Below are 115343 nucleotides of genomic sequence, written 5' to 3' on the forward strand. Positions count from 1 at the left end.
TCTGGAGCGGCAGAAGAGTCTCGAACTCTCGACCTCAACCTTGGCAAGGTTGCGCTCTACCAACTGAGCTACTGCCGCGTGACAGACCGCCATTATAGGCAAAATTTCTTGTCTGTCAAATTAAATCCGAAATTGTTTATCGACTACGTTTCATTAGTTCGGGCCAGGCGCAGCGCATGTAGTACCCCATGGACCACAGGGTCAGCACTGCCGCCACGTAGATCAGCAAGGTTCCCAAACTCATGCTGTCGAAGCCAAAGAGTGGCGCCTGGAACAGCAACAGCGGAATCGCCGACATCTGGGCCGCCGTCTTGAGCTTGCCGACGAAGGCCACCGCAACGCTGCCGGCCGCGCCGACCTTGGCCATCCATTCGCGCAGCGCCGAGATGGTAATCTCCCGCCCGATGATGACCAGTGCGATCAGCGAATCGACGCGGCCAAGATGCACCAGCACGATCAGCGCCGCCGCCACCATCAGCTTGTCGGCCACCGGATCCAGGAAAGCGCCAAAGGCCGACGTCTGCCCCAGGCTGCGCGCCAGGTAGCCGTCGAACCAGTCGGTGACCGCCGCGGCGACGAAGGTCAGCGTGGCCACCAGGTTCTTGTCCTCCGGGGACATCACGTTTTCGGGAAGGTAATAGATGCCGACGAAAAACGGGATCAGGGCAATGCGTGCCCAGGTAAGCGAATTGGGAATATTGAAGAGCATGTCGGCGTTCACTGGCTATCGCAGCGAATTGTATATCTGTTCTGCCAAGTGCCGGTTGATACCCTCGACACGACAGAGGTCTTCCACCGTGGCATTGCGCACACCGTCCATGCCGCCGAAGGCGGCCAGCAGCTTGCGCCGCCGCGTCGGGCCGACGCCGGCGATGTCTTCGAGGCGCGAAGTGTTGCGCGTTTTGGCCCGCCGGGCGCGGTGGCCGGTGATCGCGAAGCGGTGGGCTTCGTCGCGGATTTCCTGGATCAGGTGCAGCGCCGGTGCATCGGGACGCAGGTGCACGGGTTCGCGACCGTCGGGGAAGACCAGCTCTTCGAGGCCCGGCTTGCGGCTTTCGCCCTTGGCGACGCCGAACATCGTGATGGCTTCCAGGCCGAGTTCAGCCAGCACTTCCCTGGCGACGCCCATCTGCCCCTTGCCGCCGTCGATGAGGATCAGGTCCGGCTGCACGCCCTCCCCGGCGGCCACCTTCTCGTAGCGCCGGGTCAGGGCTTGGCGCATCGCCGCATAGTCGTCGCCGGGGGTGATGCCGCTGATGTTGTAACGGCGGTATTCGGACTTCTTCATCGCCTTGCCGTCCCACACCACGCAGGAAGCCACCGTGGACTCGCCCATCGTGTGGGAGATGTCGAAGCACTCGATACGGTTCGGCGTGTCGGCCAGCCCCAGCGCATCGCGCAGGGCGTCGAGGCGTTGCTCGCCGCGGGCGGACTCCTGCTCCCGTGCCAGCAAGGCGAGGCCGGCGTTGTTCTCGGCCATGCCCATCCAGGCCCGCTCGTTCTCGTAGCGCGCCGCCATTACCGCGACCTTGCCCTCGACAACCTCTTCGAGAGCCTCCTTGACGGTGGCCGGCTCGAGATTGACGAGGATCTTTCCGGGCAACGGCTGATCCAGATAGTGCTGCTCGACGAAGGCCACCAATGCATCCAGCGGCGTACAGCCCTGGGCGTTGCTGGGGAACAGCGGCCGGTCGCCGAGGTGACGGCCACCGCGAATCATCGCCAGGTTGACGCATACCATGCCGCCCCGCTCCACCGCTGCCACCACATCCACGTCCTCGTCCTTGGCGCTCTCGACGAACTGCTTGTGCAGCACCGCCTGCAGGTTGCGGATCTGATCGCGGTACATCGCCGCCTTCTCGAAGGCCAGCGCATCGGAGGCTTCCAGCATGCGTTTCGACAGGTCGTCGATCACCTCGGTATGGCGGCCGTTGAGAAACAGGCTGGCCGTCTGCACGTCGGACGCGTAGGCCTCCTTATCGATGAGTCCGACGCAGGGCCCGGTGCAGCGCTGGATCTGGTGCAGCAGGCAGGGCCGCGAGCGGTTGCTGAAGGTGGAGTCCTCGCAGGTGCGCAGGCGGAAGATCTTCTGCATCAGGTGCAGGCTCTCGCGCACCGCCCAGCTGTTGGGAAAGGGCCCGAAGTAGCGCACGCCCTTGGCGAAGCCACCCCGGTGGTAATAGATCTGCGGGAAGTCGCCGCCGGACAGCGCGATGTAGGGATAGGACTTGTCGTCCCGGAACAGGATGTTGTACTTCGGCCCGAGGCTCTTGATGAGGTTGTTCTCGAGGATCAGCGCCTCGGCCTCAGAGCGGGTGGCGGTGGTGTCCACCCGCTGCACCTGGCTCACCATGATGGCAATGCGTGGGCTCAACTGGGTACGCTGGAAATAGGACGACACCCGCCGCTTGAGGTTCTTGGCCTTGCCGACGTAAAGCACCGCCTCGTCGACACCGATCATGCGATAGACCCCGGGCTCCTCGGTCAGGGTGCGCAGAAAAGCCTTGGCGTCGAAGCTCATCGCAAGGGTCCGGATCAGGCCAGCGCCAGGATGGCGTCGCGGGCGGCGCGGTAATCGGTCCAGTCGGCCAGCTCGGCCGGCGTCGCCGGGGCGCTGCCGGCCCGCGGACGCAGCGCGGCAATGCGCGCGGCGCTGTCGGCATCGACCACCGGGTGCCACGCGTCGAGCAGACGCACGGCCAGTTCGGGGCGGTTGCACACCAGGACCATGTCGCAGCCGGCGCCATGGGCGGCTTCGGCACGGGCCACGATGTCGCCGGCCACGCTGGCGCCCTCCATCGTCAGGTCGTCACTGAAGATCACGCCACCGAAGCCGACGCGCTTACGCAGCACGTCCTGCAGCCAGAAGGGCGAGAAGCCGGCCGGACGCGCATCGATGTTGCGGTAGATCACGTGGGCCGGCATCACACCGCCCAGCTCACCGGCCAGTTGCAGGAAAGGCTGCACGTCCTCGGCCCACACGGCATCGAAGCTGCGCTCGTCCACCGGGATCGCCACGTGGGAATCCGCCTCCACCGCACCATGCCCCGGAAAATGCTTGCCGACCGCCTTCATGCCCGCTGCGACCAGGCCGCCGACGACGGCACGGGCGAGCTCGGTGGCAACCTCCGGCTGGCGGTGGAAGGCGCGGTCGCCGATCACCGTGCTGACGCCGTAATCCAGATCGAGGACCGGCGCGTAGCTCAGGTCCACGTCATGGGCGCGCAGCTCGGCGGCCAGCACCAGGCCGGCTTGGCGGGCCGCAGCGCGAGCGGCTGCGGGGTCGCTATCCCACAGCTCACCGAAACGGCGCATCGCCGGCAGGCGCGTGAAGCCCTCACGGAAACGCTGCACGCGCCCGCCTTCGTGGTCCACCGAGATCACCAGGCCGGGGCGTACCGCGCGGATCGCCGCGGTCAGCGCCCGCAGCTGTTCCGGCTCGGCGTAATTGCGGGCGAACAGGATCACACCGCCGACCAGCGGGTGCTGCAGGATCTCCCGCTCCTCGGCGGTGACTTCGTGCCCGACCACGTCGAGCATGATCGGGCCGGGCTGGGCGTGGGATGGCTTCATGGTTTCTCGATGACAGCAAAGGCGACGACGTAATCGGTTTCGTCGGAAAGACTCAGATGGGCCACCAGCCCACGCTCGCGCAGGTAGTCCGCCAGTGCAGGGCTGTATTCGAACACCGGCTTGCCCAGCGCATCGTGGCCGACCCACAGCGCATGCAGCGTGGCCGGCGCGGCAACGCCAGTACCAAGGGCCTTGCCGAAGGCCTCCTTGGCGGCAAAGCGCTTAGCCAGCAGACGGGCCGGGGCTCGCGCCTGAGTGAAGACGTCCCGTTCCACTTCAGCCAGGATGCGCGCGGCAAAGCGCTCGCCGTGGCGCGACAGGGCCTCCTCCATTCGGGCGACCCGCACGATGTCGGTGCCGACGCCGTAGATCACGGCCGTACGCCGCGCTCCGCGGCTTCCCGCATCAGGCGTTTCATTTCGCGCACCGCCTCGCGCAGGCCGGTGAACACCGCGCGGCTGACGATGGAGTGGCCGATATGCAGTTCGCGGATGCCCTGCAGGCGGGCGATCGGCTGGATGTTGTAGTAGTTGAGGGCATGGCCGGCGTTGAAGCGCAGGCCGAGGCCACGGATCGCCTCCCCCGCCGCGGCGATCTTGGCGATCTCGGCCAGCACGGCCGGGCTTTCCGCGTCCCGGCCGGCGGCATGGAAGGCGTGGGCATAGGGCCCGGTGTGGATCTCGCAGACCCGCGCACCGATGCGTGCGGCGGCCTCCACCTGGGCCGGCTCCGCATCGATGAAGACACTGACGATGATGCCTTGGTCGGACAGGCGGGCGACCGCCTCCTTCAGGCGAGCCTCTTGAGACACGATGTCGAGGCCGCCTTCAGTCGTCACCTCATGGCGACCTTCCGGCACGAACATCGCCATTTCCGGCTTGATGTCGCAGGCGATGCCGACCATCTCGTCGGTCGCGGCCATCTCGAGATTGAGCTTGATCTGCGTAAGCTCGCGCAGCTTGCGCACGTCGGCGTCCTGGATGTGGCGGCGGTCTTCGCGCAGGTGCACGGTGATACCATCGGCGCCGCCCAGGTGGGCTTCGACGGCCGCCCAACAGGGGTCGGGCTCCCAGGTGCGGCGCGCCTGGCGCAGGGTGGCAACGTGGTCGATATTGACGCCGAGTTCGATCAAGACGGATCTCCGGGAAAGGCCAAAAGTTCGGTGAAGACGCGGCGGGACTGCAGCACCTGCCCGCCAAGGTAATACTGGATCAGGCGGCGCATCAGGGCCTTGCTCTGGGCGAGGGTCTCCGGATTGCGGAAATTGCCCTGCGTCATGTCGATGAGCGTGCGCCCGCTGACGGTCACGGCGTCGTCGGCGACTTCGTCACCCACCAGCACCACACCTCGTTCGATTATATAAGTGTAGAAAGCGCCGGGCCGAACCGGCGTCCCGTCCTGCTCCATGTCCAGGCTGAGGCCGTAGCCGAGCTCCTGCAGCAGGGCCAGCTCGAAGCGGCGCAGCACGACTTCCTGGGATTCGTTGGCAGCCAGCGCCCGCAGCGCCTCGCCGTAGGCCTTGTGGAGCACCGGGTGGGCGTCCTCCCGCGGCAGCAGGCGCATCAGCAGTTCGTTGGCGTAATAGGCGCACAGCAGAGCCTGGCCACCCAGCAAGGGCTGGCCGCCCTGCCATTCGGCGCGCACCAGGGTCTTCATCTCGCCACCGCCGCTCCAGTCGATCAGCAGCGGCTGAAAGGCCATCAGCACGCCGCGCAGCTGGGACATCGGCCGCCGCGCGCCCTTGGCAACGAGGCCGACGCGGCCGTAGTCGCGGCTGAACACCTCGACGATAAGGCTGGTCTCCCGGTAGGGATAGCTGTGCAGCACGAAACCCGGCTGCTGGTCGACGCGCGGCCTGGCGCTCACGGGGAAAGCAGCTTATTCGTAGCCGAGGCTCTTCAGAGCCCGTTCGTCGTCGGCCCAGCCGCTCTTCACCTTGACCCACACTTCCAGGAAGACCTTGGACTCGAAGAGCTTTTCCATCTCGACGCGGGCTTCGGTGGCGATACGCTTGAGGCGCTCGCCGCCCTTGCCGATCACCATCGCCTTGTGGGGCGCCTTGTCGACGATCACCGCCGCGTTAATGCGGCGCAGGCCGGGCTCGGCCTCGAACTTCTCGATCTCCACCGCGATGCCGTAGGGCAGCTCTTCGCCGAGCTGGCGGAACAGCTTCTCGCGCAGGAATTCGGCGGCCAGGAAACGCTCGCTGCGGTCGGTGATGTCGTCCGCGTCGAAGATCGGCTCGCCTTCCGGCAGATAGGGCGCCGCCGCCTTCAGCAGCTCGTCGGTATTGCGGCCCTTCTCGGCGCTGACCGGCACGATCTCGGCAAACGGATAGATAGCGCTCACCTTCTGCAGGAAAGGCAGCAGGCGCGTCTTGTCCTCCAGCATGTCCACCTTGTTGACGACCAGGATCACCTTGGCGCCTTCCGGCAGCAGTTTGACGACCTGCTCGTCCTCGGCACCGTAACGGCCGCTCTCGATGACGAACAGAACCAGGTCCACGTCGGACAGCACCTGGGTGACGGTGCGGTTCATGGCCCGGTTGAGGGCATTCTTGTGGCGGGTCTGAAAGCCCGGCGTATCGACGAAAATGAACTGCGACGCGCCCTCGGTCAGCACGCCGGTAACCCGGTGGCGGGTCGTCTGCGCCTTGCGCGAGACGATGCTGATCTTCTGGCCGATCAGGCGGTTGAGCAGCGTGGACTTGCCGACGTTGGGGCGTCCGACGATGGCCACGAAGCCGGTCCGGAAAGCGGACGCGGGGGGGGATTGAATATCGGTCATTGCTTGGGTAGGAGTTCCAGCGCCCGCTGGGCGGACTGCTGTTCGGCAGCGCGGCGACTTACGCCGATGCCGCGGGTCTTGAGGCCAAGGCCGGCGACTTCGCACTCGACCTCGAATTCCTGTTGATGGGCTTCGCCCCGGGTGTCGGCGAGGGAATAGCGTGGCAGCGGCATACGCTTGCCCTGCAACCACTCCTGCAGAGCGGTCTTCGGATCCTTCAACGCACGGGCCGGATCGAGGCTGGCGATCGACGCTTCGTAGAGACGGTCGATGACGGCCTTGGCCGTCTCGAAGCCCGCATCCAGGAAGACTGCCGCAAAAATGGCCTCGAGGGCATCGGCGAGGATGGACGGGCGACGATGGCCGCCGCTCTTCAACTCCCCTTCGCCAAGGTGCAGGTAGTCGCCGAGTTTCAGCCCATCGGCCAGGCGGTGCAGGGTTTCCTGGCGGACCAGGTTGGCACGCAGGCGCGACATGTCCCCTTCGCGCAGCTCGCTGAAGCGACCGAACAGGGCCACTGCGGTGACGCAGTTGAGGACGCTGTCGCCGAGAAACTCCAGCCGTTCGTTATGGGGCGAACCGAAGCTGCGGTGGGTGAGCGCCTGCTCCAGGAGCTCGATTCGGGAAAAACGATGGCCGATGGCCCGTTGCAATGCATCCAGCTTCATGACGGATTACTTACCGGCCGAGCTGACGGAAAAGTCGACAAGCAGGCTGACGTTGGAAACCAGCGGAACCTTGCGGGAGTATTCCACGGAGATCACGATGCGGCCGTTTTCCTTGGTGATGTCGAGATCGCTGGCGGTCACGCTGGTGATCTCATCGACGATGGCCCGCTTGGAGAAATCGCTGCGCAACTGGGAGACCGACGCGTTCATCGGATCGGCACTTGACGCCACCACCGAGATCGCGCGCTTGATGCCGAAGTACTCGGTCACCACCGGCACCATCTTGAAACCCACCAGCAAACAGGCGCCCAGCAGGGCGCCGACCAGAAGCACGCCGATCAGGCTGAGGCCCGACTGTCTCTTTCGCGTCATGATCAATGGAAACTACCGATGCGTTTGAGGTCGCTGAAATTGAACCAGATAAAGAAGGCCTTGCCGACGATGTTCTCTTCCGGCACGAAGCCCCACCCCCGGCTGTCGAAGCTGCCGTCCCGGTTGTCGCCCATCATGAAGTAATGACCGGCAGGTACGGTGCAGGACACGCCGCGGCTAGTATAGGTGCAGTTTTCGCGAAACGGGTACTGGGTGATCTGGGAGACGAAAGCCGGCGCCTCGTTCTCGACGATGATGTTGTGCTCCACCTCGCCGAGCTTCTCGGTGAAGCGCGGCGAGTAGAACAGGCGGTCGGCGTGCAGGTAGTCACCCGCAGACTGCTGCGGCATGGCCTTGCCGTTGATGGTCAGCTTCTTGTCGAAATACTCCACCTTGTCGCCCGGCAGACCGACGACCCGCTTGATGTAGTCCAGCGAAGGATCACCCGGGAAACGGAAGACCATCACGTCGCCGCGCCTGGGTTCATTGACGGCGATCACCTTCTTGTTGATGACCGGCAGGCGGATACCGTAGGTCCACTTGTTCACCAGGATGAAGTCGCCGACCAACAGGGTCGGGATCATCGAGCCCGACGGGATCTTGAACGGCTCGACGACGAAGGAGCGCAGGCAGAACACCACCAGGATGACCGGGAAGAAACTCGCCCCGTACTCCACCCACCAGGGCGACTTGGCCCCGACCGCCCGCCGCTTGCTGGCCACAAAGTGATCGAGCGCCCACAAAATGCCACTGAACACCAACAGAACAAACAGAATCAACGCGAAATTCACGCCTGCACTCCTGAGCCGACCGGTGGCCGGTTATTTACCTTCATCGACCCGCAGCACGGCCAGGAAGGCCTCCTGCGGAATTTCCACGTTGCCGACCTGCTTCATGCGCTTCTTGCCCTCCTTCTGCTTCTCGAGGAGCTTCTTCTTCCGCGTGATGTCGCCGCCGTAACACTTGGCCAGCACGTTCTTGCGCAGAGCCTTGATGGTTTCCCGGGCGACGATGTTGGAACCGATGGCCGCCTGGATGGCCACGTCGAACATCTGACGCGGGATCAGCTCACGCAGCTTGGCCACCAGTTCGCGGCCGCGATACTGGGAATTGGCGCGGTGCACGATGATCGACAGCGCATCGACCTTCTCGCTGGATACCAAGACGTCGAGCTTGACCAGATCGGCGGCGCGGTATTCCTTGAATTCGTAGTCGAGCGAGGCATAGCCGCGGGAAACGGACTTCAGCTTGTCGAAGAAGTCCATCACCACTTCGTTCATCGGCATGTCGTAGATCAGCTGCACTTGGCGGCCGTGATAGAGCATGTCCACCTGCGCGCCGCGCTTCTGGTTGCACAGCGTGATCACCGGCCCCACGTATTCCTGGGGCAGGAAGATGACCGCCTTGATGATCGGCTCGCGCACCTCATCGACCTTCGACAGGTCCGGCAAGCGCGACGGGTTGGAAATCTGCTCGACCGTACCATCCTTCATCAGCACCTCGTACACCACGGTCGGCGCCGTGGTGATGAGGTTCATGTCGAACTCGCGTTCCAGGCGTTCCTGGACGATCTCCATGTGGAGCAGGCCAAGGAAGCCGCAGCGGAAACCGAAGCCCAGTGCCTGGGAGACTTCCGGCTCGAACTGCAGGGAGGCATCGTTGAGACGCAGCTTTTCCAGCGACTCGCGCAGCTGGTCGTACTCGTTGGATTCGACCGGGTACAGGCCGGCGAACACCTGTGGCTTGATTTCCTTGAAGCCGGCCAGCGGCTCGGCAGCCTTGCGATTGGCCAACGTGATCGTATCGCCGACCTTGGCCGACTTGAGTTCCTTGATGCCGGCGATGATGAAGCCCACCTGGCCCGCGGACAGACTTTCCCGCGGCAGGGACTTGGGCGTGAATACACCGACCTGCTCGCAAAGGTGCTGGGCTCCGTTGGACATGAACAGGATCCTGTCCTTCGGACGGAGGGTCCCATCCACCACCCGCACCAGCATCACCACGCCCACGTAGTTGTCGAACCACGAGTCGATGATCAAGGCCTTCAGCGGTGCGTCGGGGTCGCCCTTCGGCGGCGGAATGCGGGCGATCACGGCCTCGAGGATGTCCTCGACGCCCATGCCGGTCTTGGCCGAGCAGGGGATCGCGTCGGTCGCATCGATGCCGATGACGTCCTCGATCTCCTGCTTGGCGCCGTCGGGGTTCGCCTGGGGCAAGTCCATCTTGTTGAGGACCGGCACCACCTCGACGCCCTGGTCGAGCGCCGTGTAGCAGTTGGCCACCGTCTGGGCCTCTACCCCCTGAGAAGCGTCCACCACCAGCAGGCCGCCCTCGCAGGCCGCCAGCGAGCGGGACACTTCGTAGGAGAAGTCCACGTGTCCCGGGGTATCGATGAGATTCAGGTTGTAGATCTGGCCATCGCGGGCACGGTAGCTGAGCGCCGCAGTCTGGGCCTTGATGGTGATGCCGCGCTCGCGCTCGATGTCCATCGAGTCGAGCACCTGGGCCTCCATCTCACGCGACGAAAGGCCGCCGCAAAGCTGGATGATCCGGTCCGCCAGGGTAGATTTACCGTGGTCGATGTGGGCGATGATCGAGAAATTTCTGATGTGTTGCATGTGGGCCATGAAAAAGGGTGCCGGTGGGCACCCTGAATAAATTTTGTTTGCCTGGCAAAGACTTGGATTCTAACCGATACGCTGAAAATGAGCACGGACCGCCGCTTCATCGAGGAAGTAATGACACAGCTCAATGTTTCCCGCCAGCACCACGGGCACCTTTTCGCTCCACAACGCTTCCAGTTCGGGAAAGGCATCCACGTCCACCACCTCGATGGCGAAGTCCAGTTCCTGCCGCAACGGAGCCAGCGCATCCACCAGATCGTGGCACAAATGGCACCACTCGCGACTCAAGACAGTCAGCTTGCGTTCAGCGCTCAATCGTTCTCACCGGCACAAAGGTCTGAAAATCGCCGCGCAGGACCAGCAGGGTCACGGTCTGCCCCGGTTCGAGGGTCGCGACGATCTTGTTGAAATGCTCCACCGAGCGGATGTCGGTACGCCCACCTTTCACCACCAGCGCCAGGATCGCGTCGCCGGACTGGATCTCGGAGGCGCGCGCCGATGCGCTGCGCAGCGCATCGACGATCACACCACCACTACCGAAGCGCGCATCCCTCTTCTGCTCGGCACTCGGCTCGACGACCAGAATGCCCAGCCTGTTCGGCGAGGCATCCGCCCGCGTGACCTTGGCAGCCACCTTGCGGGCCTTATCGTCGGGCAACTCGGCCACCACCACGGACAGATCACGGGTCGCGCCCTTGCGCCACACCTGCAGCGGAACCTTATTACCCGGCCGGGTACTGCCGACGGCCCGCGGCAGATCGCCCGACACACCGATCGTCCGGCTGTCGAAACGCAGGATGATGTCGCCCTGCTCGATACCGGCTTTCTCGGCAGGGCTACCCTTTTCCACGGAACTGACCAGCGCACCGACCGGTTTGCCGAGTCCGAAGCTGTCGGCCAGCTCGCGGGACACTTCTTGGATGACGACGCCGACGCGGCCGCGCTGCACGCGGCCATTGCTGCGCAACTGCCCCTGCACTTCCATCGCCACATCGATGGGGATGGCAAAGGACAAGCCCATGAAGCCACCGGTGCGGCTGTAGATCTGGGAATTCATCCCGACGACCTCGCCCTTCATATTGAACAGCGGCCCGCCCGAATTGCCTGGATTGATCGCCACGTCCGTCTGGATGAAGGGGACGAAGCTCTCCTGTGGCAAAGAGCGCCCCTTTGCGCTGACGATGCCGGCGGTGACCGAGTTCTCGAAGCCGAATGGCGCGCCAATGGCCACGACCCAGTCGCCGACCCGCAACTTGGCCGGATCACCGAGCGTCACTTTGGGCAGTCCGGTCGCCTCGATCTTAAGCAGCGCCACGTCGCTGCGCGGATCGGCCCCCATCAGGCGGGCCCGGAACTCGCGCTTGTCGGTGAGCTTGACGATGATTTCGTCGGCACCTTCAACGACGTGCGCATTGGTCAGCACATAGCCGTCCGCAGACACGATGAAACCCGAACCGAGGGAGCGATTGTCCGGTTCTATCCGCGGGGCCCCCGGATGACGGGGCACGAAACGCCGGAAGAAATCGAACATCGGGTCATCGTCATCGAAGCTCGGGACAGGCCCTTTCCCCTGGCGTACCGCCTGGGTAGTGCTGATGTTGACGACCGACATCCCCTGACGCTCGGCCAGCTCGGCAAAATCCGGCAGATCGCGGGACAACGCACTCCCCGGTAGCCCCCAGCAGAGCAGGCATCCTGCCACCAGCAAGGCACGGCAATACTGGACCACAGCCTTCATTGCCCGCACGCCCCAGCGCTTTCCGCGGCGCCTCGTTCCAGGCGCATGGGTAGATCCTGCTGCATGCCACGACTCCGCTTACGCCCCCAGATTCCTGCCACCAGGCCACCGCCCAGCGCACCCAAGGCGGCCAGCAGGTCGCCATTGCCCCCCGGCGCAGCGCCGGCGCCGAGAACAGCACCCGCAATGACACCCAGAACAGGCCAACCGTAAGCACACAGCGCCGCCTGCAGCGGCACGCGGTCATCGATGACGACGCCGACGGACTCACCAGGCCGCGCCTCGATATCGTTGATCACCCGCACGCTCCGGCTGGTCGGTGCGAAGGGACTCGCAAGATTGACACCCCCGCAACCGCCTGGCTCATTGCAGCGCCCACAGCCCTGAGCCACGGACACATCGACCCATGCATAGCCGGCATCCAGCCGCTGGACGACTCCATTCACCCGCATCAGCGCTTCCGCGTCTCCACGCCGTCGGCGATGCGCACCAGCGCCTGCTGCGGCACTTCGCCCAGCACGGTGATGAGGTGATCGGACACAGTACGGCGGAAGATATTGAATGCTCCTGACGAACTCATCCCGCTCTGCAGCGTATTCTTGGCAGGCATCGGCTCGATGAACACGGAAATCGCCGCAAGGCCATCCGAAAACACCACGTGATAAGCCTCGCCACGCTCCTTGCGTCCCTGGCGGACCACCGAGACGACCTGGCGGAAACCCGGAATGGAATTCTTGAACACCCAGCCGGTATCCTCGACCTTCACATCGCTGCCGCGCGCATTGACCACTTTCCAGTCGCTCGAACGCACGAAGCGGGGCTTGACCTTTTCCTTATCGAAGGGCGCACCGACATGCACCTCCGTGAAAGCGAACTGCTCGATACTCTCACCCTTCTCGCCGACCAGACGCGCCCGCAGCAGCAATCCGGACCCCACATCGGCCCAGAACTGATGGCCAAAACGCATATCATCCTTGGGCTCCAGGATGATCTGCTGGCTCTCCATGCCCACGATCCGGACCACCTCGCCCTTGCGAATGCGATAGTGTTCGGCCAGGGCACTTGGCGACTGGGGCAGACGCGCCGGGAAACTACGTCGTGCACTCGACTGATCCACGATCAACAGCTTTTGATCGGGCAGGAAACATTGCACCTCGTCGTTGTTGCGTACCACTTCACGCGGACTGCCGTCGAGCGCCTCGAGTCTTTCGTATTCGCCAGTGCCATCCACCAGATGGGCAATCCGCGATGTCTCGACGTTCTTGCCGCTCTGGTAAGTGAAGGTGCCGGTGTAGTTGAGCTTATGGGCCGCATTGGAGATCCGTGCGAGCCAGCTGAGCGGATCTGTCGGAACGTCCGCCAGAACCGAACCACTCCACGCCCCCAGCGCCACCAGGCAACAGAAAAGATGCTTCATCGCTGACCGGCCACCTGGGTATCCGAGACAGTACGCACATACAAGGCCACACCCGGCATCGCCGCCGACGGCGCCATGGCCTGATGGGCGAACAGATACTCACGCTCCGACGTCTCGCTGTTCGCGGCCAGTTTGGCCGGCGCCCGCGACGGGTCCAGCGTCACGGCAGCGACTGGTACCTTTTTGGTCTCAGCGACTCGCAGCACGTCCTGACCGGAACCATTGAGCGTCATCGCCACCCAGCCGACTGCGGCCACCCCCATCACCGATGCAGCGATCGGCATGAAATGGCGGATCCAGCTACCGCCCACATCACGCTTGGGTGGCGCCAACACGGTCGGCTCGTCATCCAGGCACAGCATCACGTTACGGGTGAAGTCCGACGACAGAACCTGCTCATCCCGCAGCAAATCCCCGATCAGGCAATAGTTCTCCCACTCCCGACGCAGTGCACCATCCCGTTTCAGGGAATCGAACATCCGCGCCGTCGCGTGCTCGTCGAGCGCGCCATCGAGCAGGGCAGAAACCTTTTCTTTCATCGTCTTACCACCTCTTGTTCGGAGCCGTATCGAGCAACGGCTTGAGCTTTTCAGAAATTGCTTCCCGTGCGCGGAAGATCCGCGAACGAACCGTGCCGATAGGGCACTCCATGATCGTGGCGATCTCCTCGTAACTCAGACCTTCAATTTCGCGCAGGACTATCGCCGTTCTCAACTCTTCGGGCAAAGCCTCCATGGCCACATTGACGGTATCGCCAATCTGCTTGGTCATCAGGAGGCGTTCTGGCGTATTGATGTCTCGAAGCTGGTCCCCCTCCTCGAAAGTCTCGGCTTCTTCGGAATCGAAATCGGTCGTAGTGGGCGCGCGCCGCCCCTGCGACACGAGGAAATTCTTGGCAGTGTTGATCCCGATACGGTAGAGCCATGTGTAAAAAGCACTATCCCCCCGAAACGACGGCAAGGCACGGTAAGCCTTGATGAACGTCTCCTGGGCGACATCCTCCACTTCGGCTGGATCTCGGATCAATCTCGACAACAGGCGGGCGAGCTTGCGCTGATACTTGGAAACAAGCAGCCCAAAGGCCTGCTTGTCGCCACGCTGCACACGCTCGACCAGCTGCTGGTCAATTTCGCGATCGCTCATGGTCGGGAAACAAATATCTTCATAGTCGTGACCCGAAGGGTCACCGGCCCGGAAGTATATCCCGAGAGCTACCAAAACCTGGCCAAAGTACCTCCTAGACTCCGCCGCGTCCGTATAGTTCAGTCGGCCGCAGGGTTGTTTTGCGACGAACTGCACGTGCTATAGTCGGCCCTTCGCAAAACAGCCCCCCGCGGCAATCCCCCCGAAGTGACCGCTTTTGACGTGCTCATCCTGGGCAGTGGCCTGGCCGGACAATCCCTGGCCCTGCGCCTGGCAGACAAACTCAAGATCGCCCTCGTTACCAAACGCTCCCTCGAAGACAGCGCCAGCGCCTGGGCCCAGGGCGGCATCGCGGCGGTCCTCGATCCCGCCGACGACACCGAAGCGCACGTATCCGACACCCACACTGCCGGCGCCGGCCTGTGCTCCGACTCAGCCACGCGCTTCGTCGTCGAGAACGGCCCCCGTGCAATCCACTGGCTGATCGAACACGGCGTCCCCTTCACCGCCGACCCCAGCACTTCAATCGGCTATCACCTGACCCGCGAAGGCGGCCACAGCCACCGGCGCATCATCCATGCCGCCGACGCGACCGGTGCCGCGGTGCAGGCTACCCTGACCGAACAGGTCCGCCGCCACCCGAACATCACGATCCTCGAACAGCACATCGCCATCGACCTAATCACCGGCAGCAAGGTCGGACGCACGGACGAAGGCTGCCTCGGCGCCTATGTGCTCGACATCGCCAACGATGAGATGCGCACCATTGCCGCCCGTCACACGGTGCTCGCCACCGGCGGTACCGGCAAGGTCTATCTGTACACGACCAACCCCGACACCGCCACCGGCGACGGCGTGGCGATGGCCTGGCGTGCCGGCTGCCGGGTCGCCAACATGGAATTCATCCAGTTCCATCCGACCTGCCTCTACCACCCGCAAGCCAAGTCCTTCCTGATCTCCGAAGCCGTGCGCGGCGAAGGCGGCGTGCTGCGCCGCCCGGACGGCAGCCGCTTCATGCAGGACCACGATCCGCGCCTGGAGCTCGCCCCGCGTGACGTCGTCGCACGGGCCATCGACTTCGAGATGAAGAAGCACGGCCTCGACTGCGTCTTCCTCGACATCAGCCACAAGCCGGCGGAATTCCTGCAGAACCATTTTCCGAACATTCTGGCCCGCTGCCTGGAACTGGGCATCGATATCACCCGCCAGCCGATCCCTGTCGTGCCGGCGGCGCATTACTCCTGCGGCGGCATCGTCACCGATCTGCACGCGCGTACCGATGTCAAGGGCCTCTACGCAATTGGCGAAAGCGCCTGTACGGGCCTGCATGGCGCCAACCGCCTGGCCAGCAACTCCCTGCTCGAATGCCTGGTCTTCAGTGAATCCGCCGCTGCCGACATTCTTGCCCATCCCCGCCCGCTGCCCGACAACCTGCCCCAATGGGACGAGAGCCGCGTGACGGACGCCGATGAAACGATCGTGATCTCCCACAACTGGGACGAGTTGCGCCGCTTCATGTGGGATTACGTGGGCATCGTGCGGACCAACAAGCGCCTCGAGCGCGCCCAGCACCGCATCCGCCTGCTGGCCCGGGAAATCGATGAGTACTACAGCAACTTCCGCGTCTCCAACGACCTGATCGAGCTGCGCAACCTGGTCGTCACCGCCGAGTTGATTGTGCGCAGCGCCCTCAAGCGCCAGGAAAGCCGTGGCCTGCATTTCAGCCGCGATTATCCGGAAACCCTGCCGAAGGCCCGCGACACCATCCTTCGTCCGCCACGCAAGCGAACCTTCGTGCGCCCGCCGCTGGACCATAGCTAAGGCCTGACCTGCGGACCCTCCAGACTCGTCCGGACCCGCAGGCGCAACCACACCTGCAGCACACTCCACTCATGGGGTGCGAGCTGGTCGCGCAGCAGCATCGACGCACTACTTTTCCGGCTGCCGTCGGCTCGCCAGATCAACCAGACAACCGGGTAAGTCACCACGCTTGCCGGCAACAGGTCCAGCCTGCACTCCGCCGGCCCGCCCGGATCGACGATCAACGCACCGTCTTCCAATAAGCCCAAACGGCATCTTGCCCCGTAACGGCCATGGCACCAGCAATGCCATCCCGTCCCGCCCAGGAGCACAAGCCCAGCCGCACTGGCGAGCCCCGCTCCAAATCCAGACAGGAACGAAAAAGCCGCCGCGAGATGCAGCGCCACAAGGAGCATGGCGAGCAGCCGCGACGGCCTGAATTCAATGACGCTCATGGACGCGCGGACCTCCGTGCGCCCATGGAGTCAAATCTTACGGAACACCAGGGTACCGTTGGTACCACCGAAGCCGAAGTTATTCTTCATGGCGATGTCGATCTTCATCGGACGGGCCACGTTCGCGCAGTAGTCCAGATCGCACTCCGGATCCTGCTCGAAGATATTGATCGTCGGCGGCGAGACCTGATGATAGACCGCCAGGGTCGTCAGCACGGACTCGAGACCACCGGCCCCGCCAAGCAGGTGACCGGTCATCGACTTGGTAGAATTCACCACCAGCCCCTTTGCGACATCGGCACCGAAAGCCAGCTTGATGGCCTCGGTTTCGTTCTTGTCGCCCAGCGGCGTGGAAGTACCGTGCGCGTTGAGGTACTGCACTTCATCCGGGTTCACACCGGCGTTCTTCAGCGCATTGACCATGCTGCGACGCGGACCGTCGGTATCCGGCGCAGTCATGTGGTAAGCATCGCCGCTCATGCCGAAACCGGCCAGCTCAGCGTAGATACGCGCACCACGCTTGACCGCGTGCTCGTACTCTTCGAGAACCAGCACACCGGCTCCCTCACCCAGCACGAAACCGTCACGATCCTTGTCCCACGGCCGGCTGGCCGTAGCGGGATCGTCGTTGCGGGTGGACAAGGCCTTGGCAGAAGCGAAGCCGCCCACCGCCAGCGGCGTCACAGTGGACTCGGCACCGCCGCACACCATGACGTCAGCGTCACCGTACTCAATCATCCGGGCACCGGTGCCGATCGCGTGCAGACCAGTGGTACAGGCCGTGACGACCGCGATATTCGGTCCCTTCAGACCAAACATGATCGACAGGTTGCCCGAGATCATGTTGATGATGGTGCCCGGGATGAAGAATGGGGAAATCTTGCGGGGACCGCCGGCGAGGAAATCGTTGTGCGTATCCTCGATCATCGGCAGACCGCCGATGCCCGAACCGATGTTGACACCGATCCGGTGGGCATTTTCCTCGGTCACCTCGATGCCCGAATCACGGAAAGCCTGGATGCCCGCGGCAAGGCCGTAGTGGATGAAACCATCCATACGACGCGCTTCCTTCGGCGAAAGATAGGCACCGATATCGAAACCCTTCACTTCGCCGGCAATTTTCGCCGAGAAGTTCGAGGTATCGAAACGGGTGATCTCACCGATACCGGAACGACCATTCAGGATGGCGTCCCAGGCTTCAGACACGGTATTGCCGACCGGCGAAATAACGCCAAGGCCGGTGACGACGACTCTGCGACGGGTCAAGGCAGGCTCCGGAAACTTACTTCTTCAGGTGGGCGGTGACGTAGTCGATCGCTTGCTGAACGCTGGTGATCTTCTCGGCTTCTTCGTCGGGGATCTCGCACTCGAACTCTTCTTCCAGAGCCATCACCAGCTCGACGGTGTCGAGGGAGTCGGCGCCCAGGTCGTCCACGAAGGACGATTCGTTCTTGATTTCGGATTCGTTGACACCGAGTTGTTCGGCAACGATTTTCTTGACGCGCTGTTCGATATTTTCCATGTGTTTACTCCTTCCCTGATTACGGGTGTGAATTCAAAAACCTTCGCATTCTACCAAAAACATGCCCCCCCGCCAGCGCGGCGAGGATCAGGCCATGTACATGCCGCCATTGACGTGCAGGGTTGCTCCCGTCACGTAGGAGGCCGCCGGCGAGGCCAGGAAGCCTACCACCGAAGCGATCTCCTCAGGCTTTCCGAGGCGGCCAAGGGCGATCTTGCCTTGCAGCGCTTCGCGCTGCGCCTCCGGCAATTCCTTGGTCATGTCGGTGTCGATGAAACCCGGCGCCACGCAGTTAACCGTGATGTTGCGGCTACCGAGCTCCTGCGCCAGTGCCCGGGTCATGCCCGCCACGCCTGCCTTGGCAGCAGCGTAGTTGGCCTGCCCGGGATTACCGGAGCTGCCGACCACTGAAGTGATGTTGATGATCCGACCTGTACGGGCCTTCATCATGCCGCGCATGACAAGCTTGGACATACGGAAGACGGCCTTCAGGTTGGTGTCGATCACCGCATCCCACTCGCCATCCTTCATGCGCATGGCAAGGTTGTCACGGGTGATGCCAGCGTTATTGACCAGCACCGCCACCGGACCGAAATCCTTCTCGATCAAGCCCAGGGCAAGCTCGCAAGCCTCGGCATTGGTCACGTCGAGCGCCAGACCACGACCGGCGATGCCAGCGGTCTCGAGACCGGCCTGAATATCCGCTGCGCCAGCCTCAGACGTCGCCGTTCCAACGACCGTAGCCCCCATGCGCCCGAGCTCTAGCGCAATGGCCCGTCCGATACCACGGGACGCACCGGTCACCAGCGCGACCTGCCCCTGCAAAACCTGCGTCATACCCCCCCCGTCGTCTTGAGAATTTCTTCCAGGCTGGCCGCATCGGCGATCGCGCCGCCCTGCAGGCTGCCTTCGATGCGCTTGGTCATCCCTGCCAGCACCTTGCCGGGGCCGCATTCGAACAGATGCGTCGAGCCGCGACGGGCGATCTCGCGAACCGTTTCGATCCAGCGCACCGGCGAATAGGCCTGACGCACCAGCGCATCCTTGATTCGCTCGGGCCGATCTTCGACAGCCACATCCACGTTGTTGAGAACCGGGATAGCAGGCGTCTTCAGCTCGATCTCCGCAAGACGCACGGAGAGACGCTCGGCGGCCGGCTTCATCAGCGCGCAATGGAAAGGCGCGCTGACCGGCAGCAACACCGCGCGCTTGGCACCGCGCGCCTTGGCAACGGTGATCGCACGCTCGACGGCAGCCTTGGAGCCGGCGATCACGATCTGGCCTGGAGAGTTCAGGTTTGCCGCTGACACAACATCGCCCTGAGCCGCTTCGGCACAGGCCTCAATGGCAGCATCCTCATCCAGGCCGAGCAGCGCGGCCATCGCACCTTCACCCTGCGGAACCGCTTCCTGCATGGCTTGGGCACGCAGGCGCACCAGCCTGACCGCCTCGGTCAGCTCAAGCGAACCGGCCGCCACCAGCGCCGAATATTCACCGAGGCTGTGACCGGCAACCAATGCCGGCACCACACCGCCACGGGCAATCCACTCACGATAGACGGCCACACCAGCGGTCAGCATCAGCGGCTGAGTATTGACGGTCTGCGCCAACACCTCGGCCGGACCTTCCAGCACCATCTGCCACAAATCCTCGCCGAGCGCATCGGACGCCTCGGTAAAAGCCTGGCGAATCACGGCCGACTCGCCGTAGGCGCCCATCATGCCCACGGATTGGGAGCCCTGCCCCGGAAACACAAACGCAAAATTCATGATCCCTACCCTGTATGGTGACTGGTTCTTGTTGCTTGTTCTTTAAAACTCGAGGAGCACCGCGCCCCACGTGAAGCCGCCACCCACGCCTTCGAGCAGGAGGCGCTGCCCGCGCTGGACACGTCCGTCACGGACCGCATGGTCCAGGGCCAGCGGAATGGAAGCTGCCGACGTATTACCATGCTGGGCCACGGTCGCAATGACCTTCTCCATTGGCACGCCGAGACGCCTGCCCGTCGCCTGCATGATGCGGATGTTGGCCTGATGAGGAATCAGCCAATCCACCGCATCGAGCGGCACGCCCGCCTGCGCGGTGACCTCGCGGGCCACTTCGCTCAGAACCCGGACCGCAAACTTGAAGACAGCCTGACCATCCATGCGCAGGAAAGGATCGCCTGTCACGCTGCCGCGATTGATCTGCCCGGGTACGCACAGGATGGGGTTGTGGCTGCCGTCAGCGTGCAGCGCCGTAGCCAGGATGCCGGGCTTGTCCGAGGCCTCCAGCACCACCGCACCGGCACCATCGCCAAACAGCACGCAGGTGCCGCGATCGTTCCAATCGAGAATACGCGAAAAGACCTCAGCCCCGACGACCAGCGCCCGCTTGTTGCTGCCCGAGCGGATGAACTTCTCCGCCGTAGCCAGCGCGTAGGCAAACCCCGTGCATACCGCCTGCAGGTCGAAAGCTGCACCGCCGTTGGTGATGCCGAGACGGGCCTGCAGCAGCGTGGCGGTACTCGGAAAAATGTAATCGGGCGTGGACGTCGCGACGATGATCAGATCGATGTCAGACGGCTGGCAACCCGCCGCTTCGATCGCGCGGACCGAAGCCTCGTAAGCCAGCTGGCTGGCCGTCACATCCGGCGCTGCCAAGTGGCGCGCACGAATGCCCGTCCGCTCGGCAATCCACTCATCCGACGTATCGATGCCACGGGCCACCAGATCGTCGTTGGTAACAGGCTCGCCGGGCAGGTAGCTCCCGGTGCCGGCCACTCGTGCATAAATCATGCAGCGGACCTTTCACGTTCCATTCGTTCGCTGATACGTTCGATGAGGCGATTGCGTGCCGCCTCGCCCGCCCGCCAGACAGCCTGCTCGAAAGCGAAGGCATCGGCCGAGCCGTGACTCTTCACCACCACGCCACGCAGCCCAAGCAAGGCCGCTCCGTTGTAGCGCCGTGGATCAAGCTTTCGCTTGAAGCCCTTCAGGGCCGACATGGCAAAAAGTGCCGCCAGTTTGGTCAGCCAGTTGCGGGAAAACTGCTCGCGCAGGAAGGTGGCCATCATCTGCGCCAGCCCTTCGGACGTCTTCAGCGCCACATTACCGACGAAGCCATCGCACACCACCACATCCACGGTGCCCTTGTAGATGTCGTTGCCTTCCACGTTGCCGTAGAAGTTGAGACCGCTTGCGCGCAACAACTCGGCAGCCTGCTTGACGACCTCGTTGCCCTTGATCTCTTCCTCGCCGATGTTCAGCAAACCTACGCTGGGACGCTCGTTGTGTTCGACGGCAGCCACCAGCATCGCGCCCATGATGCCGAACTGCAGCAGATGCTCAGGCGAGCAATCCACGTTAGCACCCAGATCGAGCACATGAGTCTGTCCGCGCAAGGTCGGCAAGGTACTGCAAATCGCAGGGCGATCGATACCGGGAAGGGTTTTCAGGACGAAGCGGGAAATCGCCATCAGCGCGCCGGTATTGCCGGCGGACACTGCCGCCTGAGCCTCCCCGTCCTTGACGAGGTTGACCGCGACGCGCATCGACGAATCCTTCTTGTTGCGCATGGCCAGCGCCGGCGACTCATCCATACCCACCACTTCGGTGGCGCGATGGATGCGCAGACGCTCTCCGAACTCGGCCAGGGCCGTTCCGAGGTGAGGCTCGATGGCCTCCGGACGCCCGACAAGGATGATCCGGGTGTCGCGATCTTCCCGCAGAAAATGCAGGGAAGCCGGCACGGTCACCGAGGGGCCGTGATCGCCCCCCATGCAGTCAATAGCCAGGGTGACAGTCATTCGGCGCAAACAGAGAGAAGCATGTGTGAAAACGGCGCGAGCGCCCTTAGGCGTCGCGCCGCTCGCGGACAGGGGAAATTACTCGCCCTTGGCCTTGGCAACCTTCTTGCCGCGATAGACGCCGGACGGCGACACGTGGTGGCGCAGATGCACTTCACCGGTGGTCGGCTCGACGGCCAGCGGGGGGGCAACCAGGAAATCGTGGGAACGATGCATACCGCGCTTGGACGGGGACTTTTTGTTCTGTTGAACAGCCATGAAACACTCCTTGAGGAATACTTAAACCTTGCCGCGCAACTGGCGCAGAACGGCGAAGGGCGAAATCTCTTCATTGCCTCCGGCTTTCACCGGCGGTTCGCAATTTTCGTGGCGCGGCACCAAGGGCAAGGCGAGGAGCACCTCGTCTTCCACCAAGGCCAGCAGATCGGTGTGGGGCTCCACCTCAAGGGCGTCCACCTCGTCGTTCTCCAGTTCATCCTCCGGCAATTCTTCACCGGCACGAAGCAGCAGGAGACGATTCCGCACACTGCAAGGCCACACCAAAGCCTCAAGACAGCGCTGACACTGCAACACCAGGTCACCCTGAACCTGCAGATCGACGTAGAGCTTGCCCTCGTCGTTACGCTCGCCCTGAAACTCGAACGTCACCGTGCCGACCGGCTCCAGCAGGGAATCGGTCAGACGACCGAGACTCTTAACCGGTACCGTGCCTTGCACGCTACGCCCATCTCTGGCCAGCGTCCGCAGGTCGATCACGAAGCTTTCTTGCGACATAAGCGCGGCATGATATTATTTTCGGCTCCCCGTGTCAAAACCCTGCTTGATTGCGCCAGCCCTATCCGCGGCAGGCCTTCCGCTACGATGAAACTCGTTCTCGCATCCACCTCGACCTACCGCCGCGAACTCCTCCAGCGCTTCGACCTGCCCTTCGAGGTTGCCCGCCCGGACATCGACGAAACGCCGCTCCCCGGCGAGGCGCCACAAGCCACCGCCGAACGGCTCGCGGTGGAAAAAGCTCGTGCAGTTGCCGCCCGATTTCCCGACGCACTGATCATCGGCAGCGACCAGGTGGCCTACATGGGTGAGGCCCTCTTCGGCAAACCCGGAACCGTGGAGCGGGCCGTTGCCCAGCTCAAGTCGATGAGCGGCCGCACGGTCATCTTCCACACTGCCCTCGCCCTGCTCAATACACGCAGCGGTCATGTGCAAGTGGAGGCCGTTCCGACCGAAGTCCGCTTCCGCAACCTGAGTGACGACGAGATCGTGCGTTACGTAAACAAGGAACGCCCCCTCGACTGCGCCGGCAGCGCAAAATCGGAAGGGCTCGGCATCGCGCTGCTGGATGCCCTCAGCGGCGACGACCCCAACGCCCTGATCGGCCTGCCGCTGATCGCGCTGGCCCGCATGCTGCGCAACGAAGGCATCGCCCTCCCCTGACCATGAGCAGCGGCACCCTCTACCTGATCCCGGTCAGCCTCGGCCCTGCATCCACCGGACTGACCACCCCGGCCGACGTCGCCACCCGCGCGCGCAGCCTGAGCTATTTCGTCGTCGAAAATGCCAAGACGGCCCGCGCGGAACTGAAGCGCTTCGAGCACCCGCAACCGCTGCGCGAACTCGACATCCGCGAACTGCCGGAAAAACCGTCCGCCTCCGACCTGGATGCACTGCTCGCCCCGCTGCTCGCCGGCAGCGATGCCGGCCTGATGTCCGAAGCCGGCTGCCCGGCCGTTGCCGATCCAGGCGCCCTGCTGGCCCGTCGCGCCCACGAACTGGGCATCCGCGTCGCACCGCTGGTCGGCCCGTCGTCCTTGCTGCTGGCGCTGATGGGCTCTGGACTCAACGGCCAGAGCTTCGCCTTCCACGGCTACCTGCCGGTGGACGAAGAGGCCCGCAACCGGCACATCCGCGAACTGGAAGCCGAATCGGCACGCTTTTCCCGCACCCAGCTGTTCATCGAGACCCCGTACCGCAACCAGCGGATGTTCGAAGCCCTGCGCAGCGTCTGCAAGGCCGACACACGCCTGTGCGTCGCCCGCGACCTGACGCTCGACAGCGAATGGATCCACACCCGCCCGGTCGCCGAATGGAAAAAAATCGCCGCACCGGAACTGGCGAAGCGGCCAACCGTCTTCCTGATCCTCGCCGCCTGACGGCGGTCAACGCACCGTCGTTTTTCCCAGCGTATTCATCAGGCTTTCGGCCATATCAGTGCCGAAGCGCTCCGCAAAACGTTCGGCCAGCCCGGGCTTCTGCGTGAAATCACGGACGTTTTCCGCCTTGATGACATCCCGCGCCACGGAGGCGACGGTGCCGAAGCCATCGGCCAGACCGAGCTGAACACTCTTCGCGCCGGTCCACATCAAGCCGGAGAACATGTCCGGCGTCTCCTGCAAGCGCGTACCCCGCCCCTTCCGCACCGCTGCGATGAACTGCCCGTGGATATCGCCCAGCATGGATTTCGCATGCTCGAGCTGCTTCGGATTCTGCGGCGAATACGGGTCGAGAAAGCCCTTGTTCTCTCCCGCCGTCAGCAGGCGACGCTCGACGCCCAGCTTGTCCATCAGCCCGGCAAAACCGAAACCGTCCATCAACACGCCGATCGACCCGACGATGCTCGCCTTGTCCACGAAGATCCGGTCCGCCGCCACCGCCACATAGTAGCCGCCCGATGCGCAGACATCCTCGACCACCGCATAGACCGGCACCTGCGGATGCAGCGCACGCAGCCGGCCGATCTCGTCATTGATGATGCCGGCCTGCACCGGACTCCCGCCGGGACTGTTGATGCGCAGCACGACGCCCTGGGTACCGCTGTCATCGAACGCCGATTGCAAGGCCGCCACGATCCGCTCGGCGCTAGCCTCACCCTTCGCAGCGATCACGCCATCGACGCTCACAAGCGCAGTGAAGCGCCCACCATCGAGCGGCTCAGCCGCGCCGAAATCGCCCAGGATCCACAGCGCGAGGCCCACGTAGAACACCGCCACCAGCTTGAAGAACACCCCCCAGCGGCGCCGCCGTTTCTGTTCCGCCACCCCCTCCAGCGCCAGCTTTTCCAACACCCGGCGCTCCCAATGCTCAGACCGATTCTCGTCCATCACTATTCGCCTGCAAGAAATACCATTCCGTCGCGCTCTTCGACGGACAGCGCCAACAAGCGCTTGCCCCGACACGGCCCAGCCACGCAGCGGCCGCTCTCCGGCTCATAGAGAGCACCGTGAGTCGCACAGACCAGGTAAAGACGGTCATCGTCGAAGAAACGCCCGGGCGTCCAGTCCAGCTCGATCGGCACATGGGCGCAGCGATTCAGGTAGGCATGCACCCGCCCACGAAAACGCACGACGAAGGCCGGCTCCTCACCCGTGACACGGGTGACGCTGAAGCGCACCCCGTCCTCGCCTTCCCGGACTGCGTCCGACGGACAGATCAGGCGTTGCGTTCCAGCCATTCCCGCAACTCCGCCGGCGAATGCACGCAGGCCAGCGGCGCCTCGGCCTGCAACTGCTCCACCGGGTGCGCCCCGAAACTCACCGCCAGCCCTGCCACCCCGGCATTCTTGGCCATCTGCAGATCGTGGGTGGTATCGCCGATCATCAGGCAGGACGCCTGCGCCACGCCCAACTCATCCATCAGCTCATCGAGCATCGCCGGATGCGGCTTGGAGAAGCACTCGTCGGCACAGCGGGTCGCATGGAAGTATTCGCCCAGCCCAGAAAACGACAGCGCCCGCTCCAACCCCTTGCGACTCTTGCCCGTAGCCACTGCCAGCAAGTGGCCGCGCTCACGCAATGCCGCGATCAGCTCGACCGTTCCGTCGAACAGTGTCAGCTGATGGTCGCCGGACAGGTAGTGATGGCGATAACGCTCGACCATCTGCGGATAGTCCGACTCCGCCAGCTCGGGCACGGCGTAATGCAGCGCATCGCTGAGACCGAGGCCGATCACGTGGCGAGCCCGGACATCCGACGGTACCGGCAAACCGAGATCGGCCGCCGAGGCCTGAATTGCGCGCACGATGGCCGCCGCCGAATCCATCAGCGTGCCATCCCAGTCGAAGACAATCAGTTCGAAACGCTTAGCCATATTCCTTCTCTTCCGTTTGCTCGACCTGCACCACATGGCGCTCCAGCTCTGGCGGCAGCGGCGCCTCCAGCTCGATCAGCTGGTCCGTCAGCGGGTGATGGAAGGCGAGCTTCGCCGCGTGCAGGAACATCCGCTTGAACCCCTGCTTTTCGAGTTGCTTGTTGAGCGAAAAATCCCCGTACTTGTCATCGCCGCACAAGGGAAAGCCCAAGTGGCTCAGATGCACGCGGATCTGGTGCGTGCGGCCGGTCTTCAGCTCGACCTCGACCAGACTGTAGCTCTGCCAGCGCTTCAGCAGCCTGACGATGCTGTGCGCCGGCTTGCCCTCGGAGTTCACGCTGACGCGGCGCTCGCCGCCTTCGGTCAGGTATTTGTGCAGGGCCAGCTTGACGTGCTGCATCGGATTCAGCCAGCGTCCGGCTACCAGAGTCAGATAGCGCTTGCGCACCTTGCCTTCGCGCATCATGTCGTGCAGCACGGTCAGCGCACTGCGCTTCTTGGCCACGATCAGCAGGCCCGAGGTTTCCCGGTCGAGGCGATGCACCAGCTCGAGGAACTTCGCCTCTGGCCGCTGGCGGCGCAGCTGCTCGATGACGCCGAAGCTGACGCCACTCCCCCCGTGCACGGCCAGACCGGCCGGCTTGTCGAGCACCAGCAAAGCCTCGTCCTCGAAGACGATGTCGAAGGGTTTGCCAAACGGCACGACCGGCTCCGCGGCCTTCTCCGCCAAGCGGATCGGCGGGATGCGCACCTCGTCGTCGAGCTGCAGGCGGTAGGTCTGATCCACCCGCCGGCTATTCACACGTACTTCCCCGCTGCGCAGGATGCGATAGACGTGACTCTTCGGCACGCCCTTGCAGACACGAACCAGGAAGTTGTCGATGCGCTGCCCTGCGCTGGCGTCATCCACGCGGACACGCATGACAGAGGGTGCTTTACTCAAGGCCATCTTTTTGAAATATACTGGCGAGCGGTTTTTCGGTTCTGATGCATCGCACTTGCCCAGGCGTGTTGTGAAAACTTCAACACCGGTCCGTGCCATGCCGGAGCGACTCGACACTGGTCATCCAGCGTCACACCCGCTCCCGAAACACCGCAGGAAGGTCCATCGCCAGACAAAAAGAGGGCGATGGTACTGTATTCGACAATAAACTTGTACTTATTGCGCGTTAGCGCACACGCAGTTTGACGGCCCTGAATTCAGGGACGGTGAAGTAGTCCTGGAGAGCAGGCCCGAGGTCGCAAAGGGAAATGCCGTCGTACCTGAGAGTACGGCACGGCACAGGAGTTGCGAGACCAGTCGTGCCCACAGGTCAATCACTGTCCCCAGCGGAAAATCGCGGTTCAGGGTGCATAGACGAACCCCGCCGCCCACATTAGTTTGATTCCCCTCGATGAAGGATAGTCGCGACAACGCCAAACTAAGTCACCGCAGTTAAGCGGTGGCGCGGTTCGTCCTGCCCGTGTGCTGCGCGGGAGAAGAAGACGAATGAAGCGCATGCTCTTCAATGCAACGCAGGCCGAGGAACTCCGCGTTGCCATTGTCGACGGTCAGAAACTGATCGATCTCGACATTGAATCGGCCGCCAAGGAACAACGCAAAAGCAATATCTACAAAGCCGTCATTACGCGCATCGAGCCCAGTCTCGAAGCCGCGTTTGTCGACTACGGCGCCGAGCGCCACGGCTTCCTGCCGTTCAAGGAAATCTCCCGCTCTTACTTCCAGCCTGGCGTCGAAGCCAGCCGTGCATCCATCAAGGAAGCGCTGAAGGAAGGCCAGGAACTGATCGTCCAGGTCGAGAAGGACGAGCGCGGCAACAAGGGGGCCGCCCTCACCACCTTCGTTTCGCTGGCAGGCCGCTATCTGGTGCTGATGCCCAACAACCCCCGGGGTGGTGGCGTGTCCCGCCGCGTCGAGGGCGACGAGCGTGCCGAACTGCGCGACGTCATGGACCAGCTCGAAGTTCCGGGCGGTATGAGCCTGATCGCCCGCACCGCCGCCATCGGCCGCAACGCCGAAGAGCTGCAGTGGGACTTGAACTACCTGCTGCAACTGTGGCGCGCCATCGACGGCGCCGCCGAGTCCCAGGCCGGCGCCTTCCTGATCTACCAGGAAGGCAGCCTGGTGATCCGTGCGATCCGCGACTACTTCCAGCCGGACATCGGCGAGATCCTGATCGACACCGACGACGTGTACGAGCAGGCGCGCCAGTTCATGGCCCACGTGATGCCGCAGAACGTGAACCGCGTGAAGCGCTATCACGACGACGTTCCGCTGTTCTCCCGCTTCCAGATCGAACACCAGATCGAGTCCGCCTACTCGCGCCAGGTCAGCCTGCCGTCCGGCGGCGCCATCGTGATCGACCACACCGAAGCGCTGGTGTCGGTGGACGTGAACTCCGGCCGCGCCACCCGCGGTGCTGACATCGAGGAAACCGCCTTCAAGACCAACTGCGAAGCCGCCGACGAAGTGGCCCGCCAGTTGCGTCTGCGCGACCTCGGCGGCCTGATCGTCATCGACTTCATCGACATGGAGTCGCAAAAGAACCAGCGCGAAGTCGAGAACCGCCTGCGCGACGCCCTGCGCTACGACCGTGCCCGCGTCCAGACCGGCAAGATCAGCCGCTTCGGCCTGCTCGAGCTGTCCCGCCAACGCCTGCGCCCGGCCCTCGCCGAAACCAGCTACATTCCCTGCCCGCGCTGTAACGGCACCGGCCACACCCGCAGCACCGAATCGTCGGCCCTGCACATCCTGCGCATCCTCGAAGAGGAAGCCATGAAGGACAACACCGGCGCCCTGCACTGCCAGGTTCCGGTGGATGTGGCGACCTTCCTGCTCAACGAGAAGCGCGACGACATCGCCAAGATCGAGCTGCGCCACAAGGTCAACCTGGTGCTGATCCCCAATCGTCACCTGGAAACCCCGCAGCACGAGATCATCCGCCTGCGCCACGACCAGCTCAACAACGACGAGTCCAGCCTGCCGAGCTACCGCATGGCTACCCAGCCGGCTGGCGAAACCTACACCCCGCCGTCGGCCAATCCGGAACGCCCGGTGCGCCAGGAAGCCGCCGTCAAGGGCATCACCCCCGACCAACCGGCCCCGGTGGTCGAAGCGAAGGTCGCGCCGGTTGCCGCTGTGCCGGAAAGCCAACCCGGCATCCTGGCCCGCATCTTCGCCTTCTTCCGCGGAGAGAAGCAGCCTGAGCCGGCACCGGTGGTGGCTCAGCCCGAAACGCCGCGCCGTGAAGCCCGTCCACGCAACGAACGCAACCGTCGTGACGGTCGCGACAACCGCGGTCGCCGGGAAGGACAGCGTGAAGAGCGCGGCGAACGTGGCGAACGCCAGGAGCGCAGCGACAACCGCGAAGCCCGTGAAACCCGCGAGCCCCGCGAAAACGGACGCAACAACTCCGGCGAAGTGCAGCAGGCCGAGCAGCGCGAGAAACGTCCGCGCGGCGAACGCCAGGAGCGCGGCGAACGTGGCGAACGCGAAGGCCGCACCAGCGAGCGCGGTGAACGCGGCGAACGTCGTAGCCGCAACAATCAGGCGCCCAAGGCCGCCGAGGCGGAAGGCATCGTCGCCAGCGCCGAGCAGGTGACAGCCAGCGCCGTCGCCGCGACGAGCGCCCCGGCGGAAACCAGCCCGGCGCCGGCTGAAGGCGAAGGCAATGAACGCAGCCGCCGCAGCCGTCGCGGCCGTCGTGGCGGCCGCCGCAACGAGGAAGCCTCCAGCGCAGAGGCCGCCAGCCAAGGCGAACTGGAGATCGGCGAACAGGCCCAGGCCGTGGCCGCCGCTTCCGAGGAGGCGGCTGCCCCGGCAGCGGAAGCCGTCGCTGCTGCCCCGCAGGCCGCAGCCAGCGAAGCACCGGCAGTCGACGCCAACCCGGTCGCCGAGCCCACTCCGGCAATCACCGTAGTGCCTGAACCGGAGGCCATAACTCAAACCACACCGATCGAGACAACGCCTGCTGTCGAGTCCACCGTCGAAACGCCGGCCATTACCGCTGCCGTCGTGGAAGCCCCTGCCGCAGCGCCGGTAAAGCCCGACCTGATCGAACAGGCTGTTGCCGCCGTCGGCCAACCGGCAGCGGAGCGTGCTCCGACCGAAGCCTTGCCGGCCACCGTCGAGACAGCAGCCGCAGAACCGGCTCCCGCCCTCGTCGTGGAGAGCCCGGCAAGCGAGGCTTCTCCGGTCGCTACCGCGGCCGAAGCCCAGCCTGAAGTAGTGGCAGCACAGCCGGCCCCGACCGTCGCGGAGCAAGAAGCCGCACCGGCAAATGTCGAAGCTGCCCCCGTCGAGACCACCCCGGAAGTACAGGCTGTCAGCACTCCGGAAACCCACCCGGAAGCGCCGGTTGTAGCCAGCCCGGCGATCGATCTGTCGGGCAGCGGGCTGGTACTGGTTGAGACCCGCACGGATGCCGTCAGGAGCTTCCAGACCGAAACGCCGGTAGAAGCCCCGCAGCCGGCGCGCCGTCGCCGCAACCGCGTCGCCACGCCGGTCGTCGAGGAGCCCCTGATTCAGGTGGAAACCACGACGAAGTAAATCCGCGCCCTCCGCGACAACGAAAAAGGCCAGCCCCCGCAAGAGGCTGGCCTTTTTCATTCATACCCAGAACACGACGCTCACCGCATCGCATTCAACCGACAGCAGATCAGGTCAGCGACTGCTGGCGGCGATTGACCTCCGGCAGGATCTCCTCGACGAGTCCCTGCATGGCATCCTCACACATGTCGAGCACCGCATCGAAGCCGGTGGCGCCACCGTAGTAAGGATCGGGCACGTCATCCCGGCGGGACGTGCGGGCGTAGCTCATGAACATGCGCACCTTGTGGCGCGCGCCTTCCGGCGCCTTGTCGCGTAGATATTGAAAGTGCTCCCTGTCCATTGCCAGGAGCAGATCGAACTCGGCAAAATCCTTGGCCTCCACCTTCCGCGCCCGCAGGCGTGAAAGATCATAACCACGCCGCAAAGCCGCCGACTGGGAACGCGGATCAGGCGCCTCCCCCACGTGATAACCCTGCGTCCCGGCGGAGTCCACGCCAACCAACTCCCCCAGCCCCGCCATCGCAAGCCAGCGACGTGCCACTCCCTCAGCCGTTGGCGACCGGCAGATGTTGCCGGTGCACACAAACAATATTTTCATTCTGTATTCCCCTCCTACCGGCCATTTAAGCAGGCGGCGGGCAGAACGTACAAGAGTGAGAACCACGTCGATCAGACTCTCTCAGCCAGTGGCGTTAGGTTAAGCGGACGAATCATGCCCTTCGGCACCAAATGCCTGCTGCCGCAAACGGAACAGACGATCCCGTGTGGCAGCAGCTTTTTCGAATTCCAGGTTGCGGGCGTGCTCCTGCATTTCCTTCTCCAACTGCCGAATCGTCTTGGCCAGCACCTTCTCGTCGAGCAACTTGTAGTCGGCACGGGGCTCAGTAGCGGCAGAAGCCTTTTCTCCGGCCTCTGAATCATAGACACCGTCAATGATGTCCTTTATGCGCTTTGTCACGGACTTCGGCGTAATGCCGTTAGCCTCATTGAAGGCCAACTGCCTCGCACGCCGCCTTTCGGTCTCGCCGATGGCCGCCTTCATCGAGTCGGTGATCCGGTCGGCATAGAGGATTGCCGTGCCGTGAAGGTGGCGCGCAGCCCGGCCGATGGTCTGGATCAGCGAGCGCTCGGAACGCAGGAAGCCTTCCTTGTCCGCATCAAGGATCGCCACCAGCGACACCTCGGGAATGTCCAAGCCCTCCCGCAGCAGGTTGATCCCCACCAGCACATCGAACTCGCCAAGGCGCAGGTCGCGGATGATCTCGACCCGCTCGACGGTGTCGATGTCCGAGTGCAGATAGCGCACCCGGATGCCGTTCTCGGCCAGGTACTCGGTCAAGTCCTCGGCCAGGCGCTTGGTCAGCACGGTCACCAGCACTCGCTCCTGCACAGCAAGGCGCAGCTTGATCTCGCCGAGCAGGTCATCCACCTGGGTGGTGGCCGGCTTGACGATGATGATCGGGTCCACCAGTCCGGTCGGGCGCACCACCTGCTCCACCACCTGCCCTTGATGTTCCTTCTCGTAAGCCGCCGGCGTCGCCGACACGAACACGGTTTGCGGCAGCAGGCGCTCGAACTCCTCGAACTTCAGCGGCCGGTTGTCGAGTGCAGACGGCAAGCGGAAGCCGTACTCCACGAGGTTTTCCTTGCGTGAGCGGTCACCCTTGTACATTGCCCCGACCTGGCCGATCGACACGTGGGACTCGTCGATGAACATCAGACCGTCCTTCGGCAGGTAATCGATCAGCGTCGGCGGCGCATCGCCGGCCTTGCGCCCGGACATATGGCGGGAGTAGTTCTCAATGCCCTTGCAGAAACCCAGTTCGTTGAGCATTTCCAGGTCGAAGCGCGTGCGCTGCTCGATGCGCTGGGCCTCGACCAATTTGCCGCTCTTGTAGAACACTTCCATGCGCTCCCGCAGCTCCTCCTTGATCGCCTCGACCGCCTTCAGCACCGTGGCCCGCGGCGTCACGTAATGGCTGGACGGATAGACGGTGAAGCGGCTGAGCTTCTGCTTGAGGTGACCGGTGAGCGGATCGAACAGGGTCAGGTGCTCGATCTCGTCGTCGAACATCTCGACCCGCAGCGCGTGCTCGGCGTTTTCCGCCGGGTAGATGTCGATCACGTCGCCGCGCACACGGAAGGTGCCACGCTTGAAATCCACGTCCGCGCGGCTGTACTGCATGGCCACCAGGCGCTGGACGAGATCCCGATGGACGATCCGCTCCCCTTCCCGCAGGTGCAGCACCATGCTGTGGTAGTCGCTGGGGTCGCCGATACCGTAGATGCACGACACCGACGCCACGATCACCACGTCGCGGCGCTCCATCAGGCTCTTGGTGGCCGACAGGCGCATCTGCTCGATGTGCTCGTTGATCGCCGAGTCCTTCTCGATGAACAGGTCGCGGGACGGCACGTAGGCTTCGGGCTGGTAGTAATCGTAATAGCTGACGAAGTACTCCACCGCGTTCTCTGGGAAGAACTCGCGAAACTCCGAGTACAGCTGCGCCGCCAGCGTCTTGTTATGGGCCAGCACCAGCGCCGGCCTACCGCAGCGGGCGATGACGTTGGCCATCGTGTAGGTCTTGCCTGAGCCCGTCACCCCCAGCAAAGTCTGGAACATCAGGCCGTCCTCGATGCCCTCGACGAGCTGGCGGATCGCCTCCGGCTGGTCGCCGCCAGGCGGAAAAGGTTGATGCAGTCGGAACGGGCTGCCTTCGAAAACCACCACACGCCCGCTATCGGATTGATCGGCCATGATAAAATTACAAGTTCAAGTCAGGCTTCGAACTACCAATCAGCTCAAGCCCGGCTTCGTTGGACAAGCCCGCATTATCGCCCAGCGGCCGGCACAACGTGCCCCGCTCCCTTCGCCCCTTTTGGAGACCCCATGAGCTCTTCGATCTTTGCTGCGGTGGAAATGGCCCCCCGCGATCCGATTCTTGGCCTGAACGAAGCCTTCAACGCGGATACCCGCAGCACCAAGGTCAACCTCGGCGTTGGCGTCTATTTCGACGACAACGGCAAGATTCCCCTCCTGGCCGCCGTCAAGACCGCCGAAAAGGCCCGCCTCGAAGCGGCCCCTCCGCGCGGCTACCAGCCCATCGAAGGCCCCGTCGCCTACGCCAACGCCGTGCAGAACCTGCTGTTCGGCGCCGACAGCGCCCTCATCCGTGACGGCCGCGTCGTCACCGCCCAGGCCCTCGGCGGCACCGGCGCCCTGCGCATCGGCGCCGACCTGATCCAGCGCGTCGTCTCGGGCGCCACCGTTTACATCTCCGATCCGTCCTGGGAAAACCACCGCGCCCTGTTCGAGGCAGCCGGCTTCCCGGTCGAAACCTACCCGTACTACAACCCGGAAACCCGCGGCGCCAACGCCGAGGCGATGATCGCCAAGCTCAACACGCTGCCGGCCGGCTCCGTGATCGTGCTGCATGCCTGCTGCCACAACCCCACCGGCGCCGACCTCACCGAAGCCCAGTGGGCCGAAGTGGTCAAGGCCTGTGCGGCCCGCGGCCTCATCCCCTTCCTCGACATGGCCTACCAGGGCTTCGCCGACGGCATCGAGCCGGACGCCGTCGCGGTGAATCTGTTCGCCGCCTCCGGCCTGTCCTTCTTCGTGTCCAGCTCCTTCTCCAAGAGCTTCTCGCTGTACGGCGAACGCGTCGGCGCCCTGTCCATCGTCACCCAGAACAAGGACGAGTCCGCCCGCGTGCTATCCCAGCTCAAGCGCGTGATCCGCACCAACTACTCCAACCCGCCGATCCACGGCGGCGCGGTCGTGGCTGCCGTGCTGTCCACCCCCGAGCTGCGCGCCCAGTGGGAAGCCGAACTGGCCGGCATGCGTGACCGCATCCGCGCCATGCGCACCGGCCTCGTCGACAAGCTGGCTGCCCGCAACATCGACCAAGACTTCTCCTTCGTCATCAAGCAGCGCGGTATGTTCTCCTACACGGGTCTCACCACCGCACAGGTCGAACGCATGAAGACCGAGTTCGGCATCTACGCCGTCGGCACCGGCCGCATCTGCCTGGCCGCCCTGAACAGCAAGAACCTCGATTACGTCGCCGACGCCATCGCCGCCGTCATCAAGGCCTAAGCTTCCGCTGCACCGCCCCCGGCCAAGCCGGGGGCAAAAATCTGCGCAAATCGGCTTGACGTTTCGAAAACGTCTACCTATACTGCGCGCCTCTGTTCCTCGATAGCTCAGTCGGTAGAGCGCCGGACTGTTAATCCGTAGGTCCCTGGTTCGAGCCCAGGTCGAGGAGCCAGAAAAAATTCAGGTCATTTGCAGCTTTCTGGATGCAGATAACCAACCCGTCAGATCCTCGATAGCTCAGTCGGTAGAGCGCCGGACTGTTAATCCGTAGGTCCCTGGTTCGAGCCCAGGTCGAGGAGCCATCTTATCGAGCACTGTGAATCACCAACAGTGCTTGCAAGTCTTTCAGGCCAGTATTCGATCGTGACGCTGTCACCCTCGATGCTGGCCTGCTTGACTATCAGGGCCAGGAATTGGCGGATCCTCGCAGTGCTGCACCAGCTCCTTGAACATGGCCGCGGCACGCCACATTTCCTCGTCCGACACCTCAGCTATCGGCCCCCGCTCCGCAATAACACGCTCCGACGCTGCCGTCAGCGACTTCTGCCGCACCCGGATGCGCGATCCCACGTCTGCCAGCTCGAGTCCGGCCCCGGCCTCAATGGACTCATACAGGCCCGCCAGGCGGCGCTCCAAGTCCGATTTCTTGAATCACTCCCTCGCCGTTTTAGCCGCTATTCCAAAGACAAGCGGCCGAATTACGCGTCTCGGCCGTTCAGTTCATACCCCGTGCTCCGCCCTCCGCCGGCCATCTTCCGTAGCACCCCACGGGCTAGCAGGTCATTGATGTCCCGCAGCGCCGTATCCGCCGAACACTTGCTGATTGCCGCCCACTTGCTGCTGGTGAGCTTTCCGTCAAAGCCGTCCAGCAGCCGGTTCAGCACCTTGACCTGCCGTTCGTTGAGCGACGTGGCGGCCCAGCGCTGCCAAAACCGAGCCTTGGTCAGCACTGCATCGAGGGTTTGATGGGCTTGATCCAGTGCGCGGTGCAGGCTTTCGAGGAACCAGACGAGCCAACCCGTGACGTCCATGGCGCCTTTCTGGGTTCGCTCGAGAATCTCGTAGTAGGCCTTCCGGTCACGCTGGATCTGCGCCGAGAGGCTGTAGAAGCGTTGCGGGCTGCAGTCTGCTCGGGCAAGTAGCAGATCGCCTATGGCCCTGGCGATACGGCCATTGCCATCGTCGAACGGGTGCAAGGTGACGAACCAGAGGTGCCCCAGACCCGCTTTGAGAAGTAGCGGAAAGTCAGAGTCGGCGTTCAGCCAGTCGAGAAAGCGCGCCATCTCAAAAGGCAGACGATCCGCGGGGGGCGCTTCAAAGTGAACCTTTTGCCGCCCCATCGGCCCGGAAATCACCTGCATCGGGCCAGTCGTATCATCCCGCCAAGCCGCAACCTTGATGCGCATCATCCCCGAATACCCGGTTGGAAACAGCGCCGCATGCCACCCGAACAGGCGCACCTCGGTCATGGGCTGCCGGCAGTTCGCAGTTGCATCCAGCACCATCTCGACCACGCCGTCGACGTTGCGGTCGATCGGCGCCAAAGCGCCGATATCGACACCCAGACGACGCGCAATGCTCGAACGGACGGAGGCTACATTGAGGTGCTCGCCTTCGATCTCGCTGGTCTTGACGACATCATCGGTGAGCGCCAGCAGACTTGCCTGATCCCGCGTCGCGGCACCGACATCGGCCAGCCGCCCGAGGAGCAGGCCCTGAGCCCGGCTGACTTCGGCAAGCGGACGGGCCAACGCGGCGAGATCGTAACGCCAATGGGGCCAATCGGGAGCCTGCCAGAGATAAAGATAATCACCGCATTCCATGCAGCGATTATCTGCAGTTTTCACCGCACCGGCAAGCCAATTACCGCGCGAACTGCGGTGATTGACGTCCTGCAGGTTGCAGGACTTACGCGTGAAGGCCTCTACAAGGCGCTTTCACCCGCCGGGAACCCGGAGTTCTCGACGATTCTGAAGGTCATCAAGGCACTGAAGATCAAGCTCCACGCATCGGCCTGTGGCGAGCCGTTAGCGACTGCGTGAGCAAGGCGTGCAGTAACAAGCTGTTCCCAGTGCAGATTGAGGAGTTGAAGGCCCCTCTGGAAGGGATGCAACAGGCCCAGGGCGACGCGTACTGAGGAGCATGACATTGCCGAGCTGGCCCGCATCAACGCCATGACCCGGCACCCGGTTGTGTGCCTCCTGGTCCACCTGGCCCCGCTTATTCCCCCGCCGCCCGACTGCCCGCGTGGGGCGCAAACAACGCCCTGACATCGACCCGCGCCTTGAGCCGGGCAGCAAGCAGGTAAAGCCCGCCGAGCTTACGGTGCAAAAACAGGGTATCGACCGGCGGGATGTGCCAGAAATCCCGGTCCAGTCCGAGCTTCACACCCGCATCGCGCATGCGCAGCGACAGATCGGAACGGCCGAAATCAAAGGGGCCGGCCTGGCGCAGGGGTTCGCAGGCCAGCGTGATCATCTCGAGCACGGCGTGGCGATGTCGCACCTCGAACGCCTCTGACAGGTAGTCGGCTTCCTCGTGGAGTTGCTGTTTGGCCGCTTCGAGCAAGCTTGATACGTCCAGGGTCTTGGGCAGCAGGCCGGAGATCCGCAACAGGCCGGCAACGTTGTCGATATCGCTGGCAATGCTCTGCCTGACTCCGGGGTACTGAACCTTGATGGCGAGTCGGCTGCCGTCGCTCGCTTCGGCAGCGTGCACCTGGCCGATCGACGCGGCCGCCATCGGGGTGAACGAGAAGCGCCTGAAATGGCGCTCCCAGCCCTCCCCCCAGTTTTGCGCCAGCACCGGCACCAGCTGGCTCATGGGCATCGGGCGGGCATCCGAGCGCAAGCGCGACAGGATTTCACTCAGCTCGGGGGGCAACAGATCTCCGCCATCCATCGACAGCAACTGGCCGACTTTCATCGCCGCACCCCGCATCTGGGCCAGTTGCTCGGCCACGCGGCGGGCGTTGGCCGGCGTGAGCAGCAGCTCGCCCACTCGGGGCCGTCGCCCGCCGGCCAGTTGCCGCGCCCCTTCGGCCAGCATGCCGCCCGCTACCCCGGACGCCAGGCTCCCCAAGCGGGCAAGCCGCGACAGGCGCCCTGTGGGCACGGCGAAGGCACTGCGTTCGGGCTTGGTCGCCATCAAGCCGGCACGAGAAAGGCGCCGGTCAGGAGGCTGACACAGGCAACCACGGTGAGGCGCAGGCGCAGCGGCAGATACCAGCCCGGCAAGCGTGCCCGGTCGGCAAGGCGTCGATCCTGCCAGTAATGCACCAAGAAACCGGTCACCAGCAGCAGGCCGGCATCGAGGGGCACCAGCAGCGTCGCCGGCCAAGCCATCAGCGCCGGCACCGTGCCCAGATAAAGCAGGCCCGGCGACACCCGGCATCGAGGCAGGGCAGGCTCATCGCAAACCCCCAGTGCAATGCGCCGACAAAACTCAGGATCACCGCGCCGTAGGCCATCAGTGCGTCGCTCCACAGCTCAGCGTGATGGGGATCGACAAAAATGGACAGCGCCGTGCCCACAAAGGGCAACAGCCCGCCGTAGCCCAGCCAGGCCACACTGCCCGGCAGCGTGTCAGTGCTCGCGTTGTACATGGCGGCTCACTTGACGAGGGGGCGGATCTGCGAAAAGCCGGCGTCTATCGACCACACCTGGCCGGTCACCCGCGCGGCCTGTTCGGACAGCAACCAGGCCATCAGGCGGGCGACTTCCTGCGGCGAGCCGATGCCCGGCAGCGGGTATTGCCTGGCCGCCGCCTCGCGGGCCGTGGCACTGCCGATGATGCCAACCGAGGCCGGCGTTTCCATGATGCCGGGCGCCACCCCGTTTACGCGGATGCCGGCCCCGGCATGGCTGGCCGCCGCAGCGCGCACCAGGCCTTCCACCCCCGCCTTGGCAGCGGCCACGGCCTCGTGGTTGGGCGTGCCGACCTGCGCGGCAGCCGACGAAACCAGTACCGCTGCACCAGGGCGACGCGCGCTGCGCAAGGCACCGACAAACCCGCCCAGCGTGTGAAACGCACTGATCAGGTTGGCCCGCAGGCAATCGTCGAAATCCGCCTCGGCCATGCGGTGCACGCTACCCAGCCGGATGTTGCCAACGCAGTGGGCCAGGGCTTCCGGCACCATCTGGTGTGCCGCCGCTACTTCAAACACCTTTTGAACGCCCGCGACGCTGGTGCAATCGGCCTCGATGTGCAGATGCACGGTGCCGAAAGCCTCGGCCAGCCGCCCGGCATCGCGACTCACCACGATCAGCCGCCAGCCCTCCGCCGCCAGTTCGGCAGCCAGGGCCCGGCCCAGTCCGCCGGCTGCGCCGGTAATCAATGCGATTTTTTCCACGACCACTCCCGGATTTCCGAGCGCCTTCAAAGAACCTTCTTTGAGCGCCTCCTCTTGCCTAGTATCATGAGACACCACCCAATTTGTCTAGGACAAAATGAATAAAAGCAAAAGGATTGCCGTCATCGGCGCTGGAATATCAGGTTTGTCCTGCTCAAAAAATCTCCACGACAGCACTTTTGATGTTTTTGTCTACGACAAAAGCAGAGGTCCGGCCGGACGCATGAGCACCCGCCGCGGCGACGGCTGGCAGTGCGACCACGGCGCCCAGTACTTCACCGCCCGCGATCCGGGTTTTCGCGCCGAAGTGGCGCGCTGGCAGGCTGCCGGCGTAGCCGGCGTGTGGCCGATGCGACTGGCGGTTTTCAACGAGGGCGACGGCCAGCGCAGCGATACGCGACTCGAACGCTTCGTCGGCGTGCCGCGCATGACCGCACCTGCCCGCTTTTTGGCCGACACCCTGCAGCTGACGGCGCAAACCACCATCACCCGACTCGAGCGCGTGCCAGCGGGCTGGCGGATGACATCCGCCGAGCACGGCCAACTGCCAGGCCACTTCGACGCGGTGCTGCTGGCCGTGCCGGCCCCCCAGGCGGTGCCACTGCTGGAAGCGGTGGCGCCGGATCTGGCAGCCATCGCCGCCGGCGCCGTGATGCGCGGAAGCTGGGCGCTGATGCTGCGCTACGACGCCCCCGTGGCCCTTTCTTTCGACGCCGCCTTCGTCAATTGCGGCCCGCTGCGCTGGGTCGCCCGCGACAACAGCAAGCCCGGCCGTGGCACGCAAGAAACCTGGCTGCTGCACGCCAGCGCCGAATGGAGCGAAGCACACATCGAAGAGACGCCGGAAACAGTGGCCACGGCGCTGCTGCAGGCCTTCGGCCGACTTGGCGGCCCCGCCCCACAGGCCTGGTCGGCCCACCGCTGGCGCTACGCCGATACCGATTCGGCCCTCGACGCGGGCTGCGTCTGGGACGCCGGGCTGCGCATCGGCCTGTGCGGCGACTGGCTCAATGGCGGCAAGGTCGAAGGCGCATGGCTGAGCGGACAGGCGCTAGCCCAGCAGGTCGCGCAGTATTTCGGTGCCCCCTGACTCGCCGGGTGCGCGTCATGGACTACAGCGTCGTCTGGTTCAAGCGCGATCTGCGCCTTCATGATCACGCCGCGCTGCATGCTGCCGCAGCACGCGGGCCAGTGCTGTGCCTGTACGTGGTGGAGCCCGCCCTGTGGCAGGCGCCGGACGCCGCCCGCCAGCATTACGAATTCATCCTCGAGAGCCTGCGCGAACTGTACCGGGCGCTGCGCCAGCTGGGCGGACGGCTGCACGTGGTCACGGGCGACGTGGTCGAGGTGCTGGATCGTCTGCATACCGCGGCGCCGTTTGGCGCGCTGTTTGCCCACGAAGAAACCGGCAACAGCCTCACGTTTCAGCGCGATCTCGCGGTGGGCCGCTGGTGCCGATCCCACGGCGTGCACTGGCAGGAACTCCCCCAGTTCGGCGTGGTGCGGCGCCTCGCCAGCCGCGATGCCTGGCAAGCCCGCTGGGAAGCCCTGATGGCCCAGCCCTGCCTGCCCACGCCCCAGCACCTGCGCTTTGCGCCCCTGCCCTGGCCCGATACGCCGCCCCCGACTGCGGCGGCCCTCGGCCTCGCCGCGCACGATCCGCCCCGGCGCCAGCGCGGCGGGCGCAGCCACGGGCTGGACGTGCTGCACGATTTTCTGGGCGAGCGCAGCCAGCAATACCGCGGCGGCATCTCGTCGCCCCTGTCGGCGCCCACCGCCTGCTCGCGCCTGTCGCCCTACCTGGCCTTCGGCTGCCTCAGCCTGCGCGAAATCGTGCACGCAGCGCGCCTCAAAAGCGCCAGTCTGCCCGCCTCGGCCAGTCGTCACAAGGCCGGCATCAGCGCCTTCATCAGCCGCCTTTACTGGCACTGCCACTTCATCCAGAAGCTCGAAAGCGAGCCCGAACTCGAATTCCGCAACCTGCACCGGGGCTACGACGGCCTGCGCGAGGACGACTGGAACCCGCGCCATTTCGATGCCCTCAGGGCCGGGCGCACCGGCTGGCCGCTGGTCGATGCCTGCGTGGTCATGCTTCGCGAAACCGGCTGGATCAACTTTCGCATGCGCGCCATGCTCGTCTCGGTGGCCGCTTACCCCCTGTGGCTGCACTGGCGGCCGGTCGGGCTGTGGCTTGCGCAGCAGTTTCTCGACTACGAGCCGGGGATTCACTGGAGCCAGATGCAGATGCAATCCGGCACCACAGGCATCAACGTGCCGCGCATCTACAACCCCATCAAGCAGGCCCGCGACCACGACCCCCACGGCCACTTCGTGCGCCGCTGGCTGCCGGCCCTGCGACGCGTACCCGACAGCTGGCTATTCGAACCTTGGCGCATGCCTGCCGACTTGCAGGCCCGCCACGGCCTTCGGCCCGGCGACATCGCCGAGCCACCGCTCGATCTGGAAACCGCGACCCGCTCCGCCAAGGCTCGTCTCTTTGCACTGAAGAGCCAACCGGACATCCGTGCCGCCAAAGCCGCCATCGTGCAAAAACACGGCTCGCGCAAACGCACGACCGTCCCAAACCGCAGCAAGCGAGCCGCCATCAACAACCAAATGGATCTGGATTTCTGAATGTCGATGCGCAAAAAATCAGACCTGCCCACCAAGCCCTGCCAGGGTTGCGGCCGCCCTTTTGCCTGGCGCAAAAAATGGGCGTGGGTATGGGACGACGTGAAGTACTGCTCCGAACGCTGTCGCCGCCACAAGGCCCAAGCATGAGCACCGTCATCTACTGGTTCCGCAACGATCTGCGCCTCGCCGACAACCCGGCGCTCCGCCACGCCTGCCAAACCGCCAGCCGGCTGGTGCCGGTGTATTGCCACGCGCCGGAGCAGACCGCCGAATGGGGCTTCGCGCGCGTCGGGCGCCATCGCCGGCAATTTCTCGCCGAGGGCCTCGCCGATCTGGCCACCCAACTCGACGCGCGGGGCAGTGCGCTCGTCGAGCTGCACGGCGACCCGGTGGGCAGCCTGGCCGCGCTGGCGCATCAAACCGGCGCCCGTCAGATCGTCTGCGAAGCCATTGCCGCGCCCGAAGAAACCGCCGAAATAACCGCCCTGCGTACCACCGGCCTCGACGTGGTCTGCCACTGGCAATCCACCCTGCTCGATCCAGACAGCCTGCCCTTTACCTCCGACCGCCTGCCCGACGTGTTCACCGCTTTCCGCCAGGCCGTCGAGAAAGCCGGCATCGCGCCGCGCCCGCCGCTGCCTGAGCCGGTGCGCATTCCACCGCTGCCGGCAGGTTTATGCCCGGCGCCCGCCCCCCCCATCGCCCCGACCACGCCCGACCCGCGCTCGGCCTTTCCATTTGCTGGAGGCGCAACCGCCGCGGAAAGCCACCTCATCCAATACCTGCACCGCAAACTGCCCCACACCTACAAGGCCACCCGCAACCGCCTTGCCGGCATCGACGATTCCAGCAAGTTCTCGCCCTGGCTCGCCTCCGGCGCCCTGTCGGCCCCGCAGATCATGGCCCGGCTCAAGGCCTTCGAAGCCGAACACGGCGCCAACGAAGGCAGCTACTGGCTATGGTTCGAACTCTTGTGGCGCGACTACTTTCGCCTGCTGCACCGCAAATACGGCCGGCGCCTTTACCGCGCCAGCGGCCTGAACGGCCATCACACGCCGGCTCACGACCCCGACGCCTTTGCCCGCTGGCGCACGGGGCAAACCGGCGAAGCGCTGATCGACGCCGGCATGCGCGAGCTCGCCGCCACCGGCTACCTATCCAACCGCATGCGGCAGATCGTCGCCAGCTACCTGATCCACGACTGCGCCTGCGACTGGCGGGCCGGCGCGGCGTGGTTCGAGGCGCAACTCATCGACTACGACGTGTGCAGCAACCACGGAAACTGGCTCTACATCGCCGGCCACGGCACCGACCCCCGCGGCGGACGCCGCTTCAACCCCGACAAGCAAACCCGCGAGTACGACGCCGACGGCCGCTACCGCGCCCTGTGGAGCCGCCCATGACCACCCTGCGCCTGATCCTCGGCGACCAGCTCAACCCGCTTCACAGCTGGTTCGACGAAACCCGCCCCGACGTGATCTACGTACTGATGGAAGTCCGCCAGGAAACCGATTACGTCCTCCACCACGCCCAGAAGATCCTGGCCATCTTCGCCGCCATGCGTGACTTCGCCCGGCGCCTTGCCGAAGCGGGCCACCGTACGCACTACCTGGCCATCGACGAGCCGACCAACCGGCACAGCCTGCCCGCCAACCTCGACGCGCTGATCGATCAGCACGCCGCCACCCGCCTCGAATACCAGGCTCCGGACGAATACCGCCTTGACCGCCAGCTCGCCGACTACGCAGGGCAGCTCGCGATTCCGGCAGCGATGGTGGACAGCGAACATTTCTACACCGGCCGCGACGACGCCGCGAAGCTGTTCGAGAACCGCAAGCAGTGGCTGATGGAACACTTCTACCGCCACATGCGCACCCGCCACGACGTGCTGATGGCCGGCGGCAAGCCCATGGGCGGGCAATGGAACTTCGACCACGACAACCGCAAACCCTGGCCCGGCCTGCCCCGCGAGCCCGCCGACTGGCGCACCCGGTACGACCACTCGGCCCTGTGGCAAAGCATTGTCGCTGCCGGCGTAAAAAGCTTCGGCGAACCCGACGCCGACCGCCTCGCCTGGCCGCTGAACCGCGAAGAGGCGCTCCACCACCTCGACGAGTTCATCACCGAAGCCCTGCCCCATTTCGGCGACTTCCAGGACGCCCTCACCTACCGGGCGTGGCGGCTGTTTCATTCGCTGCTGTCCTTCGCCCTCAACACCAAAATGCTCAACCCCCGCGAGGTCGTCGCCAGGGTGGCCGCGGCCCATGCCGCAGGGCGGGTTCCGCTGGCGGCGGCCGAAGGCTTCATCCGGCAGATTCTCGGCTGGCGGGAATACGTGCGGGGCGTGTATTGGGCGCGCATGCCAGGCTACGCCGAACACAATTTCTTTGAACACCACCAGCCGCTGCCCGAGTGGTTCTGGACCGGGCAGACCCGCATGCGCTGCGTCGCCCACGCCATCGGCCAGTCGCTGGATCACGCCTACGCCCACCACATCCAGCGCCTGATGGTGATCGGCAATTTTGCGCTGCTCGCCGGGCTCGATCCGGCCGCCCTGCACCGTTGGTATCTGGGCATCTACATCGACGCCTTCGAGTGGGTCGAGCTGCCCAACACCCTGGGCATGAGCCAGTTTGCCGACGGCGGCCTGCTCGCCACCAAGCCCTATGCGTCGAGCGCCGCCTACATCGACCGCATGAGTGACTACTGCAAGGGCTGCGCTTACGACAAGAAGGCCCGGGTGGGTGACAAGGCCTGCCCCTTCAACGCACTGTACTGGGATTTTTTCGACCGCAACCGCACCAGGCTTGGCGCCAACCACCGCCTCAGCATGGTCTTCAAACAGCTCGACCGCTTTGATGAAGGCACGCTGACCGACATCCGCCAGCACGCCGAATCGATCAGGAACAGGCTAAACATGCTGTAGCCAAATCGGGCCGGGGCGCCACCGGCCTCGATGCCCGCTACTTCACCCCGTGGGTCTTCAAAGGCACCCCTGAGTTCTCGACGATCCTGAAGGCAATCAAGGCGCTGAAGATCAAGCTCCACGCATCGGCCGGCGGCGAGCCATGAGTGGCTGGGGTTCAAGCGCCACAAGATCCGATGCAACTGTCGCGACCTGTGCAGGACAAAGCACAATGTAGCAGCATACCTACACAACGGAGATGAACGTGCCGAACACAATCCTTTCGAGCCGGGAGTTCAACCACGATGTCGGGCGCGTCAAAAGGGCCGCGCTCGAAGGCGCCGTCTTCATCACGGACGCGGGCGCCCCTCCCACGTACGGCTATCCGTCGAAGCCTGCCGCACGCTGCTGGCCAAGCAACCCAGCATTGTCGATCTGCTGGCCCAGCCCGACGCCGGGGATATCGACTTCGAGCCGGTACGCGTCGGCGGCTCCCTCTTTCGTCCGGCAGATCTCGCCTGATGTATCTGCTCGATACAAACGTCGTCTCCGAGCTTCGAAAGGCAAAGTCGGGCAAAGCAGATGCAAGGGTTACTGCCTGGTCCGCCCTTTACGCCCGCCTCAACCGGGAAGACGACGCTTTGCGATCGAGCGGCGCTGGACTGGCCCCCGGGGAGCCCGACAAACGGAAGCGGGCAACGATCTCCATCAGGCCCTTGGCCTGGACCTCAAGGCTCTCGGCCGCCGCCGCCGCCTCCTCCACCAGCGCAGCATTCTGCTGGGTTACGTCGTCCATGCGGGTAACGGCATGGGTAACCTGCTCGATCCCCTGGCTTTGCTCCCGGCTCGCCTCGCTGATCCCGGCCAGTAGTTCAGCCACCTGCCCGAAGGCCATCACAACCTCGTGCATCGCGGCGCCCGCTTCGTCCACCTGGACGGCACCGCCAGCGACCTTGTCGACCGACACGGCAATGAGCGCCTTGATCTCCCGCGCTGCCACCGCACTGCGCTGAGCCAGTGCGCGGACCTCGTTCGCCACCACCGCAAACCCCCGTCCCTGTTCTCCTGCCCGGGCTGCCTCGACGGCTGCATTCAGCGCCAGGATATTGGTCTGAAACGCAATGCCGTCGATGACGCCGATGATGTCGGCGATCTTGCCCGAGCTCTCGCGGATGTCCGCCATGGTCGCCACCACGCGCTGCACGGCCGCCCCACCCTGCACCACCGCCTCGTTGGACTGGCTGGCCAGCAGGTTGGCGCGCTGGGCGTTGTCCGCATTCTGCTTGACGGTGGCGTTCAGTTCCTCCATCGAACTGGCGGTTTCCTCGAGGCTGCTGGCCTGCTCCTCCGTCCGGCGCGAGAGGTCCGCGTTGCCGGCGGCAATCTCCTTGGTCGCCGTGTTGATTGCCGCTGCAGCCCCCTGCAAACCACCGATCACCTCCCGCAGGCGTGCCACCGTGGAGTTGGCGTCATCCTGCAAACGGCCAAAGGCACCGCGGTACTCCCCTTCGATCCGCTGGGTGAGATCGCCCCGCGCCAGGGCCTCGAGAATCCGCGACACCTCGCCCAACCCCACATCGCTCACACCCATCAGGCGGTTCAGGCCCTCGATCATCCGCCGGAATTCGTACTGGAAGGCTGACGTGTCGCCGCGGGCCTGAAAATCACCGTTTGCGGCGGCGTCCACCAGCACCTGGATCTGCGCATTCACCTTGTGCAGCGAATCCCGCACCCCATCCATGGCCTCGGTGATGCGGACCTGATGGCCAGGCAGGCGCTCCATGTCCACCGACAGATCCCCCACCGCGTAGCGCTTGACGACCTCGACCACCTGCCGGCTGACTGCAATGTGGGTCTGCACCAGCCCGTTGATCGAACGGGCCATCGCGCCATAGACCCCGGGAAAGCGCCCGGCATCGATCTGATGCTCGACCATCCCCGCCTCATGCTCCCTGGCATTCTCCGCCTGTGCCTCGGCGAAGCCCCTGAACATCTCGACCATCCGCTGCATGGACAGCAGCAACTGTGCGGTCTCGTCGCGGCCTGCCACGTCGATCCGATCGGGCAGATGGCCGGCCGCCACCGCCTGGCTGATTGCCACGGCCTGGGCCAGGGGCTGGCTCACACTGCGGCTGATCCGCCAGGCGGCAAACGCTCCGATCAGAACCATCAAGGTCGTGGCCGCCGCGAGCAGCTCCAGCGTACGCGTCACCTCCGCGTCGAAAGCCTGCTGGGCTTGCCGGGTTTCTAGCAACTGAAGCTCCAGGAGCTTTGCAAAAGCCGCCCCAATGGGCTTGTCGGCACCGGCAATCGCCTTGTCCACCTCGGTCACCGGTGCACCGCGACCGCGCATGTCGACGACCTGGGCAATCACAGTCCGGTATTTCTGGCTACCCGCCGCGATCTCGTCCAGAGCCAACTCAGCCTCGGAGCGCAACGCCCCCAGGGAACGGTATTCGCCCGCAATGCGGTCGATCGTTTCCATGCTGCCGGCAAATTTCTGCGGATAATCGCCGCCCCGCAACACCGCGTTCTTGAAGTAGTGGATTCCGTTACCCAGTTCAACCTGCCCCCTGTAGGCAAGCCGCTCACGCGCCACCATCCGGCTTTCAAACTCGCCAAAGCGGGCGCGCAACTCCACCAGGTTGTACAAAGCCACGCCGGCAACGAACAGGCCGAGCGCCAGCACAAATCCGAATCCGAGTGCCAGGCGCCTGCCTATCGTCAGGTTATTCATGATGCTTCTTCCTCTGCAAACATACGTATCCGCCCCCTTCGGCCCCAAGCCGGCAACCAACAGGCGTCAGCGGCCGCCCACGGCGACATCTGCCCGGGACTTAACGGCAAACGGCGGCATTTGTTGATGCCGTTCTGCCGATACAAGAAAATCACACGCTCCGGGAACCGGGCTGCAGCAAGCCCATCACGTCAAGCCCGCCCCTAAGCCATCCAGGGCCTGGTTGGCTGCCAACATGGTCCGGCATGCCGTCGTTCGATGCTCGTCGGACGGCGATGCGCCCTGGACACGCAACTGCCGACACTGTTCCAGGGCCAGCGCGCGGCCCCGTGCAGGGTCAGCCACCACTCCAATCGCCGGCACTCTGGCCAGGCACTGCGCCAGGCGCCCCGCCAGGTCGCCATCCATGGGCGCCGCCTCCAGCACGTCTTCGCTGGGCCGGAATCCCGCCGAACAGGTCAGCGCAATCATGTAGTCGGTCGCGGACTGCAGGCACACGGCGCCCTCGGCGGTCACCGTGACCAGGGGAAAATACGGGGCCAGGGAAGGCAGCACATGATTGGGAAACACCTGCGCCCCCCAGTAACGCGACGCCACCCGGCCGAAATGCCCGAAGTCCTCAATCGGCACGAACCGCGCCTGCGCCAGGGGCAGTATCTCCACGGGCGGCTTGGTCGGCACCACGGTATCGTTGGACGCATCGATATAGAGCGTGCCCGCCAGGAAGGCGTTCTGAAAATACTCGCCGCGCAGATCCCCCCACACTTGGCGGAAACGACCTCCATGGGCCAGAAACGCGGCCAGCGCCGCATAGCCCTGCGCCGGCAGCGGCGGCAGGGAAGCCGGCTGCAGCCGCTGCAGGCTGTTCTGCACCGCAAGGGAAATCTCCAGGCACCACCCCAGCGGATAGGCCTTGCCGTTCTTGCGCTGTCCCGCTTGGCGCAGGCCTGGGTCGACCTGCGCCCTCACCAACCGGAACAGCGCCTCCAGGGCCGTCAGCGCGGGCGACAGGAAACGCTCGGTCAGCGCCTGCTCGGCCTCCTCATCGACAACGCGGGGCTCATTCGGCAACAAGGGGCGGATCAAACGGAATGCGCCATCAACGGGGCCTCCCATAGATGCCTTTCATAGATAGATTTACAAACATTTTCATCAACGTAACCTATGTCACAATCCGACGCCATGGCCCCGCAGGCGACGCCTGCCCACCATGGTAGCGTGCCACGCGACCGCCGCAGCCACGCTCCCGAAGCCCGATGCCGGCCCTCATTGAACCGTACCCAGCACCCCCCAGGATGGCTGCTTCACCTCAAATTTACTGGATCACCGGCCTGCCTGCCGCGGGGAAGACCACGCTCGCCCAGGCCCTCGCCACCGCCCTCAGGAACAAAGGGCGTCGAGCCTTCGTTCTCGACGGGGACGAATTGCGCAAGGGTCTGTGCGCCGACCTGGGGCTCTCGGACGCCGACCGCAGCGAGAACATCAGGCGGGCCAGCGAAGTCGCCCGCCTGATGTGGAGCGCAGGTCTCGACGTAGTGTGCGCCTTCGTCTCACCCTTCCAACTTGACCGGCAGCAGGCCAGAAACCGGGTTCCGCCTGGACGGTTCATCGAGATCCACCTCAGCACGCCCCTCGAAGAATGCATGCGACGTGACCCGAAAGGCTTGTACGCCCGCGCCCAAGCCGGAGAGATCCACGGACTCACCGGCTTGGATGGTCCCTACGAGCCCCCCGAAGCCCCCGAATTCCGCTTTGACACCCGCAACCTGGACACCGCGGAAATCGCTCTCCAGGTCGTGAACCATCTGGACAACATCTAGCGCATCCATCCCATGGCAGACCTACAGCTCAATGCCTGGACACCGGCAGATCACCAGCGCAGCGGTTTCGACGAAGCCGGCACATCGTCCCCGGAACTGCGCCGGGCCGCCGGTAAACCGCAACTCACCCCCTCCCCCGGGCTGGCCCGCTGGCTGGCCGAGTCGGGCGGCTCGCTGGCCTTCTCCACCTACCAGACGGGGCGCCTGTTCTTCCTCGGCAGCCAGCCGGACGGAAGCATCTATGCACAGGAACGGGTCGTCGGCACCGCCATGGGCCTGGCCATCGACAAGGACAAGCTGTGGGTCGGCAACCGGGAACAGATCTGGCGCTTCTCCAATACCGGCGCCGACGAGATCCGCGGCCAGCACTACGACGCGATCTACATGCCGCGCAAGGGCTACATGGTCGGCAACAGCAACACCCACGACGTGCTGGCCGACGTGCATTTCCAGGGCCAGCACTACGACTTTCTGTACGCCAACACCCAGTTCAGCTGCGTTGCCGCGCCGGACGAGCACTACACCTTCCGCCCGGTGTGGGTACCGGACTTCATCAGCGTGCTGGCACCGGAAGACCGCTGTCACCTCAACGGCATCTGCGCCGTCGATGGCGAACTGGCCTACGCCACGATCTGCGGGCGCTTCGATACCCGCCTCGGCTGGAAAGGCGTCAAGAGCCACGGCGGCTTCGTCATCGACATGCGTAGCAACGAAGTGGTGTGCGAAGGCCTGTCGATGCCCCATTCGCCGCGCTGGCACGACGGCAAGCTGTGGCTCATCAACTCCGGCGAAGCCCAGCTGGGCTACGTGGATTTCGACAACAAGCGTTTCGTGCCGGTCGTTCTGTGCCAGGGCTTCGCCCGCGGCATCGCTTTCGTCGGCGATCACGCGGTGGTCGCCCTGTCGCGCCTGCGGCCAGACAAGAATGGCCTCGTCGGGCAGATCAACCTGGCCCAGAAGCTGGAGGACCATGGCTTCTACCAACGCTGCGGCCTGCTGGTATTCAACCTGAACACCGGCCAGCTGGACCACTGGCTGACCATCGAAGGCCAGGTCACCGAGACCTACGACGTCGCCTTCCTGCCCGGCATCCGCAAACCCTACACTCCCGGATTCCGCGAGCCCGAACAGCACCAGTGGCGCATGCACCTGCCCGATGGCCCCTGGAAAGCCGCGCCCAAGCCGGCCCCGGACTTTCCCGGCTGGCAACCGCAGAACAAGCCCCGCACCTGACATTTTTCAACATTCGACCCCAGGCACCCCATGACCGAGAGCACCTCACCGATCCGCGAAGTCGTCATCGTCGACGCCAGCGTCAGCGACTGGAAAACCCTGACCGCCGGCATCAACCCGAACATCCCGGTCATCCTGCTGCCGTCCGGTGGCAACGGCCTGGAGTCGATTGCCGACGCCCTGTCGAGCTACGGCACCCTCGACGCGGTGCACCTGGTCAGCCACGGCGGCACCGGCCGTCTCAGCCTGGGCGACCTGCAACTGACCAGCAATAACCTGGCGGCCCAGTCCGACGCTCTGAGCGCCATCGCCAGCCACCTGACCCCGGACAGCGACCTGCTGCTCTACGGCTGCTCCGTCGCCGCTGGCGACAACGGGCACGCCTTCGTCGATGCACTCTCCAGCGCACTGAACGGCGCCGACATCACCGCCTCCACCGACCGCACCGGCCCGCTGAGCCTGGGCGGCGACTGGGATCTAGAATATGCGGTTGGCAACATCGAGACGGTACTGCCGTTTACGGTGCAGGGGATGCAGGGGATTGATGAGTGTTTGGGGTGTGTGGGTAATCAGTACTACACAAACGGGGGTATGCCTGATCCTAGCAAGGACTCCCAATGCTCGGGAGACTCAACAGCCCCCACCGTCAACTCCATCAGTTCCTCGAATTCAGCCAGCGCGACATCCGCGACCTTCTCCGTCGTGTTCTCCGAAAGTGTCCAGAACGTTAATGCATCCGACTTCACTCTGGTTACTTCGGGTTCGGCGAGCGGAACGATTTCAAGCTTGAGTGGCTCGGGCTCCACTTACTCACTGATAGTCAATTCGATCACAGGAAGCGGGACAATTCAGATCAATCTGAAGTCCAGCGGCACAGGAATCCAGGACACGTCATCTAACCACAATGCAATTTCGGGCGGCTTCACCGGCACAGCCCACACGGTAACTATCGCTGCCGCCCCCACCCTAACGAGCGCCACCTACGATGCCAGCACTGGCACGCTCGTTGTCACCGGCGCCAACATGACCACCGGTGACACCATCGACGTCAGCAAACTCACTCTCACCGGAGAAGGCGGCACCACCCGCACCCTCACATCCGGCAATGTCACAGCCAGCAGCTCAACCGCGTTCTCTGTCACACTGAATGCGACCGATCAGGCCGCCGTGCAGCTCATCCTCAACAAGAACGGCACCACGTCTACAAGTGGCACGAACTTTAATCTGGCGGGGGCCGCGAACTGGGATAGCACAGCGTCTGCCGCTGCCGATCTCACAGGGAACGGCGTCACCGTCAGCAACGTCGCCGTCCCCACCATCACCAGCGCCACCTACGATGCCAACACGGGAGCGCTGGTCGTCACCGGAACCGGCTTCCTGTCGAAGTCCGGCGCCACCAACGACATCGTCGCCAACAAGTTCTCCTTCACCGGCGAAGGCGGCAGCACTTACACGCTGACCGACTCCAGCAACGTCGAGATCACCAGCGGCACCAGCTTCACGCTGAGCCTGTCCGCCACCGACAAGGCGGCCATCAACCAGGTTCTCAACAAGAACGGCACCAGTTCCAGCAGCGGTACCACCTACAACCTGGCTGCCGCCGAGGACTGGGCCGCCGGCGCCGATGCCGCCGTGGTCGTCGCCGACACCACCAGCAACGGCATCACCGTCAGCAACGTTGCCGCACCGACCATCACCAGTGCCACCTATAACGCCAGCACGGGGACACTGGTCGTCACCGGCACCGGCTTCCTGTCGAGCGCTGGCGCCACCAACGACATCGTCGCCAACAAGTTCACCCTGACCGGCGAAGGCGGCAGCACCTACACGCTGACTGACTCCAGCAACGTCGAGATCACCAGCGGCACCAGCTTCACGCTGAGCCTGTCCGCCACCGACAAGGCGGCCATCAACCAGGTTCTCAACAAGAACGGCACCAGTTCCAGCGGCGGCACAACCTACAACCTGGCTGCCGCCGAAGACTGGGCCGCCGGCGCCGATGCCGCCGTGGTCGTCGCCGACACCACCGGCAACGGCATCACCGTCAGCAACGTTGCCGTCCCCACCATCACCAGCGCCACCTACGATGCCAGCACGGGGGCGCTGGTCGTCACCGGAACCGGCTTCCTGAAGCTCTCCGGCGCCACCAACGACATCGTCGCCAACAAGTTCACCTTCACCGGCGAAGGCGGCAGCACTTACACGCTGACCGACTCCAGCAACGTCGAGATCACCAGCGGCACCAGCTTCACGCTGAGCCTGTCCGCCACCGACAAGTCTACCCTCAACCAGATCATCAATAAGAACGGTACCAGTTCCAGCGGCGCTACCACGTACAACCTGGCCGCCGCCGAGGATTGGGCCGCCGGCGCCGATGCTGCCGTGGTAGTCGCCGACACCACCGGCAACGGCATCACTGTCAGCAACGTCGCCGTCCCCGCCATCACCAGCACCACCTACGATGCCAACACGGGAGAGCTGGTCGTCACCGGAACCGGCTTCCTGAAGCTCTCCGGCGCCACCAACGACATCGTCGCCAACAAGTTCACCTTCACCGGCGAAGGCGGCAGCACCTACACGCTGACCGACTCCAGCAACGTCGACATCACCAGCGGCACCAGCTTCACGCTGACGCTGTCGGCCACCGACAAGGCGGCCATCAACGAGCTCCTCAACAAGAACGGCACCAGCTCCACCGATTCCACCACCTACAATCTGGCAGCCGCAGAGGATTGGGCCGCTGGCGCAGACGCTGCCGTTTTCGTCGCCGACGCAACCGGCAACGGCATCACCGTCTCGAATTACAACGCCCTCCCCACCATCGCCAACCTGAACGCCGACAGCGTCACGTGGGCAGGCGTTGGCAATACGGTCGTACTCGATGCGGGTACCAATACGTCCTTGAATGACGCCGAGCTTTCCGCCCTCAACGGCGGCAACGGCGACTGGGCGGGCGGCAGCCTGACGGTGCAGCACACCGGCGCGGCCGTCTCCGCCGACGTCTTCGACTTCAATACTTCCGGGGCCCCATTCACGGTCAGCGGCAGCAACCTGCAAGCAGGTGGCCTCACCTTCGCCACCTTCTCCAATGGCGCGGGTGTACTCACCATCAACTTCACCAGCTCGGGTACGGCGGCCACAACGGAGCTTGTCAATGCCGTTGCCCAGAGCATTCTCTACCGCAACGACACTCCCGCGGGTGATGCGAACCTGCGCTTCACGCTCAGCGACGGCACAGGTTCAACCACCGCCGACGTCACGGTGAACAGCGACACCATCTACGTCACCAACACCACCGACACGGCCACCATCGACGTCAGCAATGGCGTCAGCTTCAGCGAGGCGGTGGCAATTGCTGCGGCTGACAACACCGGCAGCCAGACGCTGATACTGGGTAGCGCCTTTGCCAGTACAGGTACGACACTGGCTGGCAATGTGTCGATCAGTGAAAGCCTGACGGTCAATACCGATGCGGTAGACAGCGGTACGACGCTGGCCGGCAACCAAATCACGCTTGGCAGCGGGACCGTGCTCACCGTAACCAACCAAGCGGGCAAGACAAGCACGATCAGCAGCGTCCTGGCTGGCAGTGGCGGACTGACAAAAACAGGTGCAGGCACCCTCACCCTGTCCGGGGCCAACACCTATACGGGCACTACGACGGTGTCGGCCGGCGGCCTGACCACGGGCACAGCCAACGTGATTGCCGACACCAGTGCCGTCAGCGTGGCCTCGGGCGCCACCCTGACCCTCGGCGGCAACGAGACGGTCGGCTCCCTCGCCGGGGCCGGCACCGTCGCGCTGGGCGCCAACACCCTGACCACCGGGGGCGGCAACGCCTCCACGACCTTCTCCGGTGTGATCAGCGGCTCCGGCGGAGTCACCAAGACTGGCGCCGGCACCTTCACCCTGTTGGGCTCCAACACCTACATCGGCACCACGAGCGTCTCGAGTGGCACGCTGTCGATTGCGGCTGACGCCAACCTAGGGGCGGGCACCGTATCACTAGCCTCTGGCACAGCCCTGGATATCACCGACACGACGACCGTCGACAATGCGCTCGATCTTTCCGGAGCGGGCTATGCCACGCTCGATGTCGCAACTGGCCGTACCGCAACGCTTTCTGGTCAGATTTCTGGCGCGCAAAAGCTCTACCTGTCCCAAGCCGGAACCGTGGTTCTATCCAACACCGGCAACGAGGCTGCGTGGTCCGGTGACATCGAAGTCCGCCAGGGCACCCTGTCGGTAGCCAGCGATGACGCCCTGAGCAGTGGCAGCCTCCAGCTCAACAACGGCGCCTTCAGCATTTCCGGCACCACCACCATCGACAATGCCATCCAGCTATTGAACAGTGCCACCGTCCAGACCTCGGACAACGTCACGCTGTCCGGGGCCATTACTAACGGTGGCGGGCTGACCAAGGCGGGCAGCGGCTCCATCACGCTCGCCCACAGCGGTATCGTCGCCGATGCGGGTGCGACCACCGTCACTGCGGGCACTCTGGCCCTACAGGGGGATGCCAACAACACCCTGACGGGCTACGACGGCCAGATCACGGTGAGCAGCGGCGCCAGCCTCGCCGGCTCCGACTGGCTGAACGACACGCTGACGATTGCCTCCGGCGGCAAGCTGACCCTTGGCGTCACGGGCACCAACGACGGCGTCGGCCACTTCACAATCGACAGCGGCGCCAATCTCGTGGTGGGTGGCACGCTGGAAATGAACGCCGCCGGCGCCTCGAGCTATGACCAGATCGTGGTGCAGAATGGCGCCGTAACGCTGACCGGCAGTACGCTGAGCTTCACGCTGAAGACCGGCTATGTACCCACCGTCGGCGACCACCTGACCCTCATCGACAACCAGGGCAGTTCGGCGGTCGTCGGGACCTTCAGCGGTTTGGCCGAGGGCAGCACGCTCACGGCGGGTGGCGCGTCCTTCCAGATCAGCTATGTCGGCGGCACCGGCAACGACGTGGTATTGACGCGCCTTGCCCCGCCCGCAGATCCCCCGACGCCAACGGTGCCGACCCCGCAGCCCCCCCCGGTCGAGCAGGACAACGACGGCGTATCCCCGACCATCGAAGACGCCGCACCTGGCCTGCCCATTTCGAGCGGGAACAACACGCCGGTCGCCGGCGATGGCAACGGGGACGGGATCAAGGACAGCACCCAGTCCCAGGTCACTTCGGTGGTTTTCCTGAACACGCCCACCGCCGTTTCCAAGCCGGCAACGGCCCAGCCGGTCTATGTGACCCTCGTGGCGAGCAGTCAGGATGGCAAGGTCGACACCAGTACGCCGGCGGCGAGTGCCACCACCCTCAACAACGTCAAGCAGCTCGATGCACCGACCGATCTGCCGAGTGCCATCACGATGCCACTGGGCCTGATCAGTTTCAGCGCCAACGTCGGCGCGGCCAGCACGACCGAGAGCTTCAGCCTGTATGTGGATCCCACGCTGGGGGTCAATGGCTACTGGAAGAAAAACGCCGCCGGCACCTGGGTCAACCTGGCCAGCGAGGCCTATGGCGGCAAGACGGTCAACGAAGGCGGCAAGCTGCGCCTGGACTTCCAGCTCAAGGACGGCGGCGAATTCGATGCCGACGGCAGGGCCGATGGCGTCATCACCGATCCGGGGGCCGCGGCATACATGCAGCTATCCATCGTTGGCATTCAAGCCGACCAGCCGGCCAGCGGCTTCTGGTTCTGAAGCGCGGCCTCGTACATCCATGACTTCCCGGTTTTTGCCCATGAAGACGACACGCTCCCGTTCCGGCCTGTTCCGCCACCTCGCCCTGGCCCTTGGCACGTCCGCCCTGCTGGCGGCCTGCGGAGGGGGTGGCGGAGGCGGCTCCAGCACAACGCCCACTCCCACTCCCACACCCACACCGCCCCCCACACCGACCGGCCTGGACACCTCGGCGCTGCAGGGCCGCTGGAACACCACCAGCGGGACGAACGCCTTCACGGCCATCATCCTTCCCGGCGCCAGCAACACCGCCACCGCCTGGGTGCTGGCCCAGAACCTGTCGCAACTGAACGTCCTCGGCATCGACAGCCAGGCGGCGGTCAGCGGAAAAATCTACGCACTCAGCGGCAGCACGGCGCCGGTCGCTGTCAGCGGCAGCGTGCAGGCCAGCCTCAGCACATCGCCCAAGACGCTCAGCGTCAGCGGCCTCGGCACCACCGCACTGGCCTTGACCCAGCAGGATGCGCTGGCCACGCCTGCCGTCCAGGCCGACATCGTCGGCACCTGGAATGGCAGCGCGGGCGGCGGCACCCAGACCCTGAGCTGGTCGGTCTCGGCAGGCAGCGGCGCCATTGCGGGCGTGTCCACGACGGGCTGCACCTACACGGGCACCTTGAGCGCGCAGACGAGCGCCAGCGCCTACACGGCCCACTTCGTCGAGAGCTGCCCCGGCAGCACGCTCACCACCTTCGACGGCATTGCCACGCTGAATGGCGACAAGTCCCGCCTGACGGTGGTCGGCCTCACGATCGACCAGAGCAAGGCCATCGTCCTGCCGCTGAACAAATAGCCTCTCGCCCTGCCCCATCCGTAGGCGACGTGCCGCATCGCGCCGCCTACGGGTTATCCCTCCTGTCGGCCGGGTTGTCCTTCCCCGCCGCGCCCCCCATAATTTTTACAAGGCGCCCGGCGCCTTGCCCCAGAACAAGGCCACAGGCCAATGGACGCCGTATAACGGCGCCTGCCCGTATCCGTCCCGCACAGAGATGAACCAGAGAGTCATTCCCCTCGCCGACGAGCGCCTGCTCCGGCAACTGCCGACGATCCCGCGGGAGCTCGCTGCCCCCACCGGCCAGCTGCTCGACAGCCGTGGCCGGGCGGTACGGGATCTGCGCATCTCGGTCACCGACCGCTGCAACTTCCGCTGCGTGTACTGCATGCCGAAGGCGGTGTTCGACAAGGACTACGCCTTCCTGCCGCGGGAATCCCTGCTGTCCTTCGAAGAGATCACCCGCCTGGCCCGCCTGTTCGCCGCCCACGGCGTCAGCAAGATCCGCCTGACCGGCGGCGAGCCGCTGTTGCGCCGCAACCTGGAGCAACTCATCGCCCAGTTGGCCGCCATACCGGGCATCGAGGTCACGCTCACCACCAACGGCGTGCTGTTGCCCAAGAAGGCGGCGGCGCTCAAGGCCGCCGGCCTGCAGCGCGTCACGGTCAGCCTGGACTCCCTCGACGACGCCGTCTTCCGCGCCATGAACGACATGGACGTGCCCGTCGCCGACGTGCTGAAGGGCATCGACGCCGCCACGGCCGCCGGGCTCGGGCCGATCAAGATCAACATGGTCGTCAAGCGCGGCCTCAACGACCACGAAATCCTGCCCCTGGCCCGCCATTTCCGCGGCAGCGGCCACATCCTGCGGTTCATCGAATTCATGGACGTGGGCAGTTCCAACGGCTGGCGCATGGACGACGTGGTGCCGTCGGCCGAAGTCGTCCGGCGCATCCACGCCGAATTCCCGCTGGAGCCGATCGATCCCAACTACACCGGCGAGGTGGCCGAGCGCTGGCGCTACAAGGACGGCGGTGGCGAGATCGGCGTGATCTCATCGGTCACCCAGGCCTTCTGCTCCACCTGTACGCGGGCCCGCCTGTCCACCGAGGGGCGCCTGTACACCTGCCTGTTCGCCCAGAGCGGCCACGACCTGCGCACGCTGCTGCGCAATGGCCGCAGCGACGCCGAAGTGTCGGCCGCCATCGGCCACATCTGGCAGGGCCGCGGCGACCGTTACTCGGAGATCCGCAGCGCCGAAACGGCCGCCCTGCGCAAGATCGAGATGTCCTACATCGGGGGCTGAGATGGATGTGCCCAGCAGGGACGACATCACCGGCCTGATCCTCGCCGGTGGACTGGGGCGCCGCATGGGCGGCGTCGACAAGGGGCTGGTTCTGCTCGACGGGCGCCCCCTGGCCGCCCACGTGCTGGCCCGTCTGGCCCCACAGGTCGGAGCCCTCGTCATCAATGCCAACCGCAATGGGGAGGCCTACGCGCAGCTGGGTGCGGCCGTCATCCCCGACCTGCGCGACGACTTCGCCGGTCCGCTGGCCGGGCTGGAAACCGGGCTGGCGGCCTGTCAGACGCCCTACCTGGTCTGCGCCCCGTGCGATTCCCCCTTCCTGCCCGCCGATCTGGTGCCACGCCTGGCCGAAGCCCTCGCCACGGGGCAGGCCAGCATCGCCGTTGCCCGCACCGGCGAACAGTTGCATCCTGTCTTCGCGCTGATGCGCCGCGACGTGCTGCCCGACCTGCAGGCCTTCCTGCACGCCGGCGGGCGCCGCATGGAGAGCTGGCTGCAACGCCTGTGCTGGGTGGCCTGCGCCTTCGATGACGAAGCCGAGGCCTTCGCCAACATCAACACAACGGACGAACTCCGCGCCCACCATCCAGGAGATTTCCCGCAGTGACATCCCTGAGCCAGCAATTCACCTGCCACGACGCCTACGACCCCAACGCCCTGCCGGTCGCCCTGGGTCGCCAATTGATCCTCGACGCGGTAGCGCCGATCGAAGGCGTCGAACACCTGCCGCTGCGCGAAGCCCTCGGCCGCGTCCTCGCCGAAGCGGTCGTCTCGCCGATCGACGTCCCCGCCCACGACAACTCGGCGATGGATGGCTACGGACTGCGCGGCGCGGACCTGCACAACGACAGCCCGACGACGCTGCAGGTCATCGGCAGCGCCTACGCCGGCCGCCCCTTCCCGCGGGCCGTCGGCCCCGGCGAAGCGGTCCGCATCATGACCGGCGCCCCGCTGCCCGCAGGCGTGGACACCGTGGTGATGCAGGAAATCGTCGCCAGCCTCGACGATCAGGTCACGATCCCGGCCGGCCAGCACACGGGTCAGAACGTGCGCAAGGCCGGCGAGGACCTGCGCGCCGGCGTCCCCGCGCTGGCCGCCGGCAAGCTGCTGCGCCCGGCCGAACTGGGCCTGATCGCCTCCCTCGGCATCAGCGAGGTCAGCGTAAGGCGGCGCCTGCGGGTCGCCATCTTCTCCACCGGCGACGAGCTCGTCCCGCTCGGCACCATCGCCCGCGAAGGGGAAATCTTCGACAGCAACCGGTACACGCTGTTCGGCATGCTCACCCGCCTCGGCGTGGAGGTCATCGACCTGGGCGTGGTGCGCGACGACCCGCTGGCCCTGGAAGGCTGCTTCCGCGAAGCCGCCTCGATCGCCGACGTGGTCATCACCAGCGGCGGCGTATCGGTGGGCGAAGCGGACTTCACCCGCAGCATGATGGACAAGCTCGGTGAAGTGCTGTTCTGGAAGATCGCCATGAAGCCCGGCCGGCCGATGGCTTTCGGGCGCATCGGCGCCGGCGGCGACGCCGCCTGGCTGTTCGGCCTGCCCGGCAATCCGGTCGCCGTGATGGTCACTTTCTACCAGTTCGCCCGTCCGGCCCTGCTCCGCCTGGCCGGCGTCGAGACCCCGGGCGAAGCACCCGAGCTGCGCGCGCTGTGCACCGTGTCGATCCGCAAGGGCCGCGGCCGCACCGAATTCCTGCGCGGCGTGCTTTATGCGGAAGACGGCGAATGGAAGGTCAGGACTACCGGCGCCCAGGGTTCGGGCATCCTGCGCTCGATGACCGACGCCAACTGTTTCATCGTGCTGGGCCCTGAACAGGGCGACGTGGCCGCTGGCGACGACGTGACTGTCCAGATTCTGGACGGTCTGGTCTGAACCGTGACCCAGGAGACAGGAAATTGCAGACGGGTTACATCCGGCACGTCTTTCTAGTGCAAAATTTCACCTTTAGCAGTTTTAAGACTGTCCCCATATGACTGCCAAGAGCGGACCATGAACACCAACGTTCCCGAAGGCACCAAGCAGATCGTCGACGGACGTGAACGGGTCTTTTACTCCGGTTACTGGGTCAAGACCTACGAAGTACCCGAAGACACCCTCCAGGCCAAGCGCAAGCTGATCGGCGCCCTCACCCGGCGCCTGTTCAACCACGTGGAGCACGGGCTCAACATCCCGGGCAGCCGCCTGAACGAAGCCCGTAAGAGCTACGAGGACGAAACCAACGAGGATCGGCGGCGGGTCAAAGGCGCCATGCTCGCCGGCGCCCTGTTCAACCGGGCAGCGGACATCTTCACCAAGCTGGTCGAACTGCAGAGCGTCGGCATCGAGATCCAGTCCGACAACGCGCTGATGCGCGAATGCGGGCGCTGCCTGCAGGAAGCCCTGGGCCTCGGCCGGCTGGTGCTGCACCGTTCCGGCGAGGAAGGGATCGACGAGCTGTGGGGCGAACCCTTCAAGGCCTTCTCGATCCCGCTGGAAGACTTCTACGAGAGCCGCTACGTCAAGATCGGCATGACCCTGCGGGACATCGACCGGATTGCCGATGCGATGGCCGACAGCTTCGAACCCCTCCCCTGTTTCACGGGCATCGCGCCCCACGTCCGCGCCTTTGCCCGGGCCGCCCAGGTCAAGACCGAAACCCTGCGCACCGACCCGGACATCTTCGACATCTGGACCAGCTTCGTCACCGCAGCCGAACGCCTGTGCGGCCATTTCAATGAGGCCGCACTGCCCACCAACATGGAAGAGCAACACGTGGTCGGCGACGGACGCCTGCTGCTCCAGCAAGGGCGCGACCTGGTGAGCTACATCACCCGGGCACGGACGCCGATGCCCAAGAGCACCGCCGACTACATCGAGCGCTGCAAGGCCTACGCCGAACGCTGCGCCCGTCTGGCGGGCTGAACGCCCCGAACGCTCAGCCTCACCCTCATTCGTTCGAAGAAGATACGGCCATGACCGACCAGAACAACAACGCCTCCCGTTCCTCCGGCAAGAGCGCCCGGCGGGTTTCGGCAGGCGACATTGCTCCAGGCAGCACCCCTGCCGGGGTTGAACGCTTCGTCGTCGATGAAGCCGTCGAAGCCGCCCGGGACGCCAAGGCCAGCGCGGTGAGCGACATCGTCGCCACACTGGCCAAGCACGACGCCCACAGCATCGCCGAAACGCTGCAGGCCATCATGGCCGGCGCATCCCCCGACGACGCCGCGATCCTGCGCAACGCGCTGCTTGCCGAAGACGAAGCCGTTTACAAGAAGCTGCCCTCCCACCCGGACGACGAACTCGCCGACGGCTGGCGCGAAGGCGGCTACCCCTACAAGAACCTGATGTCCCGCAAGGCCTATGAGAAGCAGAAGTACCGCCTGCAGGTGGAACTGCTCAAGCTGCAGGCCTGGGTCAAGGAGACCGGCCAGCGGGTCGTGATCCTCTTCGAAGGGCGTGACGCAGCCGGCAAGGGCGGCACCATCAAGCGTTTCATGGAGCACCTCAATCCCCGCGGCGCCCACGTCGTCGCCCTGGAAAAGCCCAGCGAGGCCGAACGTGGCCAATGGTATTTCCAGCGCTACGTGCAGCACCTGCCCACCGCCGGCGAGATCGCCCTGTTCGACCGCTCCTGGTACAACCGGGCCGGCGTCGAGCGCGTGATGGGCTTCTGCTCCCAGGACGAATACCTCGAGTTCATGCGCCAGACCCCGGAATTCGAGCGCCATCTGGTGCGCAGCGGCGTACACCTGATCAAGTTCTGGTTCTCGGTGAGCCAGCAGGAGCAGCGCCGCCGCTTCAAGGAGCGCGAGACCCATCCGCTCAAGCAGTGGAAGCTCAGCCCGGTGGACCTCGCGTCCCTCGACAAGTGGGACGACTACACCAAGGCCAAGGAAGCCATGTTCTTCCACACCGACACCGCCGATGCCCCCTGGACGGTGATCAAGTCGGACTGCAAGAAGCGCGCGCGCCTCAACGCGATGCGCTACGTGCTGCACAAGCTGCCCTACGCCAACAAGGATCTGGAGCATATCGGCTCGCTGGACCCCCTGCTGGTCGGCCGTGCCCACGTAGTCTACGAACGCGGCGAACACGCCAGCCCGCTGCTTTAAGAAACCGCAATACCCGCCCTGCCCGCCGTACCGGCAGGGGCAGGGAGTAGTCCTTCACGCTTCTGCACGACGTGCCGCGGCGCAGTAGACTCGGCCCGTGCCCATCGAATCCAAGCTTTCCCCCTTCGCCTTCTTCGACAACAACCTCGACGCCGACGGCCAGCGGGGCGCCTGGCTGCTGACCGGGCTTGTCGAGGAAGTCATCTGCGACGACGCCGGCAATTGGCGGGACTGTCTGCAGCGCCTCGACGAGGCCGCCCGCAACGGCGCCTGGGTCGCCGTGGCCGCCGCCTACGAACTCGGCTACGCCATCGAAGCGCGGCTGCGCCCACGGCGACCAGCGGGCTCGGGGCCACTGCTGCAGGCCTGGATCTTCGAACACGGCGAGTGGCTGGACAGCGCCGCCTGCGAAAAGTGGCTGAGTGCCCAGGCCGGTGATGCCCCTGGCGGCGTCGGCGCACTGCAGGCCGATATCGCCGAAACGGCCTATCTCGAGAACATCGAGCGCATCCGCCGCTACATCGCCGACGGCGACTGCTACCAGGTCAATTACACCTTCCCGTTCAGCGGCCAGGCCTACGGTGCCCCGGCCGCCCTGTACCAGTCGCTGCGCGCCGCCCAGCCGGTACGCTACGGCGCCTTCATCCGCCATACCGGCGGCAGCATCCTGTCCCGCTCGCCGGAGTTGTTCCTGGAGCGCAGCGGCACGACCCTCAGCAGCCTGCCGATGAAGGGCACCGCGCCGCGCCAGGCAGACCCAGCCACCCTCAGCACCTCCGAGAAGGATCGCGCCGAGAACGTGATGATCGTGGACCTGATCCGCAACGACATGGGCCGGCTGGCCCCCGCCGGCGGCGTGCGGGTGGACGAACTGTTCCACGTCGAGCCCTACCCGACGGTCTGGCAGATGATCTCCCGCGTCGTCGCCGAGCCGGTTGCCGCCGGGCTGCCGGAGATCTTCCGCGCCCTGTTCCCCTGTGGCTCGATCACTGGCGCACCGAAGATCCGCGCGATGGAGATCATCCGCGAACTGGAACCCAGCCCCCGCGGCATATATTGCGGCGCGCTGGGCTTCATCCGCCCCGGCGGCGATTTCCGCCTGAGTGTGCCGATCCGCACACTGCTCGTGGATACGGACGGCCAGGCGAAGCTCAATGTGGGGAGCGGGGTCGTCTACGACTCCAGCCCGGCCGGGGAGTGGGCGGAATGCCATCTCAAGGCGCGTTTCCTGACCGCCCTGCCGACACCGCTGCGGCTGATCGAGACCCTGCGCTATGCGCCGGCGGAGGCGGAAGCCTTCCCTTTCCTGGCCGAACACCGGGAACGCCTGTCGGCTTCCGCCCGCTGGTTCGGTTTCCCCTTCGATCCCGATGCCTTCCGCGATACGCTCGCCACCGTCGGTGGCGACGCGCCGCTGAGGGTGCGCGTGACCCTCGGCCAAGGCGGGGATTTCCGCCTGGAAACCGCCCCGCTCAGCGCCGGCGCGCCTGCCGATGCACCGACGGTGGTGCTGTCGCCGCATCGGGTACGCAGCGATGATCCGCTGCTGCGCCACAAGACCACCGCCCGCCGGCTCTACGACCAGGAACTCGCCCGGGTCATGGCGGACGGAAACTTCGACGCCCTGTTCCTCAATGAACGGGGCGAACTGACCGAAGGCGCCCGCAGCAACCTGTTCGTACAGAAAAACGGGGAACTGCTGACGCCACCGCAGGACGCGGGACTGCTCAACGGCGTGCTACGGCGCCGCCTGCTGCGGAAAGGGCTGGCTCGGGAAGCCACGCTGACCGTCGCCGATCTTCACCAGGCCGAAGCCCTCTTCGTCGGCAACGGCCTGCGCGGACTGCTTCGGGTACATCTCACTCCGTAGGGGCGAGTGAATTCGCCCGACAGTCCGCGGTCCGCTCAGCCCACTTACTTGGCGCTCTTGCCCTTCGGCACCACGGACAGGCGCTCCACCAGCCCACGGGTGCTGGCCGGGGACTCCTTCAGCAGCAGTTGCACGCCGGCACGCAGCAGTTCGGACTTGGTGCAGATCCGGCCGGCCTTGGCCAGCGTCTCGCGGAGGGTCTTGAGCTGGGCGTGCTCGCTCTTCGGCATCGAGAAGGAATCGCGCACGACCTTCTCGCGGCTGGCCTTGACAGGCTTTTCGGCCTTCGCCGGCTTGTCCGCCTTCGGTGCCTTGGCCTGCTTCGGCGCCTTGTCGACCTTTTCGGCCACCTTCTCAACCTTCGCAGGCTTCTCGGCCTTCACCGGCTTGGCCTTCTTGACGGGCGCAGCAGCCGGCGCGTCAATCGCCACGGCGACCGGCGTGGCCTCTGCCTTGGTCTTGACCGCAGGCGCCTTCGCCACCTTGGCCGCCGGCGCCCGCTTGACCGGGGCAGACTTCACAGTCCGTGCCGGCTTCGCCGCAACCTTCGCAGCGGGCTCGGTGGGCGCCGGTGCTGCGGCAGGCTCCACGGGCGCAGGGGGCGCAACTTCGGGCGTGCTCTCCACAACCGGGGCCGGAGCGGCCTGGACTGGCTCGCTCACCGCCACGGCGTCCGCCTTCACGGGGGCTGCGGACTCCGGCAGACGGGTTTCGAGGGATTCGGTTTCCTGCTGCAGCGTGGAACGCAGCGCAGATTTGACCTTGCTGTTCATAGTTTCTCTCCTGTGAGTTTCAAGACTTCCGCAACCAGTTTGTCCACCTCCCGGGCCGCCTCCGAACCGGCACGACCGAGCTGATACACCGTGCCGCCGATCACTGCACTCTGCGCGAAGGCATTGCGCTGCGACAGGGCTGCACCGAGTACCGGCAAGGTGAAATCGCGCATCACCTCGAGGACATCCCAGGCAAGGTTGGTGCGCAGGACGCGGTTCGGCACCAGGGCGGCCTTGAGCCCCTTGCGGCTGGCCTGCACCTGCAGGATCAGACGCTCGACACCCTTGGTGGACCACAGGTCGGCCGGGCTCGGGACCACCGGCACCAGCGCCACATCGGCCTCCTGAAGCGCCGCCAGCGTGGCGGGATGCTCGATGGACGGCGGACAGTCGAGCAGCACGATGTCTGCGCTGCGGGCCATCTGCTTGAGCACCGCACGCAGGCCGCCGGGCAGCACGTCCAGCTTCGACACCTGCGCCGGAAAACCCTCGGTCGCGGCCTGGGCCCAGCGCAGGGCGGTCTCCTGCGGGTCGAGATCGATGATGGCGACCCTGCGTCCACTACGTGCGAGCCCACCGGCCAATTGCATCGTGAGCGTCGACTTGCCCGCCCCACCCTTCTGGGACAGGACGGTAATCACCCTTGACTTGGCCACTCCACCCCCTGATTGCGTAATACCGTATTATTCTTGCGCGAATGGAATCGATTGGCAAGTCGGAACACCGACGGCAACATGTACAGACGCACGACGGGCGTCTCCTGCACGCCGCAGGCGACCGTTTGACGAGGAAGGGGAAAAAGGGCTGAGAGCACAGTGCCCAGCAGGGCGACATCACCATATTGGCCGTCGATGCCATCGCCTGCCGCCACCGGATCGCCGGACCGGCATTGAGAGCGCATTGTGCCGGCCTGGGCGGAGCGGCCCTGCAGGCATTGCAATGCCTGCCTGCCGGGCAGCAGCAGAGCTGCAACCCGGTATTCGAAGTTATCGCACGGGTCGCCTACGACCCGCACATCAAGGGATTACTCGACGCAGGCCTCGCCTAGCATGCCTGCGGCACCAGGCACCGGGGGGCCACGAAACCCGCACGTGCCGGCGTCCCCCGGCCGTTGCAGACGCGCAGGCCCCGCGTGCTCAGGCGCATGCACTGCACTCCGGAAGCACTCGGCAGATCGACTGCGTCACCGTCCTCCACCTTGTCGATGCGCAGCAGTTCGAGAAAGCGCCGGGCCGCCTCCCGGCAATCGAAGATCGTCAGGCGGCCATCGTTGGCGCACAGCCAGCGGTCGTTCAGGGTGATCCCCAGGCAGCTATGGCAACCGCCGGTGAGGGTGTGCAGGCGAATCCGCACCTGCCCCAGCAGGGACAGCCGGGCAGCCGCCAGTTCGAGCCAGGTGGCGTGACGTTTCTTGGTATCCATGTAAGTCTCCTCCTCCATCTTTTTTATTGGCATCCGCCGGCCCGGCAAGACCCACGCCAGACAAGGCGGTGCAGGAAATATTATCCACAAACGCCAGGCTCCCTGCGAGGTGGCAATTCCCGCAATGACCACCGGGAAAACCCGGAGTGGATAAACGGCGTATCATTCGGCGGCCTGATGCAAGTGCGCCTTCAAAAAATACGGAGAAAAACACAATGAAACTGGAAACCCTTGCCGTACATGGCGGCTACAGCCCGGACCCGACCACCAAGGCAGTGGCCGTGCCGATCTACCAGACCACTTCATATGCGTTCGACGACACCCAGCACGGTGCCGACCTGTTCGACCTGAAGGTGGCAGGCAACATCTACACCCGCATCATGAACCCCACCCAGGCGGTGCTCGAAGCCCGCGTGGCGGCGATGGAAGGCGGTATTGCCGGCCTGGCCCTGGCGTCCGGCATGGCCGCCATCAGTTACGCGATCCAGACCATCGCCGAGGCTGGCGACAACATCGTGTCGGCTTCCACGCTGTACGGCGGCACCTACAACCTGTTCGCCCACACGCTGCCGCAGATCGGCATCCATGTGCGCTTTGCCGACTACCGCGACCCTGCCTCCTTTGCACCGCTGATCGACGAGCGAACCAAGGCCATCTACTGTGAATCGGTCGGCAATCCGCTGGGCAACATCACCGACTTCGAGGCGCTGGCGGCCATCGCCCACGCCCACGGCATTCCGCTGATCGTGGACAACACGGTCCCGTCGCCCTACCTCTGTCGCCCGATCGAACACGGCGCCGACATCGTGGTGCACTCGCTCACCAAGTACCTGGGCGGCCACGGCAATTCCATCGGCGGCATCATCGTCGACAGCGGCAAGTTCCCGTGGGCAGAGCACAAGGAACGCTTCCGCCGCCTCAATGAGCCCGACGTGTCCTACCACGGCGTGGTGTATACCGAAGCGCTCGGCCCGGCCGCGTACATTGGCCGTGCGCGGGTCGTGCCGCTGCGCAACATGGGCGCCGCAATCAGCCCCTTCAACGCCTTCCTGATCCTGCAGGGCATCGAAACCCTGGCGCTGCGCATGGACCGCATCTGCGACAACACCCAGAAGGTGGCCGAGTTCCTGAAGGGCCATGCCAAGGTGGCCTGGGTCAATTACGCCGGCCTGCCGGAACACCCCGACTACGAGCTGGTCCGGAAATACATGGGCGGCCGCGCCTCCGGCATCCTCAACTTCGGCGTGAAGAGCCCCGACGGCGACGGCAAGGCCGCCGGCGGACGTTTCCAGGACGCCCTCAAGCTGGTGACGCGCCTCGTCAATATCGGCGACAGCAAGAGCCTGGCCTGCCACCCGGCGTCCACCACCCACCGCCAGCTGTCGCCGGAAGAAATGATCAAGGCCGGCGTCTCCGAGGACATGGTGCGCCTGTCCATCGGCATCGAGCACATCGACGACATCCTGGCCGATCTGGACCAGGCCCTGGCCGCGGTCTGAGCTCCGGTCGCAACAGCCGGCTCCCTGCACCAGGCAGGGAGCCCGGTCTGCTCAAAGCAGCTGGCAACCGACGACCTGGTAGCCGGGCCCACTGAGCAGAGCCGGGCCGCTCTGCAACTTGAGCATGCGGGCACCGTGCTTGACGAAGACCGTCCCGCTGCGGACCGTGCCCGGCTCGCACACGATTCTCACCCCCCGCCCCCGCACCGGCGGATCGCACAGGATGCCGTTCCAGCTGCGCCCTCCGTCATCGAGGATGACAGGCCGTGGATCGTCCGACAGGCGCTGAACACCGACCGATGCTCCGCCGTTCTCATCGACACGCACCCGCCGGACGACACCCAGCACCCAGCGGCCGTTCTCCCCCAGATGCGCCGCCACCAGGGTCCCGACCCGACACACATCAGGGTCCATCATCGTCGCGTGGACACCGAAACCGTTGCGGCTGGCATCCTGCAGCATCCACGCCGCCGCCGGCCGCAGCAGCGCTTCGCCGGAAATCAGCGAGCGGATGAAGCCCAGCCCCGTTGCCAGAGATAGCGCGCCTCCGACCGAATGACGGCGGAAACGCCGGGTCGGCGGCTGCGCCCCCCAGTGGCGGACCAGGTGGCGGATCGCCGCACCGACGGTCGCACGGGGCATGCCGTCGAAGCCACGGCTGGCGTCCCCCATGCCGCGTCCCAGCTCGCCGAGCACCGGCATGGCATCGGCGGGATCGAAATAGCGCATCGCTGCCGACGGCTCCGCCGGCTGCACGAGGCAACGCCGGGGGGGCGACAGCGTTTCCAGGTCGACCGCAAACAGCTGGCCCTTGCCGGGCTGCTGACGGAGATCCAGCGCATGCTGCAGATGGCGCACGAGCTTGTCGATGGCCTCGATACGCTCCGGCGCCAGCTGGTCGAGGCTGGCGCTCTTCATCGCCACCAGCCGGACGAACTCCCGCCGGATCGTCGAGCGGGTCTCACGCCCTTCGCGGATCAACACCGGGCTGTCCAGGTGCTCAAGCTCACAGGCCGTCCGATACGCCTCGCCGGCCCGACGCCAGGTATCCGCCGGCAACTCCTGGTAATCGAAGGCCGCCCACTTCATCTCCCCGTTGGCACAGCGCACCGAGCGCAACAGCATTTCCAGGCGCAGGCCGGGCTCGAGGCCTTCTTCAGGCGAGACCAGCACAAGCTCGTAAGCGCGCCCCAGGCTGGCGTGGAAATCCTGGCCGAGGGCCTTGTAGCGCACACTGCGCGCACCGAGGACATTGGAGAGATAGAGACTGGCCGCCTGGCGCAGATGGGGCTGCGCAGCTTCGTCGAGCAGCACGACGAGACGCGCCAGCTCGGCCGGCGATGGGAGCGTTTCGTAGTGGAAGGAATCCAGCCAGCGGATCAGGTCGATCAGCGCAGCGGGCGCCGCGCTGGAGGCAATGCCGCCCAACACATGGTTCAGCGACTCGGCTTGAAGGAGCGGATGCGCCCCTCCGGCAACAGAACCAAGCACCATGACGACCGCCATCCCCCCGTTACGGCCTTGCCGAAAAATGTGTTCGCAACGCGCGGCGATGGTAGCACAAAGGGGCCCGGTCCTCGCCGCGCCTGGGGCGCCCGGATCGTGGAAAGCCCCATCCCCGGGCCGGCAAGGTATCAGTTAATATTCAGGCTTTTGGCGCCCCATGCGACAGTACCTCGAACTCATGCGCCACGTGGCGGAACGCGGCCACCGCAAGGACGACCGCACCGGCACCGGCACCCTCTCCGTCTTCGGCTGGCAGATGCGTTTCGATCTCGCCGAAGGCTTCCCGCTGCTCACCACCAAGAAGCTGCATACCCGCTCGATCATCCACGAGCTGCTGTGGTTCCTGCGCGGCGACACCAACATCCAGTACCTGAAGGACAACAAGGTCTCCATCTGGGACGAATGGGCCGACGAAAACGGCGAACTCGGCCCGGTGTACGGCAAGCAGTGGCGGCGCTGGGAAACCCCCGACGGGCGCAGCATCGACCAGATCGCCCAGCTCGTCGAAGCCCTCAAGAAGAACCCGGACTCCCGCCGCCACATCGTGTCGGCCTGGAACCCGTCCGAGGTGGACCGCATGGCCCTGCCGCCGTGCCACGCCCTGTTCCAGTTCTACGTGGCGGGCGGCAAGCTGTCCTGCCAGCTGTACCAGCGCAGCGCCGACATCTTCCTCGGCGTGCCCTTCAACATCGCCAGCTACGCACTGCTGACGATGATGGTGGCCCAGGTGTGCGGCTACGAGCTCGGCGATTTCGTTTGGACCGGCGGCGACTGCCACCTCTACGTCAATCACCTGGAGCAGACCCAGCTGCAACTGTCCCGCGAGCCGCGGAAGCTGCCAACCATGCGCATCAACCCGGACGTGAAGAGCATCTTCGACTTCAAGATCGAAGACTTCACGCTGGAAGGCTACGACCCGCATCCGCACATCTCCGCGCCGGTGGCCGTCTGAGATGGCGCGCCCGCTGCTTGCACTGATCGCCGCCTGCGCCCGCGGCGGCGTCATCGGCATCGAAAACCGGCTGCCCTGGCACCTGCCGGAGGACATGAAGTTCTTCCGCGAAACGACCCGCGGCAGGCCGGTGATCATGGGCCGCAAGACCTGGGAATCGCTGCCCAACGCCTTCCGCCCGCTGCCCGGCCGCCTCAACATCGTGGTCAGCCGCAACCCGGATTTCCGGGCCACCGGCGGGCAGGTCGTCGCCAGCCTGGAAGCCGCGCTGGCGGCCGCCGGCGATACGGAGATCGCCTTCGTGATCGGCGGCGCCGAACTCTACCGCCAGGCCCTGCCGCTGGCCGGTCGCCTGCTGCTCACCGAAATCGACCGGGACTACGCCGGCGATGCCTTCTTCCCGGATTTCGACCGCAGCGTCTGGCGGGAGGCCTCCCGCCAGTCCCAGGTGGCCGAATCGGGCCTGCCCTTCGCCTTCGTCAGCTACGAACGCGGCGGCACCTGAGCGTGGCGCCATGTTGGCCGACTCCTGCGGAGGCGGTCGCATCGGAAACGGTGGGGGCGAATTCATTCGCCCGCTGAGCTTGATCAGCCAGCGGCGGGCGAATGAATTCGCCCCTACTGCTCTTCCATATCCACTGAAATCTCTCCAGCAACAAAAAACGCCGCGATTCACATCGCGGCGTTTTTTCATTCAGGCAACGGCAGGACTCAGCCGCGCACGCAATCCACGTAGTAATGGATGCGCCCGTCGCGCTCTTCCTTCACCAGGCCATGGACGTCGGTCTCGAAGCCCGGGAAGCGGTCGTTGAATTCCCGCGCGAAGCGCAGGTACTGGACCACGGTGTTGTTGAAGCGCTCACCCGGAATCAGCAGCGGGATACCCGGCGGGTACGGGGTCAGCAGCACGCTGGTGACGCGGCCTTCCAGTTCGTCGATGGGCACCCGCTCGATTTCCCGGTGGGCCATCTTGGCGAAGGCGTCGGCCGGCTTCATCGCCGGGACCATGTCCGACAGGTACATCTCGGTGGTCAGGCGGGCCACGTCGTTCTGCTTGTAGATGTCGTGGATCTGCTGGCACAGGTCGTGCAGGCCGATGCGCTCGTAGCGCGGGTGCTTGGCGATGAACTCGGGCAGCACGCGCCACAGGGGCTGGTTCTTGTCGTAGTCGTCCTTGAACTGCTGCAGCGCAGTCAGCAGCGTGTTCCAGCGGCCCTTGGTGATGCCGATGGTGAACATGATGAAGAACGAGTACAGGCCGGTCTTCTCGACGATCACGCCGTGTTCGGCCAGGTACTTGGTGACGATCGCCGCCGGGATGCCGAAGTCGTCGGCGAAGTCGCCGTCCACGTCGAGGCCCGGGGTGATGATGGTGGCCTTGATCGGATCAAGCATGTTGAAGCCCGGCGCGATGTTGCCGAAGCCATGCCAGCGCTCGGAGTCACGCAGCATCCAGTCTTCCCGCTCGCCGACGCCTTCCTCGGCGAGGTAGTCGGGGCCCCACACCTTGAACCACCAATCGACGCCCCACTCCTCGTCCACCTTGCGCATCGCGCGGCGGAAATCGAGGGCTTCGGCCAGGGACTCCTCCACCAGCGCAGTGCCACCCGGGGCTTCCATCATCGCCGCCGCCACATCGCAGGAGGCGATGATCGAGTACTGCGGCGACGTGGACGAGTGCATCAGGTAGGCCTCGTTGAAGATGTCCCGGTCCAGCTTGCGGGTGTGGGAATCCTGCACGAGGATCTGCGAGGCCTGCGACAGGCCAGCCAGCAGCTTGTGGGTCGATTGCGTCGAGAACACCATCGACTCGCTGCAACGCGGGCGGTCGGCGCCCATCGCATGGTAATCGCCGTAGAAGTCGTGGAAAGCCGCGTGGGGCAACCAGGCTTCATCGAAGTGCAGGGTATCGATCTCGCCGTCCAGCATCTCCTTGATGGTCTCCACGTTGTAGAGGATGCCGTCGTAGGTGGACTGGGTGATCGTCAGGATGCGCGGCTTCTTGTCCTTCACCGCACGGGCGAAGGGATTGGCCTCGATCTTGCGGCGGATGTTGTCGAGCTTGAACTCGTCCAGCGGGATCGGGCCGATGATGCCGAAATGGTTGCGGGTCGGCGTCAGGAACACCGGGATCGCCCCGGTCATAATGATCGAGTGCAGGATGGACTTGTGGCAGTTGCGGTCCACCACCACGATGTCGTCCGGCGCCACCGTGGAATGCCACACCATCTTGTTGGAGGTGGACGTGCCGTTGGTGACGAAGTACAGGTGATCGGCGTGGAAGATCCGCGCCGCATTGCGCTCGGAGGCTGCCACCGGACCGGTGTGGTCGAGCAGCTGGCCGAGTTCGTCCACCGCATTGCAGACGTCGGCGCGCAGCATGTTCTCGCCGAAGAACTGGTGGAACATCTGGCCCACCGGGCTCTTCAGGAAAGCGACGCCGCCGGAGTGGCCGGGGCAGTGCCACGAATACGAACCGTCGGCCGCGTAATGGGTCAGCGCGCGGAAGAACGGCGGCGGCAGGGAGTCCAGGTAGGCGCGGGCTTCGCGCACGATGTGGCGGGCCACGAACTCCGGCGTGTCCTCGAACATGTGGATGAAGCCGTGCAGCTCGCGCAGCACGTCGTTCGGGATATGGCGGGAGGTGCGCGTCTCGCCGTACAGGAAGATCGGGATGTCCGCGTTGCGGAAACGGACTTCCTCGACGAAAGCGCGCAGGTCGGCGATAGCCTTTTCGGTGGCTTCGGGCGACGAGAACTCCTCATCGTCGATGGACAGGATGAAGGCCGACCCACGGCTCTGCTGCTGGGCGAAGGACGCCACGTCGCCGTAGCTGGTCACCCCCAGGACGTGCGGGCCTTCCTTCTCGATGGCTTCCGCCAGGGCCCGGATACCCAGCCCGGACGTGTTTTCCGAACGGAAGTCCTCGTCGATGACGATGACCGGAAAATTGAAGCGCATGCTTGACTCCTCGATGCCCGACTTTCGGCCCGGGCGGATCAACAAAAAGCTTTGGGCGGACTTGCGTGCCTGCGCATAGTCCGCCCGATGTCCACGACGTTACAACAGAAATATTTCAGATTTTCGGCAGCGTCACGCCAGTCTGGCCGAGATACTTCCCGCCCCGGTCCTTGTAGGACGTGGCACAGATCTCATCCGACTCGAAGAACAGCATCTGGGCGACGCCTTCATTGGCGTAGATCTTGGCCGGCAGCGGCGTGGTGTTGGAGAACTCCAGCGTCACATGCCCTTCCCATTCCGGTTCCAGCGGCGTCACGTTGACGATGATGCCGCAACGCGCATAGGTGGACTTGCCCAGGCACACCGTCAGCACGCTGCGCGGGATACGGAAGTACTCCACGGTGCGCGCCAGTGCGAAGGAGTTCGGCGGAATGATGCACACGTCGCCGGTGAAATCCACGAAGTTGCGCTCGTCGAAATTCTTCGGATCGACGATCGTCGAATTGATGTTGGTGAAGATCTTGAATTCGTTGGCGACGCGCACGTCGTAGCCATAGCTCGACGTCCCGTAGGACACGATCTTGCCGCCCTCGTTCTGGCGCACCAGCTCGGGGGCAAACGGTTCGATCATGCGCGCATCGCCTTCCGCCATGCGGCGAATCCACTTGTCCGATTTGATGCTCACGCGGGGCCCCTGCATAAAAACGCGCATTCTACATGCAGAGACCCGCTGAAGCGTCGTCAATCACACGCATTGGTGCAATGCCGCAAACTACTTCTTCTTCTCCTCTTCCGGATCGTCCTTGACCACGTCGTAAATGCCCTTGCCGACCTTGAACGGCACCTTCACCACCTCGACCCCGACGTCCACCGCGGCGCCGACGACGGTGCCGACCACGCAGCCGCCCAGGCTGAGGCAAGCGACCGCCAGCAGGCCGGCCGCCAAAATCCGGTTTGCGCCGCTCACGTGTTCTGCACCACGATGCTGGGGAACTTGTGGCTCATGTCCTTGGCCCGCTCGGCGATGGTGATCGCCACCTTGCGGGCAATGCCCTTGTAGATCTCCGCGACGCGACCATCCGGGTCGGCGACCACCGTCGGCACCCCGCTGTCCACCTCGCGGCGGATCTGGATGTCGAGGGGCAGCGCGCCGAGGAAGGGCACGCCGTAGTCGGCACACATGGCCTGGCCGCCGCCGGTGCCGAAGATGTGCTCCTCGTGGCCGCAGTTGGAGCAAATGTGGATGCTCATGTTCTCGACGATGCCGATGATCGGCACGCCGACCTTCTCGAACATCTTGAGGCCCTTGCGGGCGTCCAGCAGCGCGATGTCCTGCGGCGTGGTGACGATCACCGCGCCGGTCACCGGCACGGTCTGGGACAGGGTCAGCTGGATGTCGCCGGTGCCCGGCGGCATGTCGATGACCAGGTAGTCCAGCTCATCCCAGTTGGTTTCCTTGAGCAGCTGCTGCAGCGCGCCGGTGGCCATCGGGCCGCGCCACACCATCGGGGTTTCCACATCCACCAGGAAACCGATGGACATCACCTGCAGGCCGTGGGCGTGCAGCGGCTGCATGGTCTTGCCGTCGAGGGAGTCGGGGCGCTGGCCGCCGATGCCCAGCATCTGCGGCTGGGACGGACCGTAGATGTCGGCATCCAGCATGCCGACGCGGGCGCCCTCGGCCGCCAGCGCGAGGGCCAGGTTGACCGCGGTGGTGCTCTTGCCGACGCCGCCCTTGCCGGACGCCACGGCGATGATGTTCTTCACGCCGGGCAGCAGCTTGACGCCCTGCTGCACCGCGTGGGCGACGATCTTGCTGTGCACGTTGGCGCTCACGTTGCCGACACCCGGCAAAGTCTTGACCTGGGCGATCAGCGCCTGGCGGATCGCGTCGATCTGGGTTTGCGCCGGGTAGCCCAGCTCGATGTCGAAGGACACGTCGGCACCGCTCACGCGCAGGTTCTTCACCAGGCGGGAGGAGACGTAGTCCTTGCCGGTATTGGGATCGACGAACTGCTTCAGGCAGTCGAGGACACTCTGGTCGGTAAGGCTCATGGTATCGGGGGCCGACGAGCGGCGGAAAAAGGAGAACATGGTGAACGGCACGCGGGGCGAGGTAAACCCGAGTAATTTTGTCCAGTTTACCAAAACCAGCCGGCTCCGCGAGGGTGGAATCGCTTTGGTAGAATGCACGATTCAGAACAATCCTGCTTCAGGCCCATTCATGACCACCGCGCGCAAGATTCTCGTCACCAACGCCCTGCCCTACGCCAACGGCGACATCCACCTCGGTCACCTGGTCGGCTACATCCAGGCCGACATCTGGGTGCGCTACCAGCGCATGCGCGGCAACCTGGTGCACTACGTCTGCGCCGACGACACCCACGGCACGCCGGTCATGCTGCGCGCCGAAAAGGAAGGCCTGACGCCCGAGCAGCTGATCGACCGCGTGCATGGCGAGCACTCCCGCGACTTCCGCGACTTCGGTGTGGAGTTCGACAACTACCATTCCACCCACAGCAGCGAGAACCGCTGGTACGCCGAGGACATCTACACCCGCCTGCGCGACCACGCCAAGCTGATCGACACCCGCGCCATCGAGCAGTTCTACGACCCGGTCAAGGAGATGTTCCTGCCCGACCGCTTCATCAAGGGCGAATGCCCCAAGTGCGGCGCCACGGACCAGTACGGCGACAACTGTGAAGTCTGCGGTGCGGCCTACGCCCCCACCGAACTGAAAAACCCGTACTCCGCAGTATCCGGTGCCAAGCCGGTGTTGAAGACCTCCGAGCACTACTTCTTCCGCCTGTCGGACCCGCGCGCCGTCGAGTTCCTGCGCGAATGGACCCAGGGCGTCACCCCCGACGGCGAACGCCGCCTGCAGGCCGAAGCCGCCAACAAGATGAAGGAATGGCTCGGCGAAGCCGGCGAGAACAAGCTGTCCGACTGGGACATCTCCCGCGACGCGCCCTACTTCGGCTTCGAGATCCCCGGCGCCCCCGGCAAGTATTTCTACGTGTGGCTGGACGCCCCGATCGGCTACTTCGCCAGCTTCCGCAACCTGGCCGCCCGCCGCAAGGACATCGACGTCGCCAACTACACCGACGCCGGCCCGGCGGCCGCCACCGGCACCGAGCTGATCCACTTCATCGGCAAGGACATCCTGTACTTCCACGCGCTGTTCTGGCCCGCCATGCTGCACTTTGCCGGCTACCGCACACCGACCCAGCTGTGCGTGAACGGCTTCCTGACCGTCGACGGCGCCAAGATGAGCAAGAGCCGCGGCACCTTCATCACCGCCCGCTCCTACACCGAGCAGAAGCTCAATCCGGAGTGGCTGCGCTACTACTTCGCCGGCAAGTCCAACGGCACGATGGAGGACGTGGACCTCAACCTCGACGACATGATCGCCAAGGTCAATTCCGACCTGGTCGGCAAGTTCGTCAACATCGCCAGCCGCTGCGCCGGCTTCATCGCCAAGCGCTTCGACGGCAAGCTCGGCGCCCACGACAGCGCCGCCGCCCTCGACTGGGACCTCGCCGAGATCACCGCCGCCTACGAAACCCGCGACTTCAGCCGCGCGCTGCGCAAGATCATGGAGTTCGCAGACCTCGCCAACGGCTATGTCAACGACAACAAGCCGTGGGAACTCGCCAAGCAGGAGGGCCAGGACGCCCGCCTGCACGTGGTGTGCTCCACCGCCATCAACATCTTCAAGGCCCTCACCGGCCTGCTGAAGCCGGTGCTGCCCACGCTGGCGGCCCAGGTCGAAGCCTTCCTGGCCATCGAGCCCCTCGGCTGGGACAGCCTGCTGGCCCCGCTGCCCGCCGGCCACGCCATCGGCGCCTACAGCCACCTGATGACCCGCATCGAGCGCAAGCAGGTGGATGCCCTCCTCGAAGCCAACCGCGACTCCCTGGCCCCGGCCGCCGTGGCCGATGCCAAACCCGCCAAGGCCGCCAAGAACGGCAAGGAGGCCCACTCCGAGCAACGCCACGCCCAGCACCAGGCCCACGTCGCCGCCACCGAAGCCGAGCAGGCCGCAGAAACCGAGCCCTTCATCTCCATCGACGACTTCGGCAAGGTCGACCTGCGCATCGCGAAAATCGTCTCCGCGGAGCACGTCGAAGGCGCCGCCAAGTTGCTGCGCCTGCAGCTCGACATCGGCGAGGAGCGCCCGCGCCAGGTCTTCGCCGGCATCAAGAGCGCCTACGACCCCGCCACGCTGGTCGGCCGGCTGACCGTGATGGTCGCCAACCTGGCCCCGCGCAAGATGAAGTTCGGCATGTCCGAAGGCATGGTACTGGCCGCCTCCGACAGCACCGGCGAAGTGCCGGGCCTGTTCATCCTGTCGCCGGACAGCGGTGCCACCGCGGGCATGCGCGTCAAATGAGCGCCTCGCCCCTGCCCCGCCTGACGGCGGCCTTCTGGGCCTGGGCGGCCATCGACATGATCGGCGTGCTGGTCCTCGCACTGGGTGCGGCCTACCTCATGGAAGACCGCGCCTCCCTGCTGCCCGGCTTTCCCGCCAACAGCCTGCAGGCCTGGATCTGCGTGGGCGGCGGCATCGTTGCCGTCTTCATCGCTGCGGTGAAGATGCTGGTGGAAGTCATGCATGCCGCCTCCCGCGGCAAGCGGGCCGCCAACGACAGCCACTTTTCCGGCTAACCCGAAGGAAGCTCCGCCATGCCCATGACCGCCCGCAAACGATGGTTCGTCCAACATCGCACCGGGCCCGGTCTCACCCCTCCGCAAGCCGCGCCAGCCGGCGCACACCCGATGTTCCCCCTTTTGCGGAGGCCCCATGGCCAAGATTGCGTTTCACCCCAAGCTTCTCGATACCCTGCCGGGCTATGACGGCGCCCAGTTCAGCCGCGATGCGTCCGCCGGCCTGACCGTCGGCGTCCTCGCCCTGCCCCTGGCGATGGCCTTTGCCATCGCCTCGGGCATGTCCCCCACCGCCGGCATCTGGACGGCCATCGTGGCCGGCTTCCTGATCTCCGCCCTCGGCGGTTCCCGCGTGCAGGTCGGCGGACCGACCGGCGCCTTCATTCCGATCATCTACGCCATCGTCGCCGACTACGGCGTGCAAAACCTGCTCGTCGCCACCATGCTGGCCGGCGCGATCCTCGTCGCGATGGGCGTGTTCCGCCTCGGCAACCTGATCCGCTTCATTCCCAAAACGGTGGTGATCGGCTTCACCAACGGCATCGCGGTGGTGATCTTCCTCGCCCAGATCAAGGATTTCCTCGGCCTGCGCATCGAGCACATGCCCGGCGAGTTCTTCGGCAAGGTCGAGGCACTGGCCGCCAACCTGCACACCATCGACATCCCGACCGTCGCCCTGTCGATCGCCTCACTCGTCGTACTGCTGTCCTGGAACCGGCTGGCCAGGCGCTTCACGTTGCTGGCCCGCATGCCCGGCCCGCTCGGCGTGCTGGTCGTCGCCACCGTCGCCAATGCCCTGCTGCAACTGCCGGTGGAAACCATCGGCAGCCGCTTCAACGGCATTCCGCAGGACCTGCCCGCCTTCGCGCTGCCCGAGCTGTCGCTGCCCACCCTCGGCAAGCTGATCTCGCCGGCCCTGACCATCGCGCTGCTCGGCGCCATCGAATCCCTGCTGTCGGCGCGGGTTGCCGACAGTGCCATCGACGACCGCCACGACCCCAACCAGGAACTCATCGCCCAGGGCATCGCCAACATCGCCGCGCCGCTGTTCGGCGGCTTTGCCGCTACCGGCGCCATCGCCCGCACCGCCACCAACGTGCGTACCGGCGGCCGCAGCCCGGTGGCCGGCATGGTGCATTCACTGGTGCTTCTGGCCGTCGTGCTGGTGCTCGCCCCATTCGCCAAGCACATCCCGCTGGCCACCCTGTCGGCGATCGTCGTCGTGGTGTCGATCAACATGGGCGAATGGCACGAGTTCCGCGGCCTCGGCCGGTTTTCCCTGAACTACCGGGCGATCCTGCTGAGCACCTTCTTCGTCACCGTGGTCTTCGACCTGACGCTGGCGGTCGAGCTCGGCATGGTGCTGGCCAGCCTGGCCTTCATCTACCGCATGTCGGACCTGACCCGCGTCGAGCGCATGCCCCTCGGCGAACTGGCCATGCTGCCGCAGTTCCTCTACCCGGACAAAACGCCGCGGGTGGTCGCCTATTCCCTGTACGGCTCCCTGTTCTTCGGCGCCATCCACAAGCTGGAAACCCTGCTGGCCCCCGCCGAGCGGCACCCCGAGATCGTCATCCTCGAAATGCAGCACCTGGTCAGCCTCGACACCACCGGCCTGGAGGGCCTCGAGAGCCTGTGCAAGAACCTGCACAAACGGGGCTGTGCGCTTATCCTCTGTAACCTCAACGTGCAGCCCGGCTCGCTGATCGAACGTTCGGGCTTCGCCGACGAGGTCGGCCCCAACAACATCTGCGGCGACCTGTACGGTGCCCTCGCCCGCGCCAAGGAGCTGCTCCCGAGGTTCATGGATGAAGACAACATCTGATACGGCCCGCCTGCTGCGCATCCACGGCAGCGTGCAGGGGGTCGGCTACCGCAACGCGCTGCACGCCCAGGCCCACCATCTGGGCCTCGCCGGCTGGGTACGCAACCGCAGCGACGGCACCGTCGAAGCCCTCGTCGCGGGTCCGGCAGCGGCCGTCGACGCGATCGTCGAATGGGCCCGGCGGGGGCCGCCGGCCGCCCGCGTCAGCCGGGTGGACCACGAGCTCGCCGAGCCACCGGCATCCGCCGGCTTCGTGCGCGCCGATACGCTCTAGTCCATGCCGGCGGCGTGAGTGGCGACAAATGGCGTTAGAATGCCCCGGTCGCCACCATCCACCTGAATTATCAAGACATCCTCTCTCGCCGTGGCCGTGCCCTCCAATCCAGAAAGCATCGACAGTCTCGATTTTTCGACCGCCCTGTTCGAGCGCTTTCCCACCCTGATCTGGCGCTCCGGCATCGACGCCAAATGCAGCTATTTCAACCGGACCTGGCTGGACTTCACAGGCCGGGCACTGGAGGACGAGCTGGGGGACGGCTGGACCATCGGGATCCATCCGGAGGATTTCGACCGCTGCATCGGCACCTATCTCGAACACTTCGCGGTCCAGACCCCTTTCGAGATGGAGTACCGGCTGCGCCGCCATGACGGCGCATACCGCTGGATCATCGACACCGGCCGGCCGGTCTTCGACACGAACGGCGAGTTCACCGGCTACATCGGCTCCTGCCTGGACATCACCGATCGCCGCGACACCGAAGCCGAATTGCGCGAGCGCGAACAAAGCATGCGCACGCTGCTCGCCTCGATGGGCGAAGGTGTCATCCTGCGCGACGCCCAGGGCAGGGTCTTGCTGCACAACGCCAGCGCCGAAGAGATCTTCGGCCTCAGCGCAGCGGAAATGCGCATCTGGGAGCTCAACCAGGACAGTGGCCTGGTGCGCTACCTCAACGAAGACGGCGGACAGGCCGAGTTCAGCCAGATTCCGTCCATGCGGGCACTCGCCAGCGGGCAGGCCCAGGCCGGCCCGCTCGGCGTGGAACGCCGGGATGGCAGCCTGCGCTGGGTATGGGTCAATTCGGTGCCGCTCTATGAGGACGACAGCGACACGCCCCGCGGTGTCATCACCACCATCGCCGACATCACCGCCCGCCGCGAAAGCGAGGAACAGCTCCGCCTGGCGTGGACCGTCTTCCGCAACAGCGTCGAAGCGATCATCGTCACCGACGCCAACCAGCGCATCCTGTCGGTCAACAAGGCCTTCAGCGAAGTCACCGGCTACAGCGCCGAGGAAGCCATCGGCCAGACCCCACGGCTACTCAAGTCCGGCCACCACGATCCGGCCTTCTACGAGGCGATGTGGGCCGAGATTGAGGAGCACGGCTTCTGGCAGGGGGAGATCAACGACCGCCGCAAGAACGGCACGCTCTATCCGTCGGCCCTGTCGATCAGCGCCGTGCGCGACAACGCCGGGCGGATCAGCCATTACGTGGCGGTGTTCTCCGACATCACCGAGCGCAAGGCGTCGGAAGCGCGCATCGCCTTCCTGGCCCAGCACGATGCGCTGACCGGCCTGCCCAACCGGGCCCTGCTCCACGATCGCCTCGAACAGGCCCTGGCCAACGCCGTGCGGCGACGCAAGCGGATCGCCCTGCTGTTCCTCGACCTCGACCGTTTCAAGACCATCAACGACTCCCTCGGCCACATGATGGGCGACCAGCTGCTGCAGGGGGTTGCCCTGCGCCTGAGCGCCTGCATCCGCGAGACCGACACGGTCAGCCGCCAGGGCGGCGACGAGTTCCTGATCGTCCTCACCGACGTGGAAGTCCCGGCTGACGCAGCCCGCGTCGCCGAGAAAATCCTCGACCGCCTGCGCGAACCCTTCGAGATCGATACCCAGCAGCTCGGCACCTCCTTCTCCATTGGCATCGCCCTTTACCCGGAGGACGGCAAGGACGTCGAGAGCCTGATGAAGAACGCCGACACGGCGATGTACCACGCCAAGGAAAGCGGACGGAATACCTACCGCTTCTTCGACGAGGTGATGAACGTTAACGCGCTGGAACGCCTGCACCTGGAAAACGCCTTGCGGCGCGCCCTGGAGAACAACGAATTTCAGCTCTATTACCAGCCCCAGGTGGATCTGGCCACGGGTCGCATCATCGGCATGGAAGCCCTGCTGCGCTGGTTCAGCGGTGCGCTGGGCGGCGTGCCCCCCGCCCGTTTCATCCCGCTCGCCGAAGAATGCGGCCTGATCGTACCTATCGGTCGCTGGGTCCTGCAGGAGGCCTGCCGCCAGGCCCGCCGCTGGCAGGATGCCGGCTTTCCGCCGGTACCGGTAGCCGTCAATCTGTCAGCCCTGCAGTTCCGCCGGGAAGACATCATCGCCACCGTCCGCGACGCCCTCGAAGCCAGCGGGCTGGATGGACAATGGCTGGAGCTGGAGCTCACCGAATCCTTGTTGATGCAGTCGGGCAACGCCGTCGAAGACACCCTGGCGCGCCTCAAGAGCCTCGGAGTCCGCATGTCCATCGACGACTTCGGCACCGGATACTCGAGCCTGGCCTACCTGAAGCGTTTTCCGGTGGACCGTCTGAAGATCGATCAGAGCTTCGTCCGCGATCTCAACGAGGACCCGGACGACGCGGTGCTCGTACGGACCATCATCCAGCTCGGCCGCAATCTGCGCCTGGAAGTGATCGCCGAAGGCACCGAGACGCCCGAGCAGATGGAGTTCCTGCGCCTGGAAGGCTGCACCGCGGCACAGGGCTACCTGTTCAGCCCGCCGCTGCCGGCCGACGCTGTCACCGGGCTGTTGCACATCGGAACACTGCCAGCCGCGCCGCTCACCCCAGAGTAAATCGCCTGACCATGGCGGCCAGGCAGGCCGCCGCCGCGGGTTCGCCTTCGGCTGGCGACCAGCCGCCCCACTCGGCCTCTCTCAGCGGCGCGTAAGGCCCGGCCTTGGCCTCGGCAAAGACGGTACCGCTCTCCAGCGCCACGATCGAGTGCCACACGCCGGGCGGTACGTCGTAGCCCAGGATCGCGCCGCCGGCCCGCAGGACCTGCGTTGCCGCAACCGCCCCGTCGGCGTCGAAGATCAGCACGCCCACGCCACCGCGCAGCACGATCAGGGTTTCCGCCTTGGCGGGATCCAGATGGCAATGCGGACGCACGTAGGAGTCCGGCTCCATCGCCACCAGCAGGCGGTGGGCCGGTGCCCCCAGGTCGGCGTGCAGAGCGTGATGGGCCCGCCGGCGCGGTGCCGTACGGGCCTGCGCCACCAGCCCGTCAAGCAAGGCGGCATCGAAAAAGACCAAACCCACATCACCTCCCGTTGGGGCCAAACCATTCGCCCACGGACGTCGTTCAAGCCGTGAAGGGCGAATGAATCCGCCCCAACGCAACGGCCGGCCTCAGCTGTACAGGACTTCGACAGCCTCTGGCGGCAACCAGTTGCGCAGGCTTTCGAGCAGGCTGTCGTCGGGACGCACCCGCCAGTTCGGACCGAGGGGCACGTCACCTTCAGCGTTGCCGTTGCGATAGCGCACGCGGATCGGGCACTCTCCGGCGCGGAAGGGCTCCAGCAGGCTGGCCAGACGTTCGGCGGCCGCCACCGCGCCCCCCGCCTCGCCGACCTCGCCGTTGAGCTTGAGCTGCAGCGCCTTGGCAAAGCGGCCACGGGCCTCGCCGAGAGTCAGCAACTTGTCGGCGACGATACGGAAACCACCGGAGAAGTCGTCGTTGCTGACCTTCGCCTCGACCACCAGCACCTCATCCACCACGATGCGCTGGCGGTTGTTGTCGAAGACTTCGGAGAACACCGACACCTCCCGCGGCGTGGTGCCATCGTCGAGCAGCACGAAGGCGATCTTGCCGCGGGCCGTCATCTTGGCGCGCACCTCCATCACCACACCGGCCATCGTGATCAGCTCCTTGCTCGGCTCGACCTGGGACAGCGGGCGCCGCACGAAGCGCCGCACCTCCTCCCTGAAGGCGTTGAACGGATGGCCAGAGAGGAAGAAGCCAATCGCCAGCTTTTCTTCCTTCAGTTTGTCCCGTTCGCCCCACGGCCGCACCTTGACGTAATCCACCATCGGCGCGGCGGCCTCGCCGGGCACGTCGAAGAGGCCGCTCTGCAGCGCGTTGGCGGCGATCTGCTCGGCCGCTTCCATGGCGATACCGACGCTGGCCAGCAGCGTGTGGCGATCGACCGGCTGGGTCGGCGCGATGGTGTCGAAGGCGCCGGCACGGATCAGCGCTTCGATGACGCGCCGGTTGGCCATGCGCTTGTCCACCCGGCAGGCGAAGTCGAACAGGTCCTTGAACGGACCGCCCGACTCGCGGGCGGCCAGGATCGCCCGCACCGCCGGCTCGCCGACGCCCTTCACCGCCCCCAGGCCATAGCGGATGGTCTTGGAGTCGGTGGGCACGAAGCGGTAGTCGGACGCGTTCACGTCCGGCGGCAGCACCGTGATGTGGTTGGCGATCGTGTCTTCGTAGAAGATCTTGATCGTGTCGGTGTTGTCCAGGTCCGCCGACATGGTGGCGGCCATGAAGGCCGCGCAGTGGTAAGCCTTGAGCCAGGCGGTGTGGTAGGTGACCACCGCGTAGGCTGCCGTGTGCGACTTGTTGAAGCCGTACTCGGCGAACTTGGTCATCAGGTCGAAGAGCTGCTCGGCCAGTGCCGGGTCGTAGCCCAGCTTCTCGGCGCCGTCGGCAATCGTCTCCCGGTGCTTGGCCATTTCTTCGGCCTTCTTCTTGCCCATCGCCCGGCGCAGCATGTCGGCACCACCGAGGGTGTAGCCGCCGATGATCTGGGAGATCTGCATCACCTGTTCCTGGTACACGATCACCCCGTAGGTGGGCTCCAGGCAGGCTTTCAGGTCCGGGTGGAAGTAGTCGATCTCCTGCTGGCCTTTTTTACGCAGGATGAAGTCGTCCACCATGCCCGAGCCCAGCGGGCCCGGCCGGTAGAGGGCCAGCACGGCGATGATGTCTTCGAAACGGTCGGGCGCCAGCTTCTTGAGCAGCTTCTTCATCCCGTCCGATTCCACCTGGAAGATCGCGGTGGTGTTGGCGTCGCGGAGGATCTGGTAGGCGGCCTGGTCTTCGAAGCCCAGGCTCATCAGGTCGATCCGCTTGCCGGTCAGGCGCGCCACGTAGTCCAGCGCCAGCTCGATGATGGTGAGGTTGCGCAGGCCGAGGAAGTCGAACTTCACCAGGCCGACGCCTTCCACGTCGTCCTTGTCGAACTGGGACACCGGCGTGGCGTCCTCGCCGTCGGCGATGTACAGCGGGCAGAAGTCGGTCAGCTTGCCGGGGGCGATCAGCACGCCGCCGGCGTGCATGCCGACGCCGCGGGTCAGGCCCTCCAGCGGCTCGGCGAGGCTCCAGAGTTCCTGGATCGATTCGCCGTCGCTGGAATCGTTCATCAGCTCGTTGATCTGCGGCTCCTGCTCGCGGGCGTCGGCCAGCGACAGCGGCTTGTTCTGCACCACCGGGATCAGCTTGGACAGACGGTCGCACAGGCCGTAAGGCAGGTCGAGCACGCGGCCCACGTCACGCACCACGGCCTTGGAGGCCATCGTGCCGAAGGTGGCGATCTGGCTCACCGCGTCCTTGCCGTAGCGTTCGCGCACGTATTCGATGACGCGGTAGCGGTTGTCCTGGCAGAAGTCGATGTCGAAGTCGGGCATCGACACCCGTTCCGGGTTCAGGAAGCGCTCGAACAGCAGCGCGTATTCGAGCGGGTCCAGGTCGGTGATGCGCAGGCTGTAGGCCACCAGCGAGCCCGCGCCGGAACCCCGCCCAGGCCCCACCGGCACGCCGTTCTGCTTGGCCCAGTTGATGAAGTCCGCCACGATCAGGAAGTAGCCCGGAAAGCCCATCTGCACGATGGTGTCGGTCTCGAACTTCAGTCGATCCTCGTAGCGCTGGCGCTGGCCCTCGCGGACCGCTTCGTCCGGATACAGCTCGCCCAGGCGCACCTCCAGGCCCGCCTTGGCCTCGGCGATGAGGAAGTCGTCGAGGGTCATGCCCTCCGGCGTCGGGAACAGCGGCAGGAAGTTCTTGCCGAGCTGGACCGTCAGCGAGCAGCGGCGGGCGATCTCGATGCTGTTCTCGAGGGCTTCGGGGATGTCGGCGAAGAGCTCGCACATCTCCGCCTGGGTCTTGAAATACTGCTGCTCGGTGAAATCCCGCGGGCGCCGCTTGTCGGCCAGCACATTGCCCTGGGAAATGCACACCCGCGCTTCGTGGGCCTTGAAGTCTTCGGGCCGGGTGAACTGGATCGGGTGCGTGGCGACCACCGGCAGGTCGAGGCTGGCGGCGATCTGCAGGGCCTCACGGATGTAGGTCTCGGTGCCAGGATGGCCGGCGCGCTGGATCTCGATGTAGAAACTGTCCGGGAAACGGCGCGCCCAGTCGGCGGCCAGCTGCTCGGCGAGCCGGGTGTTGCCGTTGGCCAGCGCATGGCCGACGTCGCCATCCTTGGCGCCGGACAGGCACAGCAGGTCGCTGGCGCTGTCGGCGGTCAGCCACTCGCGGCGGATCTCGGCACGGCCGCGGTACTTGTTCTCGATGTAGGCCAGGGTCAGCAGCTCGCACAGCTGGCCGTAGCCCTTGCGGTTCTTGCAGATCAGCAGCAGGCGGCTGGGTTTGTCCCGATCGACGTCGTTGGTGATCCAGGCATCCACGCCGCACACCGGCTTGAGGCCCTTGCCGCGGGCGCCCTTGTAGAACTTGACCATGCCGAACAGGTTGGCGAGGTCGGAAATGCCCAGCGCCGGCATGCCGTCGGCGACGGCGCGGGCGATGGCGTGGTCCACCTGCACGATCCCGTCGGAGATCGAGTACTCGGTATGGAGGCGCAGGTGGATGAAGCGGGGGGAGTGAGTCTCAGGCATCCCGCAATTTTACCCGTCCGGCGGGAGCGGGTTCACCCCTTGGCGGAGATTTCTCCATCGGCCGACAGACGGCTGACCAGTAGCTGGTCGATGCGGTGGTTGTCCACGTCGAGCACCTCGAAGCGATAGCCGGCGAAGTCCACCCGGTCGGTACGGCGCGGAATCTTGCGCAAGTGGTACATCATGAAGCCGGCGATGGTCTCATAGTGCTCACTACCGTCCTCATCGTCGATGTCGAGCACGCGCATCACGTCGGCCGCTGCAGTAGCGCCGTCCACCAGCCAGGAATGCTCGTCCCGGCGCAGGATCTGCTCTTCCTGCACCTGGTCCACATCGTCGCCGACCAGCGCCCGGATGATGTCGTTGAGCGTGATCACGCCGACCACCAGCGCGTATTCGTTGATGACCACCGCGAAGTCCTCGCGGGCCTCGCGCAGGCGCTCCAGCACCTCGGCCAGGGTCAGCGAGTCGGGCAGCGCCAGCAGCGGATTGATCGGCGCGTCGGCCTTCATGGACAGGGACTGGCCCGCCAGCACGCGATTGAGCAGGTCCTTGGCATCCACGTAGCCGACCACATGGTCGATGCTGCCGTCGCACACCGGAAAGCGGTTGAAGGGCCGGCTGGTGATCTTCTGGCGGATGCTCTCCTCGCTCTCCTGCAGCGTGAAGAACACCACGCTGTCGCGGGTCGTCATCGCCGACGGCGCGCTGCGCGCATCGAGGCCGAAGACGTTTTCGATCAAGGCGTGCTCCTGCTCGGCGAGCACACCCGCATCGGCGCCGGCCTGCACGACGGCGATGATCTCGTCCGGCGTCACCGTCTCATTGCGGGTGGTGCGCACCCCCAGCGCCCGGAACAGCAGATCCGCCGCCGAGTTGTAGAACCACAGCAGCGGCCGCAGCCAGCGGATCAGCAGGCTCATCGGAGCCGACACGGCCATCGCCAGCCGTTCCGGCGAAGCCATGCCGAGGCGCTTGGGCATCAGGTCGGCGAACAGGATGAACAGAGATGTCACCACCGTGAAGGAGGCGGCGAAAGACACCGTTTCCAGGTACGTTTCCGGCAGCAGCGGCGCCAGCACCGTCGTCAGCCACGGGGAGAACACCCCCTCTCCGACGATGCCGCCCATGATCGCCACTGCGTTGAGGCCGATCTGGACCAGCGTGAAGAAGGGGCCCGGCTGGGCCTGCAGGGCCAGCACCCGGGCCGCAGCGGCATGGCCCTCCTCGGCCAGCACCGACAGGCGTACCGGCCGCGAGGCCGCAATCGAAATCTCGGAGACGGCGAAGAAAGCGCTGATCGCTACCAGCAGGCCGATCAGCAGCAGGTTTTCGAGCAGGTCCATTGTTCTGGTTCTCCGTCCGGAGTCACTGCTCCGGCTCTTCCACCGACTTGCGCAGGCGCATCTGGAGCAGGATGGATTCCGCCTCCTGCTGCAGCGCGCGTGAACGTTCGACCCATTCCGCGTCGCGGGTTTTCAGGGCCTGGGCCAAGGCCCTAAGTGCGTCGCGGCGGGCCGTGGCGTACTGGATCAGCTCCCGCCGCTGCCACTCATGCTGGGGTGGCGCCATACGCCACGACAGCTGCATCACCTGCCGGTCCCAGCGGGGAATCAGTTCCCGCTCAATCGCATCCAGCGCCAGCGTCTCGGACGTCCGGCGGATACGCACGGCCTCCATGAGCTGGGCTTGTTCCCGTTGCAGATCCTGCTCTTCGAGGGCAAAGCCCCGGATGGTCTGCAAGTAGAGCGTATCCACCTCGAGTACACGCGCCACATTTGGGGTTGCACGCCACATGGCCACGCCGACGAACACCACGGCAAGGGCCCCAGCCAGGGCCCGCAGCCCCAGCCAGCGGACCGGCCGCTGCGCGAGCACGGGCTCGGCCAATGCGGCGCCGAGGATGAGCCCGCCGAGCAGGCCCCCCAGGTGGGCCGCGTTGTCGATGCCCGCAATGGCGAACCCGGCAAACAGGGAATAGCCCAGAAAACCAAGAGTCCCCGAACGCATTTCACGGAACACTTCGGCAGGTACCGAACCCCGCTGGATCATCAGGTAGGCCAGCAACGCCCCATAGACACCGAAGATCGCCCCCGACGCACCGATACTCACCGCCCCCTGCCGCCACCACAGGCTGGCGAGGTTGCCGAGCAGGCCGGCGCCCAGATACACCACCATGAAGCCGGCACGCCCGAACAGCCGCTCCACCACCTGCCCTGCCTGGTAAAGGGCGAACATGTTGAGCGCAACGTGGAGCAAGCCGCCATGCAGGAACAAGGCCGTCAACAGCCGCCAGATTTCACCGTCCTGGACACGCAGCGCAAAGTTGCCACCGGCACGGATCAACAGTTCGGAGGGGATCTGCAGCGGGCTCATGGAGACAATCGCCAGCCCGACGAAAACCAGAATATTGATCGCTACCAGGGCGATGGTCACGTCAGCACGGGGAGCCCGGGCAAACAGCAGATCGATGAAGGTGTCGTAATTCAAGACGTGGCAAGGCTCGGCGGGACGATGCCAGCGATTATACGCAAGCCCGGCACGCACCCCACCGGCACCGGGTGAGCACGTCATTCACGACGGATTCCTCGCCCCGGCCCCGCCACACAATCCCGCCCGCTGAGCTAATATGCCGGGTCAAGCTGGCTGGCCCGAGACATCCATGATCCACGTTCTCAAACACGTCGAATCCATCACCCAACATCGCGACCGTACCCTGCTCGAACTGGGCGTCGCGTCGGCCCTGTTCGAGCTGGTCAAGGCCCTCGAGGTCAATCTCTACAAAGTCACCGAACACGGTGAGGACATCTTCCTGACCCAGGTCGTGCACGTCGGCCCGGAAGGCGTGCGCTACGTGCAGGAAGAACTCAGCGACGGCGAAGAGACGATACCGGTCTCTCAGCGGCCGGAGATGGCCGCCTGCGTCGAACAGAACCAAATCGTGCTCCGCCACCTGGCGGCGAGCGGCCAATACTTGCACTGCTTCCCCATCCAGGCCGAACGCCGGACGCTAGGCGTGCTGGAAGTGGTCTGCAGCACCCAGCTCAGCGAAGAAAACCTGGGCACGGCCGAGGGCTTCCTCGGCCTCTACCGCAACTACATGAGCCTGCTCGACTACAGCGAGCGCGACACCCTCACCGGCCTGCTCAACCGCAAGACCTTCGACGAGAATCTCGGCAAGATCCTCACTGCGCTGGCGGTTCACCGCAACAGCGTCGGGGACGACAGCCCCCTGCGGCGGCGCCAGCAGGACGACGGCACCCACTGGCTGGCGGTCCTCGATGTGGACCACTTCAAGCGCATCAATGACCAGTTCGGCCACCTGTACGGTGACGAAGTATTGCTGCTGCTGGCCCGCCTGATGCGGGACTGTTTCCGCCACCAGGACCGGCTGTTCCGCTTCGGCGGCGAGGAGTTCGTCATCGTGCTGCGTGCCGGCACCCAGGGCGAGGTGGTCCACGCCCTCGAGCGGCTGCGCGAGACGATCGAAAGCTACCCTTTCCCGCAGGTCGGCCAGGTCACCGTCAGCATGGGCTACACCCACATCCGCCCCCAGGACACCATCCCGGAAATCGTCGGGCGGGCAGACGAGGCACTCTATTTCGCCAAGGAAAACGGACGCAACCAGATCGCCTGCCATGAAACCCTGCAGGCCGACGGACGGATCGCCACACGCGAACAACCGAACGGCAGCATGGAATTGTTTTGAGCCAGCGGCGGGCCGCAAGCGGCCCGCTGGGCGAACGAATGTGCGCCTACTTGGTGGCGGCCAGGGCCGGCAGATCCTTCAAGGCCTGCTTGCGCTCCTCATCGGCGGCAAACATCAGCGCCTTCTGCTCGGGCGTCAGCTGGACTTTCAGGTCGTGTTCCAGGGAGCTGTAGATGCGCGCCATGCGCTCGGTCAGCCGCCCTTTGGCGGGGATCGCCCGCAGCACCTGCTCCCGGGTCGCCCCCGCAATCGTCATGAGTTTCTGGATGAAGGTCTCATCGATACGGCGGGTCTCCGCCTGCAGGAAAGCCATCTGCACCGGCGTCAGCACCACGGCAGGCGCCGGTGGTGCGGCGAATGCCGTTGGCAGGCAGACAGCCAGACTCACGACGACAAGCCCGGCACGAAAGAGGGAAGCATTCATTTTCACGGGATCAGAACAGTGGAACCGGTCGTCCGTCGCGCCTCCAGCTCACGGTGGGCCGTGGCGGCATCCTGCAACGGATAACGCTGGTTGATGGTAATGCGAACCTGGCCCGACGCCACGACGCCGAACAGTTCTTCAGCCATCGCCAGCAGATCTTCGCGGCGGGCCGTATAGGTAAACAGGGTCGGCCGGGTCAGGAACAGGGAACCCATCCTGGCCAGCAGCCCGAGATCGAAAGCGTCCACCGGGCCGGACGCGTTGCCGAAACTCACCATCATGCCGAGCGGCCGCAGACAGGCCAGGGAGTCCAGGAAGGTATCCTTGCCGATGGAGTCGTACACCACATTGACGCCCACCCCGCCGGTCAGCGCGCGCACACGCTCGGAGACTTTTTCACGGGTGGACACGATGGCGTGGTCACAACCGTGGCGGCGCGCCAGCTCGGCCTTCTCGTCCGAACTGACCGTCCCGATCACCGTTGCGCCGAGGGCCTTGGCCCACTGGCAGACGATCAGCCCCACACCACCCGCCGCAGCATGGATCAGGATGGTGTCGCCGGGCTGGACCCGGTAGGTGCGGCGCAGCAGGTACTGGGCCGTGAGCCCCTGCAGCATCATCGCTGCGCCCTGCTCGAAGGACAGGCTGTCCGGCAGCTTCACCAGATGCAGGGCCGCGATGTTGCGAAGCTCCGCGTAAGCCCCAAGCGGACCGCCCGCGTAAGCGACCCGATCGCCCGGTTGCAGCCCGGTAACGCCCTCCCCGACCGCCTCGACGACGCCAGCCGCCTCCTGACCCAGGCCGGAAGGCAAGGGCAACGGATACAGACCGGAGCGGTGATAGGTGTCGATGTAATTGAGGCCGACCGCGTGATGACGAACCTGAGCCTCGCCCGCGGCGGGCGGCGACACATCGGCCTCGACCCACTGCAGAACCTCGGGGCCGCCGGTACGCTCGAAACGAATCAGATGGGACATGCAGCACCTCGTGAGACATCGGTTGTAACCGAATTGTACCGGAGGCACATGGCATCGTTATGCCGGCGGGCGAATGAATTCGCCCCTGCGGAGACAAGCACCGCAGGGGCGATCAAGCATCGATGCCGGACGAGGCAACTTCATCCGGGCCTGCCGGGCAAGCACGTGCCCCCCGGCAAGTACCGGACTTAGACCGACTTTTCTTCGCGCTGCTCGAGGGCATCCACGACGGCCAGGGCCGTCATGTTGACCAGGCGGCGCACGGAGGCCGACGGGGTCAGGATGTGTACCGCACGGGCGGCGCCGAGGAGGATCGGGCCGACCGACACGCCCTCGCCATGGGCCACCTTCAGCAGGTTGAAGGCGATGTTGGCGGCGTCCAGGTTGGGCATCACCAGCAGGTTGGCTTCGCCGGTGAGGGTCGACTCCGGATGCAGGCGGTCGCGGATCTCGGCGGACAGCGCGGAGTCACCATGCATCTCGCCGTCGCACTGCAGTTCCGGCGCCTTGTCGCGCAGGATGTCGCGAGCCGCGCGCATCTTGAGGGACGAGGAGCTGCGGGCGCTGCCGAAGTTGGAGTGGGACAGCAGAGCCACCTTCGGCTCGATGCCGAAACGCTTCATTTCCTCGGCCGCCATCAGGGAGATCTCGGAAATGTCCTCGGCGCTCGGCAGCTCGTTCACGTAGGTGTCGGCAATCGCCAGGATGCGCTTGGGCAGCAGCAGCATGTTCATCGCCGCGAACAGCTTGGCACCCGGCTTCAGGCCGATCAGGCTCTCGACGTGGCGGTAATGATGGTCGTAGGAACCGGTGGTGCCGCACACCAGCGCATCGGCATCGCCACGGCGCAGCAGCATGCAGCCGATCAGCGTGGAGTCGCTGCGCAGGGCTTCGCGGGCGGAATCCGGGGTCACGCCGTCGCGGCCCATCAGACGGTAGTACTCCTGCCACAGCTCACGGTAGCGCGGATCGGACTCGACGTTCACCACGTCGAAGTCACGGCCGGCCTTCAGGTTGAGGCCGAACTTCTCGATGCGCATGTCGATGACCGCCGGACGGCCGATCAGGATCGGACGGGCCAGATGCTCATCCACAACCGCACGCACCGCGCGCAGCACACGCTCGCTCTCGCCTTCCGCGTAGAGCACGCGCTTCTTGTCGACCGGGATCGCCTTGGCGGTGGTGAACACCGGCTTCATGATGATGCCGGACTGATACACGAATTCGTTGAGGCTCTGGACGTAGGCGTCCATGTCGATCTGGCGGGTTGCCACACCGGAATCGATGGCAGCCTGGGCCACGGCCGGCGCGATCTTGACGATCAGGCGCGGATCGAAGGGCTTCGGAATCAGGTAGTTCGGGCCGAAGTTGAGGTCGGCGCCGCCGTAGGCCTGAGCCACCACATCGGATTGCTCGGCCTCGGCCAGCTCGGCGATGGCCTTGACGCAGGCCAGCTTCATTTCTTCATTGATCTTGGTGGCGCCGGCATCCAGCGCGCCACGGAAGATGAAGGGGAAGCACAGCACGTTGTTGACCTGGTTCGGGTAATCCGAACGGCCGGTGGCGATGATCGCGTCGGGACGCACTTCCTTGGCCAGCTCCGGCAGGATCTCCGGCGTCGGGTTGGCCAGCGCGAAGATCAGCGGCTTGTCGGCCATGGTCTTGACCATATCCTGCTTGAGGACACCGGCGGTGGACAGGCCCAGGAAGATGTCGGCACCGACCATCGCGTCGGCCAAGGTGCGGTATTCGGTGTTCTGCGCGAAACGGGCCTTGGTCGGCTCCATCTTTTCATCGCGACCGACGTAGATCACGCCCTTGGAATCGCACACGAAGATGTTCTCGCGCGTGATGCCGAGGCTGCACCACAGCTCCAGGCAGGCGATGGCCGCCGCGCCCGCGCCGGACACCACCACCTTGACCTCGTCGATCTTCTTGCCGACCACCTTCAAGCCGTTGAGCATGGCCGCCGCGGAGATGATGGCGGTGCCGTGCTGGTCGTCGTGAAAGACCGGAATGTTCATCCGCTCGCGCAGCTTCTGCTCGATGTAGAAGCACTCGGGCGCCTTGATGTCTTCCAGGTTCACACCGCCCAGGGTCGGCTCGAGGGCCGCGATCATGTCGATCAGTTTGTCCGGGTCGTTCTCGGCCAGCTCGATATCGAACACGTCGATATTGGCGAACTTCTTGAACAGGCAGCCCTTGCCTTCCATCACCGGCTTGGCGGCCAGCGGGCCGATGTTGCCGAGGCCCAGCACGGCGGTGCCGTTGGTAATGACGGCCACCAGGTTGCCGCGGGAGGTGTACTCTTGCGCATCGGCCGGGTCGGCCACGATCGCATCACAGGCCGCAGCCACGCCAGGGGAATAGGCCAGCGCCAAGTCACGCTGGTTGGTCAGTCCCTTGGTCGGTACCACTGCGATCTTGCCGCGGGTAGGGGCACGGTGGTACTCGAGGGCGGCGGCGATGAAATCCTTGTCCATATTCTCTCTTCTCTCAAAACGGCTCTAACGCCCCGGGCTCCGCAACCGACATCGAGCGGCAACGGAGCAAAAGGGACGCATCATTCGCCGGAAGTCTGAAAATTCGTGGATGCCCTGAAAAGGGCATTGTCCTGTCCATATGGCGGCCGGGAGCAGCCTGAGCCACGTCCTGGCCGGAGTTCCACCACCGGGAGGAGGCGATGAAAACTACGTGTTATTTGTTGTGAGTTTAACCGAGCAAGCGCGATTACGCACCTTCGGTAAATACGGACTCCCCCCGATTGCGTGGCACAATCGCACCCGCCTGAAATGCACGGACAGACAAACAGAGGAACGAAGATGCGACGCGTGGTGTTCAATCAGAAGGGTGGCGTAGGCAAATCCACCATCACCTGCAACCTGGCGGCGATCAGCGCCCAGCAGGGTTTGCGCACGCTGGTGGTGGACCTGGACCCCCAGGGCAACTCCACGCACTACCTGCTCGGCGACGCCGCCGACAACGTGGATGACACGCTCGCCGGCCTGTTCGAGCAGACCCTGTCCTTCAAGTTCAGCCCCAAGAAGACCGCCGAGTTCGTCCACCCGACGCCCTTCGCCAAGCTGTCCATCCTGCCGTCCCACCCGCAGCTGGAAGAGCTGCAGGGCAAGCTCGAATCCCGCTACAAGATCTTCAAGCTGCGCGACGCCCTCGACGAACTGGCCGACGATTTCGACGCGGTATTCATCGACACGCCCCCGGCGCTCAATTTCTACACCCGCTCGGCGCTGATCGCGACGCAGCTATGTTTGATCCCCTTCGACTGCGACGACTTCTCCCGCCGAGCCCTCTACGCGCTGCTGGAGAACGTGCAGGAGATCAGGGCCGACCACAACCGCAATCTCGAAGTGGAAGGCATCGTCGTCAACCAGTTCCAGCCCCGCGCCAGCCTGCCCCAGAAGCAGGTGCAGGCGCTCATCGACGAAGGCCTGCCGATCTTCAAGACCTACCTGTCCAGCTCGATCAAGATCCGCGAAAGCCACGAACAGGCCAAGCCGATGATCCACCTGGACCCGAAACACAAGCTGGCCCAGGAGTTTGTGGCCCTATATGGCGAACTGGCCAGGCGCAACGGCTGAGCAAGCCCACCTCAACGGCCCGGCACACGCATGCTGTTCAATTCCTACACGTTCCTGCTGGCCTACCTGCCCATCGTGCTGGCCGGCTTCTTCCTCTGCGGGCGCTTCGGCAAGGGTGCAGGTGCCGCCTGGCTGGCCGCCGCGTCACTGTTCTTCTACGCGTGGTGGGACTACCGCTACCTCGCCCTGCTGCTGTCCTCCATCTGCGCGAACTACCTGGCCGGCAGCTTCATCGCGCGCCGCCCGGGCACGCGGGAGGCGCGCCACATGCTGGCCGCCGCCATCGCAATCAATCTCGCCCTGCTCGCCTACTACAAGTACGCCGACTTCTTCCTGACGAGTGCCAACGCGGCGCTCGGCACAGACTGGCCGACCCTCGGCATCGTGCTCCCGATCGGCATCTCCTTTTTCACCTTCACTCAGATCGCCTTCCTGGCCGACGCCTACGCCGGCAAAGTGACCGAGTATCGCTTCATCTATTACGTCCTCTTCGTCACCTACTTCCCGCACCTCATCGCCGGCCCGGTCCTCCATCACAAGGAGATGATGCCCCAGTTCGACGAGCGGAAGAATTACCGGCCCCACGCCGAGAACATCGCCATCGGCCTGACCGTCTTCGCCATTGGCCTCGCCAAGAAGGTTCTCATCGCCGACAGCCTGGCCGACTACGTCACCCCGGTTTTCGCCCCCCACGGTGACGCACCGAGCCTGTTCATCGCCTGGGGAGGCGCTCTGGCCTACACCTTCCAGCTGTATTTCGACTTCTCCGGCTACTCCGACATGGCCATCGGCCTGTCGCGCCTGTTCGGCATCCGCCTGCCGCTGAATTTCGACTCACCCTACAAGTCCCGCAACATCACCGAATTCTGGCGCCGCTGGCACATGACGCTGTCCCGCTTCCTGCGCGACTACCTCTACATCCCGCTCGGAGGCAACCGCCAGGGCGCCCTGCGCCGCCATCTCAACCTGATGACCACCATGGTGCTCGGCGGTTTGTGGCACGGAGCCGGCTGGAACTTCGTGCTGTGGGGCACCCTGCACGGCAGCTATCTGGTCATCAACCACGCCTGGCAAGGCGTAACCCGCCAGCTTCCATTCCGCCTGCCGGCCGGACTGGCCCGCGGCACCAGCACGCTGCTCACCTTCCTGTGCGTCGTCGTCGCCTGGGTCTATTTCCGCGCCCCCGACCTCGACACCGCCCATCGCATCCTGGCCGGCATGTCCGGGCTATACGGCGCCTCGCTGCCCGAGGCGGTGTATCGGCATCTGGGCCCGATACAGCCCTTCCTCCAGCAACTCGGCATCGGCAGCCGCCTGGGCGGCGGCAGCGTGTTCATTTCCACCTGGAGCTGGATTCTCGTCGGCGCCGCACTCGCATTCTTCGCTCCGAATGCACAACAGATCATGGCCCGCCATGAGCCCGCACTCCATGCGGGCGAACGCCCGAACGCCATGCCGGCCCTGTGCTGGGCCCCCCGGCGCCGCTACGCCATTGCCATCGGCATGCTGTTCGCCTTCGGCATCCTGGCGCTCAGCCGCCCTACCGAATTCCTTTACTTTCAGTTCTGATGTCCTCACCAACCTGGACCATCTATCTCCGCTGGGTCTTCATAACGCTATTCGGCATCCTCGCGGCAACCGGCGGCGTCAACGCGCTGATGGACCCCCTCGGCGTGCTTGGTGCACCGCGCATCCATGGCATCAATGTCAAGATGCCCTACCTCGACCACCACCGGGAGCTGGCGCGCTTCAAGGCCGCGCAGCAGGTGTGCGCCAAGGCAGGCATCTTCGGCAACTCACGCAGCGAGATCGGCTTCGACCCCGCAAGCCTGGCCTTCACCGGGCGCGGACTGTCAGCCTTCAACCATGCCATCCCGGGTTCCGGACTCCAGCTCGCACTACGGCAACTCAACTGGCTGGCGTCTATAAACTGCCTGCCCGAAACCATCGTCCTGGGGGTCGATTTCGCCGACTTCCTCGGCGGCTCACGCGTCGTACCGCTTCCCACGATTCAGTCCGCCCCGCCGCCACGGATCGATGGCCCCTTCCTCGCGGAAACCGTCTTTTCCTTGAACGGCCTGATGGATTCGCTGACCACACTCCGCACGCAACGGGTCGCCCACCCGGCCACCATCACGCCACTCGGCTTCAATTCCCTCGACAACTACCTGGATGAGGTGGCCAGCCAAGGACATTACGTACTGTTCCGGCAGCGGGCTGAAGAGAACCTGCGCCGCTGGCGCGGCAAGCCGGCTCGCCTGCGCCCCGAGGACGGCACGCCCTCCGCCGACGAGGTCGAACTCAGGGCCTTCGTCGCCCAAGCCACCGCGGCCGGCAGCCACGTACACCTCGTCATCTACCCCTACCATGCGGAAATCCGCCTGATGCTCGAGGGCATTGGACTCGGCGGCCTGCTCGCCGACTGGAAGACGAATATCGTCACGCTGGCCGAACAGGCGGGCAGACAGCCTGCGCAAGTCGAGATCTGGGATTTCAGCGGGCTGTCGGCCGAGACCCTCGAACCCATTCCCGCGCAGGGCGACCTCCAGACCCAGCTGAACTATTACTGGGAAGCCGGGCACTTCAAAAAAGCCCTCGGCGACAAGGTGCTCGCACGCGTCCTGGGTACCGAGGGCAACTTCGGCGTCAAGCTGGATTCCGGCATGATCCAGGCCCACGTCGCCCAGGACCGCGCCCGGGTGCAGACCGAACTGGCCCAGGACACCCCCCTCAGCCAGGAAGTCCGTGACGTCCTGCGCAGCCACTGACCACGACGCCCGCCATCCGCCCGGATACCCCCTGGCGGCGCGGGCCTTGCGTCATCAAGCCCCTTCGAAACGCCACTCCGGTGCATGGGCCTGCAGCCAGTGCTCCAGCACCATGACGATCCACACCATTTCCCCGTAGTAGCCCGGATGTTCCGGCAGGCGCTTGTCGAGCACCTCCCGCAGGAACGACGGCGGCATGACGCCGCGGGTGCCGAAGGACTCCAGCGCATCGGTGGCGAGCTTGCGCAGGCCTGGATGCTTGATCGCCCAAACCCCGAAGGGCAGGCCGAAGCCGTGCTTCTTCTTGGTGATGATCTCGTCGGGCAGGAAGCCGCGCAGGGCCTCCTTGAACATCCAGCGCAGCTTGAGCCCCTTGAGCTTCCACTCGGTGGGCAGGCCCAGGGAAAAATCGAGCAACTCGTCGCTCAGCAGCGGAAAGCCCACATCCAGCCCAGCCAGGCGGGTCGTGCCGACGACCTTGGGCAGATCGTTGTCGGCCAGCGTGTACTTCCAGTCGAAGGCGAGCATGTGGTTCACCAGGCCGGCGTCCTCGACCTCTGCCCACGTGGCGCGCTGCAGCTGCCCCGGCCCGTGCACGTCGATCGCCCCGAGAAAGCCCGGCGTAAACACCTTGTCCATCCCGAGGCGGATCAGCAGGTTGTAGATCTCCAGGCGATCGGGCATCGGAATGGACGCCTGCTCGACGTAGCTCACCCCTTTCCGGACCAGCGGAATGCGCTTCATGCCCGGCAATGCAGAAATGGGCTCCACGACCGCGGCACGCAGCAGGGACGGAATGGTGCTGTACCAACCGAAGATGCGCTGCATGGCATAGCGGGAATTGCCACCGAACAACTCATCGCCGCCATCGCCGGCCAGCAGCTTGGTGATGCCGTCCGCCTTGGCGCGACTGGCGCAAACCCACGCGGGCACCGCAGACGAATTGCCGAAAGGCTGGTCGTAGGCGGTCGCCACCTTGGGAATACCGTCGATCAGATCGTCGGGGGTGACGTAATACTCATGGTGATCGGTCTTGAAGTGGCGCGCCGCGATGCGCGCATATTCCATTTCGTCGTAACCCTGGGCATCGAAGCCGATGGAATAGGTCTTGGCCGGTTTGCCGCCGATGCGACAAAGCATGCCGGACACCGTCGAGCTGTCGGTTCCGCCGGACAGGAAGGCGCCGGTGGCGTCGCCCACGTATTCCCGTTCGACGGACGCCTGCACGATGTCCATGAAACGCCCTTTCGCCTGCTCGAGACTCAAGGTCGACCGCTCCTCGAAGCGCGGCGTCCAGTACCGCGCCAGGTTCAGCGCCCCCGCCTTCCATTCCAGCCGTGAAGCGGGCAGGAGGCGGCGCACCTCATTGAAGACGGTGCCCGGCGAGGGGATGACGTGGAAATAGAGGTAGTTGAAGATCGCCTGGGCGCTCACCGAACGGTGGCGGACCGGAACGCCGTTGGCCCGGTCCGACAGCGCCAGCGCACCGCCTTCCTCGGCATAGCACCAGGGCTCGGTATCGAAGCGGTCATTGAACAGCGTAACCGCATTGCGGCGCGTATCGATGAACGCCAGCGCAAAACGCCCCCGGATGTCATCAACGAGCGCGGCCCCCCGGCCGGCGAACAGATCCAGCCAGTACTCCGCCGCACGGGTATCGCCACCCGAAGCGCTGCGCGGACCTCCGCGCACGATGCAGACCAGGCCATCCCGCTCGGCCACCGCGGCCGGTCGCCGGACGCGCAGACTCCCACCACTCCATTCCCCGACCCACTGATCGCCCTCCTGGCGGAGCGCCAGGGCAGCCACAGGGCTGGCGGACGCTTCCACACGTACCGCGATCAGGGACTTGCTATCCAGTTCCGACTCCAATTCGCCGCCTCCAATGAATTCATTCGAACAACATCCGAACAATATTGTCATCAAAATCCATTACACGGGTATCAACTTTGCCACTGCCAGCATCAACCACTTGCTGCCGGCCTCGGCAAACTTGACCTGAACGCGCGCATCGTTGCCACTCCCTTCGGCGGAAACGATGACCCCGTCGCCAAAACGTGCGTGACGCACGCTCTGGCCGATGGACAGCCCACCGAGGTCACGGGACTTCTGGGGTGGAGGCGGCGGCATGCTCGGTGCCGCCGGCTTCGAGGCGCCGGGATTGTAATAACGCGTGGACGGCTCGGACACGAAGCTGCGCCGCGGATTCGGCGGCGTCAGCCACTTGAGCAGCCCGTCCGGGATCTCCTCCAGGAAGCGCGAGCGCAGGTTGTAACGGACCTGGCCATGCAACATACGGCTCTGGGTGAAGCTCAGGTACAGGCGCTGGCGGGCCCGCGTCACCGCCACGTACATCAAACGCCGCTCCTCCTCCAGCCCATCCAGTTCGAGGGCGCTGTTCTCATGCGGGAACAGCCCCTCCTCCAGACCGGACAGGAAGACCACGTCGAACTCCAGCCCCTTGGCCGCATGGACGGTCATCAGCTGCACCGCCTCCATGCCCACGTCGGCCTGATGGTCACCGGCCTCCAGCGAGGCGTGGGCGAGGAACTCGGCCAGCGTCGAGCCGTGCTCGCCCGGCACCTCGCCAGCGCCGAGCTCGGCGCTGAAGTTGGCCGCCGCGTTGATCAGCTCGTCCAGGTTCTCCAGGCGCTCCTGGCCTTCCTTCTCCGCCTTGTAGTGGGCGCGCAGGCCGGACACCTCGATCACGTGATCGACCATCTCATGCAGGCGCAGATTCGCCGTCTCCTGGCGCAGGCGCTCGATCAGCGCCACGAACTGGGCCAGCGCCGCCCCCGGCTTCCCGGTCAAGTGTGGAACCGTCTGGTACAGCGGCGTGTTCCACGTGCGGGCCGCATCGCCCAGCACTTCCAGCGAGCGGGCGCCGATGCCGCGGGTCGGGAAATTGACCACCCGCGTGAAGGCCGTGTCGTCGTCCGGATTGGCAATCAGGCGCAGATAGGCCAGCGCGTGCTTCACTTCCTGGCGCTCGAAAAAGCGTAGCCCGCCATACACCCGGTAAGGGATCCCGCTGGAGAACAGCTGATGCTCCAGCACCCGCGACTGGGCGTTGGAGCGGTACAACAAGGCGATGTCCGCGCGGCTCATGCCATCCCGCACCAAGGACTGGATCTCCTCGACGACCCAGCGCGCCTCGTCGGTATCGGTGAAAGCCTCGTAGACGCGGATCGGTTCGCCGGCGCCGCGATCGGTCCAAAGCTGCTTGCCGAGGCGCTTGCTGTTGTTGGCGATCAGCGCGTTGGCCGCATCGAGGATGTTGCCGTGGGAACGGTAATTCTGCTCCAGACGGATCACGCTGCCGACCTTGAAGTCCTTTTCGAAGTCGCGCATGTTGCCAACCTCGGCACCGCGGAAGCGGTAGATCGACTGATCGTCGTCACCCACACAGAACAGGCTGGCGCCGCCTTCCCGCCCCCCATCGGCGAGCAGGCTCAGCCAGCGGTACTGCAGCACATTGGTGTCCTGGAACTCATCCACCAGGATGTGCCGGAAACGCCCCTGATAGTGGCGGCGGATCGGCTCGTTGCGCTCCAGCAATTCGTAGCTGCGCAGCAACAACTCGGGGAAATCCACAACTCCCTCGCGCTGGCACTGTGCCTCATACTCCACGTAAAGCTCGACCCGGCGTCGGGTGTAGTCGTCCCAGGCCTCAACCGCCGCGGGGCGGATACCCGCCTCCTTCTGGCCGTTGATGAAGTGCTGCAGATCCTTCGGCGGAAACTTCTCGTCGTCCACATTGAGGGCTTTCAGCAAGCGCTTGATCGCCGCCAGTTGATCGCCGGAGTCGAGGATCTGGAACAGTTGAGGCAGGCCGGCGTCGCGGAAATGAGCGCGCAGAAAGCGGTTGCACAGGCCATGGAAGGTGCCGATCCACATCCCGCGGGTATTGACCGGGAACATCGCCGACAGGCGGGTCAGCATCTCCTTGGCGGCCTTGTTGGTAAAGGTCACGGCCAGGATGCCCTGGGGACTGCAATAGCCGTTCTGCAGCAGCCAGGCGATGCGGGTGATCAGCACACGGGTCTTGCCCGAACCGGCACCGGCCAGGATCAGGGCGTGCTGAGGCGAAAGCGTGACGGCAGCGAGTTGTTCGGGATTGAGATTGTCGAGCAGCTGGGACATGGAACGGTACTAAACGCGGCGAAGGCCGCCATTCTACCGCCCGCCCGGAAACCGACCCAGGAGCCAAGGAATTTTGTGACGGATTCCCTGGCCGGAAATGAAAAAAACACCGTCACAACTTGCAGACAAAGTCGCAAGCACCTAAACTTGAGTTGTGCAATGCAGCAAACAGACCGTATCGAGGGCTAACAAAGCTACGTAAAAACAGGGAAAAGCGCTGACAAACCTTGTATTGCAGCGCACCACAAAGCCGCCGATGAGCAGCTGTTAGAAGTAGCCCCGTGTGTTTGATGCCCCCAATACAGGAGTAACAGCAAAATGAAATCACCCAAGACCCTACCGTGGCATGCCCGCAAGGCCGGCGTGTCCGTCGAAAGAGCAGAAGTATTGTGGCGCAAGGCGCTGCGCGAAGCCACCGCCGATACCGGCTGGGTTGGCACCTCCGAATTCTGGGGCGCCGCCGAAGGACGCTTTCTCGAGCTGCTGCAGGAAGAACAGAACACCCTCTGTACCCCGCACATGGAAACCTTCATGCGCACCCAGCACCGCATGGGCCTGCTGCCCCTGCTGGCCGCCGAACAAGTCTTTACCGCAATGTCTGCCAACTGGCAGCGGTTTTGCGACGAAATGCGCAAGGCAGCCTGAGCGCTGCCAAGCGGCCCCGTAGAGGCCGCGCCAACCGGGTTTTTCTCCCTCCTCTCCCTCGTGGAGATTGACGGCGTCTGTCGAAAGGCAGACGCCGCTTTTTTTTACAGCTTCCCCGGGCCCGAGGGACGGGCGAATTCATTCGTCCATCAACCACCACCCCCTCTCTCCGCCGGGCGTGGCCGGTCGAAAGCCTGCCGCGGGCTGCTGCTATAATCCGACGCTTTGCATCTGCCCACCGGAGTTTAATGTGCTGATTTCCAACGCCTTTGCCCAAGCCGCACCGGCCGCCGGACAAGACCCCCTGTCCAGCATCACCGGCGTTCTGCCGCTGATCTTCATGTTCGCAGTGCTGTGGTTCCTGATGATTCGCCCGCAAATGAAGCGCGCCAAGGAACATAAGGCCCTGCTCGAAGGTCTGCAGAAGAACGACGAAGTCCTGACCCAGGGCGGCATCGTCGGCAAAGTCGTGGCGCTCGCCGACGCCTACGTCACCGTCGAGGTCGCTGCCAACACCCAGATCGTCGTGCAGAAGGGCGCCATCAGCGCCGTGCTGCCGAAGGGCACCCTGAAGTCGATCTGATCCGGCCGACGGCCGGGGCCCCGCTCCGGCCACGCCGTCGTTCCGCTGCGCCTGTCATCCACCCTTTCCGCCTGACCATGAACCGCTACCCCCTCTGGAAAAACCTCCTCATCGGCCTCGTGCTGCTGTGGGGTCTGATCTACACCCTGCCGAATTTCTACGGCGAGGTGCCCGCCGTCCAGGTGTCCAGCGGCAAGGCCACCCTCAAGCTGGACACCGGCGCCACCCTCAAACGCGTGGAAGAGAGCCTTGCGGCATCCGGGCTCCAGCACGACGGCCTGTTTGCCGACCTCAACAGCGTGCGCATCCGCTTCCATGACACCGACACCCAGCTGAAGGCCAAGGACGCCGTCGAAAAGGCCTTCAACCCCGACGCAACCGATCCGTCCTACGTGGTCGCCCTCAACCTCCTGTCGGCCAGCCCCCAGTGGCTCACCAGCATCCACGCACTGCCCATGTACCTGGGCCTCGACCTGCGCGGCGGCGTGCACTTCCTGCTGCAGGTGGACATGAAGGGTGCGGTCACCAAGCGGCTCGATGCCACCACCGGCGACCTGCGCACCCTGCTGCGCGACAAGAACGTCCGCCACACCGGCATCAGCCGCGAAGGCCAGAACGTCGTCGTGCGCTTCCGCGATGTCGAGAACCAATCCCGCGCCAAGGCCGTGATCACCGCCAACACCAACGACCTGCAACTGGTCGAGGGCCAGGACGGTGCCGACTTCAAGCTCACCGCCAACCTCACCCCGCTGGCCCAGAAGACCATCCAGGAATTCGCGATCAAGCAGAACATCAGCACCCTGCACAACCGGATCAACGAGCTGGGCGTCGCCGAGCCGATCATCCAGCAGCAGGGCCTCGACCGTATCGTGGTCCAGTTGCCCGGCGTCCAGGACGTGGCCAAGGCGAAGGACATCCTCGGCCGCACCGCGACCCTCGAGATCCGCATGGTGGACGACACCCCCGGCGCCCTCGAAGCCGCGCTCAACGGCACCGTGCCGGCCGGCACCGAGCTCTACAATGAGCGCGGCGGCCGACCGCTGCTGGTCAAGAAGCAGGTCGTGCTGACCGGCGAGCGCCTCACCGACGCCCAGCCCGGCTTCGACGGCCAGACCCACGAAGCCGCGGTGCACCTCACGCTGGACGCCGCTGGCGCACGCATCTTCAAGGACGTGACCCGCGAGAACGTCAACAAGCGCATGGCCATCCTGCTCATCGAAAAGGGCAAGGGCGAAGTCGTCACCGCACCGGTCATCCGCGCCGAGATCGGCGGCGGCCGCGTGCAGATTTCCGGCCGCATGACCTCCGAAGAAGCCACCGACACCGCCCTGCTGCTGCGTGCCGGCTCCCTGGCCGCCCCGATGGAAATCATCGAGGAACGCACCATCGGCCCGAGCCTCGGCGCCGACAACATCAGCAAGGGCTTCCACTCCACCCTGTGGGGCTTCATCGCCATCGCCGTCTTCATGTGCCTTTACTACATGCTGTTCGGCTTCGTGTCGGTGATCGCCCTGGCCTCCAACCTACTCCTGCTGGTGGCCCTGCTGTCCCTGCTGCAAGCCACGCTGACCCTGCCCGGCATCGCCGCCATCGCCCTCACCCTGGGTATGGCCATCGACGCCAACGTGCTGATCAACGAGCGCATCCGCGAGGAACTGCGCAACGGCTCCAGCCCGCAGGCGGCCATCCATGCCGGCTACGACCGCGCCTTCGACACCATTCTCGACTCCAACGTCACCACCCTCATCGCCGGTATCGCGCTGCTCGTCTTCGGCTCCGGCCCGGTGCGCGGCTTCGCGGTGGTGCACTGCCTGGGCATCCTGACCTCCATGTTCAGCGCCATCCTGGTCTCCCGCGGCCTGGTGAACCTGATCTACGGCAAGAAGCGCAAGCTCGAGAAACTGGCCATCGGCCAGGTCTGGAAGCCGGGCGTCTGACGCGTACAGAACACGAAACGGACACGCAAAATGGAATTCTTCCGGATCCACAAAGACATCCCCTTCATGAAGCACGCGCTGGTGTTCAACGTGATTTCGTTGGTCACCTTCCTGCTGGCGGTGTTCTTCCTCGCCACCAAGGGCCTGCACTTCAGTGTCGAATTCACCGGCGGCACGCTGATGGAAGTCAGCTACAGCGAACCGCCGGCCCTCGAAAAGCTGCGTGACGCCCTGGCCAAAGAGGGCTACCAGGACGCCCAGGTGCAGAACTTCGGCAGCTCGCGCGACGTTCTGATCCGCCTGCCCAACCGGGATGGCGCGGAAACCGGCAAGGTCAGCGAGAAGGTCATCGCCAGCCTCGGCGCCATCGAAGGCCCCAAGCCTGAATTGCGCCGCGTGGAGTTCGTCGGCCCGCAGGTCGGCAAGGAGCTCGCCTCCGACGGCGCCATGGCCCTGCTGCTGGTGATCGGCGGCATCGTGGTGTACCTGGCGATGCGCTTCGAATGGCGCTTCGCCGTCTCGGCCATCATCGCCAACCTGCACGACGTGATCATCATCCTGGGCTTCTTCGCCCTGTTCCAGTGGGAGTTCTCGCTGCCCGTGCTGGCCGCCACCCTCGCGGTGCTCGGCTACTCGGTGAATGAATCGGTGGTGGTCTTCGACCGTGTCCGCGAAACCTTCAAGAAGAAGCGCGGCCTCACCACCCCGCAGGTCCTCGACCACGCCATCACCAGCACCATCAGCCGGACCATCATCACCCACGGCTCCACGCAGATCATGGTGCTGTCGATGCTGGTCTTCGGCGGCGAGACCCTGTTCTACTTCTCCCTCGCCCTCACCATCGGCATCTGCTTCGGCATCTACTCCTCGGTGCTGGTCGCCAGCCCGCTGGTCATGTGGCTCGGCGTGTCCCGCGAGCAGTTCATGCAACCCAAGAAGGAAAAGCAGGAAGCCGTGGTCTGACCACCGTGGATCCAGCCGTCACCCTCTGGGTGCTGGAACTGGACAGCCCCACCCAAGACTGCGCCCGTGCCTGGTCCCTGCTCGATGCGGGGGAGCAGGCACGGGCGCAGCGCTTTATGCGGGAGCGCGACCGGACACGCTTCATCCGGCGCCGCGCCGCGCTGCGCGAGATCCTCGCGCAGCACACGGGGCTACCGCCCCAAGCCTTGCGCTTCACCCATAATCCCTTCGACCGCCCCTCCCTGGCCGGCCTCGACCTCGACTTCAACACATCCCACAGCGACGGCCTCGCCGTCGTCGCCGTCACCCGCCACGGACGCGTCGGCATCGACATAGAACGCCGGCTGGACAAGGAACTGGATCCCGCCATCCTCCAACCACACCTCACCCCCGCCACCTACGCGGCATTGCTGAAGCAAGCCCCCTCCCAGCGCAAGCACACCTTCTACGACTGGTGGACCCGCGTGGAAGCCTTGGCCAAAGCCCGCGGCACCGGCATCGTCATGCAAGCGCCACCGCCGCTCGACGGCCGCCCCAACGATACCCGTCCTCGCGTACTCCCCGACGACACAGGCCACATGCAAACCTGGCACCCAGCGCGCCTCACGCTCTTCCACCACCACGCCGCAACCCTGGTCGTCTCCGGCGCCCCTCGCCCACTCCACATCCAACGCCACCCGTAAGAAAGCACGCCCGCACCGACGGCAGCGTCACTCTCCATTCACCACTTTGACGCGGCCGTCCGTTTCGCGGGTGAGGCGTTCGGCCAGGGCGTGGCGGGCGGAGGATTCGCCGTGGATCAGGCGGACCTCGGCGGGCAGGCTCGGCATGCGGGTAATGAAACGCACCAGATCGTTCTGGTCTGCGTGGGCGGAATAACCTGACAGGGTGTGGATGCCGGCGCGGATCTCCACGCGCTCGTCGTCGATGTCCACATAGCCGCCGCGCGGGCCGTAGGTCTGGATCGCGTGGCCCGGGGTACCGCGGGCCTGGTAGCCGACGAACAGCACATCGTGGCGCGGGTCGTGCAGCATCGCCTTCAGGTAATTCATCACCCGGCCGCCGGCGCACATACCGCTGGCGGCAATCACCACCGCCGGCTCGCCGCTGCGGGCCAGGCGGCGCACGGTGGCCTCGTGCCCGGCGTGATCCTCAATCCCCTGCAACTGCTCAAAAGCCAGCGGCTTGCGACCGGCGCGCACGCGGGCCAGCCCCTCCTCGTCCCAGAACGGCTGCAACTCGCCGTACAGCCGCGTGAAGCGCCCGGCCAGCGGCGAATCCAGATAAAACGGCAAGGTCGCCCAGCTTTCGGCATGGGGCCCCGGCTCCCGCCGTTGCCGGAACAAGATGTCCTCGAACTCGTAGAGCAGCTCCTGCGTGCGGCCGATGCTGAAAGCCGGCACGATCACCGTACCGCCGTTGTCCAACGCCTTCTCCACCACCGCCTGCAGCTGCCGGCGCCGGTCGTGGCGGTTCTCATGGATCTTGTCGCCATAAGTGCTCTCCAGCACCACCACATCCGCCGCCTCCGGCGAACGCGGCGCCGGCAGCAGCGGTGTGTAAGGCGCCCCCAGATCGCCGGAAAACACCACCCGCCGCACCTCACCGCCGGCCCGCGTAACCTCCACCTCCACATAAGCCGAACCGAGGATATGCCCGGCCCGCTGCAGGCGAATCCGGCAGCCCGCGCCCTTCGTCCCGTTTCCATCGAAAACCCGGTACCAGGTATTCCACTTGAGCGGGCGGATACGCGTCTCCACCATTTCCAGATAACGCTCCACCAACCGCGCATCGCGGCTCACCCCGAACGCAAAAGCATCCGCCAGCACCACCGGCAACAGCCTGGCCGACGGCTCGCTGCACAGGATCAAGCCCTTGAAACCCGCCGCCAGCAACCACGGAATCCGCCCCACGTGATCGATATGCACATGGGTCACCACCAGTGCCCGCACCGCCTCCAGCGGAAAGCCGATTTCCAGCCGATCCTGCGCCGACTGCCCGTCCGGCGCCGTCTCCGCCCCCTGAAACAGACCGCAGTCGATCAACAGACTGTTGAGATCATCGATAAAGAACTGGTGACAAGACCCCGTCACCCCGTCGAACGCGCCGTGATGAATGATATTTGCATGCATGGCACGCACATTACAGAACGCACGGGCAACGCTATTGACATAAATCAGTTCTCCTCAATCAAGGCTTGAGGCTGTCGGATATTTTTACACCCACATTCTCATTACGCTTGAGTAATCAAAAAAAACCCATTTAAATCATCAACCTGAAAACAAAGCCCAGATCTGGCCTGTAAATTGCAAAGAGAAAACCGAGCACGACAAGCAAGAACAATCACAAGAAGTCAGGCCAGCCCCCACTTGAGCAGACGAACCGATGCATGCCCCATGCATCACATCCATTCTGGAGACATCATGAAAACGATCAAGTCCCTTTGCCTCGGCGCCGCCATTTCCCTCGGTATGGCCGCCAGCGCCTACGCTGCCCCCACGACCTACTACGGTGTTGACCTCAACACCGGCAGCGTCGTCCCGGCCGGCGGCAACGCTCAAACCGCCCGCAACAGCTTCCTGGGCAGCCTGAGCAACGTCAGCAACGAAGACTTCAGCAGCTTTGCCGTCGGCACCGCCACCCCGCTGAGCCTGTCCTTCACCGGCTCCAGCGGCACCCTGTCGGCCACCATGTCCTCCACCGGGGGCTCGGTCATCGTCACCAACGCCGATCCGGTCGGCCAGTTCTCGACCTCGCCCAGCCAGCATCTGGATGCCGGCTTCGGCTCCACCCTGAACATCGACTTCTCGGCCACCCCGATTGCCGCCTTCGGCTTCTACGGCACCGACATCTCCGACAGCGGCGGCGACCTCGTCGTCACGCTGGTCAACACCAACGGCACCAGCTTCACCTACAACGTCATCCAGAACAACAGCGTCAATAACAACAACGTGCTGTTCTGGGGCTTCATCGACTCCGGCGCCAACTACACCAGCGTGTCCATCCGCAACACCTCCAGCTCCGACCGCTTCGGCTTCGACGACATGGTCATCGGCGACACGCAACAGATCGTCAACCGCGTGCCGGAACCCACCTCCTTCGCCCTCATCGGCCTGGGTCTCCTGGGTCTGGGCGCCGCTCGCCGCCGCAAGGCCTGAGCCGTACCTCCGCAATAAAAAAGACCCGGCAGTCGCCGGGTTTTTTTTCGACTTCCCATCGCCGCCCCGCTGGCCGACAAAGCCTCAACCCCACATTTGCTTGCATTTCGTAACCGCCCGGAACGGCGACTTGCGAAAAAATCTCCAGCAGCCCACACACATGCAAAGGAGATGCAAATGAGCGATGCACACGAGAAACAGGGTGTCACCGACACCGTCATCACGGAAACCCTGACCAAGTCGTGGGGCACCCAGACCCTCCAATACACCCAGGACGCAGGCGACGCCACGCTGTACCACATCACGTCGGAAACCAAGACCGTCGCCACCCCCAGCACCACCGACAGCGACGGAGATATCCACGGCTACACCTTCACCATCGCCGCCGGCGCGGTAACCCAGATCCAGCGCATCCATATCACCACCGACGACGACAGCAACGGCGTAACCGAAACCCACAGCCGGGACGTCCAGCCCGGCCAGAGCTTCACCATCAATGCCGACGGCACCATCACCGAGACCATCCTGTCCGGCAGCGCCATCAAGACCATCCAGTTCGTCGCCGACAGCAGCACCGGCCTGTACGCCATCGCCGCCGAAACCACCACCTACATCCAGACCGGCAGCGCCACCACCCTGCTCAACGTCCAGCCCTTCGACCGCGACATCTTCATCTTCGACGACACCGGCGCCATCACCCAGGTCGAAGCCGTCCGGCCCGATGACCGCAGCACGCCCCTCAAGACCTCGGTCAACACAAGCTTCACCCAGCTCGAAACCGGCTACGTCCTCGAAACCATCACCAAAGGCAACAAAAGCTACTTCGAGATCTACCACGACGGCAACGGCGACGGCACCTACACCAGCGTCGCCCACGGCACCGGCACCACCGTCGACCTCGTCGGCCTCAAAACCCAAATCGACGCAACAATCGACGCCCTGACCTGACTCCCCCACCCGCCCCCACAACCTGCCCCGTTGGGGCGAATTCATTCGCCCACGGAGATGGATCAACGTACGAAGGTGGACCGGCGTACGAAGGGCGAATGAACTCGCCCCTACGACCCAGCCCCTGTGGGGGCGAATTCATTCGCCCGCGGAGGTGAATCAACGTACGAAGGTGGACCGGCGTGCGGAGGGCGAATGATTCGCCCCTACGCAGCCTGCTCTTTCAGCCACGCTTTCACCTTACCGGCCGGCATGGGGCGGGCGATGGCAAAGCCTTGAGCGGTTTCGCAGCCCAGGCGGGTCAATTGGGCCACGTGGTTGAGCGTTTCTGCGCCTGTGGCAACCACCGGCCAACGGAACGCATCCGCCAGGGCCAGGGTGCTCCGCACAATCGCGCGGTCATCCGGATAATCCAGCATGCGGCCCACAAAGCGACGGTCGATCTTCAAGCGCACCGGCGGCAAACCGCTCAAATAGGTAAAACGCGCAAAACTCGTCCCAAAGCCATCGATGGCAAAGCGCACCCCCCGCTCCATGCACGCCTGCATCTGCCCCAGCAACGCCGGCATGTTCTCGGTCAGGGCCCGCTCCCGCACCTCCAGCTCCAGATCCGCCGCCAACACATCGGGATAGGCATCGATCAATGCCCCGATATATGCACACAAATTGCGGCGCTGGAGCAACTGCGCCGAAATGTTCACGCTGATCCGCACCGGCAGCCCCTCCGCCCGCCAAGCCGCCATCTGGCGCACCGCCTCATGCAGCACCCACAAATCAACCTTCTCCGCCGCGGCCGCATCGTCCAGCACCGCGCGGAAATCCTGCGGCAGCAGAATCCCCCGCCTGGGATGCCGCCAGCGCAGCAACGCCTCCAGCCCAGTTGCCCGCTGCTCGCGCAAACCCAGCTGCGGCTGGAAAAACAAACAGAATTCCCCGCGTGCAAAGCGCTCGAAAAGCGCCTCGGCCCGCCGCGCCGTCGACAGGTTCAACAGCGAATCCGGATTGTCACATTCGAAAATCGGCATGCCCCGCCCCCCATTCATCGTCAAAGCGAAAGTGCTCCGCCCATCCCCGCACCTGCGCCGCCGGCATCGGCCGTGCCACACAATAACCCTGGATCACATCGCACCCCAGGCGCGCCAACAGGCTGGCGTGCACCGCCGTCTCCACCCCCTCCGCGACCACGGTATGGTGGAACGCATGCCCCAAACCCAGCACGCTCGCCACAATGGCCCGATCCTGCGCATCATCCACCATGCCCGCCACAAAAGAACGGTCAATCTTCAAACTCGCCACCGGCAAGCACTTCAGATGGCTCAGGGACGAAAAGCCCGTTCCAAAATCATCCAACGCAAAGCGGACCCCACCCGCCGCGCAGGTTTCAATCTGCGCCCGCACCTGGGCCATCGGCGCAATCAGCGCCGTCTCCAGAATCTCCAGCTCCAGATCCGCCAGCGACACCTCCGAACAGCGCGCAAACAAAGCCTGCAAATAAGCGTACAACCCGCCGCGCCGCAACACATGGGCCGACACATTGACGCTCAGGGATGTGCTGAAACCCGCCCGACGCCACACCGCCAGCTGGCGCACCGCCGCCTGCAGCACCCACCGATCGATCCGCTCCGCCATCCCCGGATCGGCGAGCAGCGCAGAAAAATCCTGCGGCAACAACACCCCCCGGGTCGGATGACGCCACCGCAGCAAGGCCTCGAACCCCACCACCCGGCGCGCCTCCAACGCCACCTTGGGCTGGAAGAACAAGCAGAACGCACCGCCCCGCCCCACAGGCGCCTCCACAACCGCCTCGCCATCACTATCGGCTATCACTGGCCACCTCCCCTGCCGGCGGCACAGGGCTGAAGCGCTCCGGGTACAACAACTGCTCCTCCGTAATCACCTGCCGCCCCAGCGCCTCCGCCAGGCGGGCAGCAAGCCCCGACGAAGGGCGCTGCACACCGCACTCCAGCGCCGAAATGTGCGGCTGAGTCACCTGAACCAAACGCGCAAGCTGCTTCTGGGTCAGCCCCAGGCTCACGCGGGCAAAGCGCAGCGGTGTTGTCATGAAGCAAACCTCATATGCGAAATGTGTATCCGAACTATAAGTTTCGATTATTGAATAAGTCAATACCTTTGGTTATTTACAAAAATATAGGTATTACCTATATCTTCATTCCTATGAAGATAGGACTCCGAATCAAAGCCACACGCGAACTTAGAGGCCTCAGCCAAGGCGAACTTGCGCGCCGAATCGGCGTATCCCAACCGGCTGCCTCAGACTGGGAAAACTGCAGATCCGAGCCCACCGTCGAAAACCTGCGCGCGCTCGCCGTGGAACTCGACCTGTGGTTCGAATGGCTCGTCACCGGGCGCGGCACCCGCGACTACGACCCCAACCAGCCCCAACCGCCGGAATTCCGCACCGCGCCGCCCCTCCCCGCCGACGAGCGCGACCTGCAAGCCGCCTACCGCAAACTCACCCCCGCCCGCCGCGAAGCCCTGCTCGACTTCCTCAAGCGCTGGGGCTAGACCCGCCGCGCCCCCTCCCTCGCGCGATCCGCGCCCCCTTGAACAAATAAATTCGCCCCAACCCGGCCTCCCTGGTTGGGGCGAATTCACTCGCCCTGCCCCCGTAGCTTCAACTCCGCGGGCGAATAAATTCGCCCCTACGCAGGAAAACCGCGTTCCGTGAGCGAGTGAAGCCGCCCCGACGAGGAGCCCCCTCCCCACGCCCCTCGTCAGCGCCCCCGGCCGCGCGTCACAAACTATTCACACAACATAGTCATTTCGGGTAATCTCTGTCTCCACGCAGAAAGCATCTCTAGACACACCACGCAGAAAAAATGTCATGTGCAAAATTCGTTTTGTCGCGCGACAAAAATTTGGGGCGATGCCGACAGACCATTTTTCGGCATGAAAAAAAGACTTTTTCACATGACAAAAATGTTTTTCCACATGACAAAACCCCTCGGGCACGCCGCCGGAGCCCTGCGTCACGTCACAAAATCATCGGGTCGCCTAACAAAATGGTTTTGACTCATGGCGCAAGGCCTGCGACACGTCGCCCACTGTTTTTTTCACACCAACGAAAATTTTTTTCACGCCGAAAAATCTTCCGTCGGCATGAAAAATCGCTTTTGTCATATGAAAAAACGGGTTTGTCACAAGAAAAAATCATCTGGCGGCATCGCCAGAACACCCCATCAGCCATCCCCAAAAACCCGCAAAGCCAGGCGGGGCGCGGGATTCCGGCCTACTGCCGGTGCCTGCGCAAGGGCTTCAAGGTTCACTGAGTGTTTCTTTCAACCACGCAGCACAAACTGGAGATGATGGAATGGCAAAAAGTTACTACATGCCCAAGGACGACAACGGCAAGGTGGCGCTACTAGACCTCCTGGCAACCCGCCTGCCGATCTACGCCGAACTGCTCGAAATCAGCCCCGCAGACATCGCCAGCCTGCAGGCCGATGCCGCCGCCTTACGCTACACGATCAACGCCTTCAACGTCATCCAGGGCAACGCGCGGCTGTGGACCGCATTCAAGAACCTGCAGCGCGACGGCGGCGCCGGCAGCGGCGCCTTCCCACCGGGCGCCAACCTTCCCGCCCAGGTGCCAACGGTCTCCCCGGGCATCGTTCCCCGCGTCACCGCCCTGATCGCCCGCATCAAGACCGCCCGCCACTACACCGAGGCCATCGGGCAAGACCTCAACATCGTCGGCAGCACCCAGATCGTCGATCCCGATGGCTGGAAGCCCATCATCGACATCGCCGTCAAGGCCGGCCGCCCCGTCATCCAATGGACCAAGGGCGACGCCGACTCCATCGAGATCTGGGCCGACCGCGGCGACGACAAGGGCCTCGCCTTCCACACCATCACCACCGATCCCGCCTACACCGACGCCAGCCCCGCCCCGGCCAGCTCCGCCCTGTGGAAATACAAGGCCATCTACCGGCTACGCGATGAACAGGTTGGCAACTGGAGCGACGTGATCAGCGTCGCCATCGGCGGCTGATCTCCCGCAGCAGAAAGAGAGAAAACCCTCCTTCTGCTGCGATGCTAAAATGGACTCGAGAAAAGGCGCCCACAAGGGCTAACCCATGAAAAAAATCAGCAAGTTAGCTGTACGGCAGAAAGCCATCGCAAATGTCCTTGCCTCACTGCGCATCGAACAACTGACCCCCAGCCCAAGCGTCATCAAAGGGCTACATACATGCCTCGCCGGGAAAACCTCCACCGACAAACTGATCGCAGAGGTTATAAGCCACCATGTCCCGGTACGACAGCACTGACGGCTACGTTTAAAAAAACAGTTGGCCAAAATTTCTCTGGAAAATTTCCTGCTCGGCTCCACGCCTGAGCTTTTTGTTCAGCGACTAGCCCATTACATGGGCGAAATCAATGCCACTCACCCTTTCCGTGAGGGAAACGGTCGGGTTCAGCGTGCGTTCTGCGCCCAACTGGCAGAGCAGGCCGGGTACTTTATAGACTTCGACGAAGTCAGCCGCGAGGAAATGTACTCAGTCATGATCGCCAGCGTCCATGGAAACAACAAACCGCTTGAGTCGCTCCTTGCTCGGGTCTGCGCAATCATTGAATGAGCGTTTTACGATATGAAGTCTGCAGAGATCGGCGTACAGCACCAATAGGACGAAGAGCCTCCCCCCGTTGGGGCGAATTTATTCGCCCGCGGGGGGTCACCGGCGTACGGAGGGCGAATGAATTCGCCCCCACGATTCGCCCCCACGATTCGCCCCCACGATTCGCCCCTACGACCTGCCTTTACACGAAGTGGACCATTCCCGGATTCAGGTCGGAGGCGTTAACACCGATCAGGGAGATCGACGCCGCCTGGCCGAAGTGAATGATGACCCGATCCTGGGCCTGC

109 protein-coding genes and 3 tRNA genes (1 of these 112 running past the window's edge) are annotated in these 115343 nt (G+C 64.8%); 47 read left to right on the forward strand and 65 right to left on the reverse strand.

What is annotated here, in order from left to right:
* Positions 1-2: 2 nt before the first annotated feature.
* The 18 genes from B4920_RS15700 to rpoE form a co-directional block, all read right to left on the reverse strand.
* Positions 3-78: transfer RNA gene (locus tag B4920_RS15700), tRNA-Gly, on the reverse strand.
* A 58-nt stretch (positions 79-136) separates the two neighbouring features.
* Positions 137-709, reverse strand: a complete 573-nt coding sequence (gene pgsA, locus B4920_RS15705) for a CDP-diacylglycerol--glycerol-3-phosphate 3-phosphatidyltransferase (protein WP_079435681.1) — start codon at positions 707-709, stop codon at positions 137-139.
* A 15-nt stretch (positions 710-724) separates the two neighbouring features.
* Entirely contained in the window at positions 725-2521 is a 1797-nt protein-coding gene (uvrC, locus tag B4920_RS15710) for an excinuclease ABC subunit UvrC (protein WP_079435582.1), read from the reverse strand.
* A gap of 14 nt (positions 2522-2535) precedes the next feature.
* Positions 2536-3573, reverse strand: a complete 1038-nt coding sequence (nagZ, locus tag B4920_RS15715) for a beta-N-acetylhexosaminidase (protein ID WP_079435583.1) — start codon at positions 3571-3573, stop codon at positions 2536-2538.
* Positions 3570-3947, reverse strand: coding sequence for a holo-ACP synthase (gene acpS / locus B4920_RS15720; protein ID WP_079435584.1), 378 nt, complete (start codon positions 3945-3947; stop codon positions 3570-3572). The genes nagZ and acpS overlap by 4 nt, the downstream gene beginning before the upstream one ends.
* Positions 3944-4705 carry a pyridoxine 5'-phosphate synthase gene (locus B4920_RS15725; RefSeq protein ID WP_079435585.1) on the reverse strand — a complete coding sequence of 254 codons (762 nt, stop codon included), beginning with the start codon at positions 4703-4705 and terminating at the stop codon, positions 3944-3946. The genes acpS and B4920_RS15725 overlap by 4 nt, the downstream gene beginning before the upstream one ends.
* Positions 4702-5439 carry a DNA repair protein RecO gene (gene recO / locus B4920_RS15730; RefSeq protein WP_079435586.1) on the reverse strand — a complete coding sequence of 246 codons (738 nt, stop codon included), beginning with the start codon at positions 5437-5439 and terminating at the stop codon, positions 4702-4704. The genes B4920_RS15725 and recO overlap by 4 nt, the downstream gene beginning before the upstream one ends.
* A 12-nt stretch (positions 5440-5451) precedes the next feature.
* Positions 5452-6360: a GTPase Era gene (gene era, locus B4920_RS15735; RefSeq protein ID WP_079435587.1), complete on the reverse strand. Its 909-nt coding sequence runs from the start codon at positions 6358-6360 to the stop codon at positions 5452-5454.
* Entirely contained in the window at positions 6357-7028 is a 672-nt protein-coding gene (gene rnc, locus B4920_RS15740; RefSeq protein WP_079435588.1) for a ribonuclease III, read from the reverse strand. The genes era and rnc overlap by 4 nt, the downstream gene beginning before the upstream one ends.
* 6 nt (positions 7029-7034) lie before the next feature.
* Positions 7035-7400 carry a DUF4845 domain-containing protein gene (locus tag B4920_RS15745; protein ID WP_079435589.1) on the reverse strand — a complete coding sequence of 122 codons (366 nt, stop codon included), beginning with the start codon at positions 7398-7400 and terminating at the stop codon, positions 7035-7037.
* 2 nt (positions 7401-7402) lie between these two features.
* The gene (gene lepB / locus B4920_RS15750; protein ID WP_079435590.1) at positions 7403-8191 is read right to left on the reverse strand and encodes a signal peptidase I; all 789 of its coding nucleotides are present in this window, start codon (positions 8189-8191) and stop codon (positions 7403-7405) included.
* Positions 8192-8221: 30 nt separating this feature from the next.
* The gene (gene lepA / locus B4920_RS15755; RefSeq protein WP_079435682.1) at positions 8222-10018 is read right to left on the reverse strand and encodes a translation elongation factor 4; all 1797 of its coding nucleotides are present in this window, start codon (positions 10016-10018) and stop codon (positions 8222-8224) included.
* Between the two features lie 69 nt (positions 10019-10087).
* The gene (locus tag B4920_RS15760) at positions 10088-10339 is read right to left on the reverse strand and encodes a glutaredoxin family protein (protein WP_254050956.1); all 252 of its coding nucleotides are present in this window, start codon (positions 10337-10339) and stop codon (positions 10088-10090) included.
* Complete coding sequence (locus B4920_RS15765) at positions 10329-11762, reverse strand: DegQ family serine endoprotease (RefSeq protein WP_079435591.1); 1434 nt, start codon at positions 11760-11762, stop codon at positions 10329-10331. The genes B4920_RS15760 and B4920_RS15765 overlap by 11 nt, the downstream gene beginning before the upstream one ends.
* Positions 11759-12214, reverse strand: a complete 456-nt coding sequence (locus B4920_RS15770) for a SoxR reducing system RseC family protein (protein ID WP_079435592.1) — start codon at positions 12212-12214, stop codon at positions 11759-11761. The genes B4920_RS15765 and B4920_RS15770 overlap by 4 nt, the downstream gene beginning before the upstream one ends.
* Positions 12214-13179 carry a MucB/RseB C-terminal domain-containing protein gene (locus B4920_RS15775; protein ID WP_079435593.1) on the reverse strand — a complete coding sequence of 322 codons (966 nt, stop codon included), beginning with the start codon at positions 13177-13179 and terminating at the stop codon, positions 12214-12216. The genes B4920_RS15770 and B4920_RS15775 overlap by 1 nt, the downstream gene beginning before the upstream one ends.
* On the reverse strand, positions 13176-13718 hold the full coding sequence (locus B4920_RS15780; protein ID WP_079435594.1) for a sigma-E factor negative regulatory protein: 543 nt from the start codon (positions 13716-13718) through the stop codon (positions 13176-13178). Before B4920_RS15780 ends, B4920_RS15775 begins: the two co-directional genes overlap by 4 nt.
* A 4-nt stretch (positions 13719-13722) precedes the next feature.
* Positions 13723-14322 carry an RNA polymerase sigma factor RpoE gene (gene rpoE / locus B4920_RS15785; protein ID WP_079435684.1) on the reverse strand — a complete coding sequence of 200 codons (600 nt, stop codon included), beginning with the start codon at positions 14320-14322 and terminating at the stop codon, positions 13723-13725.
* Between the two features lie 207 nt (positions 14323-14529).
* Here rpoE and nadB point away from each other — a divergent pair, with 207 nt between their 5' ends.
* The gene (nadB, locus tag B4920_RS15790; RefSeq protein ID WP_079435595.1) at positions 14530-16143 is read left to right on the forward strand and encodes an L-aspartate oxidase; all 1614 of its coding nucleotides are present in this window, start codon (positions 14530-14532) and stop codon (positions 16141-16143) included.
* On the opposite strand, the gene B4920_RS15795 is transcribed toward nadB, so the two are convergent.
* From B4920_RS15795 to B4920_RS15835, 9 genes are all read right to left on the reverse strand, one after another.
* A complete protein-coding gene (locus tag B4920_RS15795) occupies positions 16140-16577 on the reverse strand; it encodes a protein YgfX (RefSeq protein WP_079435596.1) in 438 nt (145 codons plus the stop codon). The genes nadB and B4920_RS15795 overlap by 4 nt on opposite strands.
* A 30-nt stretch (positions 16578-16607) precedes the next feature.
* Positions 16608-17843, reverse strand: coding sequence for a beta-ketoacyl-ACP synthase II (fabF, locus tag B4920_RS15800; RefSeq protein WP_079435597.1), 1236 nt, complete (start codon positions 17841-17843; stop codon positions 16608-16610).
* 16 nt (positions 17844-17859) lie between these two features.
* Complete coding sequence (gene acpP / locus B4920_RS15805) at positions 17860-18099, reverse strand: acyl carrier protein (protein WP_079435598.1); 240 nt, start codon at positions 18097-18099, stop codon at positions 17860-17862.
* Positions 18100-18186: 87 nt separating this feature from the next.
* The gene (fabG, locus tag B4920_RS15810) at positions 18187-18936 is read right to left on the reverse strand and encodes a 3-oxoacyl-ACP reductase FabG (protein ID WP_079435599.1); all 750 of its coding nucleotides are present in this window, start codon (positions 18934-18936) and stop codon (positions 18187-18189) included.
* Positions 18933-19868 carry an ACP S-malonyltransferase gene (gene fabD, locus B4920_RS15815; RefSeq protein WP_079435600.1) on the reverse strand — a complete coding sequence of 312 codons (936 nt, stop codon included), beginning with the start codon at positions 19866-19868 and terminating at the stop codon, positions 18933-18935. The genes fabG and fabD overlap by 4 nt, the downstream gene beginning before the upstream one ends.
* 42 nt (positions 19869-19910) lie before the next feature.
* Positions 19911-20876: a beta-ketoacyl-ACP synthase III gene (locus B4920_RS15820; RefSeq protein WP_079435601.1), complete on the reverse strand. Its 966-nt coding sequence runs from the start codon at positions 20874-20876 to the stop codon at positions 19911-19913.
* Positions 20873-21886, reverse strand: coding sequence for a phosphate acyltransferase PlsX (gene plsX / locus B4920_RS15825; protein WP_079435602.1), 1014 nt, complete (start codon positions 21884-21886; stop codon positions 20873-20875). The genes B4920_RS15820 and plsX overlap by 4 nt, the downstream gene beginning before the upstream one ends.
* A gap of 78 nt (positions 21887-21964) precedes the next feature.
* Positions 21965-22144 carry a 50S ribosomal protein L32 gene (gene rpmF, locus B4920_RS15830; protein ID WP_079435603.1) on the reverse strand — a complete coding sequence of 60 codons (180 nt, stop codon included), beginning with the start codon at positions 22142-22144 and terminating at the stop codon, positions 21965-21967.
* Between the two features lie 21 nt (positions 22145-22165).
* Complete coding sequence (locus B4920_RS15835) at positions 22166-22642, reverse strand: DUF177 domain-containing protein (RefSeq protein ID WP_254050957.1); 477 nt, start codon at positions 22640-22642, stop codon at positions 22166-22168.
* Between the two features lie 105 nt (positions 22643-22747).
* On the opposite strand from B4920_RS15835, the gene B4920_RS15840 reads away from it, so the two are divergent.
* The gene (locus B4920_RS15840; protein ID WP_079435605.1) at positions 22748-23323 is read left to right on the forward strand and encodes a nucleoside triphosphate pyrophosphatase; all 576 of its coding nucleotides are present in this window, start codon (positions 22748-22750) and stop codon (positions 23321-23323) included.
* A 2-nt stretch (positions 23324-23325) separates the two neighbouring features.
* Positions 23326-24039 carry an SAM-dependent methyltransferase gene (locus B4920_RS15845; protein ID WP_079435606.1) on the forward strand — a complete coding sequence of 238 codons (714 nt, stop codon included), beginning with the start codon at positions 23326-23328 and terminating at the stop codon, positions 24037-24039.
* Between the two features lie 6 nt (positions 24040-24045).
* On the opposite strand, the gene B4920_RS15850 is transcribed toward B4920_RS15845, so the two are convergent.
* Genes B4920_RS15850 through B4920_RS15865 form a run of 4 tightly spaced genes read right to left on the reverse strand, consistent with a single transcriptional unit; the run spans position 24046 to position 26894 of the window.
* Entirely contained in the window at positions 24046-24987 is a 942-nt protein-coding gene (locus B4920_RS15850) for a S49 family peptidase (RefSeq protein ID WP_079435607.1), read from the reverse strand.
* Between the two features lie 2 nt (positions 24988-24989).
* Positions 24990-25337 carry a Rieske (2Fe-2S) protein gene (locus tag B4920_RS15855; protein ID WP_079435608.1) on the reverse strand — a complete coding sequence of 116 codons (348 nt, stop codon included), beginning with the start codon at positions 25335-25337 and terminating at the stop codon, positions 24990-24992.
* Positions 25316-25972, reverse strand: coding sequence for an HAD-IA family hydrolase (locus B4920_RS15860; RefSeq protein ID WP_079435609.1), 657 nt, complete (start codon positions 25970-25972; stop codon positions 25316-25318). Before B4920_RS15860 ends, B4920_RS15855 begins: the two co-directional genes overlap by 22 nt.
* On the reverse strand, positions 25965-26894 hold the full coding sequence (locus B4920_RS15865; protein WP_254050958.1) for an RluA family pseudouridine synthase: 930 nt from the start codon (positions 26892-26894) through the stop codon (positions 25965-25967). Before B4920_RS15865 ends, B4920_RS15860 begins: the two co-directional genes overlap by 8 nt.
* Before the next feature lie 567 nt (positions 26895-27461).
* On the opposite strand from B4920_RS15865, the gene B4920_RS15870 reads away from it, so the two are divergent.
* Positions 27462-30521 carry an Rne/Rng family ribonuclease gene (locus B4920_RS15870; protein ID WP_079435611.1) on the forward strand — a complete coding sequence of 1020 codons (3060 nt, stop codon included), beginning with the start codon at positions 27462-27464 and terminating at the stop codon, positions 30519-30521.
* A 109-nt stretch (positions 30522-30630) separates the two neighbouring features.
* On the opposite strand, the gene B4920_RS15875 is transcribed toward B4920_RS15870, so the two are convergent.
* Together B4920_RS15875 and uvrB are read right to left on the reverse strand one after the other, a co-directional pair.
* Positions 30631-31122, reverse strand: coding sequence for a low molecular weight protein-tyrosine-phosphatase (locus B4920_RS15875; protein WP_079435612.1), 492 nt, complete (start codon positions 31120-31122; stop codon positions 30631-30633).
* Between the two features lie 99 nt (positions 31123-31221).
* Positions 31222-33282 (reverse strand): excinuclease ABC subunit UvrB, encoded by a 2061-nt coding sequence (gene uvrB, locus B4920_RS15880; protein ID WP_079435613.1) that lies wholly within the window; start codon positions 33280-33282, stop codon positions 31222-31224.
* Positions 33283-33414: 132 nt separating this feature from the next.
* On the opposite strand from uvrB, the gene B4920_RS15885 reads away from it, so the two are divergent.
* The 3 genes from B4920_RS15885 (at position 33415) to B4920_RS15895 (ending at position 34925) form a co-directional block, all read left to right on the forward strand.
* The gene (locus B4920_RS15885; protein ID WP_079435614.1) at positions 33415-34623 is read left to right on the forward strand and encodes an amino acid aminotransferase; all 1209 of its coding nucleotides are present in this window, start codon (positions 33415-33417) and stop codon (positions 34621-34623) included.
* Between the two features lie 96 nt (positions 34624-34719).
* Positions 34720-34795: transfer RNA gene (locus tag B4920_RS15890), tRNA-Asn, on the forward strand.
* A 54-nt stretch (positions 34796-34849) separates the two neighbouring features.
* Positions 34850-34925 (forward strand) — tRNA-Asn (locus B4920_RS15895).
* 70 nt (positions 34926-34995) lie between these two features.
* Here the strand turns inward: B4920_RS15895 and B4920_RS15900 are convergent.
* Positions 34996-35259: a hypothetical protein gene (locus B4920_RS15900; RefSeq protein ID WP_079435615.1), complete on the reverse strand. Its 264-nt coding sequence runs from the start codon at positions 35257-35259 to the stop codon at positions 34996-34998.
* A gap of 62 nt (positions 35260-35321) precedes the next feature.
* A complete protein-coding gene (locus B4920_RS15905; protein WP_079435616.1) occupies positions 35322-36446 on the reverse strand; it encodes a Fic family protein in 1125 nt (374 codons plus the stop codon).
* 57 nt (positions 36447-36503) lie between these two features.
* On the opposite strand from B4920_RS15905, the gene B4920_RS29510 reads away from it, so the two are divergent.
* On the forward strand, positions 36504-36665 hold the full coding sequence (locus B4920_RS29510) for a DNA-binding protein (protein ID WP_161493312.1): 162 nt from the start codon (positions 36504-36506) through the stop codon (positions 36663-36665).
* A gap of 178 nt (positions 36666-36843) precedes the next feature.
* On the opposite strand, the gene B4920_RS15910 is transcribed toward B4920_RS29510, so the two are convergent.
* The 4 genes from B4920_RS15910 to B4920_RS15920 are packed head-to-tail and all read right to left on the reverse strand — an operon-like array spanning position 36844 to position 38974.
* Positions 36844-37770 (reverse strand): AarF/UbiB family protein, encoded by a 927-nt coding sequence (locus B4920_RS15910; RefSeq protein ID WP_079435617.1) that lies wholly within the window; start codon positions 37768-37770, stop codon positions 36844-36846.
* The gene (locus B4920_RS30480; protein ID WP_254050959.1) at positions 37770-37967 is read right to left on the reverse strand and encodes a DUF3429 domain-containing protein; all 198 of its coding nucleotides are present in this window, start codon (positions 37965-37967) and stop codon (positions 37770-37772) included. Before B4920_RS30480 ends, B4920_RS15910 begins: the two co-directional genes overlap by 1 nt.
* Entirely contained in the window at positions 37967-38227 is a 261-nt protein-coding gene (locus B4920_RS30485) for a DUF3429 domain-containing protein (RefSeq protein ID WP_254050960.1), read from the reverse strand. The genes B4920_RS30480 and B4920_RS30485 overlap by 1 nt, the downstream gene beginning before the upstream one ends.
* A 6-nt stretch (positions 38228-38233) precedes the next feature.
* Positions 38234-38974: an SDR family NAD(P)-dependent oxidoreductase gene (locus B4920_RS15920; RefSeq protein ID WP_216819885.1), complete on the reverse strand. Its 741-nt coding sequence runs from the start codon at positions 38972-38974 to the stop codon at positions 38234-38236.
* 97 nt (positions 38975-39071) lie between these two features.
* Between B4920_RS15920 and B4920_RS15925 the strand changes: the two genes are divergently transcribed.
* The 5 genes from B4920_RS15925 to B4920_RS15945 are packed head-to-tail and all read left to right on the forward strand — an operon-like array spanning position 39072 to position 44534.
* Positions 39072-40064: an NAD(P)/FAD-dependent oxidoreductase gene (locus tag B4920_RS15925; protein WP_079435619.1), complete on the forward strand. Its 993-nt coding sequence runs from the start codon at positions 39072-39074 to the stop codon at positions 40062-40064.
* Positions 40065-40081: 17 nt separating this feature from the next.
* Positions 40082-41608 carry a cryptochrome/deoxyribodipyrimidine photo-lyase family protein gene (locus tag B4920_RS15930; protein WP_079435620.1) on the forward strand — a complete coding sequence of 509 codons (1527 nt, stop codon included), beginning with the start codon at positions 40082-40084 and terminating at the stop codon, positions 41606-41608.
* On the forward strand, positions 41609-41755 hold the full coding sequence (locus tag B4920_RS29755) for a DUF2256 domain-containing protein (protein ID WP_079435685.1): 147 nt from the start codon (positions 41609-41611) through the stop codon (positions 41753-41755).
* Positions 41752-43011, forward strand: a complete 1260-nt coding sequence (locus B4920_RS15940) for a DASH family cryptochrome (RefSeq protein ID WP_216819887.1) — start codon at positions 41752-41754, stop codon at positions 43009-43011. Before B4920_RS29755 ends, B4920_RS15940 begins: the two co-directional genes overlap by 4 nt.
* On the forward strand, positions 43008-44534 hold the full coding sequence (locus B4920_RS15945) for a cryptochrome/photolyase family protein (protein ID WP_079435622.1): 1527 nt from the start codon (positions 43008-43010) through the stop codon (positions 44532-44534). Before B4920_RS15940 ends, B4920_RS15945 begins: the two co-directional genes overlap by 4 nt.
* 360 nt (positions 44535-44894) lie before the next feature.
* On the opposite strand, the gene B4920_RS29515 is transcribed toward B4920_RS15945, so the two are convergent.
* The 3 genes from B4920_RS29515 to B4920_RS15965 all read right to left on the reverse strand — a co-directional run bounded on the left by B4920_RS29515 (position 44895) and on the right by B4920_RS15965 (position 48336).
* Positions 44895-45053, reverse strand: coding sequence for a hypothetical protein (locus tag B4920_RS29515; protein WP_161493313.1), 159 nt, complete (start codon positions 45051-45053; stop codon positions 44895-44897).
* Positions 45054-45123: 70 nt separating this feature from the next.
* Entirely contained in the window at positions 45124-47250 is a 2127-nt protein-coding gene (locus B4920_RS15960; RefSeq protein ID WP_079435623.1) for a methyl-accepting chemotaxis protein, read from the reverse strand.
* 186 nt (positions 47251-47436) lie between these two features.
* Complete coding sequence (locus tag B4920_RS15965) at positions 47437-48336, reverse strand: hypothetical protein (RefSeq protein WP_139379524.1); 900 nt, start codon at positions 48334-48336, stop codon at positions 47437-47439.
* A 209-nt stretch (positions 48337-48545) separates the two neighbouring features.
* On the opposite strand from B4920_RS15965, the gene cysC reads away from it, so the two are divergent.
* The 10 genes from cysC (at position 48546) to pabB (ending at position 64090) form a co-directional block, all read left to right on the forward strand.
* A complete protein-coding gene (gene cysC, locus B4920_RS15970; RefSeq protein WP_079435625.1) occupies positions 48546-49070 on the forward strand; it encodes an adenylyl-sulfate kinase in 525 nt (174 codons plus the stop codon).
* 12 nt (positions 49071-49082) lie between these two features.
* Positions 49083-50303 (forward strand): TIGR03032 family protein, encoded by a 1221-nt coding sequence (locus tag B4920_RS15975; protein WP_079435626.1) that lies wholly within the window; start codon positions 49083-49085, stop codon positions 50301-50303.
* Between the two features lie 30 nt (positions 50304-50333).
* Complete coding sequence (locus B4920_RS15980; protein WP_079435627.1) at positions 50334-56009, forward strand: DUF4347 domain-containing protein; 5676 nt, start codon at positions 50334-50336, stop codon at positions 56007-56009.
* 40 nt (positions 56010-56049) lie between these two features.
* Positions 56050-56838 (forward strand): hypothetical protein, encoded by a 789-nt coding sequence (locus tag B4920_RS15985; RefSeq protein ID WP_079435628.1) that lies wholly within the window; start codon positions 56050-56052, stop codon positions 56836-56838.
* A 196-nt stretch (positions 56839-57034) separates the two neighbouring features.
* Positions 57035-58123, forward strand: coding sequence for a GTP 3',8-cyclase MoaA (gene moaA / locus B4920_RS15990; protein WP_079435629.1), 1089 nt, complete (start codon positions 57035-57037; stop codon positions 58121-58123).
* A gap of 1 nt (position 58124) precedes the next feature.
* Positions 58125-58730, forward strand: a complete 606-nt coding sequence (mobA, locus tag B4920_RS15995; RefSeq protein ID WP_079435630.1) for a molybdenum cofactor guanylyltransferase MobA — start codon at positions 58125-58127, stop codon at positions 58728-58730.
* On the forward strand, positions 58727-60001 hold the full coding sequence (glp, locus tag B4920_RS16000; protein WP_079435631.1) for a gephyrin-like molybdotransferase Glp: 1275 nt from the start codon (positions 58727-58729) through the stop codon (positions 59999-60001). Before mobA ends, glp begins: the two co-directional genes overlap by 4 nt.
* Positions 60002-60118: 117 nt before the next feature.
* Positions 60119-61030, forward strand: a complete 912-nt coding sequence (locus B4920_RS16005; RefSeq protein ID WP_079435632.1) for a hypothetical protein — start codon at positions 60119-60121, stop codon at positions 61028-61030.
* A 50-nt stretch (positions 61031-61080) separates the two neighbouring features.
* On the forward strand, positions 61081-62220 hold the full coding sequence (gene ppk2, locus B4920_RS16010; protein ID WP_079435633.1) for a polyphosphate kinase 2: 1140 nt from the start codon (positions 61081-61083) through the stop codon (positions 62218-62220).
* 97 nt (positions 62221-62317) lie between these two features.
* Entirely contained in the window at positions 62318-64090 is a 1773-nt protein-coding gene (gene pabB, locus B4920_RS16015) for an aminodeoxychorismate synthase component I (RefSeq protein WP_254050961.1), read from the forward strand.
* A 44-nt stretch (positions 64091-64134) separates the two neighbouring features.
* On the opposite strand, the gene B4920_RS16020 is transcribed toward pabB, so the two are convergent.
* Genes B4920_RS16020 through B4920_RS16030 form a run of 4 tightly spaced genes read right to left on the reverse strand, consistent with a single transcriptional unit; the run spans position 64135 to position 66285 of the window.
* Complete coding sequence (locus B4920_RS16020) at positions 64135-64863, reverse strand: hypothetical protein (RefSeq protein ID WP_079435634.1); 729 nt, start codon at positions 64861-64863, stop codon at positions 64135-64137.
* Positions 64860-65519: a ParA family partition ATPase gene (gene parA / locus B4920_RS16025; protein WP_079435635.1), complete on the reverse strand. Its 660-nt coding sequence runs from the start codon at positions 65517-65519 to the stop codon at positions 64860-64862. Before parA ends, B4920_RS16020 begins: the two co-directional genes overlap by 4 nt.
* Entirely contained in the window at positions 65501-65878 is a 378-nt protein-coding gene (locus tag B4920_RS28840; protein ID WP_139379525.1) for a hypothetical protein, read from the reverse strand. The genes parA and B4920_RS28840 overlap by 19 nt, the downstream gene beginning before the upstream one ends.
* 29 nt (positions 65879-65907) lie before the next feature.
* On the reverse strand, positions 65908-66285 hold the full coding sequence (locus B4920_RS16030; protein ID WP_079435636.1) for a hypothetical protein: 378 nt from the start codon (positions 66283-66285) through the stop codon (positions 65908-65910).
* A gap of 215 nt (positions 66286-66500) precedes the next feature.
* On the opposite strand from B4920_RS16030, the gene B4920_RS16035 reads away from it, so the two are divergent.
* On the forward strand, positions 66501-67784 hold the full coding sequence (locus B4920_RS16035) for an O-acetylhomoserine aminocarboxypropyltransferase/cysteine synthase family protein (RefSeq protein WP_079435637.1): 1284 nt from the start codon (positions 66501-66503) through the stop codon (positions 67782-67784).
* A 51-nt stretch (positions 67785-67835) separates the two neighbouring features.
* On the opposite strand, the gene B4920_RS16040 is transcribed toward B4920_RS16035, so the two are convergent.
* Positions 67836-69278: a hypothetical protein gene (locus B4920_RS16040; RefSeq protein WP_139379526.1), complete on the reverse strand. Its 1443-nt coding sequence runs from the start codon at positions 69276-69278 to the stop codon at positions 67836-67838.
* A gap of 169 nt (positions 69279-69447) precedes the next feature.
* Here B4920_RS16040 and B4920_RS16045 point away from each other — a divergent pair, with 169 nt between their 5' ends.
* Both B4920_RS16045 and B4920_RS16050 read left to right on the forward strand, forming a co-directional pair.
* Positions 69448-70242, forward strand: coding sequence for a thymidylate synthase (locus tag B4920_RS16045; protein WP_079435639.1), 795 nt, complete (start codon positions 69448-69450; stop codon positions 70240-70242).
* A 1-nt stretch (position 70243) separates the two neighbouring features.
* Positions 70244-70747, forward strand: coding sequence for a dihydrofolate reductase (locus B4920_RS16050; RefSeq protein ID WP_079435640.1), 504 nt, complete (start codon positions 70244-70246; stop codon positions 70745-70747).
* Positions 70748-70953: 206 nt separating this feature from the next.
* Here the strand turns inward: B4920_RS16050 and B4920_RS16055 are convergent, their stop codons facing one another.
* The 4 genes from B4920_RS16055 to apbC form a co-directional block, all read right to left on the reverse strand.
* On the reverse strand, positions 70954-73203 hold the full coding sequence (locus B4920_RS16055) for an arginine/lysine/ornithine decarboxylase (protein ID WP_079435641.1): 2250 nt from the start codon (positions 73201-73203) through the stop codon (positions 70954-70956).
* A gap of 115 nt (positions 73204-73318) precedes the next feature.
* A complete protein-coding gene (gene dcd, locus B4920_RS16060; protein ID WP_079435687.1) occupies positions 73319-73888 on the reverse strand; it encodes a dCTP deaminase in 570 nt (189 codons plus the stop codon).
* Between the two features lie 87 nt (positions 73889-73975).
* Positions 73976-74170 (reverse strand): NF038104 family lipoprotein, encoded by a 195-nt coding sequence (locus tag B4920_RS16065; RefSeq protein ID WP_079435642.1) that lies wholly within the window; start codon positions 74168-74170, stop codon positions 73976-73978.
* Entirely contained in the window at positions 74167-75258 is a 1092-nt protein-coding gene (gene apbC / locus B4920_RS16070) for an iron-sulfur cluster carrier protein ApbC (protein WP_079435688.1), read from the reverse strand. The genes B4920_RS16065 and apbC overlap by 4 nt, the downstream gene beginning before the upstream one ends.
* A gap of 169 nt (positions 75259-75427) precedes the next feature.
* Here apbC and metG point away from each other — a divergent pair, with 169 nt between their 5' ends.
* From metG to B4920_RS16095, 5 genes are all read left to right on the forward strand, one after another.
* Positions 75428-77596 (forward strand): methionine--tRNA ligase, encoded by a 2169-nt coding sequence (gene metG, locus B4920_RS16075; protein ID WP_079435643.1) that lies wholly within the window; start codon positions 75428-75430, stop codon positions 77594-77596.
* Positions 77593-77871, forward strand: coding sequence for a hypothetical protein (locus tag B4920_RS16080; RefSeq protein WP_079435644.1), 279 nt, complete (start codon positions 77593-77595; stop codon positions 77869-77871). Before metG ends, B4920_RS16080 begins: the two co-directional genes overlap by 4 nt.
* Before the next feature lie 136 nt (positions 77872-78007).
* Positions 78008-79696: a SulP family inorganic anion transporter gene (locus B4920_RS16085; RefSeq protein WP_079435645.1), complete on the forward strand. Its 1689-nt coding sequence runs from the start codon at positions 78008-78010 to the stop codon at positions 79694-79696.
* Positions 79680-79970 carry an acylphosphatase gene (locus B4920_RS16090; protein WP_079435646.1) on the forward strand — a complete coding sequence of 97 codons (291 nt, stop codon included), beginning with the start codon at positions 79680-79682 and terminating at the stop codon, positions 79968-79970. The genes B4920_RS16085 and B4920_RS16090 overlap by 17 nt, the downstream gene beginning before the upstream one ends.
* 96 nt (positions 79971-80066) lie before the next feature.
* Positions 80067-82556: an EAL domain-containing protein gene (locus tag B4920_RS16095; protein ID WP_139379527.1), complete on the forward strand. Its 2490-nt coding sequence runs from the start codon at positions 80067-80069 to the stop codon at positions 82554-82556.
* Here the strand turns inward: B4920_RS16095 and B4920_RS16100 are convergent.
* The 4 genes from B4920_RS16100 to B4920_RS16115 form a co-directional block, all read right to left on the reverse strand.
* Positions 82543-83022 (reverse strand): WbuC family cupin fold metalloprotein, encoded by a 480-nt coding sequence (locus B4920_RS16100; protein WP_079435648.1) that lies wholly within the window; start codon positions 83020-83022, stop codon positions 82543-82545. The genes B4920_RS16095 and B4920_RS16100 overlap by 14 nt on opposite strands.
* A 90-nt stretch (positions 83023-83112) precedes the next feature.
* Positions 83113-86604 (reverse strand): DNA polymerase III subunit alpha, encoded by a 3492-nt coding sequence (dnaE, locus tag B4920_RS16105; protein ID WP_079435649.1) that lies wholly within the window; start codon positions 86602-86604, stop codon positions 83113-83115.
* 32 nt (positions 86605-86636) lie between these two features.
* Positions 86637-87950, reverse strand: a complete 1314-nt coding sequence (locus B4920_RS16110) for a hemolysin family protein (protein WP_216819889.1) — start codon at positions 87948-87950, stop codon at positions 86637-86639.
* Between the two features lie 22 nt (positions 87951-87972).
* On the reverse strand, positions 87973-89178 hold the full coding sequence (locus B4920_RS16115; RefSeq protein ID WP_079435650.1) for a rhomboid family intramembrane serine protease: 1206 nt from the start codon (positions 89176-89178) through the stop codon (positions 87973-87975).
* 88 nt (positions 89179-89266) lie between these two features.
* Here B4920_RS16115 and B4920_RS16120 point away from each other — a divergent pair, with 88 nt between their 5' ends.
* Positions 89267-90313 (forward strand): GGDEF domain-containing protein, encoded by a 1047-nt coding sequence (locus B4920_RS16120; RefSeq protein WP_161493314.1) that lies wholly within the window; start codon positions 89267-89269, stop codon positions 90311-90313.
* A 46-nt stretch (positions 90314-90359) separates the two neighbouring features.
* On the opposite strand, the gene B4920_RS16125 is transcribed toward B4920_RS16120, so the two are convergent.
* The 3 genes from B4920_RS16125 to B4920_RS16135 all read right to left on the reverse strand — a co-directional run bounded on the left by B4920_RS16125 (position 90360) and on the right by B4920_RS16135 (position 94197).
* Positions 90360-90737, reverse strand: a complete 378-nt coding sequence (locus tag B4920_RS16125) for a hypothetical protein (protein ID WP_079435652.1) — start codon at positions 90735-90737, stop codon at positions 90360-90362.
* A gap of 2 nt (positions 90738-90739) precedes the next feature.
* Positions 90740-91714 carry a quinone oxidoreductase gene (locus B4920_RS16130; RefSeq protein ID WP_079435653.1) on the reverse strand — a complete coding sequence of 325 codons (975 nt, stop codon included), beginning with the start codon at positions 91712-91714 and terminating at the stop codon, positions 90740-90742.
* A gap of 188 nt (positions 91715-91902) precedes the next feature.
* Entirely contained in the window at positions 91903-94197 is a 2295-nt protein-coding gene (locus B4920_RS16135) for an NADP-dependent malic enzyme (RefSeq protein ID WP_079435654.1), read from the reverse strand.
* 339 nt (positions 94198-94536) lie between these two features.
* Between B4920_RS16135 and B4920_RS16140 the strand changes: the two genes are divergently transcribed.
* From B4920_RS16140 to B4920_RS16150, 3 genes are read left to right on the forward strand one after another with little or no spacing between them, the layout of a single operon-like run.
* Positions 94537-95313, forward strand: coding sequence for a ParA family protein (locus B4920_RS16140; protein WP_079435655.1), 777 nt, complete (start codon positions 94537-94539; stop codon positions 95311-95313).
* A gap of 30 nt (positions 95314-95343) precedes the next feature.
* Positions 95344-96882 carry an MBOAT family protein gene (locus B4920_RS16145; RefSeq protein WP_079435656.1) on the forward strand — a complete coding sequence of 513 codons (1539 nt, stop codon included), beginning with the start codon at positions 95344-95346 and terminating at the stop codon, positions 96880-96882.
* Positions 96882-98081 (forward strand): hypothetical protein, encoded by a 1200-nt coding sequence (locus tag B4920_RS16150; RefSeq protein WP_079435657.1) that lies wholly within the window; start codon positions 96882-96884, stop codon positions 98079-98081. The genes B4920_RS16145 and B4920_RS16150 overlap by 1 nt, the downstream gene beginning before the upstream one ends.
* A gap of 54 nt (positions 98082-98135) precedes the next feature.
* On the opposite strand, the gene B4920_RS16155 is transcribed toward B4920_RS16150, so the two are convergent.
* Together B4920_RS16155 and B4920_RS16160 are read right to left on the reverse strand one after the other, a co-directional pair.
* Positions 98136-99953, reverse strand: a complete 1818-nt coding sequence (locus tag B4920_RS16155) for an asparagine synthetase B (protein WP_254050962.1) — start codon at positions 99951-99953, stop codon at positions 98136-98138.
* Between the two features lie 60 nt (positions 99954-100013).
* Positions 100014-102224 (reverse strand): UvrD-helicase domain-containing protein, encoded by a 2211-nt coding sequence (locus B4920_RS16160; RefSeq protein ID WP_079435659.1) that lies wholly within the window; start codon positions 102222-102224, stop codon positions 100014-100016.
* Positions 102225-102542: 318 nt separating this feature from the next.
* Here B4920_RS16160 and B4920_RS16165 point away from each other — a divergent pair, with 318 nt between their 5' ends.
* From B4920_RS16165 to B4920_RS16185, 5 genes are all read left to right on the forward strand, one after another.
* The gene (locus tag B4920_RS16165) at positions 102543-102869 is read left to right on the forward strand and encodes a hypothetical protein (protein ID WP_079435660.1); all 327 of its coding nucleotides are present in this window, start codon (positions 102543-102545) and stop codon (positions 102867-102869) included.
* A 250-nt stretch (positions 102870-103119) separates the two neighbouring features.
* Positions 103120-103452 carry a preprotein translocase subunit YajC gene (gene yajC / locus B4920_RS16170; RefSeq protein WP_079435661.1) on the forward strand — a complete coding sequence of 111 codons (333 nt, stop codon included), beginning with the start codon at positions 103120-103122 and terminating at the stop codon, positions 103450-103452.
* Between the two features lie 77 nt (positions 103453-103529).
* Positions 103530-105389, forward strand: a complete 1860-nt coding sequence (secD, locus tag B4920_RS16175; protein ID WP_079435662.1) for a protein translocase subunit SecD — start codon at positions 103530-103532, stop codon at positions 105387-105389.
* A gap of 30 nt (positions 105390-105419) precedes the next feature.
* Entirely contained in the window at positions 105420-106352 is a 933-nt protein-coding gene (gene secF, locus B4920_RS16180) for a protein translocase subunit SecF (protein WP_079435663.1), read from the forward strand.
* Between the two features lie 5 nt (positions 106353-106357).
* Complete coding sequence (locus B4920_RS16185) at positions 106358-107035, forward strand: 4'-phosphopantetheinyl transferase superfamily protein (RefSeq protein WP_079435664.1); 678 nt, start codon at positions 106358-106360, stop codon at positions 107033-107035.
* 27 nt (positions 107036-107062) lie between these two features.
* Here the strand turns inward: B4920_RS16185 and B4920_RS16190 are convergent, their stop codons facing one another.
* Positions 107063-108484, reverse strand: a complete 1422-nt coding sequence (locus B4920_RS16190) for an MBL fold metallo-hydrolase RNA specificity domain-containing protein (RefSeq protein WP_079435690.1) — start codon at positions 108482-108484, stop codon at positions 107063-107065.
* Between the two features lie 291 nt (positions 108485-108775).
* On the opposite strand from B4920_RS16190, the gene B4920_RS16195 reads away from it, so the two are divergent.
* Both B4920_RS16195 and B4920_RS16200 read left to right on the forward strand, forming a co-directional pair.
* Entirely contained in the window at positions 108776-109510 is a 735-nt protein-coding gene (locus B4920_RS16195) for a PEP-CTERM sorting domain-containing protein (protein WP_161493315.1), read from the forward strand.
* A gap of 177 nt (positions 109511-109687) precedes the next feature.
* Entirely contained in the window at positions 109688-110458 is a 771-nt protein-coding gene (locus tag B4920_RS16200) for a hypothetical protein (RefSeq protein ID WP_079435666.1), read from the forward strand.
* Between the two features lie 206 nt (positions 110459-110664).
* Here B4920_RS16200 and B4920_RS16205 read toward each other — a convergent pair whose 3' ends face one another.
* Genes B4920_RS16205 through B4920_RS16215 form a run of 3 tightly spaced genes read right to left on the reverse strand, consistent with a single transcriptional unit; the run spans position 110665 to position 112520 of the window.
* Positions 110665-111483: an EAL domain-containing protein gene (locus tag B4920_RS16205; protein ID WP_161493316.1), complete on the reverse strand. Its 819-nt coding sequence runs from the start codon at positions 111481-111483 to the stop codon at positions 110665-110667.
* On the reverse strand, positions 111464-112285 hold the full coding sequence (locus B4920_RS16210; RefSeq protein WP_368664726.1) for an EAL domain-containing protein: 822 nt from the start codon (positions 112283-112285) through the stop codon (positions 111464-111466). Before B4920_RS16210 ends, B4920_RS16205 begins: the two co-directional genes overlap by 20 nt.
* Positions 112272-112520, reverse strand: a complete 249-nt coding sequence (locus B4920_RS16215) for a helix-turn-helix transcriptional regulator (protein ID WP_079435669.1) — start codon at positions 112518-112520, stop codon at positions 112272-112274. Before B4920_RS16215 ends, B4920_RS16210 begins: the two co-directional genes overlap by 14 nt.
* Before the next feature lie 113 nt (positions 112521-112633).
* On the opposite strand from B4920_RS16215, the gene B4920_RS30770 reads away from it, so the two are divergent.
* The 5 genes from B4920_RS30770 to B4920_RS16230 all read left to right on the forward strand — a co-directional run bounded on the left by B4920_RS30770 (position 112634) and on the right by B4920_RS16230 (position 115056).
* A complete protein-coding gene (locus B4920_RS30770) occupies positions 112634-112984 on the forward strand; it encodes a helix-turn-helix domain-containing protein (protein WP_161493318.1) in 351 nt (116 codons plus the stop codon).
* 335 nt (positions 112985-113319) lie between these two features.
* On the forward strand, positions 113320-113748 hold the full coding sequence (locus B4920_RS28845; protein WP_139379529.1) for a hypothetical protein: 429 nt from the start codon (positions 113320-113322) through the stop codon (positions 113746-113748).
* 41 nt (positions 113749-113789) lie between these two features.
* Entirely contained in the window at positions 113790-114470 is a 681-nt protein-coding gene (locus B4920_RS16225) for a hypothetical protein (RefSeq protein ID WP_079435671.1), read from the forward strand.
* Between the two features lie 85 nt (positions 114471-114555).
* Positions 114556-114747: an antitoxin VbhA family protein gene (locus tag B4920_RS28850; protein ID WP_139379530.1), complete on the forward strand. Its 192-nt coding sequence runs from the start codon at positions 114556-114558 to the stop codon at positions 114745-114747.
* Positions 114748-114768: 21 nt separating this feature from the next.
* Positions 114769-115056: a Fic family protein gene (locus tag B4920_RS16230; RefSeq protein ID WP_079435672.1), complete on the forward strand. Its 288-nt coding sequence runs from the start codon at positions 114769-114771 to the stop codon at positions 115054-115056.
* A gap of 181 nt (positions 115057-115237) precedes the next feature.
* Here B4920_RS16230 and B4920_RS30850 read toward each other — a convergent pair whose 3' ends face one another.
* Positions 115238-115343, reverse strand: partial view of a calcium-binding protein gene (locus B4920_RS30850; RefSeq protein ID WP_161493319.1) — the final stretch only. Its footprint extends 1043 nt past the window's final position; only the last 106 of its 1149 coding nucleotides appear in the window; the start codon falls outside the window, past its right edge — the gene reads right to left on this strand; its stop codon occupies positions 115238-115240.

The sequence above is a fragment of the Zoogloea sp. LCSB751 genome (assembly GCF_002028455.1).
Taxonomy (GTDB): Bacteria; Pseudomonadota; Gammaproteobacteria; order Burkholderiales; family Rhodocyclaceae; genus Zoogloea.

Excerpts from the sequence above, each read along its gene's own strand:
- pgsA (WP_079435681.1), bottom strand. The coding sequence starts at position 709 with ATGCTCTTCAATATTCCCAATTCGCTTACCTGGGCACGCATTGCCCTG.
- uvrC (WP_079435582.1), bottom strand. The coding sequence starts at position 2,521 with ATGAGCTTCGACGCCAAGGCTTTTCTGCGCACCCTGACCGAGGAGCCC.
- nagZ (WP_079435583.1), bottom strand. The coding sequence starts at position 3,573 with ATGAAGCCATCCCACGCCCAGCCCGGCCCGATCATGCTCGACGTGGTC.
- era (WP_079435587.1), bottom strand. The coding sequence starts at position 6,360 with ATGACCGATATTCAATCCCCCCCCGCGTCCGCTTTCCGGACCGGCTTC.
- rnc (WP_079435588.1), bottom strand. The coding sequence starts at position 7,028 with ATGAAGCTGGATGCATTGCAACGGGCCATCGGCCATCGTTTTTCCCGA.
- B4920_RS15745 (WP_079435589.1), bottom strand. The coding sequence starts at position 7,400 with ATGACGCGAAAGAGACAGTCGGGCCTCAGCCTGATCGGCGTGCTTCTG.
- lepA (WP_079435682.1), bottom strand. The coding sequence starts at position 10,018 with ATGCAACACATCAGAAATTTCTCGATCATCGCCCACATCGACCACGGT.
- B4920_RS15765 (WP_079435591.1), bottom strand. The coding sequence starts at position 11,762 with ATGAAGGCTGTGGTCCAGTATTGCCGTGCCTTGCTGGTGGCAGGATGC.
- B4920_RS15770 (WP_079435592.1), bottom strand. The coding sequence starts at position 12,214 with ATGCGGGTGAATGGAGTCGTCCAGCGGCTGGATGCCGGCTATGCATGG.
- B4920_RS15775 (WP_079435593.1), bottom strand. The coding sequence starts at position 13,179 with ATGAAGCATCTTTTCTGTTGCCTGGTGGCGCTGGGGGCGTGGAGTGGT.
- B4920_RS15780 (WP_079435594.1), bottom strand. The coding sequence starts at position 13,718 with ATGAAAGAAAAGGTTTCTGCCCTGCTCGATGGCGCGCTCGACGAGCAC.
- rpoE (WP_079435684.1), bottom strand. The coding sequence starts at position 14,322 with ATGAGCGATCGCGAAATTGACCAGCAGCTGGTCGAGCGTGTGCAGCGT.
- B4920_RS15795 (WP_079435596.1), bottom strand. The coding sequence starts at position 16,577 with ATGAGCGTCATTGAATTCAGGCCGTCGCGGCTGCTCGCCATGCTCCTT.
- acpP (WP_079435598.1), bottom strand. The coding sequence starts at position 18,099 with ATGGAAAATATCGAACAGCGCGTCAAGAAAATCGTTGCCGAACAACTC.
- fabG (WP_079435599.1), bottom strand. The coding sequence starts at position 18,936 with ATGACGCAGGTTTTGCAGGGGCAGGTCGCGCTGGTGACCGGTGCGTCC.
- fabD (WP_079435600.1), bottom strand. The coding sequence starts at position 19,868 with ATGAATTTTGCGTTTGTGTTTCCGGGGCAGGGCTCCCAATCCGTGGGC.
- B4920_RS15820 (WP_079435601.1), bottom strand. The coding sequence starts at position 20,876 with ATGATTTATGCACGAGTGGCCGGCACCGGGAGCTACCTGCCCGGCGAG.
- plsX (WP_079435602.1), bottom strand. The coding sequence starts at position 21,886 with ATGACTGTCACCCTGGCTATTGACTGCATGGGGGGCGATCACGGCCCC.
- rpmF (WP_079435603.1), bottom strand. The coding sequence starts at position 22,144 with ATGGCTGTTCAACAGAACAAAAAGTCCCCGTCCAAGCGCGGTATGCAT.
- B4920_RS15840 (WP_079435605.1), top strand. The coding sequence starts at position 22,748 with ATGAAACTCGTTCTCGCATCCACCTCGACCTACCGCCGCGAACTCCTC.
- B4920_RS15845 (WP_079435606.1), top strand. The coding sequence starts at position 23,326 with ATGAGCAGCGGCACCCTCTACCTGATCCCGGTCAGCCTCGGCCCTGCA.
- B4920_RS15850 (WP_079435607.1), bottom strand. The coding sequence starts at position 24,987 with ATGGACGAGAATCGGTCTGAGCATTGGGAGCGCCGGGTGTTGGAAAAG.
- B4920_RS15855 (WP_079435608.1), bottom strand. The coding sequence starts at position 25,337 with ATGGCTGGAACGCAACGCCTGATCTGTCCGTCGGACGCAGTCCGGGAA.
- B4920_RS15860 (WP_079435609.1), bottom strand. The coding sequence starts at position 25,972 with ATGGCTAAGCGTTTCGAACTGATTGTCTTCGACTGGGATGGCACGCTG.
- B4920_RS15865 (WP_254050958.1), bottom strand. The coding sequence starts at position 26,894 with ATGCGTGTCCGCGTGGATGACGCCAGCGCAGGGCAGCGCATCGACAAC.
- B4920_RS15870 (WP_079435611.1), top strand. The coding sequence starts at position 27,462 with ATGAAGCGCATGCTCTTCAATGCAACGCAGGCCGAGGAACTCCGCGTT.
- B4920_RS15875 (WP_079435612.1), bottom strand. The coding sequence starts at position 31,122 with ATGAAAATATTGTTTGTGTGCACCGGCAACATCTGCCGGTCGCCAACG.
- uvrB (WP_079435613.1), bottom strand. The coding sequence starts at position 33,282 with ATGGCCGATCAATCCGATAGCGGGCGTGTGGTGGTTTTCGAAGGCAGC.
- B4920_RS15885 (WP_079435614.1), top strand. The coding sequence starts at position 33,415 with ATGAGCTCTTCGATCTTTGCTGCGGTGGAAATGGCCCCCCGCGATCCG.
- B4920_RS15905 (WP_079435616.1), bottom strand. The coding sequence starts at position 36,446 with ATGGAATGCGGTGATTATCTTTATCTCTGGCAGGCTCCCGATTGGCCC.
- B4920_RS15910 (WP_079435617.1), bottom strand. The coding sequence starts at position 37,770 with ATGGCGACCAAGCCCGAACGCAGTGCCTTCGCCGTGCCCACAGGGCGC.
- B4920_RS30480 (WP_254050959.1), bottom strand. The coding sequence starts at position 37,967 with ATGGCTTGGCCGGCGACGCTGCTGGTGCCCCTCGATGCCGGCCTGCTG.
- B4920_RS30485 (WP_254050960.1), bottom strand. The coding sequence starts at position 38,227 with ATGTACAACGCGAGCACTGACACGCTGCCGGGCAGTGTGGCCTGGCTG.
- B4920_RS15925 (WP_079435619.1), top strand. The coding sequence starts at position 39,072 with ATGAATAAAAGCAAAAGGATTGCCGTCATCGGCGCTGGAATATCAGGT.
- B4920_RS15930 (WP_079435620.1), top strand. The coding sequence starts at position 40,082 with ATGGACTACAGCGTCGTCTGGTTCAAGCGCGATCTGCGCCTTCATGAT.
- B4920_RS29755 (WP_079435685.1), top strand. The coding sequence starts at position 41,609 with ATGTCGATGCGCAAAAAATCAGACCTGCCCACCAAGCCCTGCCAGGGT.
- B4920_RS15940 (WP_216819887.1), top strand. The coding sequence starts at position 41,752 with ATGAGCACCGTCATCTACTGGTTCCGCAACGATCTGCGCCTCGCCGAC.
- B4920_RS15945 (WP_079435622.1), top strand. The coding sequence starts at position 43,008 with ATGACCACCCTGCGCCTGATCCTCGGCGACCAGCTCAACCCGCTTCAC.
- B4920_RS15960 (WP_079435623.1), bottom strand. The coding sequence starts at position 47,250 with ATGAATAACCTGACGATAGGCAGGCGCCTGGCACTCGGATTCGGATTT.
- cysC (WP_079435625.1), top strand. The coding sequence starts at position 48,546 with ATGGCTGCTTCACCTCAAATTTACTGGATCACCGGCCTGCCTGCCGCG.
- B4920_RS15975 (WP_079435626.1), top strand. The coding sequence starts at position 49,083 with ATGGCAGACCTACAGCTCAATGCCTGGACACCGGCAGATCACCAGCGC.
- B4920_RS15980 (WP_079435627.1), top strand. The coding sequence starts at position 50,334 with ATGACCGAGAGCACCTCACCGATCCGCGAAGTCGTCATCGTCGACGCC.
- B4920_RS15985 (WP_079435628.1), top strand. The coding sequence starts at position 56,050 with ATGAAGACGACACGCTCCCGTTCCGGCCTGTTCCGCCACCTCGCCCTG.
- moaA (WP_079435629.1), top strand. The coding sequence starts at position 57,035 with ATGAACCAGAGAGTCATTCCCCTCGCCGACGAGCGCCTGCTCCGGCAA.
- mobA (WP_079435630.1), top strand. The coding sequence starts at position 58,125 with ATGGATGTGCCCAGCAGGGACGACATCACCGGCCTGATCCTCGCCGGT.
- B4920_RS16005 (WP_079435632.1), top strand. The coding sequence starts at position 60,119 with ATGAACACCAACGTTCCCGAAGGCACCAAGCAGATCGTCGACGGACGT.
- ppk2 (WP_079435633.1), top strand. The coding sequence starts at position 61,081 with ATGACCGACCAGAACAACAACGCCTCCCGTTCCTCCGGCAAGAGCGCC.
- B4920_RS16020 (WP_079435634.1), bottom strand. The coding sequence starts at position 64,863 with ATGAACAGCAAGGTCAAATCTGCGCTGCGTTCCACGCTGCAGCAGGAA.
- B4920_RS16030 (WP_079435636.1), bottom strand. The coding sequence starts at position 66,285 with ATGGATACCAAGAAACGTCACGCCACCTGGCTCGAACTGGCGGCTGCC.
- B4920_RS16035 (WP_079435637.1), top strand. The coding sequence starts at position 66,501 with ATGAAACTGGAAACCCTTGCCGTACATGGCGGCTACAGCCCGGACCCG.
- B4920_RS16040 (WP_139379526.1), bottom strand. The coding sequence starts at position 69,278 with ATGGTGCTTGGTTCTGTTGCCGGAGGGGCGCATCCGCTCCTTCAAGCC.
- B4920_RS16045 (WP_079435639.1), top strand. The coding sequence starts at position 69,448 with ATGCGACAGTACCTCGAACTCATGCGCCACGTGGCGGAACGCGGCCAC.
- B4920_RS16050 (WP_079435640.1), top strand. The coding sequence starts at position 70,244 with ATGGCGCGCCCGCTGCTTGCACTGATCGCCGCCTGCGCCCGCGGCGGC.
- B4920_RS16055 (WP_079435641.1), bottom strand. The coding sequence starts at position 73,203 with ATGCGCTTCAATTTTCCGGTCATCGTCATCGACGAGGACTTCCGTTCG.
- apbC (WP_079435688.1), bottom strand. The coding sequence starts at position 75,258 with ATGAGCCTTACCGACCAGAGTGTCCTCGACTGCCTGAAGCAGTTCGTC.
- metG (WP_079435643.1), top strand. The coding sequence starts at position 75,428 with ATGACCACCGCGCGCAAGATTCTCGTCACCAACGCCCTGCCCTACGCC.
- B4920_RS16080 (WP_079435644.1), top strand. The coding sequence starts at position 77,593 with ATGAGCGCCTCGCCCCTGCCCCGCCTGACGGCGGCCTTCTGGGCCTGG.
- B4920_RS16085 (WP_079435645.1), top strand. The coding sequence starts at position 78,008 with ATGGCCAAGATTGCGTTTCACCCCAAGCTTCTCGATACCCTGCCGGGC.
- B4920_RS16090 (WP_079435646.1), top strand. The coding sequence starts at position 79,680 with ATGAAGACAACATCTGATACGGCCCGCCTGCTGCGCATCCACGGCAGC.
- dnaE (WP_079435649.1), bottom strand. The coding sequence starts at position 86,604 with ATGCCTGAGACTCACTCCCCCCGCTTCATCCACCTGCGCCTCCATACC.
- B4920_RS16110 (WP_216819889.1), bottom strand. The coding sequence starts at position 87,950 with ATGGACCTGCTCGAAAACCTGCTGCTGATCGGCCTGCTGGTAGCGATC.
- B4920_RS16115 (WP_079435650.1), bottom strand. The coding sequence starts at position 89,178 with ATGACGTGCTCACCCGGTGCCGGTGGGGTGCGTGCCGGGCTTGCGTAT.
- B4920_RS16120 (WP_161493314.1), top strand. The coding sequence starts at position 89,267 with ATGATCCACGTTCTCAAACACGTCGAATCCATCACCCAACATCGCGAC.
- B4920_RS16125 (WP_079435652.1), bottom strand. The coding sequence starts at position 90,737 with ATGAATGCTTCCCTCTTTCGTGCCGGGCTTGTCGTCGTGAGTCTGGCT.
- B4920_RS16130 (WP_079435653.1), bottom strand. The coding sequence starts at position 91,714 with ATGTCCCATCTGATTCGTTTCGAGCGTACCGGCGGCCCCGAGGTTCTG.
- B4920_RS16135 (WP_079435654.1), bottom strand. The coding sequence starts at position 94,197 with ATGGACAAGGATTTCATCGCCGCCGCCCTCGAGTACCACCGTGCCCCT.
- B4920_RS16140 (WP_079435655.1), top strand. The coding sequence starts at position 94,537 with ATGCGACGCGTGGTGTTCAATCAGAAGGGTGGCGTAGGCAAATCCACC.
- B4920_RS16145 (WP_079435656.1), top strand. The coding sequence starts at position 95,344 with ATGCTGTTCAATTCCTACACGTTCCTGCTGGCCTACCTGCCCATCGTG.
- B4920_RS16150 (WP_079435657.1), top strand. The coding sequence starts at position 96,882 with ATGTCCTCACCAACCTGGACCATCTATCTCCGCTGGGTCTTCATAACG.
- B4920_RS16160 (WP_079435659.1), bottom strand. The coding sequence starts at position 102,224 with ATGTCCCAGCTGCTCGACAATCTCAATCCCGAACAACTCGCTGCCGTC.
- B4920_RS16165 (WP_079435660.1), top strand. The coding sequence starts at position 102,543 with ATGAAATCACCCAAGACCCTACCGTGGCATGCCCGCAAGGCCGGCGTG.
- secD (WP_079435662.1), top strand. The coding sequence starts at position 103,530 with ATGAACCGCTACCCCCTCTGGAAAAACCTCCTCATCGGCCTCGTGCTG.
- secF (WP_079435663.1), top strand. The coding sequence starts at position 105,420 with ATGGAATTCTTCCGGATCCACAAAGACATCCCCTTCATGAAGCACGCG.
- B4920_RS16190 (WP_079435690.1), bottom strand. The coding sequence starts at position 108,484 with ATGCATGCAAATATCATTCATCACGGCGCGTTCGACGGGGTGACGGGG.
- B4920_RS16195 (WP_161493315.1), top strand. The coding sequence starts at position 108,776 with ATGAAAACGATCAAGTCCCTTTGCCTCGGCGCCGCCATTTCCCTCGGT.
- B4920_RS16200 (WP_079435666.1), top strand. The coding sequence starts at position 109,688 with ATGAGCGATGCACACGAGAAACAGGGTGTCACCGACACCGTCATCACG.
- B4920_RS16205 (WP_161493316.1), bottom strand. The coding sequence starts at position 111,483 with ATGCCGATTTTCGAATGTGACAATCCGGATTCGCTGTTGAACCTGTCG.
- B4920_RS16215 (WP_079435669.1), bottom strand. The coding sequence starts at position 112,520 with ATGACAACACCGCTGCGCTTTGCCCGCGTGAGCCTGGGGCTGACCCAG.
- B4920_RS30770 (WP_161493318.1), top strand. The coding sequence starts at position 112,634 with ATGAAGATAGGACTCCGAATCAAAGCCACACGCGAACTTAGAGGCCTC.
- B4920_RS16225 (WP_079435671.1), top strand. The coding sequence starts at position 113,790 with ATGGCAAAAAGTTACTACATGCCCAAGGACGACAACGGCAAGGTGGCG.
- B4920_RS28850 (WP_139379530.1), top strand. The coding sequence starts at position 114,556 with ATGAAAAAAATCAGCAAGTTAGCTGTACGGCAGAAAGCCATCGCAAAT.